Here is a 115,343-nt window from a genome sequence, read left to right as displayed (position 1 = left end):
GTAAAAAGCGGCTTCAGAGGCTTTCCTGCCGGGTCGGTGCGCATATCGAGCACCGCGGTCGGCGGGAGCAGTTTTCGGCCGCCGAGATGATCGTAGAGAAACAGGCCGAGGCGGATCAGCCATGCGGGGCGAACGCCTCCCTTGTGGTAGGGCAAGACGAAACGCATCGGCCAGATGATGTGCGGCGCCATGGCCCAGAGGGTTTCGCGCTCCATCAGCGATTCCCGCACGAGCCTGAATTCGTAATGTTCGAGATAGCGCAGGCCGCCGTGGATGAGCTTGGTGGCACCGGAGGAGGTGCCCGAGGCAAAATCCTCCATCTCCGCCAGTGCGACCGAATAACCCCGTCCTGCGGCATCGCGCGCGATGCCGCAGCCGTTGATGCCGCCGCCGATCACGAAGATATCGTGGATTTTTTGACCCATCATTTCCCTCGCTGATCCGAAACGGCAGCAAGCCACTAGGTATTGTGAACTTAAAATGGATTAAATCGAAAATATTCCGAATGTCAAACGAAACTGGAAGGCTAATGAATTTCCGCGTTCGTCTCGGAAGTCTCCACCAGCGCGACGCCGTTCTGTAGACAGATTTCCCGGATCGAAGGAGATGCGCAGTGGTCGGTGATAAAGGTCTGGACCTGGGAGATCTGGCCTATACGTACGGGGGCGGTGCGCTCGAATTTCGTCGAGTCAGCAACCAGGATCACGTGCCTGGCATTGGCGATGATCGCCTGAGCAACTTTCACTTCGCGAAAGTCATAATCGAGAAGAGCCCCATCCGGGTCGATCGCCGAAACGCCGATGATTGCGTAATCGACCTTGAACTGGCGGATGAAATCGACCGCGGCTTCACCCACGATGCCACCGTCCGATTGACGAACGACGCCACCGGCAATAACCACCTCGATTTCGTCGAGAAGTCGTAACCGATTGGCAACGTTTATATTATTGGTAATCACCATGAGCTCCCGGTGATTGACCAGCGCCTCGCTGACGGCTTCGGTGGTGGTGCCGATGTTGATGAGAAGCGAGGCGTTGTCCGGAATGAGGTTGGCGGCAGCGACCCCGATCGCCTGTTTTTCCGCGGCGGCGATCTGCCTGCGCGCATCATACCGGACATTCTCGTTGCTGCGGGGAAGAGTGGCGCCGCCATGGATCCGCGTGAGAATTTGCTTGTCGCACAGATCATTCAGGTCTTTGCGGATCGTTTGAGAGGTTACCGAGAACGTCGTCGCCAGGTCGTCGACGAGCACTCGCCCCGCCGACTTCGCAAGTTCGACAATTTTCGTCTGGCGGTCCGTGATGAACACTTCACCCCTCCGTTCGCTTTTCTTTCACTTTTAGCGAAAGCGCGCGTAAAGGCAAATGCCGTGCGTCGATTTTTCGACGCACGGTGGGAGCATCCCGGAGTGCTCAGGCGGAGCGGATGCCGGCGACACCCTCCAGCTCGGCTATCACGGTGTCCGACAGCTGCAGTTCCGCTGCGGCGAGGTTTTCACGCAGGTGGCCCACCGACGAGGTTCCCGGAATGAGGAGAACGTTCGGCGCGCGGCGCAGCAGCCAGGCAAGCGCGACCTGCATCGGCGTGGCGTCCAGGCGCTGGGCAACCTCCGACAAGGTCGACGACTGCAGCGGACTGAAGCCGCCGAGCGGGAAGAACGGCACATAGGCGATGCCATCGCGGGCGAGATCGTCGATCATGGCATCGTCTTGCCGGTGAGCAAGATTGTACTGGTTCTGTACGCAGACGATCTTGGCGATGCCTTGACCCTCGGCAATCTGTGCCGGCGTGACGTTGCTGAGCCCGATGTGGCGGACCAGGCCCTGTCGCTGCAGCTCCGCCAGAACCGTCAGGGGCTCTTCGATCGAGCCTTCGGCCGGGCCGTGGACATCGAACATGATGCGCAGATTGACGACGTCCATGGCGTCGAGACCAAGATTGCGAAGGTTGTCGTGGACGGCCTGTGTCAGCTGCTCGGCGGAGAACGCCGGATTCCATGAACCGTCGGTCCCGCGCATGGCGCCGATCTTGGTCACGATCATCAGATCGTCCGGGTACGGATGAAGCGCTTCAAGGATGATCTGGTTGGTCACGTGCGGGCCGTAGAAATCGCTGGTGTCGATGTGATTGACACCAGCCTCGACCGCCTCGCGCAGCACCGCGATTGCCGCATCGCGGTCCTTCGGCGGACCGAAGACACCCTTGCCCGCAAGCTGCATGGCGCCGTAACCGAGCCGTTTGACGTTGCGGTCGCCGAGGATAAATGTACCGGCCTGGTCTATGTTCGACATGGGATATCTCCTTTTCAAGATGACGTGGATATAGAACTTGAGAGGCCGCACGAAAATCGGGTACAGTCGGCACGGGCTGTGCGGAATCTCGAACAATGAAGATCGATCTGGGTGATCTGAATGCCTTTGTGGCAGTGGCGCGCGCCGGCGGGTTCCGCGAGGGGGCTCGGACAACAGGCGGCAGCGCATCAGGATTGAGCGAGGCGGTACGGCGTGTTGAGGCGCAACTCGGGGTCAGGCTTCTCAATCGCACGACGCGCAGCGTGGTGCCGACGGAAGCAGGCGCCGGTCTATTGGCTCGGTTGACCCCGGCACTCACCGAGGTCGACGCGGCACTCGACGTGGTCAACAGGTTTCGCGACAAACCTGCGGGTATTCTCCGCCTCAATGTACCGGTCAGCGCCGCGCGGCTGGTGCTCCCGGCGATCATCCCGCGGTTCCTCGCAGCCTATCCCGACATACGGCTCGAAATCGTCGCCGATGACAGCTTCGTCGACGTGCTGGCTGCGGGATGCGACGCCGGCATCCGTTATGACGAGCGGTTGGAGCAGGACATGATCGCGGTTCCGATCGGTCCGCGCGTGCAGCGTTTCGCGGCCGCGGCATCCCCCGCATACCTCGATCGCCATGGCCGTCCCGATCATCCGCGCGACCTGCTTGGTCACGCCTGCATTCGCGGGCGTTTCACAAGCGGCGCGATGATGCTCTGGGAATTCGAACGGGACGGCGAGGTGGTGCGGATCGATCCGACCGGACCGCTGATCGTACAGATAGGTGCAGCAACCGATCTTGCCGTCGAAGCAGCGATTGCCGGCACCGGCATCATGTTGCTGTTCGAGGACTGGTTGCGGCCCCATCTCGACAATGGGTCCCTCGAACCTGTGCTCGAGCCGTGGTGGCCGCAATTTTCCGGTCCATTTCTCTATTATCCCGGCCGGCGGCTCGTACCGGCGCCGCTGCGGGCATTCATCGATTTCGTCAAGGCGTCTAATCAATTGTGAGAGCGCCGCCGCCCTTGTGTTCGACCGAGGGGCGTCCTCCGTGGCGGATGTCCGTTACTTGCATCCCGCCTTCTGCCGGTCCCGGCTGGAACCACGTTCCCGATGGGGCGTTCAGCAGGATCGCGGAGCAGGACATGGCTGGCAACTGGATTCATCTTTGCATCGACATGCAGCGGATTTTCGCTGAAGACACTCCCTGGCACGTCCCCTGGATGCGCCAGGTATCGCCGTCGATCGAGGAGCTTTCCGGCCGCCACCCGGAGAAGACGATCTTTACGAGGTTCCTCACGCCGTCGCGGCCCGAAGCGATGGAGGGGATGTGGCGGGTGTATTATGAAAAGTGGCGGATGATGACGCGCGAGCATCTCGATCCGGGCCTCGTCGACCTGATCCCGTCCTTGAAAGCGCTTGTCCCTCCTGCACGCATCTTCGACAAGATGACGTATTCTCCCTGGGTGAGCGGAGGGCTGCATGGAATGCTCTTGAAGGAGGGTATCGAAACCGTGGTCCTGACCGGCGGTGAGACCGACGTTTGCGTCCTCTCCACAGCGCTTGGCGCCATCGATCTCGGATACCATGTGATCGTGCTGAGGGATGCCGTCTGCAGCGGAGCCGATGACACGCATGACGCGTCGCTCGAACTCCTGGGAGACCGCTTCTCGGTTCAGCTCCACCTCGCGACTACCGAAGAATTCCTGCGAGGACTCTAGAAAGCCCGCCCGCTCGGCGGAAGTATCGGCCCGTCCGATTTCCGAGCTAAAAGCCCCGTTTAATGCTGCAAAATAAAGCACTCTGCACGGCCCTGCTCCATTTTGCTGCTCCCGGCTTCGAGGTCTCTGTCGACATATTAAGGAGTCGTTGACTACGTGTTTTAGTGATTTTTAATATTCGCATATGCTAGTGGATGCGAGCAGCGCAACGCGGACATGACGTCTTCTGCAGCCTTGGGGCAAAACAATAACGCTGGGATCTGTCATGTTCGCACGCCGACTGAAGGAGAGCCGTGAAGGCTACTCCGTTTTCATCGCCACCTCGCTGCTCCTTCTTGTTGCCATGATCCTGGGTGGAATAGGTGCTCATGTGGTCGGCCGCATGCGCAGTTCCGCGAATGCGCTGGACGACAACAGAGCCACTCTGGCGGCAGAGGCGGCGGTCTCGTCGTTCAAGGAGAAACTCGCCGCGACCGTGCGCGACAATGCCGTCTGGGATGAGGCCCACGCGGCGATTACGCAAGGGGACCGCGAGGGTTGGGTCTATGAGAATTGGGGCAAGACCAGCGAGGACTACGCGCTCTATGACGGGATCGTGCTGACCGCCCCGGAAGGCGGCAAGAGCATCGCCTATCTCAAATCCGATATGATAGACCCGGTCGAATATCTCGGTGAGAAATTTCCCGTACAAACGGAAGCCGCCGCTCGGCCTGGCATCGATCCCATCGTCAATTTTTTCAAAAACGGCGATGACATCATTGCGGTGGCGTCGGAGGCGGTCCAGCCGTTTGGGTCACAGGCGCAGGATCCGACCTACTATGTCCTCAGCTTCTTCAAGACCCTGACGTCTGATGTCGTGGCCCAGATGGCCAAGGAACATCAACTCCCGCAACTCCACATAACCGACCGTCCGGCGGGCGATCTTCTGAATTCGCCGCTCATGGATGTGTATGGACTTGAAGTCGCGCGTTTGGCTTGGCCAAGTGCCGCTCCGGGAAACACTATTTTTGACGAGGCGCGTCCATTTATCGCCGCGGCGGTCGCAATCCTTGGCATCTATCTGGTTGGTGTCCTGTTTGCAGGCTTGTCAGAAACGCGGCGGCTGAAGAGCCTGGCGGATCGCGCCCAGCATGAAGCCACGCACGACAGTCTCAGCGGTCTCTTGAACAGGCTCGGCCTGATCGAAGGACTGGACCGGTTGATGCAGGCCGACAAGAGCCAGGTGCTGGTTTTGCACCTTATCGATCTCGACGGGTTCAAGGCAGTCAACGATGCCTGGGGGCATGCGATTGGGGATCAGCTGATCAGGCTGGTGGCGGAAGCCCTGCGCGAGATCCATGGAGACGTATTCGGTGTCGCCCGGTTGGGCGGTGATGAATTCGCTCTGGTTCAGCGCGGCTCCGCGGACCTCGCCGAATTTGACAATCAGGTTCTCGAACGTCTCAAAAGGCCGTTTCTCATCGAAGGCCGCACGATCGAAATTGGCGCAAGCATCGGCGTTGCCTGCCGTGACGACGCAGGAAATGCGCACGAGCTTCTCCGTCGGGCGGATATGGCCCTTTATGAAGCGAAGGAAATGGGCCGGGGATGCGCCGTCACCTATCATCCGGATCTTGACCGCCGGCGCGAGAAGATTGCGGCCTTGGAAAGCGACCTTCGGCGCGCCCTCCAGAATGACGAGATCCAGCCGGTCTTCCAGCCTCTGGCTTCGGCGGTCTCGGGCGACATCATGGGCGTGGAGGCACTGGCAAGGTGGAGACGCGCCGAAGAAGCAATCGGCCCGGATGCCTTCATACCTCTGGCCGAGAAATGTGGATTGATCGATATCCTGGGCCTTCAGATGCTTCGGAAGTCCATCGTGGCGTCCCGGGCATGGTCTCCGCTCTCTTTGTCGGTCAATGTTTCTCCGATCCAGCTATGCAACCCCAATTTCGCCGGGGATGTGCTCGCTGTCCTGAAAGAGGACGGTTTTGATCCTTCGCGACTGACACTGGAGATCACCGAAGCGGTGCTGATGTCCAACCCTGAACAGGCGAGACGCTCCATCACCGCCCTGAAATTGGCAGGCATCCGTTTCGCTCTTGATGATTTTGGCGCCGGATATGCCAGTATCGGCACGCTTCGTGAATTCGGCTTCGACCGGATGAAGATCGATCGCTCCCTGGTTCAAGCCATAGATGATGGCAGCACCGGCCGGAACGTCCTGACGGCCACGATCTCCTTGGCTCAGGCCCTCGGGATCCCAGTCACGGCCGAAGGCATTGAATCCGCCGATCAAGCGGACGTCCTGCGAATTGCCGGTTGCGATCAGCTGCAAGGCTTTCTGGTGGGCAGACCCATGGGGCGGGATGAGCTTGCGTCCTGGCTGGCTTCATCGATCGCCGCGTGAGGTTCTTCTTGTGACAGCGCCGGCCTAAGCCGAATGCTGTTGTCTGACCTCGTCGAACGGCAGCTCCACGGTGAAGGTCGTGCCCCGGCCCAGAAGGCTCTGGACCGTGATCGAGCCTCCATGCAACTCCACAATTTCCTTGACGATATTGAGACCGATCCCCGTTCCCGCGATGCCGGTGGCGCTGCGGGCGCGAAAGTAGGGCTCGAACAGCTTCGGCAGGTCGTCCGCATCCATGCCGATGCCGGAATCGCTGACGCTGACCAGAACTCGCCGACCGTCCCTCCATCCGCTGACACGGATTTTGGAACCGGCGGGCGAATATTTCACTGCGTTTGACAACAGATTGGAAAAGACCCGCTCTATTGCGGCCCCGTCGATCATCTGCAGGGCTGGAAGCGCTTCGAGGTCATGGTCGATCGTGTGGCTCTTGCTGATCTCCGCCCGGTTTGCGATGCAATGGCGCAGAATCGCACTGAGCGAACCGGCTTCCTTGTTGATCGCAATGGTCCCTGTCTCCAGCCGCCCGGCGGCGAGGATGCTTTCCATCAGCTCGACCATGCGGGCGACGGCGCCCTTGATCTGCAGAGCTTTGCCCTCCAGGAACTGGGGAGTCGCAGCCGCCTTCGTGCGCGTGAGCCGCTGAGCCGCTCCGTCGATCACGGCCAGAGGCGTCCTGAACTCGTGCGAGATCATCCCGACGAAGCGGCGCTGCTGCGCATTGATGCCCCGTTCATGCTGGAGAAGGCGATCCAGCTCGACGTTCTTCTCTTGCACTTCCGCGGTCCTCGCCAGAACGATCTTTTCGAGTTCGTCCCGATGCTGGCGCAGTCTGCGCTCGCTGGACTGGAGGGCTTTAAGGGCAAGCTGGCGGTCGTGCACGTCCTCGAGGAGGCCATACCAGCGGAGGACCCTGCCGTCGCCGTCGAGCCGGGCAGCCGCACGGTTCCGATACCACCGATACCGCCCTTTCGCTGTCCCGATCCTGTAGATCATGTCGAAAGGCGCGCCGGTGTTGACTGCGGACTCCCATTTGGCAATCACTTCAGGCAGGTCAGCGGGGTGCAGGGTCTTCTCCCACCCCCGGCCGAGCGCTTCGCCGACCTCCCGTCCGGAAGCGTTCTGCCACCCTGGACCGACTTCGATGACATTCCCCTGCGCGTCGGCTAGCCACGGCGTCTGGGGATGCAGTTCGATGAGAGAGCGATAGTGCTCCTCGCTTGCCCGCAGGACATCCTCGGCGTGACGGAGCTTGGTGATGTCGGAAATGACGATGATCAGGATAGGACTTTTCCCCGCAGGTCCTGGCAGGAACGACCGCCGCTTGTGCGTGAGAAGCGTCCGGATCGAACCATCCGGCCCCGTGACCTCCTCCTCGAAAAGCCGTTCCTCGCCGGTGGCCAGCACCCCCGCGTCCATCTTCTGGATTCGATCGGCTTCGTCGACAGGCAGGAAACCGCGGTCTGTACGGCCAAGCACCTCATCGAGGCTGACGCCGAACATCTCGCACGCCTTGCTGTTGAGGAACAGGAAGCGCGACTCTTCGTCCTTGATGATTGTCGGTCTTGGCGCGCCCTCGAACAGGTCTTCCAAAAGTTCGCGGTGAGGTGTTTGCAGATCAGGTCCGATGGCGGAGCAGTGGTTCATTGGCAGGCGTCCAGTGTGCTCGCGCAAATTGATCGATGCCTAATGTACATTCAGAGCGTTACCGAATGCTGAAACCGGACGGTGCTGCCTTACGGGGCAAGGCGCTTCTATCAGCAGGCCGGCGAGGGCCGTTTCTTCTGCCCGCCTGACGGAAATTTCGTGGCCGCTTCATGGTATGCGGCCACTTTTCAAGGCATGCCCGGTGACTGCTGCGGACATGCCGGGCTATTACTCCTCGACCCAATAGGAGGTCGTATTCTCGATGACCTTCTTGATTTTGCGATTGTCTCGCCACTCTCGTCCGGTGTCACGGATGACCGGTGTCTGCTGGGGAGAGAAAATGTAGTTCTTGTGCGGCGCCGCCAACCGTTCCAGCTCTGCGTTGACGCCCGAATAGAATTGTTTTTCCGGATCCCGAGAAGGGTCCATCAGGCTTGAAGCCTGCCGGGCGAACGAGCCCCGAAGAATGGAGGGGGAGGTAGTGAATTTCGGAAAAGTCTTGAACAGCGGGATTTTTATGCCGAGGAACCGCGCATATTCGTTCCTCTCATGAAGATGGCCATCCTTGGCGATATTCCAGTTCTGGTCGGCCGTGTGAAAGGATACCTGCATCACGCCTGGATCTGAAAACGGGCCGAAAATCTCCTCGCCGAGGTCGGTCAGTGCGACCCAGTCATCCTCGAGGTGGAACACATAGTCGGAACGCGTATTGGTCCAGAGACGCTGGACCGCGGCGCCAAAACCCGGCTCGCTTGGTCTGAAGAAGGAAGCTGACGGCAGATAGTTGCCGACCACGCGCAGGCACTCGGCTTCATCCTCTTCCGTGCCGAAGATCGGATCTATGTTCACGAGGATGTTCGAGAAGGAAAAATGAGCGAAGCAGCGCTTTGAGAAACTTTCCAATGTCTGCTCGAGCAGGCCCGGCCTTCTGCCGGCAACTATACACAAATCCATACTAAAATTCGCCACGCGGCATATCTCCGGAAAACCCGGAACTCCGTATAGAGTTTCTTTCGTCCAGATACCATAGTGCCCGCAAGGTCACCACCGGCGTCGAGACATGCTGTCCCGCGACCGTGCATAAAGACGCTTGATCGGAGCCATCCGAAATCGACGGCGCGTGCACTCTGCCGAAGGAGGTGCTTGGCCCCGCCTCGACCTTCAGGACACGGCTCAGTTCACGGCCGCCTCCCGCAATGGCAAGCGGCAACGCCGAGACATCGGGCAACTGCTCCGGCAGGGACACGCCGATTGCGTTCCACAAGCCGATACGGGCTACCTTCTGAAGAAGGAAGCCAGATACGCAAGGGTGCCACTGGATCTGCGGGTGGCTATCGAACGCACCTGATGGGCGACTGTACTTGCGCTCACGTGGGCTCCGAAGTGGCAGAAGCAGACCAGTTTATGGAGCTGTCTGTCGGACAATTCAAAAAACCGCCTGGCTTCCCCATAGGTGTCGTCGCGCATCCCCGCTGCGCGCAGGACCGGATCGCCGAAGGCAACGGCAATCGCCGTCCCGTCGCCGCGCATTGCAGCCCTTATTTCATCCGGCTGGTATTCGGTTTCCCGAAATGTCGAAAGGGATCGGTCGGGGTTGAGCTCCAGAATCTCGGCCCACCGCTCGAGCCGCTCGCTGCTGGACATCTGGAAGTCGGGATAGCTGCGGTTTATCCTGGCGATAGTCCTCAGCTGGTCGACTGCACGTTGCTCCATTACGGCCTCCTATTTGAACAAAATAGATGCCCGTCGCCCAATCCGTAATTTGATCCAGACCGCTTTTGATGTCCAATCACGATTGACCCCCGCCACGAGGTCCGGCCTTTCCTTCAATCAAAATTGATAAGCACTGGGGTGACGCCGGCAGCGTATTGCCTGGCCCTGGGGCCGCCGGATCGGCAGAGACTTGCTCTTGCACCGTCCTCAGGCGAAAATGTCACCCTTTTGAAGGATCTCGCGGGGATGCGCGGCATGTTCCTTCACGACCTTGTCGGCGCCGTCGATTTCCTGCAGCATGACGTCGTAGCCCCAGAGATCCGCCAGATGCTGCAGGACCTGTCTGGTCTCGCTGTCCTCGAGAACCCAGTCGTTCGGCGCCCGGTGCTGCAGGAGAAGGCGACGGTCGCCGGCGAGATCGACATCGACGATGTCGATCCTCGGATCGGTCCAGCCGATGTCGTATTCACGCGCCAGCTGGCGGCGGACGCGTTTGTAGCCCCGCTCGTCATGGATCGCCGAAACCAGTATCCCTTCACTCATCTGCGGATCGTCGTAGAGCTGGAAAAGGCGCCACTTGCGGATCAGGTGCGGGCTCAGGAACTGGCTGATGAAGCTCTCGTCGCGGTAGTCGGCCCAGATGCCGCGCAGGACCTGCATCGGATCACCGCGGCCGGCGATATCCGGGAACCAGTCACGGTCCTCATCTGTCGGCTTCGTCACGATCCGCTCGATATCCTGCATCATCGCAAAGCCGATGGCGTAGGGGTTGAAGCCGGAGAAGCGCCGATCGTCATAGGTCGGCTGGAATACGACATTGGTGTGGGATTTCAGGAATTCGAAATAGTTCCCGTCGCTGATCTGCCCGCGGTCGTGCAACCGTTCCATGATCTGGTAATGGACATAGGTCGCAGTCCCCTCGTTCATCACCTTGGTCTGGCGCTGCGGGTGGAAATATTGCGCCACGTGGCGGACGATACGCAAGATTTCCCTTTGCCATGGCTGCAGCCGGGGCGACGACTTTTCGAGGAAATAGAGCAGATTATCCTGCGGCAGGCCGAGTGCTGCGCGCCGCCTCTCGAGATCGACATCGGCCGCGTCGCGCTTGCGGCCAGCCGGCACGGTGCGCCAGAGGTCGTTGAACATCTGTTCTTCGTGAGCGCGCCGCTCCTGCTGGCGCTTTTCCTCCTGGCGCAGGTCGAGCCGCGTCTTGCCCGCATAACGGTGCACCCCATGCGACATCAGCGCGTGAGCGGCATCGAGGGTCCGTTCCACCGCCGTTTCGCCGTAACGTTCTTCGCAGCGGGCGATATAGCTCTTGGCGAAATCGAGATAGTCGAGAATGCCTTCGGCGTCCGTCCACAGCTTGAAGAGATAGTTGTTCTTGAAGAAATGGTTATGACCGAAGGCCGCATGGGCGATTACCAGTGTCTGCATCGTCGCGGTATTTTCCTCCATCAAGTAGGAGATGCAGGGCGACGAATTGATGACGATCTCATAGGCGAGATCCCGCATGCCGCGGCGGTAGAAGGCCTCGTGATGCGCGAAATGTTTCCCGAACGACCAGTGCCGGTAAAACAGCGGCATGCCGGTCGATGAATAGGCGTCCAGCATCTGTTCGGCCGTGATCACCTCGATCTGGTTCGGGTAGACATCGAGCCCGAGTTCGCCGATCGCGATCTCCTCGCAGGCATCGTGGATGCGCTGGAGCGTCGTGAAATCCCAGTCCGCGCCGTCGAAGAGCAGTCGATCCTTCTGCATAGCCGCCTGGGTCATGGCACCGCCTTCGTCTGTGTCGAACGCTTCTGGAAGAGGTCGTGGAAGACTGGAAAGATCTCGTTCTTGCGGCAGACCTTGCGCATCGCAAGAGTTGCCGAGCTCGATCGGATGCTCTCATAAAGGCGCCAGAGGGGCGAATTGGAGGCGAGCGAATCCCCGCCCTCCTCGTCGACTTCGATATAGGCGAAGTACTGGCAGAGCGGCAGGATCTCGTGTCTCAGCAGATGACCGGCCGGACCTTCGTCCCGATAGGAGTTGTCGCCGTCCGAAGCCTGTGCGGCGTAGATGTTCCATTCGGTGGGATCGAAGCGTGCGGCGATGATGGAGCGCATCGCCGCAAGCGCGCTCGATACCAGCGTGCCGCCGGTCGCCTGGCCGTAGAAGAAGGTCTCTTCGTCGACCTCCTCGGCCTTCTCGGTGTGGCGGATGAACACGATCTCGACCTTTTCGTAACGCTGCGAAAGAAACAGATAGAGCAGCAGGTAGAAGCGCTTGGCCAGATCCTTCATATGTTCCGACATCGATCCGGAGACGTCCATCAGGCAGAACATCACCGCCTTCGCAACCGGCTTCGGTTCGTTCTCGAAGCGGCGGTAGCGCACGTCGAGCGGGTCGACATAGGGAATGCGCCGGATCCTGTCGGTCAGCGACTTGAGTTCTGCCTCCAGTGCAAGGCGGGTCTCATCATCCTCGCTTTCCTCGATCTGGCGTTGCAGCGCCTCGATCTCGGCGGGCTTGGGGCGCTTGAGAGCGATGCGCCGCATCATGGCGAGCCGCGTCGTCCGGTCTATGGAGAGATTGGAAGGGGAGCCCGAAATGGAGTACCCGGCCCGCACCGGGCTCATCTCCTCGGTCTCGCTGAGCCGCCGTTTGGCAAGCTCGGGCAGCTCGAGATCATCCAGGAAAACCGAGAGGAATTCCTCGCGCGTCAGGACGAAGCGGAAGCCGTCTTCACCGTCGCCCTGGCCGGCCTCTTTGGGCCTGCCGGCACCCTGGCCGGGGGGGCGGGGAATGATATCGCCTTCGACAAAGGCCCGGTTGCCGGGGAGGACATGGTCCGTAATGCCGCCCTCGGCCCGGCGAAAGCTCGGCTCGCCCATGCCGCCGATCGGAAGGCTGACTTCGCCGCCATCCAGTACATCACGGATGCTGCGGCTTTGCAGGGATCGCCTGACTGCTTGCTGCACGGCGTCCTTTGCGCGCCGCAGAAACCGCTGCCGATTTTCCAAACTTTTACCGCGCGGGTTCAGCCGCCGGTCGATGATGTGCATGTTGGCTCCTGCATGAGCATTAGGGTCTGTACTCAACTAGGTTTCGGATGCCGCACAACCCAGTATGCCACAATCCTACGGCCTGTCGTCACACACAATGATGGAGATGGAATCCACCTTTGTGTGTCTAAGGAACTGAACGGTTTTCTTGCATGCTGCGTTCCAAATCCTAATTGAGTACAGACGCTAACCTGCCTGTTTGACCCGCATGTACCACTCCACCAGACGGCGAACCTGTCTCTCGGTGTAGCCGCGCGCCGTCATGCGCGACACGAACTCGCTGTGTTTCTTTTCTGTTTCGCCGTCCTTCTTCGATCCGAAGGAGATGACCGGCAGAAGATCCTCCACCTGGGAGAACATTCTTTTCTCGATCACTTCCCGAATCTTCTCGTAGCTCGACCAGGACGGGTTCTTGCCGCCGTTATTGGCTCGCGAGCGGAGGCAGAACTTGACGATCTCGTTGCGGAAATCCTTCGGATTGGCGATGCCCGCCGGTTTTTCGATCTTGGTCAGTTCCTGGTTCAGGAGTTCGCGATCGAGAAGCTGCCCGGTGTCCGGATCCTTGAAATCGACATCCTCGATCCAGGCGTCGGCGTAGTCGACGTAACGATCGAAAAGATTTTGACCGTAGTCGGAATAGGATTCCAGATAGGCCTTCTGAATCTCATTGCCGATGAACTCCGCGTACCGCGGGGCAAGGTCTGCCTTGATGAACTCGATATACCGCTTTTCGGTTTCCTCCTGAAACTGTTCGCGGCGGATGGCCTGTTCCAGCACGTACATAAGGTGGACCGGATCGGCGCCGATATCCGTCGTGTCGTGGTTGAAGGTCGAGGCGAGTACCTTGAAGGCAAAACGTGTCGATATTCCGTCCATGCCTTCGTCGACGCCGGCCGCGTCCCGATATTCCTGGACGCTGCGGGCGCGCGGATCGGTTTCCTTGAGGCTTTCGCCGTCATAGGCACGCATCTTGGAGAAGAAGGTCGAGTTCTCGTGCTTGCGCAGCCGCGAGAGTACGGAAAACCGGGCCAGCATCTCAAGCGTCGCCGGCGCGCAGGAGGCATCCGCAAGCTCCGAACCTTCGATCAGCTTCTCATAGATATGCTGTTCTTCGGTCACCCGCAGGCAATAAGGAACCTTGATGACGCAGATGCGGTCGATGAAGGCCTCGTTGTTCTTGTTGGCCTTGAAGCTCTGCCATTCCGCCTCGTTCGAATGGGCAAGGATGACGCCGGAGAAAGGAATGGCGCCGATATTCTCGGTGCCCATGTAATTGCCTTCCTGCGTCGCCGTGAGCAGCGGATGCAGCATCTTGATCGGCGCCTTGAACATCTCGACGAATTCGAGCACGCCCTGATTGGCGCGGTTGAGCCCGCCGGAATAGCTGTAGGCGTCCGAGTCGTTCTGGGAATAGTTTTCGAGCTTGCGGATGTCGACCTTGCCGACCAGCGACGAGACGTCCTGATTGTTCTCGTCGCCCGGTTCGGTCTTGGCGATGCCGATCTGGCGTAGTCGGGAGGGCTGCAGCCTCACCACCCGGAAACGGGTTATGTCGCCTCCGAATTCATCGAGCCGTTTCAGGCACCAGGGGCTCATCAACCCGCTGAGGCGCCGGGTCGGAACGCCGTACTGCTCGAGCAGCATCGGCCCCATCGCCACCGGATCGAAGAGGTTGAGCGGGCTTTCGAAAACCGGGCTGATATCGTCGCCGGCCTTCAGTACGTAGATCGGATTGGCCTCCATCAGCAGCTTCAGGCGCTCGGCGAGCGATGACTTGCCGCCGCCGACCGGGCCGAGCAGGTAAAGAATCTGCTTTCGCTCTTCCAGCCCCTGCGCGGCATGCCGGAAGAAGGAAACGATCCGCTCGATCGTCTCTTCCATGCCGAAGAAACCGGCAAAGGCCGGATAGGCCCGGATGGTGCGGTTCATGAAGATTCGGCCGAGCCTGGCATCCTTGGCCGTGTCGACCATCTGCGGCTCGCCGATCGCCGCCAGCAGCCGCTCGGCCGCGTTGGCATAGGCCATCGGATCTTTTTTACAAAGCGCCAGATACTCGGCGACAGACATATCTGTCTCGCGCCGGGCTTCGTAGTTCCTGGTGAAGGCATCGAACAAGGATTCACTCGGCATAGGCTACTCCAGTCAGGGTTGCGCTACTGCTCGACTGCCGCAAAGATTGAAAACGCTGCGGCAATCTATTGAGAATCAAGATGTTTCTAAACCTAATACGACACCCGGAGCGTTTTCATGGCAATGCACAAAAATGTGCGTCCACAAATCCGTGCTGACTTGGCAAACAGCAAGTGAGGGGCCTGTTGCATCCTCGCGACAACGTCTGCACGACGCTTCGGGCCTTCCAGGATGTCGCGTCGTCGGCGGGGAAGACAAGCCCTGCTTCGCCGTCTATGGATGCAACCGGCAGCGAGACGAGCGTTTCTGATGGACCAGCAGTTTTTCGATAGAGGCTCCGTGGAGGTGGCGCGTGACCTGATCGGCGTCGAACTCGATGTATCCGGCGCAGGCGGCGTGATCGTCGAGACGGAAGCCTATGAGCCGGACGACCCGGCATCTCACAGTTTTCGCGGGCCTACGCAAAGGAACGCGGTGATGTTCGGCCCGCCCGGGCATGCCTATGTCTATCGTTCCTACGGTATCCACTGGTGCCTGAATTTCGTCTGCCAGCCCGGAAGCGCCGTGCTGATCAGGGCGCTGCAGCCGGTCAGAGGCCTTGGCGAGATGGAGAAGAGGCGCCGCCTTGCCGATCCGCTGCTCCTATGCTCCGGTCCGGGCCGGCTCTGCCAGGCGCTCGGCATCACCATCGAGCACAATGGCATGCCGCTGTTTTCGCCGCCGTTCGAGCTCACTTTGCCGAAAACACCACCGCTGGTCGTCACCGGGCGGCGGATCGGCATCTCCCAGGCTGTCGATCTGCCATGGCGTTTCGGTCTTTCCGGCTCCCTGCATGTCAGCAGGAAATTCACCGGCAAGGGTGGCATGGCGCCCTGAGCCGAGCGATTATCTGTTGCGGCCGAGCAGCGACAGCAGTCCGCCGGTCGCAAGCCCGAGCAGCACCCCGCCTGCGGCCAGCAGCAGGGCATAGGACATGATATTGTCCGACAGCCAGTTCGCCGCGATCAGCCGCGCATTTCCCGGCGAGAATGGCTGCGTCGGCATGAACCGGAACCAGCTTACCGGCACGTCGTGCGGCTCCTTGCCACCGCCTTCATAAACGATGATGCGGCCCTTCAGCCGGTCCCATTCCTCCCGCGCTGAAAAAGCCTGCATGCCTTCTGCAAGCGATGCGGAATCGGGGGAGATGATCGCGGTCCAGGTGCCGAGCTCGGTCGGGTCGCTTTCCTGGGCGATGATCAGCTTCGCCGTTTGCGGCGGCTTGTAGAGTTCGTCGGTGGCCGGGGCAAAACGCAGCATCGCCATGCTGAGGTCGAAATTGTCCTTCGCCCAGTCGCCGAGCGCCCTGAACTGCTGCGAAAAGAAGTTGTTGCCGGCGCGCTGCTGCCAGTCCTGCAGGGTCAGCGAGGTCCTGGCCGACGTGTTCGATGACACGCCCGCGGGGTTCCAGCTGTTGCGGCTCTCCTGATCGATCTTCAGCTGGGTGAGGACATTGGCCGGGAATTCCGAGATGGAGCCGATGAAGAGCGCGTTCGCTCCGGCTACCCGCGCTGCGGATATGGTGACATCGACCGGGATCACGTGGTGCGAGGCGATCGACATCTTTCCGAGAAAAGTCGCCGCCGCAGACAGGGTTTGTTCGTCGATCCGGCCGAGGAACAGTGAAACGGGCTCGGTGTCTATCCGGTAGGGAAAACCGGTTCCGGCAGTGGCGGCGAGATTGGGCACCTGGGCGATGCGGGCGAAATCGGGCATCTGGAACTGGGAGCTGCCGAAGAGCGCGAACCTTGCCTTGCTGTCGGCGGTGCTGCCCGGAGCGCAGGCGATATCCTGGCGCGTCAGGAGCGCTGCTTCCACGGTGATCGTGTTCACGCCCGGCTTGAAATGCTGCAGCGTGAGCTTGATCGGCAGATGGCGCAGGATCGCGCCGCCGGAGGAAGTGATCGGCACGGTCGAGGCTATATCGCCGTTGACGAAGATGTCGATGTGGCTGCCCGGTTGAACGTCGGCCGTATAGGCGGCATCGAGCAGGATGCGCGCTTCCCCGTAGGCATTGGCATAAAAGTCGGCCGGTACGCCGATCGTGAAGCGGGTGCGGAACAGCCGGCCGGTGAATTCCTGGCTTTCGATCCCGAGCTGCGCGAAATCGATCGCCGCATTCGAAAACAGGAACGGCGTATCGAGGCCGTGCCAGGCCTGGGTAGACAGCGTCTCGCGCCGTTGCGTGGCCGAACCGTCGGTGGCAGCGACGAAGCTCTCGATCAGCCCTTCCAACGCCGGCCAGCTTGGGCCGGATAGCACGAGGGCCGAGGCGCCGTGGGCGCCGGGATAGTCGAGAAAACTCGCCACGGCGGCATTGGCGGCCGCGGGCGGCAGAGCCGGCAGCAGCGGCCGCAGTTCGTCGCGGGTACCGACGAAGATCGCAAGCTCGCCAGGCTTCGGCAATGCGCTGGGCGTCTTCTCGAACGCAAAGGATTGGTTGGGCATGCCGCCCATCAGCGCCAACCCTTGGGTCAGCCGCATCAGCATGTCGGTCGCGCCGAGCTGGTCGAGCGCCGGCACGATCAGCCGGAAGCGGGTGCCCCCTTTTTCGTCGACGCCGACGGCGCGGATGTCGTCGAGCCGCGAAAGCCGGTTCGTTCCGCTCGCGCCGAATGTCATGAACGTTCGCTGCGGGTCGATATCCGTCCACAGTTCGAAGGTCGATTCGATCGTGCAGTCGGTGCGGTGCCGCTGGTCGGCGCGAAAGCGGACGAGGTTGATGCCGGCTTTCAGAACGCCTACCGGAATATCGAGGACGCGGTCGCTGATCTGATCGGGCGAGGCGATCGGATTGGCATAGACCGGCACGTCGTTGACGGTGACCGCCAGTTCGGAGACCTCCGGCGCGACAACGATGGAATTCTGGTAACCGAGATTGAGCTTTGCCGGCGCCGCCGCCTGTTCGGGTGTCAGGTAAATCGACCATGAGCGCTGATCGGCCTCGCCGTTCAGCCGCAGGCTCTTTTCGGGCACCAGATAATGCCGCCCGGCGAGCTCTGCGGGAAGCGCCGCGGGCTGCCGCGCCGGTGTTGCCACCTGTGCGGCGGGCGCGGGCGTCCCAGGAGGGGGAGATGTTATCCTTGGCGGGGCAGGGGTCGGCGCGGTCTGGCCGGAAGCGCGAGGCGGCGGCAGCGGGATCTGCGTCTGCACCGGGCCGGGAGCAGGCGATGCCGGCCGGGATGCGGGCGCCTGCTGGCCCGGTGGAGCCGTGGACGGCGTGTTCTGTGGCCGCTCCGGCCCCATGTTGAACGGCGCAGGCGTCTGGGCCGGCGCGATGCCTGCGGAGAAAAGAAGAACTCCGATTGCGAGAGCCTTTTTCATCATGCCCTCCTATTTCTGTCCGCCTGCGGCGTTATCGCGTCCGGTGTTGCGGACGAGATAGGAAAGCCCGCGGGCCGTCTGGTAGATCGCGAGGCCGAAGAACCACAATGTACCGGCAACGAGGCCCGGATTGTGCCGGCGCGAGACCTGGAACTGGGTCCACTGAGCGGAATTGGCAAAGATCAGGTCGGCGATCAGCCGGTGGTCGGTCGCCCGCTCCGGCAGATAGCGGCAGCCGATCGAGGAGACGTCACCGATCGTCTCCACGTTGCGCACCTCGATCGGCAGGTCGCTGATAGGCAGGTCGCTATAGGGCTGGAATCGGAGAATGCATCTCTTTCCGGCAGCGATATCCTTGAACCCTTCCGTATAGACCTGCACGCCGGCGCCATGCACGGAGACGTCCTCGATCGTGGCGGTGAACCAGCGGTCGCCGACGCCGAACTCGCAGCGGCGGCTGACCTTGACGCGCCGCGAAGCCTGCCGTTCGCCCCGTTCGGACACGACCCCGAGCGCGCAGCCGGCAAGGATGATGTTGAGCAGATTCCAGCCGCCGACCACCAGGGTCACGTCGGCCTTGAAGGGTTCGGCGTAGACCCGGTAGACGCTGATCGCGAATGCGACGAGCAGCACGAAAAAGATCACGAAGAATGGCCGGCTGATTTCCGAAAGTCGGCTGACGGAGACGGATTCGTCCTTGGCGGTCACCTTGAAGGTCGGCTTGCGCGGATTGAGCATTACCGAGACGACGGCAGGCAGAAGGTGAACCGTCTGCACATATTCGTAGAGTTCGGAAATCCAAGGCCAACGGAACGCCCCGTAGAGATAGTTCTGCATCATCAGGTTCACGATCATATAGGTCAACGAATAGACCATGAATTCGCCGCCGGACGAGGTGAAAATCTCCAGATCGAAAAACAGGTAGAAGAGCGGCGCGAAGAGAAAGATCGTGCGCGGGAAGGGAAAAAGCCAGAACAGCGTCGACGACATGTAGCAGAACCGTTGCGGCAGGGAGAGGCCGCGCTTGAGCGGCGGAAAGCGGAAGCGCAGGATCTGCATCATGCCCTGTGCCCAGCGGCTGCGCTGGCCGATGAAACTTGCAAAGGTGGCAGGCTGCAGACCGGCGATCAGCGGCCGGTCGAGATAGAGGCTGTGCCAGCCGCGGCTGTGCAGGTCGAGCGCGGTCTCGCAGTCCTCGGTGATGCTGACGCCCGAGAAGCCGTTCGACACTTCGAGCGCCTTGCGGTTCAGAACAGCCGCCGATCCGCAGAAGAAGGCCGCGTCCCACTTGTCGAGTCCGCGCTGGATGATGCCGTAGAACATCTCGTTCTCGCTCGGCATCTTTTCGAAGGTGCGCAGATTACGCTCGACCGGGTCCGGGTTCAGGAAGAAATGCGGCGTCTGGACGAGAAAGAGTTTCGGGTCCTCGTCGAAATAACGGACCGTCTCCAGCAGGAAATCCCGGGCCGGCGCATGGTCCGCGTCGAAGACCGCGATCAGCGATCCGGTCGAATGCTTGAGCCCGTTGTTGAGATTGCCGGCCTTGGCATGCTCGTTGCGCTCCCGGGTGAGGTAACGCACGCCAAGATCGTCACAAAGCTGCTGCAGCAACTTGTGCCGGCTTTCTGCAGCGCGGGCATCGGCGACATTGGCGGATTTGCGCTTCTCAAGCGTGCTGCCGTCGTCGAGCAGCCATACGGTCAGCTTTTCCGAGGGGTAGTCCATGTTGCGGGCGGCGGCGAGCGTATTGGCAAGCAACCTCTCGTCTTCATTGTAGCTCGGTACGAAGACGTCGACCGTCGGCAGTTCCCGATCGCGTCGTCCATAAGGCGGGCGCGACGGCAGGGGCATGGAAACGACGAACAGGCTGAGCGCCAGCATCAGCACGCTGTACATCTCCGCCAGATAGACCAGCAGCCCCGGAATGAAGTTCTCGAGTTGGTTGACCGGCGGCAGCGTGCTTGTCGTGCGCCAGTAGACGTAGCGCATCACCATGGCGGTGCCGAAGGAGAGCGCCACGAGACGCCATTTTCCTTCTGCCTTGAGCAGCCGGATGACGCCCATCACGGTAACGACGAGAATGCTGGCGATGAGCTGGGTGCGCGTGTTGATCGGCAGCGTCACGAGCGCGATGATCAATGCGCTCGCGAGCGCCCAGATGACCGCAGAAAGGAATGTCCGCATCCTGGGCTATCTCCAGCAGCCGGAAGATCCGGGCATCGATCGATCGGAATGGTTCGGCTTATCGGCACGCATTGGCGGCCCCGCTGGTCACGTTCGTGCAGGAAGGCGACGGAACACTCACCCGCCCGGTTTGCTGCGCGAGGCCCGACGGCGAGGGGACGAGCGGTGCGCGCGAGACCGATGGTTCTGCCGTGACCGGCGGCGTGTCCGTTGCGGTCTGCGTCATCACCGGCCTCGGCACCGAAACCACAGGCGCCACCGGTGGCACGGCTGCTGCCGCAGCAGGTGGCGTCGATTGGGCGACAGGGGCCGGCGCGGAACGGGTATAGACCGCACTGGTTCGCTGCGGCAATACCGGGACAATGGGCTCGGCTGAAGTCGGCCGCGGATAGATCGGTGAACCGACGCCGCCGAGGCTCGGGGAAACCGGCTGCGGTTCCCCATAGGGGTTCCAGCCTCCGTTATCCACCGCACCGGTGATCGTGTAATTGTACATGAAGGCAAGCAGCTTCTGCTCGGTGGCGGTCGCCTCGCAGATTCTTGCGCGGATCTGGATCGAGCCATGGTTCGCGAGCGGCGAGATCGTCCCGGACGGGCTGCGGACCTGCTGCCAGCCATACATGCAGAGGTCGTTGCCGGCGCCGCGCCCGAAGGCGTAGCCGAACGGGCCGTAATTGTTCTGGACGAAGAAGGACGAACGCACCATCCGGACGCCCGGCAGCGCCCGCCGCATCTCCGAGGCGATCCCGGCTTCCGTGACCGGTGTCGAGGTGAGCTTGTTGTCGCTGAGCTTGAAAGGACTGGCGGTGCCGAAGAACTGGGCCTTTAGCAGGTTCTGCCCTGGGGTCAGGGCTGAGGTATAGAGAAGGATGTCCTGATCGACGGCGTTGTCGTAGCGCCGTTCGATGACACTGACGATCCCTGGGCCGGCCGGCGGCGGCAGGACCATGGCCTGTTCGGCCGGCAGGTTCTTGGCAAACGTACCCATCTGGACGGGTTGGCCGGCGCAGCCGGCAGCCAGAAGCGGCAGTCCGCAAAACAGAACCGCTGCACCCAGATGGCCGAGGCCGCTCATTTTCTGTTTTCGAACCAGATGCTTTTCCGCCATGCCGAGCACTACCGATAGGTCGCGGACATCTCATTGTCCGTGGGAGGTCCCTGGCGACAGCTCATCGCAGAGCGAGCTGCAACCGAACGATTCCCGAGACCGACTCAGCCATTTGATGAGGTAAATCTAAATTGTTCGTTAACCATATGAGTTCATTCTTTAGAAAGAGAAGGCGAAAAGAGCCGAAGCCCGCCGCATGAGGCGTAGACGGGGAGTAAGGACGATAGCGGAGTGAGTATGCGGTTTTCGCTGATCTCATTGACGGTTTTGGGCATTGGCGCCGTGGGGTTGTATGGTTTGAGCCGTCAGCCGACGGTGGATCTTGGCCTGTTGACGAGCTCCGTCAATTCGCTTCCCTCTCCGCCCAAGGGACCGCGTCCACCGACACCGCTCGTCGAAAAGACCGAGCGCGTCGTCGCCCAGCTCCTCTATCCGAACCAGGATACGGCGACGCCGGCCAAACCCGGCTCTTCGTCGCTGGTGATCGCCCAGGCGCCGGCAGCAACCCAGCCCGCCCCACCGGTCCCGCCCGCAAACCCGCAGCAGGTCATTTCAGCCGCCGCCGTGCCGCCGGTCCAGCCGCCGGCGGTCGACGAAAGCGCTTTGCGCTATTTCGCGGCGAGGGGCGATACCGCCCGCCTGCAGGCGGAGATTTCCCGTCTCAGGGCGCTCTATCCAAGCTGGACCCCACCGGCCGATCCTTTGGCGGTCCAGATCAATACCGACCGCCAGCTCGAAAACATGTGGGCCCTCTATGCCCAATCCCGCTATGCGGATGTCCGCAAGGCGATCGCCGACCGCCAGGCGGCGGAACCCGGCTGGCAGCCGCCGGCGGATCTTCTCGAACGTCTGAAGCTTGCCGAGGCGCGCGCCGGTCTGGTCACCGCTTCCGACGCTGAAAACCATGACGCAGTGATCCGCATGGCGGCCGACAATCCGAGCCTGCTCACCTGCAGCGAAGTCGATATCCTGTGGCGGGTGGCGGAAGCCTTCGCCAGGACCGACAGGCAGGGCCGCGCCCGCGACGCCTACACCTATATCCTCGACAACTGCGACGATTCCTCGGAGCGTTTCGCGACCGCGCAGAAGGCGAGCGAGCTGTTGCCGCCCGATATGCTGGAGGACCTGCTTGCCAAGGAACGGACGCCAGCGGGCGGCCAACCGGAATTCGAGCCGCTGCGCGACGACATCGCGCGACGGCTGGTCGCAGCCGGCAACACCGATGCGAAGCTCGTGGTGGCTGAAAAATACCTGACACGGCTGGAGCGGCTAGCCGAGGCGGACGGCAAGGCTTCCGATGCGCTGATGCTCGGCTGGTATTTTTATCGCCGCGACAATCTCGGCGGGGCCGAGCGCTGGTTCCGCCGCGCCTTCAACAAGGAGGAGACCGCTTCGGCCGCCGAAGGGCTGGCACTGACGCTGGTCGCACAGAAATCGCCGGTGGAAGCGGAAACCGTGCTTTATCGTTGGCGCGAAACCTCCGACGGCGCCAAGGAAGCCTATCTGGCCGCCGTCGCCAATCTGCTGGCGCTCGATCCTCCGCCGGTGCTGCAGGACGACGTCCTGCGCCGCATGGCACCGGTGGTGATAACCTCCCGCAATGCGGATGCGGCCCAGCAATTCGGCTGGTACGCCCGCGCCATGCAGCAGCCGCAAACAGCAGCCGAATGGTTTCAGGCGGCGCTCGCCTGGAAGCCGGACGACGAATCGTCCGCCTACGGCCTCGCCCTGACGCGCAACGACCTCGGCGACAAGCCGGGGGCGGCCCAGATCCAGAGGGCATGGGCCGGCCGGTCCGAACGTATCGCACGGCTCGGTGAACCGGTGAACGAGCGGGAGGCGCAGCGCCGGCAGCCCGCGGTGGCATCGAGGTCGAACGCCGCTGGCTCGAGAGCGAATGTGCCTGCTGCCGAAGAGGCCAGGCCCGTCGCCCGGACCGACATGACGCAGGCTGCGCCCCAGCCGATCCGCAGGACAGCGAGGATATCCGGCCAAGTCGCTGTCCGCCGCGGGCAATGCTCGACGACGCTCGATCCTCGCCGGATTCCGCCGGAAGCGGCGCTGGCCAGGGGCTGGTGCCTGATGGATCTCAATCGTCCCCTTGAGGCCGCACAATCCTTCGATGCCGCCTATGCGAGCAGCTCTGCCGCTGCTCGCTCCGATGCAGCTTACGGCAAAAGCCTCGCCTATCTGCGCGCCGGCTTGACCGACAAGGCGTCTGTCGCTGCGGCCGACTCGGCCCAGACCAACCAGCGTGCGGTGGAGCTGCAGACAGCGATTCTCTCCGACCGCGCGGTTAACGCCTTCAAGGCCGGACGCTATCGCGAGACGTTGCTGGTGCTCGACCAGCGGGCGCAGATCGCGCCTGAACAGTCTGATCTTATGTCGCTGCGCGGTTATGCGCACCTCAACCTCGGTCGGCTTGCCGATGCCACTCGCATCTTCCAGGCACTCGCCGATATGGGCGACAAGGCGGGCTTGCGCGGGCTCGCCGACGTTCAGGCGATGAACTGAGAAAACCGCAGCTCCGCGTAGTGCCGAAACAAATGCCCCCATAGCGGGTAATATGCGCCCGGTTGAAGCAAAACAGGCATCCTTGCACCTTCCATTAACCTTCAGGCAAGGAATTAACCATACATATTAGAGACCACGGCGAAATGGGATGACTGCGGTCTCCCACCAGGCATGAAGCCGCAAAGCCGTACCGGTCCAATCCGGTATCCGCTCATGAAAATCCAGCAAAGCCGTGGTGACCGCGTTGCCCATGCCCGACGGATATTGATCCGGTTTGGCGAGCATCCCCGTTCATCAGGCGCTGGCGACAGCAGCTCGCATGCCGCCGATCCTCTCCGAGGATTGGCTTGATTAATTTGGGGACGGCTTTGGTGCAGGAAATGCCATCGGATCAGGCGCGACGTGGCCAGGCAGGCAGCCTGGGCGAGAGACTGGCATTTGCCGGCCTCGACGGCGAACTGCGCGATCTGCTGCGCCGATGCCGCCCGCAGCTCGACCGGCATCTGAAGACCGGCCTGCGCGACCTTTTTCACCGCTTTCAATCCTTTCCGGAAGCCGCCCGCAATTTCGAAAGCGAGCAGCAGATCGAACGGCTGCACGACCTGCAGGCCTCCCATTGGGGCGTGCTGACCGATGCCCGCTTCGATGCGCTCTACGCCGAGCGGGTGAAGGTTCTCTCCGACGCCGAGAGCCGCATGGGTCTCGATCCGCGCTGGCACGTCGCCGGTCACGCCGTAATGCTCGAACACCTGATCGCCGGCGCGATCGTCGATCTCGCTCCGAAGTCGCTGCTGCCGGGCGGCCGCAAGCGTGAGCAGGAGCTGCTCGACCTCGTCGGCGCGATTACCCGCCTGGTGATGGTCGATGTCGAGATTGCCGTCTCGCTCCGCTTCAACGAACAGCGCCAGAAGCACCAGCGCGCGCTTGCCGAACAGCGCGAAGCCGATCACGCGCAGGCGATCGAAACCTTCACCGACGTCATCGCAGCGCTTGCCGACCGCGATCTGACGGCGTCTCTGCCGGCCGATGTGCCGGATGTCTATCGAGAGCTCGCCGATCTTCTCAATCAGGCGGTCGCCGGCATGCGCTCCTCGGTCGAGACAGCCGACGGACACGGCCAGAAGGCTGGTGCGCTCACTCAATCGCTTGCCGAAGGCGCCCGCTCGTTCGCCTCCGCTTCCGAAGAACAGTCGGCCCGCCTCAAGGAGGCGGCACGCGTGCTGCTCGACGTCACCGCCAGGGTCAAGGGAAGTGCCGCCGAGACGGCTGCCGCCGAAAAAGCCGCAGCCGAGACGCGCCGGTCGGTCGAGGCAAGCGGCGAGGTCGTCGGCCGGGCGATCAACGCCATGGCGGATATCGAATCCTCGGCCGAAAAGATCGGCGAGATCATCGGCGTCATCGACGACATCGCGTTCCAGACCAACCTGCTGGCGCTGAACGCGGGCATCGAAGCGGCCCGCGCCGGCGAGACGGGCCGCGGGTTTGCGGTCGTCGCCCAGGAAGTGCGCGCGCTTGCCCAGCGCTCCGCCGATGCCGCCCGCGAGATCAAGACGCTCGTCAACGGCACCAAGTCCCAGGTGGATGCGGGTGTCGAGATGGTTCACCGCACCCAGGAGGCGATCGGCGGCATCGTCCGCCAGGTTTCCGATATCAATGACGCGATCGCCGGCATTGCCCGCGATACCGGCGAGCAGGCAGTCGGTCTCGACCGATTGACCCTCGAGATCGGTTCGGTCAGCGAACACGTCGCCTCGAATGCAAGCCTCGCGTCCCGCGCCGGCGAAGGCGCCGACGAACTCCATACCGTCATCCTGGAACTCGGACGGACGGTCCGCGAGTTCCGGATCGAACGACAGAACCGTTATGCGGATGCGCGCCGTCCGGCAGCGCCAAGACCCCAGCCGACTCTCGTCCCGATCGCGCCGATGGCTTCCGAGCGTGCGGATGACGGCGAATACATCTTTCAGAAACGACAAGGAATAAGCTGATGGCAGCAAAGAAGGCTGGACCTGCAAGTTTGAAGCTGGCCGCGGTGCTGGACCTCAACGAGGCCTCGAACCTGCATGGCAAGCTGGTCTCCATGCGCGGCAGCGATCTCAGGATCGATGCGTCCGGCGTCGAGCGCGTCGGTGTCCAGTGCGCCCAGGTTCTGCTCGCCGGCGTCAAGGCTTGGGAAGAAGACAAGAAGTCCCTCCTCGTGGAGAAGGCTTCGGATGCATTTCAGAAGACGATGCAACTCATCGGCATCAATAACCAGAATTTGGTTGCTAAGGAGATCTAGCAATGAAGAAAAAAGTACTGACCGTGGATGACTCACGGACGATCCGGAACATGCTTCTGGTGACCCTGAATAACGCAGGTTTTGAAACAATCCAGGCGGAAGACGGCGTTGAAGGCCTCGAAGTCCTCGAGGGTTGCAATCCGGACGTCATCGTCACGGATATCAACATGCCGCGCCTCGACGGCTTCGGTTTCATCGAAGGCGTTCGCCGCAACGAAAAATTTCGCGCCGTCCCGATCCTCGTCCTGACGACGGAAAGCGATGCCGAGAAGAAGAACCGGGCCCGGCAGGCCGGCGCGACGGGCTGGATCGTCAAGCCTTTCGATCCTGCCAAACTGATTGATGCGATCGAGCGTGTAACCGCCTGAGCCAGGAATTCCCCCGATGGATATGAACGAAATCAAAGAGATCTTCTTTCAGGAATGCGAAGAGCAACTCGCTGAACTGGAGTCGGGTCTTCTCAAGCTGAACGACGGGGATCGCGACCCCGAAACGGTGAACGCCGTTTTCCGTGCCGTTCATTCCATCAAGGGGGGCGCCGGTGCCTTCGGTCTGGACGACCTGGTCTCCTTCGCCCACGTCTTCGAGACGACGCTCGATTGCGTGCGCTCCAACAAGCTGGAACCGACGCAGGACGTCCTGAAGGTCATGCTGAAATCGGCCGACGTGCTCGCCGACCTCGTCACCGCGTCACGGGACGGCGGCGGCGTCGATGAGTCGAGAAGCCGCGGCCTCGTCAAGGAACTCGAGGCGCTTGCCCACGGCGAGGTGCCGTCTTCCTCCGGCCACGACGCCCCGAAACCGGCCGCCAAGGCTGCTCCCGCCGCGGCTCCTGCGGCGAAAGCGGAGCTTCCCAAGCCGAGCGACGACAGCGGTTTCCAGCCGATCCCCTTCTCGTTCGACGGTTTCGGCGAGGACGATGAGCCGGCAGTCGAAGGTTCGCTCTACGAGGTGATCTTCAAGCCGCGCCGCGAACTCTATTCCAAGGGCAACGAGGCGGCGCTCCTGCTGCGCGACCTGTCCCGTCTGGGAGAGATGAGCATCAATTGCGATACGGATGCTCTGCCTGCGCTGGACAGGATGGATCCGGAAGCGTCCTACTTCAGCTGGAAGATCTCGATCCGGACCACCCGGAGCGAAGACGACATCCGCGCCGTCTTCGAATTCGCGGAATGGGATTGCGACCTCGAAGTGAAGTTTGCCGAAGAGGCATCTTCCAACGAGGAACTGCCGATGGTCCCGGTTCCGTTCGATCTCTCGATCCTCGACGACTCTTCGGCCGGCGAAGACGCGGGCCAACGGGGTGCTTCGGAAGAAACCGTCGCCGCGGCCCTATCCGCCGCCGAGACCGCGAGCAACGTCTCCAGGGCCGCTCGTGTCGCCGAGAAGAAGGAGTCGGCCGCCGCCAGTGCCGCTGCCCAGAACAATGCCGCAGCCGCCGCTGCTGGCGCGGGTCAGACGATCCGCGTCGACCTCGACCGCGTCGACCGCCTCATCAACCTCGTCGGCGAACTTGTCATCAACCAGGCGATGCTCTCCCAGAGCGTCGTCGAGAACGACGCGACCGGTACTTCGGCCGTCAACATGGGCCTCGAAGAGCTGCAGCAGCTCACCCGCGAGATCCAGGACTCGGTCATGGCCATCCGCGCGCAGCCGGTAAAACCGGTCTTCCAGCGCATGTCGCGTATCGTTCGCGAAGTGGCCGACATGGTCGGCAAGTCGATCCGCCTGGTCACCGAAGGTGAAAACACCGAAGTCGACAAGACGGTCATCGACAAGATCGCCGAACCGCTGACCCACATGATCCGCAATGCCGTTGACCACGGCATCGAGTCGCCCGAAAAGCGCGAAGCCGCCGGCAAGGACCCGGAAGGCACGATCAAGCTGACTGCGAAACATCGTTCGGGCCGCATCCTGATCGAGCTTGCCGACGACGGCGCCGGCATCAACCGCGAGCGCGTCCGCCAGAAGGCGATCGACAACGACATCATCGCGGCCGACGCCAACCTGTCGGACGACGAGATCGACAACCTGATCTTCATGGCGGGCTTCTCCACCGCCGACAAGATCTCCGACATTTCCGGCCGCGGCGTCGGCATGGACGTGGTCAAGCGGTCGATCCAGGCGCTCGGCGGCCGTATCTCGATCTCGTCGCGGCCAGGCTACGGCTCGACCTTCACCATGAGCTTGCCGCTGACGCTCGCCGTCCTCGACGGCATGGTGGTCACGGTCGCCGGCCAGACGCTGGTCGTCCCGCTCACCGCGATCGTCGAGACGCTGCAGCCGGAGGCTTCCGCCATCCATTCCTTCGGCGCCAATCAGCGGCTGATCTCGATCCGCAACTCGTTCTGCCCGCTGGTCGACGTGGGTCGGGTCCTCAACTACCGCGCCACCCAGGCCAATCCGGTTGAAGGCGTCGCGCTGCTGGTGGAATCGGAAGGCGGTGGACAGCGCGCACTGATGGTCGACGCCATCCAGGGCCAGCGCCAGGTCGTCATCAAGTCGCTCGAAGCGAACTACACGCACGTCCCGGGCATCGCCGCAGCCACCATTCTCGGTGACGGCCGCGTCGCGCTCATCCTCGATGTCGATGCGGTCGTCGCAGCGTCGCGAGGGCAGTCCATGAAACCTGAAATGTCGTTAGCCGCCACGGGTTGAGTTTCACATGTCGTATGCCGTGAAAAATCTGGTCCAGGGAAGCAAGGAGCTGATCGCTTTTCGCATCAGCGATCAGGAATTTTGCGTGAACATCATGTCCGTCCGCGAAATTCGCGGATGGACGCAGGCAACACCGCTGCCGCATGTGCCCGCCTACGTCATGGGTGTCATCAATCTGCGCGGCGCGGTTCTGCCGATCGTCGACCTTTCGGCCCGGCTGGGCATGAAGGATGCCGAGCCGACGGCGCGCCATGTGATCATCGTGGCGCAGATGAAGACCAAAGTTGTTGGTCTCCTCGTCGAAGCCGTTTCCGATATCCTTACGATTACCGACGAGAATATCCAGCCAGTACCGGAAGTCTCTTCCGATCTGGAGAGACAATACGCCCGGGGGATTCTCGCCATCGATAAGCGGATGATCTGCATGATCGAGCTGGACGCCCTCTTCCCCGACACGGAAAGCGAAGTTGCATGAAGCCCTTGGGCGCCATCGAAAGCCGACAGTCACCGGATGAAGTCCTCGCAAGCGGCGAATATCCGCTGACGCGTCGTGACCTCACCGACATTTCGGCGATGATCTACGCGGATGCCGGGATCTATCTCAACGATTCCAAGGCCTCGCTCGTCTATTCCCGCCTTTCCAAGCATATCCGGGCTTTGGGACTGCGCGGGTTCAAGGACTATTGCGTTCTGGTGGCGTCGCCCGAAGGTGCCGCCGCCCGCAGAGAGATGCTGTCGCATCTGACAACCAACTTCACCCGTTTCTTCCGCGAGAACCATCACTTCGAGCACCTGCGCGACGAGGTTCTGCCGGGTCTGATCAACCGCGCCAAGAGCGGCGGTCGCGTGCGCATCTGGTCGGCCGCCTGTTCGGACGGGCAGGAACCATATTCGATTGCGCTGACCGTACTGTCGCTGCTTCCCAATGCCGCCGATCTCGACTTCCGCATCCTGGCGACCGATATCGATCCGAAGATCCTGGCCGCGGCCCGCGCCGGTATCTACGACGAGAACGCGCTCGAGACCATGACGCCCGCCATGCGCAAGCAGTGGTTCCGGGAGGTCGATGCCGGCGGACGCCGCAGGTTCCAGATCGATGAACGCGTCAAGAGGCTGATCACTTTCAACGAGCTGAACCTGATGGCGCAATGGCCCTTCAAGGGCAATTTCGATGTCATCTTCTGCCGCAACGTCGTCATCTATTTCGACGAGCCGACGCAGGTGAAAATCTGGTCCCGCTTCGCCTCGCTCCTGCCTGAAGGCGGACATCTTTATATCGGCCATTCCGAACGCGTCTCCGGCGACGCGAAAAACCTGTTCGATAACATCGGCATCACGACCTATCGTTATGCCGGTAAGAACGCAGGGAGGAAGGCATGAGCGTCCCGGCACGGGTCCTGGTCGTCGACGATTCCCCGACCATGCGCGGCCTGATTACGGCCATCCTGAATTCCGATCCGGAGGTGAATGTCGTTGGCCAGGCCGGCGATGCGCTTGAAGCGCGCGTCGCGATCAAGCAGCTCAACCCCGATGTCGTTACCCTCGATATCGAGATGCCCAATATGAACGGGCTGGAATTCCTCGAAAAGATCATGCGCCTGCGTCCGATGCCGGTCATCATGGTCTCGGCCATGACCCATCAGGGGGCCAACGCGACGCTCGCCGCTCTCGAAATCGGCGCCTTTGATTGTGTCGGCAAGCCGGCCCCCGGCGACGTTCGCCCTTTCATGGATCTTGCTGAAAAGGTGAAGGCTGCGGCCCGGTCAGGACCACGCCGGAACGGACCCGCGCCGATCATCGCAGCCTCTCCCGCCGCAGAATACCGTGTCGGCAGGAAGGTTGTAGCCATAGGATCGTCAACCGGAGGCGTCGAAGCCCTCATCGCGGTACTGCAAAAGTTCCCGCAAAACTGCCCACCGACTGTAATTACTCAACATATGCCTTCCACGTTTACCAAAAGTTTTGCTGAACGGCTTAATCGTATCTGCGCTCCTGTGGTGCAGGAAGCCACCGATGGCGCGCGGCTGGAGATCGGCAAGATCTACCTCGCGCCTGGTGGCGAACGGCACTTGCAGGTTGTCAATCCGTCGGCGCCATGTTGCCGGCTGATCGAAAGGGAGCCGGTAAACGGTCACAGGCCCTCGGTGGACGTCCTTTTCGACTCGGTCGCCGATCTGGCGGGTCGCAATGCGGTCGGGGTTATCCTGACCGGCATGGGCCGCGACGGAGCTGCAGGTTTGCTCAGAATGCGTAGCGCGGGCGCACGCACGATCGGGCAGAACGAAAAGACGTGTGTGGTCTACGGCATGCCGAGGGTTGCCCATGAAATGGGAGCCGTCGAGCAGCAACTGCCGCTAGGGTCCATTGGAGAAGAAGTGTTGAAGTTAACTGCCGCCCGAAAAGAAGGTACCGAATAAATGTCTATCGCTGAAAAAATCAAAGTTCTGATCGTTGATGATCAGGTCACCAGCCGCCTGCTGCTCAGCGACGCCCTGACACAGCTCGGCTTCAAACAGATCACGTCTGCCGGCGACGGCGAGCAGGGCATGAAGATCATGGCCGAACAGCCGCACCATCTCGTCATTTCGGATTTCAACATGCCGAAGATGGACGGGATCGGTTTCCTGCAGGCCGTCCGCGCCAATCCGAACACCAAGAAGGCCGCGTTCATCATCTTGACCGCTCAGGGCGACCGCGCCCTGGTTCAAAAGGCTGCGTCGCTCGGCGCCAACAACGTTCTCGCCAAGCCGTTCACGATCGAAAAGATGAAGGCCGCTATCGAAGCGGTGTTTGGAGCATTGAAATGAATGACGCCGCTGCAGTCAGGCGTGTCCATATCATCCAGGGGGAATTTAAGGTCCTGAACGACCCGAATGCTGTTCTCTCGACGATCTTGGGCTCATGCGTGGCTGCTTGTCTTCGCGATCCTGTCGCCGGTATCGGCGGTATGAACCACTTCCTGCTTCCGGGATCCGGCGGCTCCATGACCTCGGGCGGCGATGCAACGCGTTATGGCGTGCATCTGATGGAGTTGCTGATCAACGGACTTTTGAAGCAGGGTGCCCGGCGAGACCGGTTGGAAGCGAAGATTTTCGGCGGCGCCAAGACGATTGCCAGCTTTTCGAATGTCGGCGAACAGAATGCCGCATTCGCGATGCAATTTCTAAAGGACGAAGGCATTCCGGTGGTCGGTTCCTCAACGGGCGGGGAACACGGGCGCAAGCTGGAGTTCTGGCCCGTGAGCGGCCGGGCTCGTCAGTATCCGCTGACCGGTGCCGAAACGCAACGGACGGTGGCTATGGAGGAGCGTCCGGTACGCACGCCGCCGAAGCCGGTCGAGAGCTCAATCGAGTTCTTTTAAAGAAGTCATTTCTCGAGGCGAAAGAAGCCATGAACGACATCGTCAAGACGCCAATCGCTCCTTTTGAGGAATCTCTTCCAGAAGTCCTGATGCGTCTGGTCTCGGAGCTTCATGACGTCGCATACCTGATCGAACGGGTCGAGCCGCAGCTTCTGGAGCTCGGTGGTGAAACGATCCTGCAGTCGCCGGACAGTTTGAAAGTCCTGCAGGGCATCGACCTTGCCGTCCAGAAGACGCGCGGCCTTGCAGAATTCGTCGACACGATCACCGGCGGCATTCCGAACGAATGGATGGTCGATGTCTCGACCGCCCTCAATCTCGTCAAACTCGCCGACATGCAGAAGGCGCTCACCAACGGCATGCGCCACGGCCATTCCCAGCCTTTGAGCAAGGCAGCCGGCGATTTCGATTTTTTCTGATCGCCAGCCCTGACATGCATGCTTCGGCCATGACGGCCCAGGCCCCCGCCCGTCTCACAATCCCATCCACAATCGCCAAAACCATGCTCCCGCGAAACGCTCGCACAAGCTTCGCTTCTTAGGGTGCGATTGAGCATAGGCTCGAATATCTAGTTGGCGATGTGGGAACAGAATGAATCTGTTGGCTCAATTATCACAAGTCTTTAGAAATCTGGCCGGTTTAGGCCAGACGCGACTTATTGCTTTAGGCGCTGTCGGCGTCGTTTCAATTGCGATCGTCATTGCTGCGGCCCTCTTCGTTAACAAGCCGGCTTACGAGACGCTCTATGTCGGCCTCGATACGGCCGACCTCAACCAGGTAAGCATCGCGCTGGCCGAGGCCAACATGTCCTTCCAGGTCGGTACGGACGGTACGAGCCTTCAGGTTCCTGCCGGCTCGACGAGCAAGGCGCGGCTTCTGCTGGCCGAGCGGGGTCTGCCGAACAGCACTAACGCTGGTTATGAACTCTTCGACAATGTCGGTTCGCTCGGGCTGACCTCGTTCATGCAGGAAGTCACCCGCGTCCGCGCCCTTGAGGGTGAGATCGGCCGGTCGATCCAGCAGATCAATGGCGTCAACGCCGCCCGCGTTCATATCGTCATGCCGGATGTCGGCAACTTCCGCAGGGGTGAGCAGAAACCGACGGCATCGGTGATGATCCGGGCCAGTTCGACGACGGGGCGCAAGGCTGCTTCGTCCATTCGCCACCTTGTCGCCTCCGCAGTCCCCGGCCTCGACGTCGACGACGTGACCATTCTGGATTCCGCCGGTCAGCTCCTCGCCTCAGGCGACGAATACGGCGGCAGCGAAATGAACAAGTCGCTGAGCATCGTCCAGAACGTTCAGCAGGAAATCGAAAACAATATCGACAAGGCGCTGGCGCCTTTCCTCGGCATGGACAACTTCCGTTCCAGCGTCACGGCTGCCCTGAACACGGACAGCCAGCAGATCAACGAGACGGTGTTCGATCCGAACTCCCGCGTCGAACGTTCGGTCCGCACCACCAAGGAAGCGTCGAAATCGCAGCAGACCCAGGACGACAACGCCACGACCGTCGAGCAGAACGTGCCGCAGGCCGCTCCGCCTCCGGGTGGTGCGAACGGTCCGAAATCGTCTGATCAGTCCGATAAAAAGGAAGAGCAGACCAACTACGAAATCAACCAGAAGACCGTCGCAACGACGCGCAACAGCTACCAGATCGAGAAGGTTTCGGTTGCCGTCGTCGTCAACAAGGGTCGTGTCGCGAAAATGGTCGGCGAGCCGGCTGACCAGGCCAAGGTCGATGCCTATCTCGCCGAGATGCAGAAGATCGTGGCCTCCGCAGCCGGCATCAATGCCAACCGCGGCGACATCGTCACGTTGACGGCCATGGACTTCCTGGAAAACCAGCTGCTCAGCGAAGCCTCCAGCGGGCCGGGCGTGATGGACATGCTGAGCCGGAACGTCGCCGGCATCATCAACTCGCTCGCCTTCGTCCTCGTTGCTTTCCTGGTGGTCTGGCTCGGTCTTCGCCCGCTCATCCGCACCGTCAGCGGCAACAGCGTCGCCGGCGAAGCAGCGGACGGCGCAGGTCTCGAACTCCCGGACTTCTCGCCAACGACCGGCAGCCCGGCACTCATGGACGGTTTCGGCTCCGACTTCGGCTTCGACAGCTCGAACGACATGCTGGGCGGTGGCGACGACGAGGGCTTCAACCGCCGCGTCAAGGAAGGTCCCGAAAAGCGCCTGGCCCGGATGGTCGAAATCTCCGAAGAGCGCGCCGCCAAGATTCTCCGCAAGTGGGCACTCGAAAAGGCAGCCTGACGGGGTATCACGAAAATATGATCGCTATGGGCCGGACCTTGTCCGGCCCATTTCTTTTCAGCCCCGCCGCACACTTGGCGCATTTATCTATATGGCGAATCAGCATGAATATGGCGCAACTGGGGAAATCCGATGTCGAGGCGATGGTAATTCGCAACGCGTCTCCTACAATGGCCTTGATTCGTACAATCACTTCCAGAGGTCCCAAAGAGGTGGAACTGCTGAAACTCTCGGTGTCTACGACGAGGGAAAGCGGCTACCACCATTATTCTTGATGTATTTGCTAAATCCGGGATCGTTTCGGCGCTGGAGGGGTTGTATGGGAATCGCAACATGCCGCGATGCGGGCATTCATGATGAATGCGCCACGTGGCGGGGAGCAGGTACCGAATGGAGTTGTCGGGGGTAGAAAAGATGACGGAGGGGCGCTCCTATGCGGAGTCCGCCGGCTCCAGAGGACTCTCGCGTGAGCAACTGGTTCGCCGTCTTTCGGTTTTGGCGGGCTCCAACAACATTCAGGCGGTCATCCGCCTGCTCGCAGATTACGTCGGCGCTTCTCATTTTCTGCTGGCCCGCTACGACCTCATCCAGGAACAGGGCCTCGATTTCATTGTTACCTCCAACTGGCCCTTCGATCTCGTACGGCGCTTGGGCTCGGAGCTAGCAAGCGGTTACGCACGTTCCACAGAACTCGAAAAATGCCTCTCGCTGCTGACCCCCAGCTTTGCCCTGTTGCCTGACGACATCGTGCCGCCGGATGACATCAGCCGGCAGTATTGCGCGCTGACGTTTTGCGTCGGCAGGACGCGGTTCTCGCTGATGCTGCTGTTTCTCGACGGCATCATTCTGTCGCAGGAACGGTTGAGGGAGGTGGGCTTGTTCGCCGCCTACGGCGCCAGTTTTGGAGAAAACGCCGACGCCAGGACAGAGCGTGATTTCGAACTGACGGAACGCGAGCTGGAATGTCTCTTCTGGATTGCGGAGGGCAAGACCAGTGACGAGATCGCCGTGATCCTCGGCATATCCCGCAATACGATCAACAACTACATTACCAGCGTGATGCGCAAGACGGCAACCAAGACTCGCTCCGAGGCGATTGCCTACGCGGTTCGCAACAACTTAGTTTAGGAAAATAATTTCAATGGGTTATTCGCGCAGCGGCACGGCAGACGGACCTGGAAGCATCCAGTATCTGCGCCTCCAGCGCGCATCGAGCCGCTCGGACATCTTCCCGAAACTCGTCGCCATGCAGAAGAACCTGAAGGCGCGGAATTTTGCGGTTTTCCGGATTGCTGGCGCCGGGCTCCCCAACAAGCGCAAGCTTGTATGCGAGCTCGAAAACTGGGGAGCCGGCGCGCTTGAAAGCAGCAACCAGCTCATCGGTGTTTATGGCGAGGCGCTGCTGGACCATATCGAAACGTCGCTTCTGCCGCTGATCTGGAACGGATCGGAAAATACCAGTTTTGCCGATGCGGGCGAATTTTCGCCCTTGACGCATCGCCTGGATTCCAGCGTCGTTCCTTTTTCGGGGATCGCCTTTCCCGTGCGCCTCGGTGCCCTCGGCAACGGCTACGTCGCTTTCTTCGGGACATCGATGGATTTGGTGAGCGATCTCATCATCGACCAGCATGTCAGGAGCTGTCAGGTGGTCATGGACCTCCTGGCGCTTGACGAACGCCGCAGCGTTCCCGCGGAATCCCTGAGCGAGCGCGAGATTGCCTGCCTTCAGTTGGCGGGCGACGGCCGTATCAGCGAAGAGATTGCCGAGAAGCTCGGCCTCTCCGTCCACACCGTCAACGCCTATCTCGGCTCCGCAACCATCAAGCTCGATTCGGTCAACCGCATCCAGGCGATCGCCAAGGCGATCAGGCTCGGCTACATCCACTGATCCGTTCGGAGAAGAACCGTCTTTTTCGTCTTGGGGGTGGGCGGCTCATATCTGCGAGTTGCTGGTCTTCACGAACTTGGCGTCCTGGAGGCTCTTTGCCAGGAAAGCTGTGTTGTCGTGCGGATCCTCGAAGGGGGCCTGGAACGCAATGTGGTCGATCTCCAGGGCTGCCAGCTGATCAGCCAGCGTCAGGCGCGCATAGACCGAAACGCCGCGCGGCTTGATTTCGAGGTCGAGGACGACTTCCGGCTTGCCGTTCCATTCGAGCTTGTAGTCGCCGCCGGCGCCGAAACTGACGGTTCCGGGATGGAAATAGAGCTCGGCTGCTGAAGACACGAGATCGGCAAGGCTGCTGTGGCACTCTAGACGTAGAAGTGAGATGAGATCACCGGCATCGAGCAGGCGAAGTTCCGAAGCCACCGGGCTGATTGCTTGTGCAACGATTTCTTCCCGTTCGGTGGAGTAGGTGCATTTCTTCATGACGCTCAGCGTGTCCGTTTTTTGAGCGACCGGGAAGCGTAGACCCGGTGCACGAGTTCTGCCACAGCCTTGTAGAAGACTGGCGGAATGACACTATCCGCCGAGACTTGCGCAAACATGGAGCGCGCCAGGGGCGGATCCTCGAAAATGGGGATATCGTTTTGCTCGGCGATTTCGCGAATCTTGAGGGCGATCAGGTCCTGACCCTTGGCGACGACGACCGGGGCGTCGTTCTCCTCGCGCACGTAACGCAGCGCTACCGCAAAGTGAGTCGGGTTGGCGATCACGAGAGTGGCGCGCGGCACGTTGTTGATCATCCGCCGGCGGGCACGGTCTCGCGCAACCGATTTCTGGCGCTGCTTGACGATCGGGTCGCCCTGCGCCTGCTTGTATTCGTCCTTGACCTCCTGCTTGGTCATCTTGAGTTCGTTGTACCAGTGATAGCGCGTCCACAGCACGTCGACCACGGCCAGTATCCCCGCCGACAGGACGACCACGACCACCATTTGGCGGATAATTGAATCCAGTTTTACGAGGATCACCTGCGGATCCGAGAACATCGCGTCCAGCGAGGAGAGATATTCGCCGCGCAATGCGAAATACATGATCACTGCCACGATCAGGATCTTGAAGATCGACTTTCCGAACTCGACGAAACCCGGAACGCTGTAAATCCGCCCGAAACCTTTGGTCGGTGAAACGCGGGAAATCTGCGGCCGCACGCGCTCGAGGACCAGCGACGGCATGTTCTGCGCGAACGACGAGCCAAGCCCGAAAATGATGAAGAGCAGCATAACCGGAGTGAGAAACGCCGCGATCGCCCAGCCGAGATGGACGCTGAGCGAGACGACGTCCGTCGAATTTTCGAGCCGCCACTGATCCGGCTGTTCGAAAAGATCCTTCAGCGTCTCGGCCATTTTTGCAATGTTCGAGGGCAGGAAAAAGACGAGAAAGACATAGAATGCCAGCATGGAGGCGAAAAGCGGCACCTCTCGGGAGACCGGGACGTTACCCTTGTCTGCCGCTTCCGACATTCGTTTGGCGGTCGGGTTTTCTGTTTTACTGTCTTTATCGTCGTCGGACACGGCTTTGAACCAATCGGTCTTCCGGTTGCGAGGACGTGGCTCAAACGAATCGGCCGCCGCCGCCCGCGATGTTACCGCATCGCCTGCTAGCCGCTAATCGAGTCAAGAAAAAGACTGTGGGTGGCCGGAAAATATCCGCGAAAGGCTGCCGAAACGAAAACGGAGCGGGAAATTTCCCGCTCCGCTTCCTTCGTGACGCCTCAATCGGCAGGTCAGGCGGCCTCGGCCGGCTTGTCGCCTTCCTTCTTTTCTTCCTTAAGCATGATCTGGCCCGAATTGGCAAGCCGGATCGCTTCCTGTGCGATCGCGCGACGGGCAATCGCCACTTCGCGCGGATTGAGGTTCATGTTCTGAACCGCGAGATCGCTTTCGATCATGCGGCGCTGGCGTGGGCTGATCGCCGCGAGAACACATTCCTTGATCTCGTTGGTCGCACCGCGCAGCGCCATCGTGAGAATGTCCCCTGCGACGTCGTTGAGCAGCATGACGCGGCTGCGCTGCGGCATGTAGAGCAGGTCTTCGAAGAGGAAGATCTTCGGGCGGACCTTGTTGACGGAGTCCTTGCTGATCGTCTCGAGGGAGTTGAGCAGGGTATCGACCTGGCTCTTTTCGAGTTCGTTCATCAGCTCGGCAACCTTGTTCGAGCCGTTCGAGTTGCGTTCGGCTTCGATTGCCGCGATCAATTCCATCACCCGATTCTCGATGATCTGCGCGGCCTTGGGGCTGACTTCCTTCATGTTGACGGCGCGGTTCATGATATCGGCGCGGCGGCTGTCGGGAAGCTGGAGAAGGACCTTGGCGCCAAAGATCGATGGCATCTGCGAAAGAATGTAGGCGACCGTCTGAGGATGTTCGCGCGACAGGAATTTGCCCACGAATGCCGGATCGGCATCCTGCAGGCGGTCCCAGATATTGGCCTGGTAGTCGTCGAACGCGGTGCGGCGGCCGAGCAGCCCGTCGACTTCTTCGGGTGTCAGGCCCGCTTCGAGAATGCCCTCGATCGCGGCGGCATTGTCCATGAGACCGGTGCCCTCGGTGAACAGGTCCTCAAACTCGTTGACGAGTTCGAGGAGTTCGTCCGGGGGGATGGCGCGCAGGCTCTGGGCACAGGCAATGATATTCTGCAGCTCGGCCTGGGTGAAATACTTGAGAAGCTTGCCAGCGACGCCCTTGCCCATAGCCAAGAGCACTGCCGCGGCCTTTTCGGCCTTGGACAACGGTTTCGTAGAGAGGGCGCTGCCACCGAAATCCTCAAAGTCCATCATGGTCTTCCTTCTCTGTCCCAAACAGGGATCAGGTTCTTCTCGTGCTCAGTACTTCCGTCAGTCGCACACCGAAACGCGTATCGTCATTTTCCAGCACGGTGATTTCACCCTTGCCGATGCGGCGCCCGTTGACCACGATTTCAACCGGCTCGCCGATCTTCTTGTCGAGTGCGATCGTCGCACCCTCCTCGAGGGTCATCAGGCCCGACACCTGCATGCGGCTCGTACCGAGCACGATCTCGACGTCGATCGGGATATCCATGATCAGGTCGAGATTGGCGTTGAGCGCGCTGCCCGGTTCCTGGTAGGCGGCGCTGCTGGATGTCGAGCTGCCGAAATCGTTGCCGCCGAAGCTTTTTGCGCCGCCAAGACCCGAGGCGCCGCCACCGAAGCCGCTGCCGAACGTATCAGCCTGTGCTTCGAAGCCGCCGCCGAAGGACGGGGCGTCGGCCGAAAAATCGGAGGTTGCGGACGAGCCGAAATCGGCATCGAAATCAGGCGCGCCGCCATCGGCATCCGTCTTCAAGACGCCGCGCAAATCGTCGATGGCCTGATCCAGATCGGCATCATTGCCGATCGGCATCAGCGAGTCGTCGTCGGTGAGAGGTGTCTTCTTCGTAGCCATGCGGTGATTATTCCTGTTGAAACTTGCGTCAGCCTGCCTTGGCGAAAAAGCCGGCAACAGGCTGGCCGCGGGTCTAGCCTATCAGGTGTTGGAGAATCTCGTCGTCCGTGCTGATGTTATCCTTTACGCGGACTGTATACCGCTCGCCGGACCGCCCGAATTCGCACGAATACATATCCCGGCCGTTTGCACTGACCTGAACTTGGACATCACGCTTGTCCTGGAAAGCGATCACGTCGCCGGCTGCGAGCCGCGAGATCGTACCGAGCGTCAGCTTCTGCAGACGGATGCGGGCTTCCAGGGTGACATGCGAACGGCGGACTTGGTCGTTCATGCGGTCCGTCCATTCCTGCTTGGCCTTGGAAGCCTGAGCCTTCGCTTTCGGCGCGGTGACCGTGGTCTTCAGGAAAGCACGCTGAGGGATGACGAGAGCGAATTCGGAGGTCACCGAGCCGAGCTCGAACGCCATGCGGATCGAGACGCCGAATTCCGGGCGCGCCAGATCGTCCGGCTTTGGACGGTCTTCGGCGTTGTGAGGCCGTTCAAGGGCCGCTTCGAAGCTCCCCTGGGCGTTGACGCCGGAGCGAAGCACATTGGCGATCCGCTCGAAGACCACCACGGCGAGGTCGAGTTCGATATCTGAGAGCGGACGTTCGATCGGCTGTACGATCGTCTCGAGCGCCGAGCCCAGCATCAGTTCCATGAGCGCAATCACGAAACTGTTGCCGCAGCCGAGCACGAAGTTCGGCGACCAGTTGCGCAGGGATCCGTCGGAAAGGGCAAACCCATCGCCGAGATCGGCGATGAGATCGGTCATCAGGCCGGACGTGCAGCTTACGTAGGAGACGCCGATCCGGATGCCGGTTTCGCTGTGAAAGACGTCCGGCAGGAATTCTGCATAGAGCTGCGCGAATTCGCTGCTGATCTTCTCGACGGTCTTCTTGTCGCCGAGGCCTCCGGTCAGTTTTGCCAGGAGCGCCAGGTCCATGCCCGACGCCGGTGATTGGTTTGCTTGGTTCGACGTCATCATGCCGCCTTTTCTCCACCAGGATTCATCATTTCCTGCTCGACCGAGTCGATCGAGGGCCGTTCTTTGTTGGAAATCGTCTTGCGTCCGTATTCGAGCGCGACCTGCGGCACGGAGCCGTTCATGTAGGCAAGCAGGGTCTGCTTGACGATGATGTACAGGCGATGCTGCTTGGTGCGGACGATCTTGATCTGCGAGGTCAGCGGGTTGCAGACCGAATAGGACAGGAAGATACCGAGCATGGTGCCGACGAGAGCCGCGCCGATGAGGCCGCCGAGAACTTCCGGCGATTCGTTGATCTTGCCCATCGCCTTGATAACGCCGAGAACGGCGGCGACGATACCAATGGCCGGGAACGAGTCACCCATCGCGGTGATCGCGTGATAGGGCTTCATCTTGTCGGAGAACATGGTGCTGATTTCTTCATCCATCAGGGCCTCGATCTCGTGGGAGCGGGCATTGCCGATGATGATGAGGCGCACGTAGTCGCAGATGAAGGCAGTCAGCTCCTTGTTCTTCAGGACCGTCGGAGCGGTCTGGAAGATGGGCGATTCCTCCGGGTTGTCGATATGCGCCTCGATTTCGTTGCGCGACTTGGTTCTGAGGTCGCGCATCAGCGAATAAAGCACGCCGAGAACGTCTAGATAGTTCCGTTCTTTCGGTACGGCGTTCTTGAAGGCCTCTCCGAGCGCCTTGCCGCTATCCTTCACGACCTTCATCGGATTGGCCATGATGAAGCCGCCGAGACCGGCGCCACCGATGATCAGAAGCTCGTAGGGCTGGATGAGGACGTCGATGTGGCCACCCATGGCCATGAAGCCACCGAGAATACAGCCAACGGTGATGACAAAGCCGATAATAATATTCATCGCGTACCTGTGCCCGATCGTTTTCGTTTGTCTTGGGGATAAGGCGTCTGGCTTGCGTGAGGCTGGCTGTGGAGACGTCAACGAAAGCAGGTCCGGAACAGCTTCGCACAAGTCTTCGAGCCTAGTTCTGCCGACGATCGGACCGGATTGCCCGCTCCGCAGCGACGTCCGCCGCTTCCGCGGACTTAGGTAGAGCTATCGTGATCACGACCTATACCAGCTACGCAATGATCAGCCGCGACATGTCGAAGTCGCTGGAACGCGTCGCCGAAAAGCCGGAAGTTGCGCGCGAGAGCGAATATTACCTCTCCAAGATCGGCAGCATCAAAACCATTGACGACTTCATGGCCGATACGCGCATCTATAATTACGCGCTGAAGGCTCACGGTCTCGAGGACATGGCTTATGCCAAGGCATTCATCCGCAAGGTCCTGACGGAGGGCACCGACAACAAGGCGGATTTTGCCAACCAGCTCTCCGACAGTCGTTATTCGCAGCTCGCCGAATCCCTGAATTTTGCCGCCTTCGGCACCACCGCCACCTCCTTCGACAGAGCCCAGAAGGGCGTCGTCGACAAGTTCCAGCGCCAGACGCTGGAAGAGGATGCGGGCGTCGACAACATGGGCGTCCGGCTGGCGCTCTATTTCGAGCGCACCGCCCCGACGATCAAATCCGGCATGGAAGTTCTTGCCGACGACGCGCTTTCGGAAGTCATGCGTACCGCGCTTGGCATGTCGGCCGACATGATCGGCGCCGACCTCGACCGCCAGGCCAAATACATCGAAGACACAGTCAAGATCGCGGATTTCCAGGACCCGGCCAAGGTCAACAAATTTCTCGAGCGGTTCACGGCGATGTGGGAGATCAGCAATCCCACCGAGAGCTACGATCCGCTCGCCGTCTTCAATTCCCCATCCTCGAGCGGAATTTCCACGGATCTTCTGATCTCGATCAATAACCTGAAACTCGGAGGCAAATGATATGCAGTCCGGACTTTACGTCGGCATCTCTTCCCAGATCGCGCTCGAGCGTCGCTTGAACACGATCGCCGACAATATGGCCAACATGAACACCGTCGGCTTCCGTTCCACGGAGGTCAAGTTCGACGAGGTCTTGAGCAAGACCCAGAACGATATCGGTGCAAAGGTCGCGTTCGTCACCCAAGGCAACGACTATCTGTCGACCCGGACCGGCGAAATGCAGCGCACGGGCAACCCGCTCGATTTCGCGATCAAGGGCAATGCCTGGTTTGCGATCGATACGCCGGCTGGCCAGGTGCTGACCCGCGACGGCCGTTTCACGATGGATGAGCTCGGCCAGCTCCGTTCGATCCGCGGTTATGCGGTTCTCGATGCCGGTGGTGCCCCGATCCAGCTCAACCGCGACGGCGGCCCTCCGACTGTCGGCTCCGACGGCATCATCCGGCAGAACGAGCAGCCGGTCGCCAGCCTTGGTCTGTTTACCGCTGACGTCACGAAGGGCTTCGTCCGCCACGACAACTCCGGCGTCATCACCGTCGATACCCCGCAGCCGGTGCTCGAGGGCATCGATAACTCCGTCGTTCAGGGTTACCTCGAAGGGGCGAACGTCAACGGCATCCGCGAAATGACCCAGCTGATCCAGGTCAATCGCGCTTTCGAAAGCATCTCGTCGCTGATGCGCGACAGCGAGACCTCGCTGGACGATGCGATCAAGACACTCGGCGGCTCCAACGCTTAAACGATAGGAAAGAGGGCCCACCATGATGGAAGCGGCTATCCTCGATGCAGTCAACGGCGGCAAGCTGGCCCAGCTTGCCGGCCTTTCGGCACGTTATTCCGATCCGGCCTTCTCGGTCGCCCACGGTGGTCATGTCAGGACCATCGCTGCAGGACATTACACCGTCGCGGGCTTGTCGAAACACGTGCGGCTTGGCGAATTCGTCGCCCATCGCAGCGCGACCGGCATCCATCTCGGCGAAGTGGTCCGCGTGGAGCCGGACATCATCTACGTCTGCCCGATCGAACCCGGCGAGCCGATCGGTATCGGCGACACGGTAATCCGCAAGGGCGCCTTCCGTGTCGCGCCGGACAATAGCTGGTGTGGACGCACGATCAATTCGCTCGGAGAACCGATCGACGGCAAGGGTCCGGTCGGGCGCGGTCTTCATCCGCGTTCGATCGCCAATACCGCTCTGCCTTCGATGACGCGCAGCCGCGTCGAAAAGGGTTTCAGGACCGGGGTCAGGGCGATCGATATCTTCTCGCCGCTCTGCCTCGGCCAGCGTCTTGGCATTTTCGCCGGCTCGGGTGTCGGCAAGTCGACGCTTCTCTCGATGCTCGCCAGAGCCGACTCCTTCGACAAGGTGGTGATCGCGCTGGTCGGCGAGCGCGGCCGCGAAGTGCGCGAATTCATCGAGGATACGCTCGGCGAGCACATGTCGAAATCGATCGCCGTCGTTGCGACCAGCGACGAAAGCCCGATGCTGCGCAAGATGGCCCCGCTGGTGGCGATCACCATCGCCGAACATTTCCGCGACCAAGGCGACAACGTCCTATTCATCGCCGACAGCGTCACCCGTTTTGCCCACGCGATCCGCGAAGTCGCCGTTGCGGCCGGCGAACCGCCGATCGCTCGCGGTTATCCGGCGTCGGTCTTCACCGAGCTGCCGCGCCTGCTTGAACGCGCCGGCCCGGGTGTCGAAGGAACGGGTACGATCACCGCGATCATCTCGATCCTCGTCGATGGCGACAACCACAACGACCCGATCGCCGACTCGACCCGCGGCATTCTCGACGGTCACATCGTTCTCGAGCGTTCGCTTGCCGAGGAAGGTCGCTATCCGCCGATCAACCCGCTCTCCTCGATCTCGCGTCTTGCCCGCAAGGCCTGGACCGAGGATCAGGAAAAGCTGGTGTCGCGCCTGAAATCGCTGGTGCACCGCTACGAGGAAACCCGCGACCTGCGCCTGATCGGCGGTTATCGCGCCGGCAGTGATCCGGATCTCGACATGGCGATCAAGCAGGTGCCGGTCATCTATGAAGTCTTGAAGCAGACGCCGGGAGAAAAGCCGGCGCTCGACGCTTATGCGGATCTGGCCAATGCGCTGCGTGCGGCGGCAGGGCAGGGCAATCCGCAGTCGGCCATAGCCAGAAGGTGATTATTCGATGAGCGAAAAGAACAACCAGGAAGCGGCAGCTCAATCGGAAGAGGCTCGCTCGCGATTGGGCGACAAGATCCTGGTCGCGACGGGCATCACGCTCGCCGCAGCCTCCGCCTTCTTTCCCTGGTACGTCTTCCTGAATGCCGACAAGTTCGGCATCCGGACGGAAGCGCTCGGCCGCACGCGCGATCTGCCACCGGGCGCCGCCCGCTCGGTCGTTACCGTGTCGCCTCTCGCCATGACCGACAGTACCAAGGACGATTGGCCGAAGCCTGTCGAGCCGATGGACGCGTTGACCACGGCCACCACGTCGTCCCTCGGCGAAATGCGCAAGGACGGCAATCTGCAGGAAGAGCAGCCCTTTCCGGGCCGCGGCAATTTCCGGCTGCTTCATGTCGCCAACGGCCGCGCGCTCATCGAGGACGGCTCCGGCATGTACATGGTCCGGGTCGGCTCGGTTCTGCCCGACAACAGCAAGCTCGCCACGCTCGAACAACGTGGCGGCAAGTGGGTGATCATTACTTCCAGCGGAGAAGTTTATCAGGACACGGGCGGGAACGCTCGCCCGTAAGTCCGACGCAAGGTTACTGGCATAGTTTCCGGACAGAAGATGGAGACAAGCCTATGCAACCGATTCAATTGTTCGAAATGGCATCCCGTCAGGCCGATTGGCTTTCGGTGCGCCAGGAAGTTGTTGCGGGCAACATCGCGAATGCCAACACGCCGAAGTTCAAGGCGAAGGACATCACGCCTTTTGATTCGGTGCTGGACCGCACGCATGTTCCGATGGCCCGCACCAATCCGGGTCATTTCGCCAGCAACGACCTCAGCGATGAGATCGACATCAAGGCATCGGAACTGAACGAGGAAATCGGCGTCCAGGAATCCGGAAATACCGTCTCGCTGGCCGATGAGCTGACGAAGACGGGTGAAATCAAACGCCAATACGAATTGAGCACAGGACTAGTGAAATCGTTTCACAGCATGATGCTGACGTTAGTTAAGAGGTAAGCAAATGGATCCGCTTTCAGCCTCCCTGAAGATCGCTGGATCGGGAATGGAGGCGCAGTCGACACGTCTGCGCATCGTTTCCGAAAACATCGCCAACGCCCGCTCCACCGGCGACACGCCCGGTGCCGACCCTTACCGCCGCAAGACGATCACCTTCGGCTCGGAGTTGGACAAGGCAAGCGGCGTGGACGTGGTCGAGATCAAGAAGCTCGGCAACGACAGCTCCAAGTTCATCGAGGAATATGATCCGGACCACCCGGCCGCCGATGCCAAGGGCATGGTCAAGCTGCCCAACGTCAACATGCTGATCGAGATGGGCGACATGCGCGAAGCCAATCGTTCCTATGACGCAAACATCCAGACCATCAAGCAGACGCGCGAACTGATCGCAGCGACGATTGACCTTCTGAAGGCCGGACAATGATCGACAAGATTCAAAACCTTAGCTCTCTCTCGCTGACCAACGGCCTCGACGAGGTCGGTTCCGCAAGCAGCTCCACGCTCGCCGGCGGCATCGCGACGACGCCCGGCCAGAATACCGGCATGGATTTCGGCAGCATCATGGCCAACATGGCGACGGACACGGTGAACAGCCTGAAGGGCGCGGAATCGATGTCCTTCAAGGCCATCCAGGGCAAGGCCAATACCCGTGAAGTCGTAGATGCGGTTCTTGAAGCGCAGCAGTCGCTCCAGACCGCCATGGCGCTGCGCGACAAGATCGTCTCCGCCTATCTCGAAGTCACGAAAATGCAGATCTAGAGTTTGAGGACGAAGACATGAGAGCGCTTTCCGTCGCAGCAACGGGCATGGATGCCCAACAGACCAATCTCGAAGTCATCGCGAACAATATCGCGAACATCAACACGACCGGTTACAAGCGCGCCCGCGCCGAGTTTTCCGATCTTCTCTATCAAAGCGAGCGCGCCCAGGGCGTGCCGAACCGCGCCAACCAGGCGATCGTGCCGGAAGGCGCGAACATCGGTCTCGGCGTGCAGACCTCGGCTGTCCGCAACATCCACACCCAGGGTGAACTGACCCACACCGAGAACGATCTCGACGTGGCGATCGTCGGCCGCGGCTGGTATCAGATCCAGACCCCGGACGGCCAGACGCTCTACAGCCGTGCCGGCGCCTTCAACAAGAACGCCGACGGCCAGCTGGTCACGATCGACGGTTATGCGGTCGTGCCGAACATCACTTTCCCGGCAGACGTCAGCGAAACCAAGATCACCCGTACGGGTCAGGTCATGGTCCGCATCGGCAATTCCCCGGATTTCACCGAGATCGGCCAGCTCACCACCGCCAACTTCGTCAACGAGGCCGGCCTTCAGCCGCTCGGCGACAACCTGTTTGCGCAGACCGCCGCATCCGGCGAACCGATCGTTGCCGCACCGGAAGATCCGGGCTTCGGTTACCTGAAGCAGGGTTATCTGGAGAGTTCGAACGTCGATGCCGTCCGGGAGATCACCGATCTGATCTCCGCGCAGCGCGCCTACGAAATGAACTCCAAGGTCATCACCACCGCCGATGAGATGGCTACGATCGTCAGCAAGAACCTGAAATAATAACCAGGAGACGGGCAGACATGAAGTTTCGCCGGAAAAATGCGATTGGCGCCAGGCTTGGCTTGCGGCTCCTGACAGCTCTTCTTGCCGCAACCGGCTCGCCGGTCCTCGCCGGTATGGGGACGGCCGTTGTGCCGGTCCAGACCATTTATCCCGGCGAAGAGATCACCGAGGGCAGGGTCGAGGAGGTGCAGGTCACCAATCCGAATCTGGGCGGCGACTATGCCCGCAGGACCGAGGAGGTCGTGGGCATGGTGGCAAAGCGCACGCTGCTGGCTGGGCGCACCGTTCCGGTTTCGGCACTTCGCGAAGCCTTCGCGGTCACTCGCGGCAAGTCGGTCCGCCTGACCTTCACCATTGGCGCCATGACGATTTCGGCCTCCGGCGCGCCGCTTGAGAACGCGGCTGTCGGGGATGTCATTCGTGTGCGCAACATCGATTCGGGTGTCACGGTCAGCGGTACCGTCATGGCCGATGGGACGATCCAGGTGATGGCGAAATGAGAACCCGTCTCTTCCTCACGCTTGCCGTGATCGGCTCCCTCCTGGGCGGCGCCCCGGCGTCCGCCGACGGTCCCTATGTCGTCACCGCCCGTATCAAGGACATCGCATCCCTGCAGGCCGGCCGCGACAACCAGCTGATCGGCTACGGCCTCGTCGTCGGTCTTCAGGGCTCGGGCGACAGCCTGCGCTCGTCTCCCTTCACCGACCAGTCGATGAAGGCGATGCTGCAGAACCTCGGCATTTCGACCCAGGGCAGCCAGTCCAACGCCAAGAACGTCGCGGCCGTCATGGTCACGGCCAACCTGCCTCCCTTTGCAAGCCCCGGCAGCCGCATCGACGTCACGGTCAGCTCGCTCGGCGACGCGACCTCTCTGCGCGGCGGCACGCTGGTCATGACATCGCTTTCCGGCGCCGACGGCCAGATCTATGCCGTGGCCCAGGGGGCGCTGGTCGTGTCCGGCTTCTCGGCTCAGGGCCAGGCGGCCACATTGACCGAAGGTGTGACGACGGCAGGCCGCGTCCCGAACGGCGCGATCGTCGAGCGCGAATTGCCGTCGAAGTTCAAGGACTCGGTGAACCTCGTCCTGCAGCTCCGCAACCCGGATTTCTCGACGGCGGTGCGCGTCTCCGACATCGTCAACAGCTTCGCGGCCCGCCGGTACGGCGGTCCGATCGCAGAACCGCGCGACAGCCAGGAAGTGATCGTTCAAAAGCCAAAGTCCGCCGACCTGACGCGGCTGATGGCCGAGATCGAGAACCTCGTGGTCGAAACCGATACGCCGGCCAAGGTCGTCGTCAATGAACGAACCGGCACGATCGTCATCGGCGCGGATGTGAAGATCTCGCGCGTTGCCGTGAGCTACGGGACGCTGACGGTGCAGGTCACGGAGACCCCGCAGGTGATCCAGCCCGAACCTTTCTCGCGTGGCGAGACGGCGGTTCAGCCCCAGACGGATATCATGGCGATGAAGGACGGCGGCCAGGTCGCGCTCCTCAACGGTCCGGATCTGCGGACCTTGGTCGCCGGTCTCAACAGCATCGGCGTCAAGCCGGACGGCATTATCGCCATCCTGCAAGGCATCAAGTCCGCCGGCGCCCTTCAAGCGGAGCTCGTCCTGCAATGACCGAGACGCTATTCACCATTTCCGTATCCAAGACGCTGGCGCGCCGCGTCCTCGCCGCTGCCGCTGTCCTGATGCTGGTTTCCCAGGTCGGAGCACAGCAGCCGGCGCCGGTCACCGAAGCGTCGACCAGCGACGAGATCCAGAAATTCTGCACCAACATCGCCGACGCCGCGCGCGATCAGCGTTATCTCCTGCAGAAGCAGGAGCTTGAAAAGCTGCAGGCCGAGGTCGACGACCGCATCAAGGCACTCCAGGATCGTACCGCCGAATACCAGGACTGGCTGAAGCGCCGCAACGACTTCCTGGCGCGGGCCCAGGCCGGCCTGGTCGACATCTTCAAGACCATGAAACCGGATGCGGCAGCGCCGCAGCTCGGAGAAATGAACATGGAGGTCGCAGCCGCGATCATCATGCAGCTTCCGGCCCGCCAGTCGGCCCTTTTCCTCGCGGAAATGGACCCGCAGAAGGCGGGCATGATCTCCACGATCATCTCAAGCGCTTCCGACCCCAACACGTCGAAAGCACGCGCTCCCAATGTTCCGAAAGTGCCCTCATGACGAAACGCATTCCCGCCATCATGGCCGTTCTGTTCCTGGCTGGTTGTTCGAGCCAGACGATCAAGGAGATCGGCAATGCGCCGGCCATGAGCCCGATCGGCAGCGGCCTGCAATATGCGCAGGCGCCGCAGATGTCGTCCTATCCGAAGCAGCCGCGGCAGATGGCCAGCGGCTATTCGCTCTGGAGCGACAATCAGGCTGCGCTTTTCAAGGATTCGCGCGCTTTGAATGTCGGCGACATCCTGACGGTCGATATCAAGATCAACGACAAGGCATCCTTCGACAACGAGACGGAACGCAATCGCACGAATTCGACCAGCCTGACCTGGGGTGCCAACCTCAGCAACCTGTTCGGCTGGACTCCGAAAGCGGGTACGACCGGCGATCTCGGTACCGATTCGAGCACGGATTCGCAGGGCAAGGGAACGACCAAGCGTGCCGAAAGCCTGAAGCTGCTCGTGGCTGCCGTCGTGACCGGCATTCTCGAAAACGGCAATCTCCTGATCAGCGGATCGCAGGAAGTGCGCGTCAACCACGAAATCCGCATTCTGAACGTTGCCGGTATCGTCCGGCCGCAGGATGTCGATTCCACCAATATGATCTCCTATGACAAGATCGCCGAGGCCCGCATCTCCTACGGTGGCCGCGGCCGCCTGACGGAAGTCCAGCAGCCGCCGGTCGGTCAGCAGGTCGTCGATATGTTCTCGCCCTTCTGATGGACCTGGGCGAAGATCTCTTGATGTGAAGGTTTGAAGACCATGGCGGATGAAGCACAGGCGGCCGACGCTAAGAAAAAGAAGAACGGCACCATCATGGTCATCGCGGGCGTCGCGATCCTGACCGTGATCGGCGCCGGTGGCGGCTGGGTCGTCGGCGGCATGATCGCGCCGAAGGATCCGAACGCCGCGCAGAAGCACGAGACGGCGGCAGCCGGCGGCGAACACGGCAAGGCCGGCGAGAAGGAAGAGGGGCTTCCCCATATTTCCACCGCGGCCAACGGCGTCGTTCTCCTCGAGCCGATCACCACCAATCTCGCCTATCCATCCGAAAACTGGATCCGGCTCGAAGTCGCGCTTGCGTTCACGGGCCCGCCGGAACTGGCACTCGCGGAAAATATCCACCAGGATATCCTCGCTTATATGCGCACCGTTTCGCTGCAGCAGATCGAGGGTCCGCGGGGCTTCCAGTATCTCAAGGACGATATCAAGGAACGCGTCGATCTTCGCTCGCAGGGCAAGGTCGCCAAGGTGATGTTCCGCTCCTTCGTGATCGAGTAGCGGCGGGGTTCAAAGACAATGCACGAAAAAAGCGGCCCAAATGGCCGCTTTTTTGTTTGCTCGGATCTCTGTCCAGTCGCGACCCGCCTTCCGGTTTTGCCGGCAGGCGGGGCTGTTCGTTCAGCGCAGGCGCTTCAGGAAGCCGTCCGGGGCGACGGTGATCAGCAGCTTGTTCTCGACCGACTTGTCGATCTCGAATTCCGGATGGGTCTTCAGATATTCGAAGACGGCCGTTTTCGGATTGTCGCCCGGTCCCCACGGACGATCGCCGGCCAGTTCCTTCGGCAGATCCTCGACGACGGTGTCGAAGACGACGCAATAGCTGCCGACGCTGGTGAGCGGGGCATAGAGCTTGAGTTCCTCGAGAACGTGCTCGTGCGTGTGGTTGCTGTCGAGGCTGATCAGGATACGCGAATAACCGGCAGCGACCTTGCGGACCTGGTCCATGATCTCGGGCGCGATGCTGGAGCCCTGGATCATTTCGATCCGCGACGCCATCGGATGGGCTTCGATCGCAGCTTTGTTATGGGGGCGGATGTCGATGTCGATGCCGAGAACCTTGCGCTTCGGCTTGGCCGGATCGACGACCTCGCCCTTTTCCGCGGCTTCCGACAGTTCCAGCAAGGCCAGCATCGAGGCGCTGAGGATAAGGGAGCCGCCGTGGGCGATGCCGGTTTCGATGATCAGGTCGGGCTTTACCGTCCAGATCAGCTCCTGCATGGCGACCATGTCCTGCGGATACTGGATGATCGGTCGGCCGAGCCAGAAATAGTTGTAGGAATATTGCGAGGCGATCGACGTGCGCATGAACTGCGCGGCGCTGTCGTTCAGCTCCTTGTTTCCAGGGACAGCCGCGACGCGGGCTTCAACTTCCTTGGTGAAATCACTCATTGTCGATCCCCACATAGGTGTAAGCGTTGTGAGACAGCATTCGAATTTCCTCGAGATAATTGGAGTTCATGACGTAGATGGTCGAGCCGTGGGGAAGTTTCGCCAGTGCGTGCTCCGGCGATTGCACCATCAGGCCGGTTGCCGGCAGGAATTTGCCCTGCTTGGCGGGATTGATGTCGATGACCATGTCGACCGGCTGCCCCTGGCGGGATTTCAGCAAGGAGAAAGTCACGCCTTTGGATGCGCCACCCCAGATCGCCGAACTGTCGCCGGCGGCAATTCGGTCGCCCAGCGTGCGGGTGAAGTCGGCGGGAAACGCGACGCGATCGGTTTCTTCACGCACCGGCGGCCGCAACGAGTCCAGCTCGGCCACCACATAAAGGTACTGTCCGCCGAAAACCCGACCGCTTTCGATGACATTGCCGAAGATCCGATGAAAATCGGACAGGCGGAAATAATTGACGTGCTCGTAGAACACGTCGAACCAGGCGCGATGTCCCATGATCCAGTCGAAGCAGGGCACTTCGATATAGATGCGGCCCTTGCCGCCGTTCGCCTTGCAGAGCTCGACGAGAAAATCATATGGGTCCTGGATATGCTCCAGCACGTGGCGAAGGATCAACCCCTCGCCTTGGACGTCGACGCCGGCCTCGAAATAATGCCGCTTCACGCGCGGGTTCGTGCCCTCGTAGGTAGGGTCGAAGCCGGTGAGGTCGAAACCTTTTTCAAGCAGCATTTCGAGGAAGAGGCCCTTGCCGCAGCCGACCTCGACCAGGTTCTCACGGCCCATCGTTCGCTCGACGATGCCAGCCACCATTTCCAGATGCTGGTGGAAGTGCCGGCTGACACCCTGTTCGTTATTGTAATTGCCGTCGTAGTCCATGAGCTTCGGGTCGAACGCATCGTTGTAGACGAGGCCCGTCTTCATGTCCTGCACCAGGCGGATATCGCCCTTGGCGCAGCCTTTGGCTTCCGCTGCCGTGGGATAAACGCGGTTCTGGAAGGTCGGCAACTGCGGCTGTTCGTAAAGCAGCAGGGTATCTTTCGTCGTCATGTCATCACCTCGTTAATCCCACAACGCAGGGAGGATCCACCAGATTGTCGGGACGGACGCCGAATCGCAGGAGATCGCGGCGACCATACTCGTCGGCCAACCGCTCGGCTATCTGCCGCACCGTGACCGGAATTCCGGAACAGATATTGGTGGCTCCCGTTCTGTCGCCAAGTCCGATATCGGCGATCTGCCTTCCTGCTTCCCGAACGTCCAGGAAGTCGCGAATCTGGTTGCCGCTGGTCAAATCCACCGGTTTGCCGGCGGCGAGCTGTGCGCGAAGGTAGGGAAACAGCCGTCGCTCGTCCTCGCCCTCGCCGAAAAGATAAAAGAGCCGGCACCAGGCAAAGCTGATCCGGTGCAGCGGCAGCCACTGCGACAGGGCCATAAACACCGCAGCCTTGGCGCCGGCATAGGGGCTGATCGGGCGAAGCGGCGTGTCGGTGGCGAGCATGCCCGCCGAGAGGTCGTATTCGAAACATGTGCCCACGCCAACGAACCGTTTGACGCCGGCAAGCGCTGCACCCTGCGCCATCCGCAACGTGCCTTCGAGGCAGACGATGTTTTCCGGCGACTGCAGATATTTGCCGGGTTCGGCATACCACGCGACATGTGCGACCGTATCGACGCCTTCGAGCGTTTTGGCCCACCAGTCGACCGGCTCGCGGAACAGGTCCGGCGTCCGCACGATGCTCTCGACAGCCGAGAGATCGCCAAGCCGGCTTTCCGCCGATCCTTCGCGTAAAATCACCCGGACGCGCGCACCGGATTCGGTCAGCGCCCGCAACACCTGCCGGCCGACAAAACCTGTTCCCCCGGTGAGCAGGACGAGTGGCGTCATATGATCTTCAATTCCGGCACGGCAGTTACGAACCTGGTGCCCTGATCGGCAAGCGAAGCCAGCTGCTGGCAGACCTCGGTCGCGATGTTCCAGGGCAGGATCATCACATAGTCCGGCCGGCGCGCGACGATCTCGTCCGGATGCAGGATGGGGATATGGCTGCCCGGCATGAACTTGTTCTGCTTGGCGGCTGCGGCATCGCAGACATAGGGCAGCAGGTCCGGCTTGACGCCGGCAAAATTCAGAAGCGTGTTGCCCTTGGCCGCGGCGCCATAGGCCGCCACCGTCTTGCCCTCGCGCTTTGCGTCCAGCAGGAAGGCGAGCGCATCGTTCTTGACCTTTTCGGCCTTGGCCTGGAAGTCGGCATAGATCGCCGGCGTCTGAAGGCCGCGGCGCTGTTCTTCGCCGAGCAGCGCGGTAACGGCTTCGGTCGTCTGCCGCGAATCGCCTTGATGGCAGCCATAGACGCGCAGGCTGCCGCCATGGGTCGGCAATTCCTCGACGTCGAAGACGCGCAAGCCCGCCGCTTCGAAGATTTTCCCGACCGTGAAGAGGGAGAGATAGGAGAAGTGCTCGTGATAGACCGTATCGAACTGGTTGTGTTCGATGAGCCGCATCACATGCGGAAATTCGAGCGTCACCGAGCCGCCGGCCTTCAGCACCGCCTTCAGGCCGCGCGTGAAATCGTTGATATCGGGCACATGGGCATAGACATTGTTGCCGAGTATGAGATCGGCAGCCTTGCCTTCGCCGGCCAAGGTCTTGCCGAGCGCTTCTCCAAAGAACTCCCGGCGGACCGGAATGCCGAGCGCCTCGGCGGCTTCGGCGGTGCTCGCCGTCGGCTCGACGCCGAGGCAGGGAATGCCGGCCTTGACGAAATTCTTCAGGAGATAACCGTCGTTCGAGGCGACCTCGATGACCATGCTGTCCCGGCCGAGGCCGAGACGGGAGGTGATCATCTCGACATAACGGGCTGCATGGGCGAGCCAGCTCGTCGATGCGCTGGAGAAATACGCATATTCGGCACTGAAGAGCGATTCGGCCGAGGCATAGTCCTCGGTCTGAACCAGCCAGCATTCTTCGCAGACCTGCAGCCTCAAGGGAAAATAGACTTCCGGCCTGGAGAGGTCCTCGGCCGTCAGATACGCATTGGACGGCGGCGCGAAGCCGAGGTCCAGGAAATCGCAGCGGAGTGCGGTACCGCAGTGGCGGCAGTTCATGGCGTCAGTCCCGTGAATTGTGATGTCAGGAAGGAATGACCGCGATCCCGATCCGACATTTCGGTGAGCTCCAGCGGCCAGCTTATGTTGAGAACCGAATCCTGCGCGTTCAGCGCACCTTCCGAACCGGATGCGTAGGGCATCGAATGGAAATAGAGGAGTTCGCAGTCGTCGGTCAGCGCCTGGAAGCCATGCGCGAACCCTTCCGGGATCAGCAGCGAGCGGCGGTTCTCCGCGGAAAGCTCCTGGGCATGCCACTTCAGGAAGGTCGGGGAACCGGATCTGAGATCCACCGCGACATCGAAGACCGCGCCGCGCAGGCAATTGACCAGTTTCATCTCCGCATGCGGCGGATGCTGGAAATGCATGCCCCGCACGGTGCCTTGCCGCGCCGTCATCGTCAGGTTGATCTGGGCGATCGGCTTTGCCCAGCCTGCCGGTGCCAGCTCGTCGGCACAGAACATGCGCGACAGGAAGCCGCGCGGATCACCGAGGTTCTGGCGTTCGACGAGCTTCAGGCCGGCAAGCGGCAGATCGGTGACGGTGAAGCGGCTCAACGGCGTGCCTCGTATTCGGCGATCTCGGCTTCGCAAAGGGCGCGTGCGTCGGCGCCGTCATTCTGCGCACGATACCATTTCATCGTCCGGTCGACAGCCTCCGCCAGCGACCAGCGCGGTTCGATGTCGAGCATATGCCGCGCCTTGGCCGTTTCCAAGGCAAGCCAGCCCGCTTCGTGCGGTCCTTCGCTGCCGTCGCCATATTGCACTTCGCCGCGGCCGAAGGAGGCGCGGGCGATGTCGATCACCTGACGCACCGGCGCGGCCTCGTGGCTGATCGGGCCGAAATTGAAGGCGTCCCCAATCGCGGGATCGCTCCACAGCCGTTCGGCAAGCACGAGATAGGCCGAGAGCGGTTCGAGTACGTGCTGCCAGGGGCGCTTTGCCTCCGGCCGCCGGACACTGAGGGTATTGCCGGACTGCCAGGCGCGCACCGCATCCGGCAGCAGACGGTCGGCCGACCAGTCGCCGCCGCCGATCACATTGCCGGCCCGGGCGCTGGCGACCGCCACGCCTTTTTCGCGCAGAAACGAATCGCGATAGCTCGCAATGACGATCTCGGACGCCGCTTTGCTGGCGCTGTAGGGATCATGCCCGCCGAGATGGTCCGTCTCCCGGTAAGGGAAGGCATGTTCGAGATTGCGGTAGACCTTGTCGGTGGTGATCGCGACGATCACGCGCGCCGACGGAACCGAACGGACCGCCTCGAGCAGGTTGGCCGTTCCGAGCACGTTGGTCGCAAATGTGCCGATCGGATCCTGGTAGCTCGGGCGCACCAGGGCCTGGGCGCCGAGATGCATCACGATCTCGGGCGAGGCGGAGCGCACCAGTTCGGCAAGCCTGGCCGCGTCGCGGATATCCTGGAAATGGCTTTCTTTGAGGTCAGGCCGCGCAAGCGCAAAAAGGCTGGGCTGCGTTTCGGGCGGCAGGGCAATGCCTGTGACCTCGGCGCCGAGGCGTCCGAGCCAGATGGAAAGCCACGCTCCCTTGAAGCCGGTATGCCCTGTCAGAACAACGCGTTTACCCGCCCAGAAACTGCGGTCCGGACGAGCCCCGCCGCTCACGGCCAGATTTTCCATGGCGCTTTTCCGGAGGCCCAGAGGTCTTCGAGAAGGTTCTTTTCCCGCAGCGTGTCCATCGGCTGCCAGAAACCTTCGTGCTCGTAGGCCATCAATTCGCCCATCGTGGCAAGGTTCGCCATCGGCGCAGACTCCCACGGAATGTTGTCGCCCTCGATGAGATCGATGCATTTCGGCGAAAGCACGAAGAAACCGCCATTGATCATCCCGCCGTCGCCGCGCGGTTTTTCCACGAAGCCGGTGACCTGGTTGCCGGAACGTTCGAGCGCACCGTAGCGACCGGGCGGATGCACCGCGGTAACCGTCGCATTCCTGCCGTGCGACCGATGGAACTTGACGAGTTCGGTGATATTCACGTCGCTCAAGCCGTCGCCATAGGTGAAGCAGAAGCTCTCCTCGTTGCGCAGATATTCGGAGACGCGTTTCAGGCGACCGCCGGTCATCGTCGCTTCGCCGGTATCGATCAGCGTGACTTTCCAAGGCTCCGCGCTGCGGCGATGAACCTGCTTTTCGTTATAGGCCATGTCGAAGGTGACATCCGACATGTGCAGGAAGTAGTTCGCGAAATACTCCTTGATGACGTAGCCCTTGTATCCGCAGCAGATGATGAACTCGTTCACGCCATGGGCGGAGTAGAGCTTCATGATGTGCCAGAGGATCGGCCGCCCGCCGATTTCGATCATCGGCTTGGGCTTGAGATGCGTCTCCTCAGAGATGCGGGTTCCCAACCCACCGGCGAGAATTACAGCTTTCAATTCCGTCTCTCCGTAACTGACGGCCTATCCGTTGAACGACGACCGTCAGCAAACCATGCAAATGGGGCTTCTCCGGCGATCGGGCTAAACGCCTTCGTGCGTTAAAGCAAAATGGTCCTGATCAGATCGTCTTGGGCGAACACGAGGTTGGGCAGATAACCCATCTCAACGAAACGGGCCCGCTCTTCCGGTAGATGCACCAGGATCGCTGTGTTCTCGAGTTGCGCGGGTGTGGGTTCCACCGGCTCGTCGATGATCTCCAGTCGCGAAGGCAACCTTACCCTTTGGAGTCGTTCCTTGAGGGTTACGATGTCCGGATATCCGGAGATGACGAGGTTCTCGATGCCCGCGGTCACCCCCAACTGCCAGGAAAGGGTCTGCAGCGCCGTTGCGAGCAATCCGCCTTCCTTGAAGGACATGACTTCCGGATGCTCGTCGAAGCCTCCGAAGACCATTCTCGTATAGACCTCGTACGCCTTGACGTATTCGCGCATGCCGACAAGCAGTCGCATCGAGACGGCCATTCGCTGCAGCGTGAAGTTTCTGCAGAGATGCTCCTGGGTCGCGCGTTCGTCGGGTGAGGTACCGACCTTGCCGCGTTTGGATGCGAAGTAGAGGAAGTATTCCAGGCCGCCGCGGTACTGGTCCCATCCGGTTGCCGCGATCTGAGCGCCCCCCTGGACGCGATCGCGTTCGACGTTGGATGCGATGACCTGGCGATAGAAGGGCGTCCTGCGGAAGGCGATGTCGCCCTGGTCCAGGAAGTGGGCAAGCATGGGGAAGGGGTAGAAGCAGATATCCCTGGGAACCCATGAGGACCGGAAAGCGCTAGCGCGGTAGATGCCGATTTCAGGGAAGATGTGGCCCCGGAACATATAGTTGAAAACTTCGGCGAAGCTTTTCTGCGGAAAAACCTTGTCTTCGTTGACCGTGTAGAACAGTCCGCCTTCGACCTCGTTGATGCCGTCATACATCGCCCACGGCGCATGGCAGACCGTGATATTCGGATTTTCGTCGAGGTAAGCGACGATATTGGCGACTTCCTGTGGGATCAGGCGATCGTCGTCGGCGAGGTAGAGGAGGTATTCGCCGCGTCCCAGCCGCAGGGAACTGCTCATGTTGGGAATCATCCCCACATTCTCTGCGCCCCTGACGTAGCGGATCGGCATTCCCCGCTCGATGAATTCCTTGGCGACCGCGCCGGTATTGTCCGTCGAGGCGTTGTCGGAGATGACGATTTCATAGGGGAAATCGAAGCGGAAATCGCGATGGCACCGTTCCAGGCAATCGTGCAGGTGTTTCTCACGGTTGTAGGTGGGGATGCATATGCTGAGTTTGATGGAAGACACCGAATTTCCTCGACCTGATTTGTTCGAAAACGCAGCGGGTTCACCACAAGCAAGGGACGCTCAGCGGCAGGGTTCCGAGGCGCTTCCGATCGACGTCAGAGCCAGCATGGGGCTTATCCAGGCTCTGTACGTCCATTAGCTATTCCTGGATTGAGGCTATGCGACCAGACTTGCGCCAAGCTGAATGATGGTCGCCTAGGCAGCCCAAGCATCGTGGTTCGGCCAGGGCGGTCTCCTTTCTGTGTACGAGTCCCCGCACGCGGCCCACAGGTGTTGACCTGCATTGGTCAGGGTGACTATCGAAGATGACGCAAAGGACCTTCGTGATCGCATGATTCGGCTGATCTACCTGTTCGTCGCTCTGATGGCGGCACCCGGGCTCGCGCTCGCCCAGCAATCGCCGGCGGATCTTCTCAATCTGCCGGTCGATGGTTCCGCAGCCGCGTGGATCATCCGGACTTTCGGGTTGTTGACGGTTCTTTCCGTCGCCCCCGGCATCCTGATCATGGTCACGAGCTTTCCACGGATCGTGATCGCCTTCTCCATCCTGCGCTCGGGCATGGGCCTGTCGACCGCTCCGTCGAACATGATATTGGTCTCGATGGCGCTGTTCATGACGTTTTATGTCATGTCGCCCACCTTCGACAGGGCGTGGAACGAGGGTGTCCAGCCGCTTCTTCAGAACCGGGTCACCGAAGCGGAGGCGGTTCAGCGGATCGCGGAGCCGTTCAGGGTGTTCATGTCCGCCAATACGCGCGACAAGGACCTGGAACTTTTCGTCGAAATTGCCCGGGAGCGAAACCAGTCCGTCGGTACGCCGCAGGCCGTCGACTACCGCGTCCTGGTCCCTGCCTTCATGCTCTCGGAAATACGGCGCGGTTTCGAAATCGGCTTCCTGATCATCCTGCCGTTCCTGGTCATCGACATGATCGTCGCTGCAATCACCATGGCAATGGGGATGATGATGCTGCCGCCGACATCGATCTCGCTGCCCTTCAAGATCCTTTTCTTTGTCCTGATCGACGGCTGGAACCTGCTGGTCGGCAGTCTGGTTCGTTCTTTCAACTAAACGCAGGCCTGCTGAAATGGAAACGGCGGGAAATTTCCCGCCGTTTCTTTTCGGTTCGGATATCAGCTTTTGCGGAAGCTGAACGGGCCTTCCCGCGGGGGAAGGGCCGGGACGCTGAAGTGATCGGGCTTGATCTTGGCCTTCGCCCGGTCCGCCATCATCGTGTAGGCGGTCTCGAGATGCCGGCAATAACGATCCGCATCGAAAAGCGGATGCGTGAAGCGGTTCGCCTCCAGCCGCTTGCGCACTTCGGCGAGCTCCTCGCGGTTGTTGTAGTAATGGACCGCCCGGCGAACGAAGTCATCCCGATCATCGGCGACCATTTCCGGCAGGCCCAGTGCATTCAGCAGGCTTTCGCTGACGCGTGATGCGAAGTTCTTACCCTTGTGGGTCAGCATCGGCAGCCCGGCCCAGAGCTTTTCGGAGGTCGTGGTATGGCCGTTATACGGATAGGTGTCGAGACCGAGATCGGTCAGGCCGATACGGTTGATATAGGCCGCATAGTTGTTGACGCGATCGCCGAACATCAGGCGGCTCTCCGGGATGCCCGCTTCCGCAAAGGCCTTGATCAGGTTCTTTCGAGCACCGAATCGTTCGCGGCAGATCAGGAACAGGTAGCTCTCCGGCGTTTCCTTGAGGACGCGGACCCAGAGGTCGATGGTTGCGGGCGTGAATTTCCAGTGGCTGTGGAAGCACGAGAAGATGAAGGCGTCCTGCGGCATGTCGCAGAGCGCCCGATCGATCGGCTGCGGCATCGGGCGGTGAACCGCTTCGTTCGGGAAGAACGTCTCGGGCATCCAGCAGACCTTCTCGTAATAGTGCGGGAAGGAGCTTTCCGGCACCACCGTTTTGTCCGCGATGAGGTAGTCGATGTCGACGTTGACCACGGTGCCCGGATAGCCGAGCCAGGTCGCATGCACCGGTGCGGTCTGGCGGTTCATCACGAATACCCGGTTTTCTGCGGTATGTCCCTGCAGGTCGACCAGGATGTCGATGTTCTCGGCCTTGATTGCCTCGGCCGCCTCGTCATCCGTCATGCCCCGGATCCGGACAACCCTGCCCCATTCCTCGCGGATGGCGTTGTTGTCGTTGCGCAGCCGTTCGGCGGGAGCGTTGCAGAAGAGCGTGATGTCGAAACGGCTCTTGTCGTGCGATTCCAATATGCCGCGAAGCGCCTTCATGACGGCGTGTTCCGTCCAAAGGTCGGCCGAAAGATAGCCTATGCGCAGCTTGCTGCCCCAGCGGTGCGGCATGTTGTGCCTTTTCGAGGCGGCGTTTTTGGGCTTTCTCTCGCCCATTCTGGAGCCCGCGATGGCGTTCGTCTTTTCATCGTCGCACCAGCGCAGATTGAAGAGCGATACCTCGTCGGCGATCGCTTCGAATTCGCCTCTGGCGATTTCCTCGAACTGGATAGGCTCGTATTTGCGGATGATATCGTAATCGAGGGCGTCTCTCATGGCTGAGAGATAGAAATTGCGCACGATCCGATCCTCGGGATCTTTCTCGAAGATCTCCAGGATGCACTTGTTTTCTTCGTCGCTGCGATCCTGGAGCCGGATCGAGCGGGCTGCGAGCTGGCGGTGTGTCGGTTCGTCGCTTCGCGCGAGCGTGTTGCGAAATGCTTCGGCGCCTTCCAGTTCCTGGCGCATCAGAGCGCCGGACATCAGGACGGCCATATCCGGATCGGCAATCGCCTCTTTGAGAATGCGCGCACCGAGGCGCAGGACGTTGATGTCGTCGCCATTGGAGAAATGAAGCCGCATGGCTTCGCGCAGGTATTTGATCTTGTGAGGGGATTCCATGCCCCCGGCGAGCTGGAACGCCTGGGCGGCCTCGGTCTTCATCTTGAGCTTCAACAGAGTTGCGCCCAGGAGTGCGTAGTGCCTCGGATCCTTGTGAACATCCAGCAGCTTATTCAGGATGCCTAATACATCGTGATATTCTTTTTTGTCGAAGTGATTTTGTGCTGCGACGTATTGCCGTTGTATCTTCAGGGGTTTCAAGGCTTCCCGCTCCAGTAAAGTTGTGCCGGCGTCCCGGCAAATCGGCTTCACCGCGCATCGTGGCAAGCCAAGCTTGCATGAAGCCGACCTCCCGGAGGCCGGGCGCTTCGTACACTTTTCGTTAATGATGCTGGCGGAAGGGTTTTCAGGTCGCCGTGCTGTTTAAAGAACTTAGCAAGGATTTGCTGCGAGATTTGGCTCACACGACGGGTTTGGTGTTCCTTCAGATTGAAGAGACCGAGTTGGCATGATGCCGGACCGAAGTGCCGGTAAAATATACAGTCCGGTATGTCCCCCTCCATGTATTTCGTTCAAAGGGACAATCAACTATGACTAGCATTCTCACCAACGTGTCGGCGATGGCCGCGCTCCAGACGCTGCGCGGCATCAGCAACGACATGGAATCCACGCAGAGCCGCGTTTCTTCCGGTCTGCGCGTCGGTTCTGCTTCCGACAACGCCGCCTATTGGTCGATCGCCACCACCATGCGTTCCGACAAGGGTTCGCTCTCGACGGTTCAGGACGCTCTCGGCCTCGGCGCCGCCAAGGTCGACACTGCCTATTCCGCCATGGAATCGGCCATCGACGTCGTCACCGAAATCAAGAACAAGCTGGTTGCCGCTTCCGAACCGGGCGTCGACAAGTCCAAGGTCCAGGAAGAAATCACCCAGCTGCAGAGCCAGCTGAAGAGCATCGCTTCTTCCGCTTCGTTCTCCGGCGAAAACTGGCTGCAGGCCGAAATCGGCGGCACACAGAACGCGACCACCGGCATCATGCAGGCCGGCACCGAGATCACCAAGCAGCTCATCGGTTCGTTCGTTCGTGACAGCGACGGCAACGTCTCGGTCAAGTCCGTCAACGTCGTGCTCGACGAAACCAACGTCCTGTTCGACCTGAGCGGCGGCCGCGGCGGTCTGCTCGACCAGAATGCCCTCAACGGTTTCCGCGCCATCAACTTCGACGACGGCACGACGAACCACAAGGAATATTTCGGCAAGATCAACACCTCGGCGATCTACTCGACCACTGCCCAGTGGAAGGACATCGGCGGCGGCGTGTTCATGAAGGGCGATACCAACGGCGTCTACTCTTCGGGCTCCAACGGCACCTACATGATCAAGGTTGGCGGCGCTTACATCGACGCAGTCTACACGACCAAGGGTTACGACTTCTCGGCTGGTGCGACTGCAACTGCCGGCGTCAAGTACGGAGCGGACATCTCGGTTTCCGACCTCGATATCACCAAGCTCGAAGACTACCGCGACTCCAGCGGTGTCAGCTACCTCGGTCTGGGTACCAAAGCCAGCGATGAGGATCTCATGCAGGCATTGACCTCGTTCGTCGATGGCCAGTTGGAAGCGATGGGCAGTGCTGCGGCCAAGCTCGGCGCCGTATCGAAGCGCATCGACATGCAGTCCGACTTCGTCTCCAAGCTCACCGACTCGATCGACAAGGGTGTCGGCCGACTGGTGGATGCGGACATGAACGAAGAGTCGACCAAGCTCAAGGCACTGCAGACCCAGCAGCAGCTGGCGATCCAGTCGCTCTCGATTGCCAACTCCGACTCGCAGAACATCCTGTCGCTGTTCCGTTAATCGACACAGGGAAAATGGCCCGGCGGCTGACCGCGCCATCGACCTTCAAAAAGGGCCGCGTCCGAATTCGGGCGCGGCCTTTTTTATTCCATGGTTCGCTTCAATGTTCCTTAATCATATTGCTGCATTCTTGGATCATCGAAACGGTGAGTTAACCAATAAAATTAAATGGTTAACAAGCATGATGCTGACCGCGTTTCCCGGTATAGTCCGGAATGTCCCTTCCTACAATTAGCCATTCAAGGGGCAATCAATATGACTAGCATTCTCACCAACGTTGCAGCTATGTCTGCTTTGCAGACGCTGCGCGGCATCAGCAACGACATGGAATCCACGCAGAGCCGCGTTTCTTCCGGTCTGCGCGTCGGCTCTGCTTCCGACAACGCTGCCTATTGGTCGATCGCAACCACCATGCGTTCCGACAAGGGTTCGCTCTCGACGGTTCAGGACGCTCTCGGCCTCGGCGCTGCCAAGGTCGACACTGCCTATTCCGCCATGGAATCGGCCATCGACGTCGTCACCGAAATCAAGAACAAGCTGGTTGCCGCTTCCGAACCGGGCGTCGACAAGTCCAAGGTCCAGGAAGAAATCACCCAGCTGCAGAGCCAGCTGAAGAGCATCGCTTCTTCCGCTTCGTTCTCTGGCGAAAACTGGCTGCAGGCCGAAATCGGCGGCACTCAGAACGCCACCACCGGCATCATTCAGGCCGGCACCGAGATCACCAAGCAGCTCGTCGGTTCGTTCATCCGCGATAGCGACGGCAATGTAGCTGTCAAGACCATCAACGTCCTCCTCGACGAACAGAACGTCCTGTTCGACCTGAGCGGTGGCCACGGCGGTCTTCTCGACAGCAACGCCCTCAACGGTTTCCGCGCCATCAGCTTCGACGACGGCACGACCAACCACAAGGAATACTTCGGCAAGATCAACACCTCGGCGATCTACTCGACCACTGCCCAGTGGAAGGACATCGGCGGCGGCGTGTTCATGAAGGGCGATACCAACGGCGTCTACTCTTCGGGCTCCAACGGCACCTACATGATCAAGGTTGGCGGCGCTTACATCGACGCAGTCTACACGACCAAGGGTTACGACTTCTCGGCTGGTGCGACCGCAACGACTGGTATCAAGTACGGCACGGACGTCTCGGTTTCCGACCTCGACATCACCAGGCTCGAAGACTACCGCGACTCCAGCGGTGTCAGCTACCTCGGCCTCGGCACCAAGGCCAGTGACGAAGACCTCATGGCTGCACTGACCTCGTTCGTCGATGGTCAGCTGGAAGCGATGAACAGCGCTGCCTCCAAGCTCGGCGCCGTATCGAAGCGCCTCGACATGCAGACGGACTTCATCTCCAAGCTGACGGACTCCTTCGACAAGGGTGTCGGCCGACTGGTGGATGCGGACATGAACGAAGAGTCGACCAGGCTCAAGGCACTGCAGACCCAGCAGCAGCTGGCGATCCAGTCGCTCTCGATTGCCAACTCCGACTCGCAGAACATCCTGTCGCTGTTCCGTTAATCGGCACAGGGAAAATGGCGCGGAGGCTGACCACGCCATGGACTTAAAAAAGAGCCGCGTCCGAATTCGGGCGCGGCTTTTTTAATTTCCTAATCGCTTTTCTCAATTTCCCGATCGGCTTCAATATTCATTAACCATATTGCGGTTACCTAGCAGCATCGAAACAGTGAGTTAACCAAGAAAATTAAATGGTTAACAAGCATGATGCTGACCGCTGTTCCCGGTGAAATCCGGAATGTCCCTTTTCGTAATCAGCCACTCAAGGGGCACCTAAAATGACAAGCATTCTTACCAACATTGCAGCTATGTCTGCGCTGCAGACGCTGCGCGGTATCGCGACCGATATGGAATCCACGCAGAGCCGAGTTTCGTCGGGTCTGCGCGTCGGTACTGCTTCCGACAACGCCGCCTATTGGTCGATCGCCACCACCATGCGTTCCGACAACGGCGCTCTTTCTGCAGTTCAGGACGCTCTCGGCCTCGGCGCCGCCAAGGTCGACACTGCCTATTCCGCCATGGAATCGGCCATCGACGTCGTCACCGAAATCAAGAACAAGCTGGTTGCCGCTTCCGAACCGGGCGTCGACAAGTCCAAGGTCCAGGAAGAAATCACCCAGCTGCAGAGCCAGCTGAAGAGCATCGCTTCCTCGGCTTCGTTCTCCGGCGAAAACTGGCTCCAGGCCGAAATCGGCGGCTCGCAGAGTGCGACCACCGGCATCATCTACGCCTCCAGCGAACTCACCAAGCAGCTCGTCGGTTCGTTCATCCGTGATGCCGACGGCAATGTCACGGTCAAGTCCATCAACGTCGTTCTCGACGAAACCAACGTCCTGTTCGACTTGAGCGGCGGCCGCGGCGGTCTGCTCGACAGCAACGCTCTCAACGGTTTCCGCGCCATCAAGTTCGACGACGGCACGACCAACCAGAAGGAATACTTCGGCAAGATCAACACGTCGTCGTATTATGCGACCAACTCGGTCTGGAAGGACATCGGCGGCGGCGTCTTCATGCGCGGCGATACCAACGGCGTCTACTCTTCGGGCTCCAACGGCACCTACATGATCAAGGTTGGCGGCGCTTACATCGACGCAGTCTACACGACCAAGGGTTACGACTTCTCGGCTGGTGCGACTGCAACGGGCGGCATCAAATACTCTTCGGACATCTCGGTTTCCGACCTCGACATCACCAGGCTCGAAGACTATCGCGACTCCAGCGGTGTCAGCTACCTCGGCCTCGGCACCAAGGCCAGCGATGAAGACATCATGGCGGCACTGACCTCGTTCGTCGACGGTCAGCTGGAAGCGATGAACAGTGGGGCGGCCAAGCTAGGTGCCGTTGCGAAGCGGCTCGAGATGCAGTCCGACTTCGTCTCCAGGCTCACCGACTCGATCGACAAGGGTGTCGGCCGACTGGTGGATGCGGACATGAACGAAGAGTCGACCAGGCTCAAGGCACTGCAGACCCAGCAGCAGCTGGCGATCCAGTCGCTCTCGATTGCCAACTCCGACTCGCAGAACATCCTGTCGCTCTTCCGCTAATAAGACGCGTCATTCGGCACAAAGAAGCCGCGCCCTTTTGGGGCGCGGCTTTTTTTATGTCCCGGTAGTTTTTGTTAACTTTCCTAAATTCCATTTAACCTTTGTTAACCATTTCCTCCCTAAATGGGCTCATCGAAACGATGGGTTAACCAAGACGAAGAAAAGGTTAACAGGCATCAGGCCAAGCCAACGTTCACCGGTGTAATCCCGGAAATGTCCCTTCCATCTAGCCAATCAAGGGGCACACCAAAATGACCAGCATTCTTACCAATATCGCAGCTATGGCTGCTCTCCAGACTCTGCGTAACATCGACAGCCAGATGCAGACCACCCAGGACCGGGTTTCCTCCGGCCTGCGCGTCGGCACCGCTTCTGACAATGCCGCCTACTGGTCGATCGCGACCACCATGCGCTCTGACAACGGCGCTCTCTCCGCGGTTCAAGACGCCCTCGGTCTCGGCGCCGCCAAGGTTGATACCGCCTATTCCGCAATGGAAAGCGTTGTCGACGTCGTAAAGGAAATCAAGAACAAGCTCGTTACCGCCTCGGAAGCCGGCGTCGACAAGGCGAAGATCCAGGCAGAAATCTCGCAGCTGCAGGATCAGTTGAAGAGCATCACGTCTTCTGCTTCGTTCTCCGGTGAAAACTGGCTGCAGGCCGAAGTCGGCGGCGCCTCCAACCCCACAACGGGCGTGATCTACGCGGCCAGCCCGGTCGTCAAGCAGGTTGTGAGCTCGTTCATCCGTGATCCCGACGGCAACGTCGCCGTCAAATCGGTGGATGTCATTCTGAACGAAACGAACGTCCTGTTCGACTTGAGCGGCGGTCACGGCGGCCTGCTCGACGGCAATTCCTTCAATGGCTTCCGGGCGATCAACTTTGACGATGGCACGACCAACCACAAGGACTACTTCGGCAAGATCAACACTGCCGCTTTTCACGCAACGGACGCGATCTGGAAGGATGTCGGCGGCGGCGTCTACATGAAGGGCGACACCAACGGCATCTATACGTCCGGCACCAGCGGAACCTACCTCATCAAGGTCGGCGGCGCCTACATCGATGCTGTCTACAGCACGAAGGGATACGATTTCTCGGCTGGTGCAACGGCAACCGCAGGCATCAAGTACGCCGCCAACATCTCCATCTCCGAACTGGATATCACTAAGCTCGACGACTATCGCAATTCGAACGGTGTCAGCTATCTCGGGATGGGGACCAAGGCCAACGACGCCGATCTTATGGCCGCTCTCAACTCGTTCGTCGATGGTCAGCTCGAAAAGCTCATCAGCGCAACGGCAAAACTCGGGTCGATCAACAAGCGCATCGACATGCAGGAAGCTTTCGTCTCCAAGCTGACCGACTCCATCGACAGCGGCATCGGCCGACTGGTGGATGCGGACATGAGCGAAGAGTCGACCAGGCTGAAGGCCCTGCAGACCCAGCAGCAACTCGCGATCCAGTCGCTCTCGATCGCCAATACCAGTTCCGAGAATATTCTGTCGCTCTTCCGTCAGTAAGCGGCGCTCTAGGCTAGGAGCGGTTTCGTCCTGCTCTGCTGGCGTGATAGCAAATATTCTGGAAAGAAGACCGCGTCTCGAAAGAGGCGCGGTTTTCGCGTTTTGGGGCGTGGCTTGCGCGAAACCTGCACCATTGTCGGATAGGTCGTTAAGACTTCATTAACTTCTTGCCAATCCTCGACCGGGTTTGATAACTGTCGATTTAACGATTTGTTAAGAACGACAGACCGCCCGCATCTGTGATGCTGAGTGGCGGTACGCATGATGCCTCTCGTCGTTTCCGGTGAAGCACTCCGGATTTCCAGACCAATTGACCGAGGCACGGCCGATGACCAGCATCCTGACGAATCCCGCCGCTATGGCTGCCCTGCAGACGTTGCGCTCGATCGACCGCAACATGGAAATCACCCAGGCGCGGGTTTCCTCGGGCATGCGTGTTCAGACAGCCGCGGACAATGCCGCCTATTGGTCGATCGCAACCACGATGCGTTCCGACAATCATGCGCTCTCGACCATCCAGGATGCGCTCGGCCTCGGCGCCGCCAAGGTGGACACCGCCTACACGGCGATGGAAAGTGCGATCGACACGGTCGTCGAGATCAAATCCAAGATCGTTGCGGCTTACGGCGTCGGCTCCAATCGCGGCAAGATCCAGGAAGAAATCGCCCAGCTCCAGGAGCAGCTGAAGAGCATCTCGGACTCAGCGACCTTCTCCGGCGAGAACTGGCTTCAGGACTATATCAGCGACGGCGGTACCAACGCTCAGGAAAAGCCGGTCGTCAAACAGGTGGTTGCGTCGTTCACCCGCACCGCCTCCGGTGACGTCGCGGTCAAGACCGTCGACTATACGCTTGATTCCAAGACGGTCCTTTTCGACCTCAACGGCGGCAATCTCGGTATCCTGGACTCTTCCGTGAAGTTCGTCGCCGAGAGCGAAGTCGCCGTGGACATGACCACCTCCAACGGCACGATGGGTTCGACGAACGCGTCCTACGCCGTCTCGGTTCTCGCCGAAAGCCAATTGATGGCGCTTGGCGCGGATACGAATACAATCGATACGAGCATCTACGCGGTCGGCGGCAATTTTTATCTGAAGGTCGGGGAAGGCAAGTGGGCTCAGGTGACGACGACCGATCCGGCTACGGCACCGGCGGTAACGACCCCTGCCCACGACGACGGCACGACAAAATATTATTTCGTGGTGACCGCTGCGAACAATCTCAATAACCGAAAACTTGGGATGTCGGTCACCACGGTCGACATCAACAAGCTGAACGACCTCGTCGTAAAGATGAACACGATGGTCCCGGGCTCGGCGCCGAACACCGACGCAGTGCTTGATATGATGGAGCGCTTCCTCGACAAACAGCTTCTGGCGATGACGAGCGCCGCTTCGAGCCTCGGCTCGATCCAGAAGCGCATCGATCTGCAGGAAAGCTTCGTCGCCTCCCTGACCGACGTGATCGACAAGGGTGTCGGCCGACTGGTCGATGCGGACATGAACGAAGAATCGACGCGGTTGAAGGCGTTGCAGACCCAGCAGCAGCTCGGCATCCAGTCCCTCCAGATCGCCAACACCAACGCCGAAAACATCCTGCAGTTGTTCCGGCAGGGCTAAGACTGCGCGGCGCCGGTCACCTGGCCGCCGCCTGATGCTCGGTCGAACCGGTCCGCGAGGTTCGACGCAATGCGGTATCTTCATCCTCGCGCAAGTTTAACTTCCTACCGTTCCGCTAAAGTCCGGCGAAGTGTCTTGTGTCGCCGAGGACAAACGAATGGCAACCTTGTCGGGATGATACGATGATTGCAGCGGTGACGATTTGCGCTTTCGGGAGGCTCATGACGAGCCTCGAACGAAAGGCGACGGCAGGGCAGGGGGACGCTCGATGAGTGCCTCGCTCGCCCGCTACCTGAAGGATTTCAGCGAGCCGCAGGCCCCACCGTTGCCCTTGCTGGCCGATGGTTTCGGCGATGGCTTCGAAGACGATCCGGCATTTCCCACGGTCGTCGAGGAGCCGGTCGATATCGAAGCCGAACGGGCCGAAGCCTATGCGAAAGGCCATGACGCGGCGTCCGAGGAGCTCCGACAGCGTTTCGATGAAGAGCGGCAGGCGCTTCTGACCGCGCATGCCGAAGAGATGGCGGCGCTGCGCGAAAAGTATGAAACCGAAGCGGCTGCAATGATCGCCACCGGACTTGAGGGCATTGCCGGATTGACGGCGCAGGCGGTCAGCGATCAGACGGCAAGGATCCTGTCGCCTCTCCTCGACGAAGCGCTCGTCGCCAAGGCGATATCCGACATGGCGGATATCATCCGCAGCGCAATACTCGAGGGCGACGTCGGCACGTTGACCGTCCGCGGTCCGCTGCATCTGTTCGAAAAACTGAAAACTGCGCTCGGAGAGCCCACCCCACTCCTGCGCCACATCGAAGCGCCTGACCTCGATATTGCGGTCGACATCGGCGAGAGCGCCCTTGTGACCCGGATGTCCGCATGGCTGGCGAGTCTGAAGAAGGTATTGGGATGAGCGAAGGCGAAAACCATCACCACGGCAAGAACGAGGTCGTCATCGTCAAGCGACATGGCGGCGGACACGACGACGGCGCCCATGGCGGCGCCTGGAAGATCGCTTATGCCGACTTCATGACCGCGATGATGGCGTTCTTCCTCGTCATGTGGCTGGTCAATGCCGCCAACGAGGAGACGAAAGCCTCGATGGCGAGTTATTTCAACCCGATCAAGCTTTCCGACGAGACCCCGGCCTCGAAGGGATTGGAAAAGCCGGTCGATGCGGCCGAGGGCCAGGAAAACGGCGAAAAGTCGAAGGTCAAGGCGGAGGGCAACGTTCAGGGCTCCGCGGCGGCGACCGGCGAGGACATGACCTCGACCTCAGGTGACGAACCCAATTACTCCGAAGCGGATTTCTTCGAAAACCCCTATTCCGTTCTTGCCGAGATCGCTCAGCAAGTGGGCCAGCAGGCGAATGTCAGCGCCAAGGGCGAGGGTGGCGCCAGCGATTCGGGCCCCGCGACCGGTGCCGATGGCGGCCAGGCCTACCGCGACCCCTTCGATCCGGACTTCTGGACCAAGCAGATGCAGATGTCGCGCGCCGAAGGACCCGAGCAGGCTGTGAAGACCACGGCGAATGACGATCCGCTCGCCCAGATGGGGCAGGCGCCGCAATACCAGCAGGCGCCGCAATCCACTGAAGCCAAAACGCAACTGCAGCAGACCCAGATGGCGGTTGCCATTCCCACTCCGCGTCCCGACCCGACGCAGATGGACAAGCCGCAGACGGCCTCGGGTGCTCAGGCGACGAAGCCAGCCAACCTCAACGGACAAAAGCCGGAAGACGGTGCGAAAGCGGAAGAGCAGGCGGAGCTGAAGGCTGCGGAAGAGCTGAAGAAGGAAATCCAGCAGCAGATTTCCGGTGTCGCCGGCAAGCTCGCGGAAGGTCTTGTCGTGACGCCTGCCGAAGGCGGCCTGCTGGTGTCGATCTCCGACCAGGCGGATGATCCGATGTTCAACATCGGTTCGGCCGTGCCGCGCCGCGAAATGGTGCTGGCAATGGAGAAGATCGGCCAGATCCTCAAGGATCGAAAGGGCAGCATCGTCCTGCGCGGACATACGGACGGCCGTCAGTTCAAGGGTACCGAGAACGACAACTGGCGCCTTTCCATGTCCCGTGCTCACAGCGCCTATTACATGTTGGTGCATGGCGGCCTGGCGGAGGATCGTATCAAGCAGGTTTCCGGCTTCGCCGACAGGCGCCTCCAGGTGCCGGCCGATCCGCTCGCCGCTGGCAATCGGCGTATCGAAATCCTGATCGGGGCGGACGAGGGATAGTGATGGCTGTGGGCATAAAGTCCTTGATTGCGGCCGGCCTCGTTTTCGGGGTCGCATTCGCGCCTGCGGCATCGGCTCAGGATCGTACGGACCTTGCGCCCTATGCGATGCTTCGGTCCCTGCAATTCGTGCAGGATTCCGTCGTGCTCGGCGATCATTCGGCAGCGGAAATGCAGCGCTTCATGCTGGGGACGATCGATCAGCGCCTGCGGACGGCGCCCACTTCCATCTTCGAAGATCCGCGCAATGTCGACGCGGCGCTGATCTACGCTATGAGCGGCGGCAATCCCGCAACGCTCGAATATCTCGCCTCGCGCGACGTCGCAGGCAATTTCGATAACCGCGTTGCCGACGGGCTGAGAAAATACCTCGGCGGCCGCGGGACTTTGATCGAAAAAAGCCTCAGCGAAATGGCCAAGGAATACCGGGACGAGAAGATCGGACCCTATCTTTCGCTCGTCAGCGGAAACGTCATGGTCGCCAAGGATCCGAAGGGCGCCCTGGTTTTCTATGACTGGGCGCGCTTGACGGCGCCCGGCACGATCATCGAGGAAGCCGCGCTGCGTCGATCGGTGGCGATCACCGTCGATGCCAATATGGTGGGGCCGGCGCTCTCCTATTCGCGGAAATACGCGCGGCGTTTCATCCATTCGCCCTATGCCAGCCAGTTCGCGGATTTCTTCGTGCAGCTGGCTGTCGGCCATTTCGGTGAGATCACCGAGGACGATATCGACGGAGCGCTGGAATTCATGGACGCCGACCGGCGCCGCGAGATTTTCCTGCGCATCGCGCGCTCGGCTGCGATCGCCGGCAAGAACGATCTCGCGCGCCTCGCCTCCGCAAAGGCCGAAGCGCTTGCTAAAACTCCGACGCCCGAGGCGCTCGCGAAGCTTTATGGCGGGTTCGCCAATATTCCGACGAAGGACATCGGGCAGGCCATTCAGGCGATAACCGACGTTCCCGAAGAAACGCTTTCGCCGCGCGACCGTGCCTTGCGGCAGGCCGCAAAAGTGGTGGCGGACCAAGTCGTTAGCCGGCCTACGGTCGACAGCCTCGCACAAGATAAAGCTATCAAAGTGACCAATACAGAAGACGCGAAATCTCCAGTCGCGTTGCCCAGGAATGAGATCGCTGGGCCTGCCTCCGCCACGGAACGTCCGATGGCCGGCACCGCTGCCAAATTCGATCCGGCCTTCCAGACATTCGTCGATAGCGGTCGTTCGAAATTGAGTGCTATCGACGAAATGCTGAAGGAGGAGAACGCTTCCAAATGATTACTGACATTCTTGGTGGTGGTAAGACTGGCGCAGCCGACGCGGCTTCGTCCACGAAGCAGGGCGTTGGCGGTCGCAAAGGTGCCGACGGTTCCACTGGCGGCTTCTCCGACGCTCTTTCCGGTTTTGACCGCGATGCACCGTCGACCAATGCCGACGACGTACCGGATGAGGACGCCCGCGCGTCTTCCGCGGAAGAACGCATGGCTGGCGACGTGAAGCAGGGCAAGCCAAAGCCGATCATCGACATCAAGCCGCAATCCCTCCGCCGCCCGCTCGAGGAGGCGGAAGATCCCTCCGCCGCCCTGAAGCAGGCGCCGGTGAACGAGCCCAAAGAAAAGCAGATGACCCCCGCCGAAAGGAAGCTTCGCGAAGCCCTGGAGGCCGCGAAAGCCGTCGCGCGGAAGTCGGACGAGGTTCAGGGCAAGCGCGCCGCCAGATCCGAAAAGGACGCGGAGGTCGAGACGGAGGGCGGCGAAGATCTCGACCTCTCCATGCTGGCCGCAGACGATGCCAAGATCACCGACATGCTGTCGCTCTTGACGAGCGGCGAGGCGACCGGCGCTATCAATGCAATGGTATCAAAGAATGCACCTGGGCAGCAGAACAAGCGGACCAAGGGTGAGGATGACGAAGGGCGCGAAGTCGATGCCCTCGACCTGAAGGATGCCAAGCACGCAGGCACCGGCGGCGCGGAAGCGGACCCGCTTTCGACGCCGGTGGATACGGACCGGAGCGCTCCCGGCACGCGTGTCTTCCGTTTCAGCAATGCGCGTACCGACCAGCATGTCGATATGGCCGTCGGTGGGCGGGGCGAACGCAGCACGGCGGAATTCAGATCGTCGTCGGGCGGTGCCGCCGAAAACATCACCGTTCTCGACGCACGCCGTTTCCTCGGGCTCGCACCGAATTCGAACGGCGCCAATCTCACGGCGATGCTATCGGGGGATGCCGATTGGGCGGGCGCCATGAGCCCGAGTTCGGCGCTTTCGAATGCAGCGGCGCAGAGCAGCACCGGCACAGTGGTGAATACGCTGAAGCTGCAGTTGAACCCACACGATCTCGGCGCGGTGACGGCCACGCTGCGGCTTCACGGCGAAGAACTCAATGTTCATCTGACCGTCGAGACCCGAGCGGCCTATCGCCAGCTCAGCGAAGACAGCGGCGGCATCCTGGATGCGTTGCGTGCCCAGGGCTTCGCGGTCGACCAGGTGACCATCAGCATCGCGCCGATGGCGGATTCCGACGGGACCAGCAGCCAGCAGGGGCAGCCCGGCCAGAGCGGCCAGCAGGCCATGGCCGAGGGCGGGCGTCAGGGCCAGGCCGCCGGCCGCGGCCAGCAGCAGAATGGTGAGCGCCAGGCAGCAGATCAGGGAACGAGGAACGCAAATGAAGCGGCATCGGACAATGTGGCTGGTACCGCTCCTGGTGGTGCTCGTCCTGGTCAGCTCTACCTCTGACGCCGGCGCCGGATCGCTCTTCAGTTCCGGAGGTTGGGGAACGCAGCAGGGCACTGCTGCGCCCGCCACGCCTCCCAGCAGGGCTCCAGCGACACCGCGCACGCCTGTCAGAGCGCCCGCATACAGCGCACCGAAGACCAGTGTGCCTTTGAGTTCCGGTGTCTGCGAGCGGGAAATACAGGCTGCTGCGGCGAGATACGGCGTACCGGAAGGCATTCTCTATTCGGTCGGTCTCACCGAGACCGGCCGCAAGGGCAGCCTCAGCGCCTATGCCATGAATGTCGAGGGCAAAGCCTATTTTCCTCCCTCGCAGCAGGCGGCAATGACGACCTTTTACGACGCCAAACGGCAGGGCAGGAAGCTCATCGATATCGGCTGCATGCAGATCAATCACCATTTCCACGGTGAAAATTTCTCCTCGCCCGAAGAGATGTTCGACCCGAAACGCAATGTGGAATACGCCGCAAAGTTCCTCCGGAACTTGCACGACAAACACGAGACCTGGACGATGGCGGTGGCACGATACCATGCCGGACCGAACAACAACCCCGCTCAGAAGCAATATGTCTGCCGGGTGATCAGCAATCTCGTCGCCACAGGCTACGGAGAGTGGACCTCCAACGCTTCCCGATTCTGCGCCAGCTGAGCAATCTCTAGTTGAATCGCAGAAATAAAGAATCGCAAAATTGCAGCGATTTGCATTTATGGCAAAAATGGCCATGCAAGTCTTCTTTTACGATGCGTTAATTTTTCCACCGGAAATTTGTGTTCGAATTTGGTGCACCCACTATATCTAGTGCAAATCGCGGTGCAGTTATTAATCAACTGTTAATTTGTTTGGTTAACTTCACACAGCTTGTCTCGGATTCCGCCGATTCGTACCCATAGACATATTGAAGCACCACAAGTGATTCGGAGGCGGACGAATGATCGTAGTGGTTGATGAGCGTGAGCTCGTGAAAGACGGTTACACATCTCTTTTTGGGCGTGAAGGAATTCCTTCCCAGGGGTTCGATCCAAAAGAATTCGGCGAATGGGTGAGTACGGCGGCTGACTCGGATATTGCCGCGGTCGAAGCCTTCCTGATCGGCCAGGGCGAGCGTACGCTCGAACTGCCGCGGGCCATCCGGGACCGGTCCATGGCACCGGTGATCGCAGTCAGCGATCAGCCCTCACTGGAGGCGACCCTTGCCTTCTTCGACAGCGGCGTGGACGACGTGGTGCGCAAGCCCATCCATCCCCGCGAAATCCTGGCGCGTGCCGCTGCGATCCGTCGCCGGCTGAAGGCGATCTCGAATTTCACCGACATCGGTTCGATCCGAGTATTCTCCGACGGTCGCGATCCGGAAATCGACGGCGACGTCTTCGCATTGCCGCGCCGCGAGCGCCGCATCCTCGAATACCTGGTCACCAATCGCGGTCGCCGCGTTTCCAAGACCCAGATCTTCAACGCCATCTACGGCATCTTCGACGAGGAAGTCGAAGAGAACGTCGTCGAAAGCCATATCAGCAAGCTGCGCAAGAAACTGCGCAAGAAGCTCGGCTTCGATCCGGTCGATTCCAAGCGTTTCCTTGGTTACTGCATCGACTGGAACTGATTTTTTAACAGGGCCTTGCCGCAAATTTTCGGCGGGAACCGTAAGCAGACAGCTTCACGCAAGGCCCGCCACCTACTCTCTCCATCAGACAAAAAGGAGATTTCCTATGAGCATTTTCGGCACGATGAAAACGGCCGTCTCGGGCATGAACGCTCAGGCAAACCGCCTCGGTACCGTTGGCGATAACATCGCCAATTCGAGCACCGTCGGTTACAAGCGTTCTTCCACGGCGTTCTCCACGCTGGTTCTGCCCTCGACTCAAGGGTCGTATTCTTCCGGCGGTGTCGAAACCAACGTCCGCTACAGCATCGCGGAACAGGGCGGCATTCAGTACACCACGTCGTCGACGGACCTTGCCATCCAGGGCGAAGGCTTCTTCATCGTCAGCGATCCGAACGGTACTCCTTACCTGACCCGCGCCGGTGCCTTCGTGAAGGACGCGACGGGCTTCCTCAAGAACACCGCCGGTTTCAACCTGATGGGTTATCCCTACGGCACGAACCCGCCGGCCGCGGTCGTCAACGGCTTCAACGGCCTTGAGGAAATCAACATCAACGACTTCGGCATGGTGTCCTCGCCGTCGACGGCAGGCAGCTTCCCGGCCAACCTGGACAAGGGGGCGGCTGTGGTTCCGGCTGCTAACCGCCCAGGTGCTAACGCGGCAACCGCTGTCATCACGAACAAGAGCTCGTTGACCGCCTACGACCATGCCGGTGCCAAGGTGCTCTATGATTTCTATTATACCAAGGCAAGTGCCAGCCCCGATACCTGGGAAGTCTCGGTCTATCGCCAAGATCAGGCTACCAATGGTGGTTTCCCGTATACTGCGACGGCGCCCAAGGTTCTTGTTCAGCAGACGGTAACGCTTGCTTTTGACCCGAACACCAACAAGCTGACAGCGGCCTCGCCGAAAGCGATCACCTTCACCGACCCGAACGATGGCGCTACCCCTGCACAGTCGATCAAGATCGACCTCTCGGATATGACGCAGTTCGCCACCGCCTTTACCCCGGGCAAGGGCATCATCGACGGCAATGCGCCGAGCCCGATTACCGACGTGGAAATCGGTGGTGATGGCCTGGTCACGGCGGTCTATCAGGATGGCGGTCGTCGTCCGATCTACCAGGTCGCGCTGGCAACGGTCCCGAGCATCGACAAGCTGCTTCCGCAGAACGGCAACGTCTACCTGCCGACCAACGACTCGGGCGTCGTCACCATCGGCTTCCCGCAGGCTGGCGCCTTCGGCCAGATCTACTCCGGCGCGCTTGAAAGCTCCAACGTCGATATCGCCAGCGAGCTGACGGAAATGATCGAATCGCAGCGTGTCTACACCGCGAACTCGAAGGTCTTCCAGACCGGTTCCGACCTGATGGACGTCCTGATCAATCTGAAGAGATAATCGGACCGACGATCGAGAGAATAAGTCTCAAGAGGTTAGTAAAAAATGTCGCTCGCATCAGCATTGTCTACGGCACAGTCGATCTTCACCAACTCCGGCACGCAGTCGGCTGTATCGGCGAAGAACATCGCTAATGCACAGAACCCCGATTACACCCGCCGATCCGCAATGGTCGTGACCGGCGGCAACGGGGCCATTATCGGCGACATTACACGGTCCTACAGCGAGCCGCTGCTGCGCCAGACGATTGCAAGTTCGTCGATTGCCAGCGGCCAGCGGACCGTGCTGGACGGCCTCACCGAGATCAAGAACCTGATGGGGGGGAACAACAACGAGCTCTCCCCCGCCAAGCTGATTGCCGCCTTCCGCAACAATCTCGATGCTTTCGCCGGAAAGGCGAACGATACCGGCATCGGCATTGCCTTCATTTCAAGCGCCAGGGACGTTGCGGCAGGCCTGAATATCGCCTCCGACAAGCTTCAGCAGATCCGCAAGGATGCGGACGATCAGATCAAGCAGAATGTCACCGATCTGAATGCGCTGCTTGCAAAGTTCGAGACCGTCAACAACCAGGTCAAGAACGCGGTCTCCAGCGGCACGGATCCGAACGACTCGCTCGATGAGCGCGACGGCCTCGTCAAGAAGATTTCCGAAATCGTCGGGGTCACGTCCTATACCCGCGGCGGCAACGACATGGTGCTCTACACCACGGACGGCACGACGCTGTTCGAGGCGGTGCCCCGCAAGGTGACATTCCAGCAGACCGCAGCCTTCGACGCAGCGACGAACGGCAATGGCGTCTATATCGACGGCGTGGCGCTCAAGGCCGGGGATTCGGGCAATACGACCGCCAAGGGCTCGCTCCAGGCGCATATGCAGATCCGCGACAAGATCGCGCCGACCTTCCAGAGCCAGCTCGACGAAATCGCCCGCGGTCTGATCACCTCGTTTGCGGAAACCGGACCCACTGGCGCACTGGCCCCGAGGACCGGTCTCTTCACATACAAGGACGCCGCCGGCGTACAGCAGACGGCCATTCCCGCCGCCGGCACGATCGTCCCGGGCCTCGCCTCCAAGATCTTCGTCAATCCGGTGGTCGTTCCCCCGGCAGGCACGCCCGACAAGGTGCGCGACGGTGGCATCAACGGCCTGACCTATATCGTCAACACCGGCGGCAGCAGCTACGGTGACCTCCTCGACAAATACAACCAGAACCTGACCGGCCCGATGGTTTTCGATACGGACACGGAAATCGCCGATGCGCCGGACGTCCTCTCTTTTGCCGCCGACTCCATGGGCTGGCTCGAGCAGCTTCGCAGCACGGCGACCGCCGCAGACGAGACGAAGACGGCCATGCTGTCGCGCAGTCTTGAGGCGTTCTCCAGCAACACGGGCGTCAGCCTCGACGAGGAACTGTCCCTGCTTCTCGATATCGAGCAGTCCTACAAGGCCGGCGCCAAGCTCATGTCGACAGTCGATGATATGATGAAGGCCCTTTTGGATATTGCGAGCTGATCATGAAGACCTCTTTCATTTCCACATTGTCGATCCAGACCACGATGCGAAACTCCATCTCGAACGTTCAGCGCGAGATGGTGAAGGCGAACCAGGAGGCCGTGAGCCAGAAGCACGCCGATCTCGGCGTCACGCTCGGCGCCAATACCTCGCGGGCTATCGATCTTTCCCGCGATATCAGCCGCACCGACTCGCTTCTGACTACGGCCGCGCTAGCGACGCAGCGTCTCCAAACCGCCGAACTTGCGCTCAAGAGCATGAACGAGCAGGGTTTGAAGATTCAGAGCGCGATCCTGACGCTCGGAAGCTCGGCCGACGCGACCAGCCTGTCGACGGCGCGCCTGGCCATGTCCGACGCGCTGGACGCGTTCACCAACTTCGCCAACACTGCTGTCCAGGGCGAATATATCTTCTCCGGCATCAATTCCGACGTGAAGCCGATTGATGACTATTTCGCGCCGGGATCGCCGGCCAAGGCTGCGGTCGCCGCCGAACTTACTCAATATCTTTCGGACAATGCCATTCCGAGCAAGGAGCAGATGACGCAGGCCCAGATGAACGGCTTCCTGGATAAATTGGAAAGCAAGTTCAACGGTTCCTCGCCGCTGACGAACCCGCCGCATCCGGTGGCGGTCGCAGGTCAGGACTTCTGGAAGACCTTTTTCTCGGATGCCAGCGACGAGAACATGAAGAGCCGCATCAGCCCGACGGAAGTGGTCGAAAGCTCGACCAATGCCAACAGCCAGGGCATGCGCAACTTCGCTTTCGCATCGATCATTTCGATGGAATACCTGCAGACCGGGATGGACAAGGACGCCCGTGCAGCCGTGGCCACGCGTACCACCAGCGTCATCAACAAGGCGATGAACAGCGAGGGTAGCATCAACCAGCAGCGGACGTCGGTCGGTATCTATACCGAACGCGTCTCCAAGGCTGAGGAAAGGTTGCGGGCGCAGAAAGACATTCTGACGACCAGCCTCGGAAGCATGGAGAACGTCGATCCGGCGGAGGCGGCAACCCGTCTCAACACGATGAAGACGCTTCTCGAAACTGCATATACGGTAACGGCAAAGATACAGCAGCTGAGCCTGGCCAACTTCCTTTGATGAATAAAGGAAGGCTCGTGACGAAGGATACATGAATGTACCAATTTTCATATGCCGAGATCATGGAGGACGGCGTTGCCAACGCCAAGGATCGCGAGCGGCAGGCCCTGGATCGTTCTATCGATCTTCTGATCGCGGCTCGCGACGAGAAGAACTATACGCGCACCACGGTTGAGGCTTTGTTCTACACCCGGCGTGTCTGGATCCGCTTTGTCGAGGATCTGAAGCATCCGGATAACGAGTTGGCCAATGAACTTCGTGCGGATCTGATCTCGATCGCAATCTGGATATTGAAGGAATGCGAAAAGATCAGGAACCGTGAATCGACGAATTTCCAGGGCATTATCGATGTGACCACCATCATCAGGGATGGACTTAAATGAAAAGTACGCTTCGCATCTCTTTGAAATCCGGCGAGCGGATATTTATCAACGGCGCGGTTCTGCGCGTTGATCGCAAGGTCGCGCTGGAATTTCTCAATGACGTCACGTTCCTTCTGGAGAACCATGTTCTTCAGCCGGAAGATGCGACGACGCCGCTTCGGCAGCTCTACTTTATCGCCCAGATGATGCTCATCAACCCGGATGGCAAGGAACAGTCGACGACATTGTTCCGCAAGTCGGTGGCAATGCTGCTGACCTGCTTTACCGACGATGAGATGCTGGCGGAACTCAAGCGCATCGACGGCATGGTTGCTTCTGGCCGGGCCTTCGACGCTCTGAAGGCAATCCGCGCGCTCTACCCCATCGAAGACCGTATCCTCAACAATCGGGAACTCGCGCCGGCAACCGTCGAGCGGATTCGCAAGGAGATCGCACCGTGGCGGTAGACTCGATCAACACCAACAACCCTTATGCCTCCGGCAACGGCAAGGCAGCGTCGTCCGACGCGTCCGCCGCAGGCCTGAACTACGACAACTTCCTGCAGCTCCTCATCGCCCAGATGAAGTATCAGGATCCGACCGATCCGATGGATGCGAGCGAGCAGATTGCCCAGCTCGCCACCTTCTCGCAGGTCGAGCAGTCCGTGAAGATGAACTCGAACCTGCAGTCGCTGATCCAGGCGAACTCGTTCTCGCAGGCGGCCGATATGATCGGCAAGTACATCACCAGCGCCGACGACAAGACCACCGGCATGATCAAACAGGTGGAAATCTACTCCGACGGTCTGGTGGCGATCACCGATAAGGGTGATAAGGTGCTCATCCAGCCGGGAATCGTTCTTTCGGATCAGGCGCCAACGAAACCGCCTGCGGCAACTTGACACCATACGACGCGGCATGATGCCGAACCACTAAAGCAGACGGAGCCGGCGCAATGAATGAAGCCGATGCCCTTGATATCATGCAGGCGGCGATCTGGACGATCCTGATCGCCTCCGGTCCCGCGGTCCTTGTGGCGATGGTCGTGGGCGTCCTGATCGCATTTCTCCAGGCTCTGACGCAGATCCAGGAGATGACGCTGACTTTCGTGCCGAAAATCGTCGCCATCATGATCACGATCGGCATTACCGCGCCGTTTATCGGCGGCCAGATCAATCTCTTCGCCAATCTGGTATTCTCGCGGGTGCAATCGGGGTTTTGACCCGGTTGCCGCCCGCCCATTTTCATCTACCCACCTTCGCGCAAGCTTCGCCCTTTAGGCAGGACATGAACTGGTAGGAGTACTTCCTGCCGCCATCTCATGAAGAGACGGGAAAGTCATGGCGCAACCACCTTCACTATCCATTCCGAAAGTAGCCCCGAACGGTCGCGATCTCGGATTTGCGGGCGGCATCGTCGCCATCCTCTGCATCCTCTTCCTGCCGATCCCGGCGTTCCTGATCGACCTTGGCCTGGCCTTCTCGATCGCGTTCTCGGTCCTGATCCTGATGGTGGCGCTGTGGATCCAGCGGCCGCTGGACTTCTCGTCCTTCCCGACCATCCTGCTCATCGCCACCATGGTGCGATTGTCGCTCAACATCGCGACGACGCGCGTGATCCTGTCGCATGGCCACGAGGGCCATGGTGCGGCCGGTAACGTCATCCAGGGCTTCTCCGGCCTCGTCATGTCCGGCGACTTCGTGATCGGCGTGATCGTCTTCATGATCCTCGTCACCGTGAACTTTATCGTCATCACCAAGGGCGCCACCCGTATCGCGGAAGTCGGCGCCCGCTTCACCCTCGATGCCATCCCCGGCAAGCAGATGTCGATCGACGCGGACCTTTCGGCCGGCATCATCGACGAGAAGGAAGCGCAGCGCCGCCGTTCCGAACTGGAAGAGGAAAGCTCCTTCTTCGGGGCCATGGACGGTGCGTCGAAATTCGTTCGCGGCGATGCGATCGCCGGCCTCATCATCACCGCCATCAACATCTTCGGCGGCATCATCATCGGCTATTTCCGCCATGACATGCAGATCGGCGAAGCCGCCGACGTGTTCGTCAAGCTGTCGGTCGGTGACGGTATCGTCACGCAGATTCCGGCCCTCATCGTTTCGCTCGCCGCCGGCCTTCTGGTCACCCGCGGCGGCACGGCCGGCTCCACCGACAAGGCAGTCGTCGATCAGCTGAGCGGCTATCCGCGCGCCCTCTCGATGTCGGCCGGCCTGATGGCGCTTCTGGCGATCATCCCCGGTCTGCCCTTCCTGCCCTTCATGGCACTCGGTGGCCTGATGGGTTTCGGCGCCTGGCTTGTTCCGCGCCGTATCGAGGCGGAGAACAAGGCTCGTCGCGAAGACGAGGAGCAGAAGGTCGTCCAGACCAAGGAGATGGAGAAGGACTCGGTCAAGTCGGTTCTCAAGACGTCCGAAATCGAGCTCGCTCTCGGCAAACAGGTCTCCACCCGGCTGCTTGGCGCCCACCAGGAACTCGCCTTCCGCGTCGGCAAGATGCGCAAGAAGTTCGCGACGCAGTACGGTTTCGTGGTGCCGGAAATCAAGGTTACCGACGATATCTCGATCCAGGAAAAGTCCTATCAGATCCGTATCCATGGCACGACGATCGCGTCGAACGCCCTGCGGGTCGGCGACGTCCTCGTGGTGACCGGATCCGGCCGCAAGCCGAGCATTCCGGGCGACGAGATTCGCGAACCCGCTTTCGGCATGCCGGCGGTGTCGATTCTCGAAACCTTCGCCGAAGACTTGAAGCGTGAAGGCTTCCACCCGATCGACAACGTCTCGGTCGTGCTGACCCACTTGTCGGAGGTTATCCGCAACAACCTGCCGCAGCTTCTCTCCTACAAGGACGTGAAGATCCTGATCGAGCGTCTCGATCCCGAATACAAGAAGCTCGCAGACGAGATCTGCTCGTCGCACATGTCCTATTCCGGCCTGCAGGCGGTGCTGAAGCTTCTGCTCGCCGAGCGCGTTTCGATCCGCAACCTGCATCTCATCCTGGAAGCGGTGGCCGAGCTCGCTCCGCATGTGCGCAAGACGGAGCAGATCGTCGAGCATGTGCGCGTCCGCATGTCGCAGCAGCTCTGCGGCGACCTCGCCGACAACGGCGTGCTGCGCGTGCTCCGCCTCGGCAATAAATGGGACATGCTGTTCCATCAGGCGCTCAAGCGCGACGGCAAGGGCGAAGTGGTGGAATTCGACATCGACCCCCGCACGCTTGAAGAGTTCAGCGAACAGGCGACCAAGGTCATCCGCGAATTCATGGATCGCGGCCTGCCCTTTGTGCTCGTCACCTCGCCGGAAACGCGTTCCTACGTCCGCATGATCATCGAGCGGCTGTTCGCGACCCTGCCGGTTCTATCCCATGTGGAACTCGCCAAGGGCCTCGAAATCAAGATACTGGGCGCCATTTCGTGATAGACTGTCCGCAAAGGACGATTCTCGCATGATTACAGACCCGCAGGGGACCATTCTCGCACTTTTCCTTGCGTTTTGCCGCATGGGTACGTGCGTGATGGTTCTCCCGGGGCTGGGAAGCGGCCGCGTGCCGGTTCAGGTGCGATTGTTCGTGGCGGTCGCGCTGTCCATGGCCGTGCTGCCGGTTCTCTGGGATCAGATTTATCCAAGAGCCTCCGAGCCGACGGCCACCTATCTCGGCCTGATCTTCACCGAGGCCTTGATCGGCGCGGTTTATGGATTGATCGCCCGGCTCTATACGCTCGGCATGCAATTTGCCGGCACGGTCCTGACCATGTCGATCGGTTTCACGGCGCCGGGCGGCCATGACATTTTCGAAGACTCGCAGGAAAACCAGCTGACCATTCTGCTGACGCTGAGCGGCCTGCTGCTCCTGTTCATGATGGACTTCCACCACATCGTGTTCCGCGCGCTGGTCGATTCTTACGGGGCGACGCCGGTCGGCGCGCTGATCGATTCGCAGAAGATACTGATTACGCTGACGGATACGCTGCGCGCGTCGACCATCATCATGTTGCGGCTGGCAAGCCCGTTCCTGATCTTCGGCCTGATGTTCAACGTGGCAATCGGCCTCATCAACAAGATGGCGCCGCAGATCCCGATCTTCTTCATCTCGACGCCCTTCCTGCTGATGGGAGGGCTTTTCCTTCTCTATCTGTCGATCGCCGCCTTTATCCGCCAGTACGCGGATGGTTTCGCGCCGATCTTCAGATCCTTCTAGGAGATCGCAATGGCAGGTCCAGTCAAGCGGTCGGACAAGCTCAAGCGCCTGGTGGCGGTCCAGCGGCATCTCGAAACGATGGCTGAACACGAGCTTGCAGCGACGACCCGATATCGCGCTGAGGTCAATCAGTCGATGGAAGACGTCATCGATGCGATCGGCTCGATGGACCCGGTACACCGGCAGTTCTCTCAGCATTATTCGGAACGCTTCGGCCGCCTGACCACCAAGGAGCGCCAGCTTGCCGGCGTTCAGCAGATCCAGGAAATGAAGGTGCTCAAGGAGCGGACCAAGGCCGACCGCCTGGAAGAGAACATGAAGGACGCCCGTGATCACGAAGACCGCGAAGTGGCCGACGATGCGATCTATGAGCTGATCGATATCACGCTCGCCCTCGAGCAAGTCAAATAGACTGGCCAGCCTCCAGCAAGCTTCGACCTTCATAGTCTCGTCATTGCACTGATTGCCGGTTCGATCGAGGTCGGGCGGGATCATGTGCCATTTCAAACTGTTGCTGCGCTCTTGCACCTTTAGGATGCGGCTCGCGGCAGTCATGAAAGGAGCTGACGTGGCGATTTCACCTCCGAGCGATCTGGTCATGGACGTCGTCCGCGCTGCGGACCCGACTGCCGTTCAAGAAGCGCAGGCCAAGCTGAAGGCGAACAAGGCGGCCTTTGCCGCGACCAGCCTTGCCGAAGTTGGCAAGGGTTTTGGTGCAGCCATGAAATTCATCGACACGCCCGGCACGACGGCGGGTCTCGGCAATCCGGAGGCACCGAAGAAGCTCGCCGAAATGCCGGAGGAATACCGCAAGTTCGAAGCATCGGTTCTTTCGACATTCGTGAATTCCATGCTCCCGAAGGAGACCGAGGAAGTTTACGGTAAGGGCTCCGCCGGTGAGTTCTGGAAGGGCATGATGGCCGAGAAGATCGCCGACGAAATGTCGAAAAAGGGCGGTGTCGGCATCGCCGAACAGATGTATTCGCAGGCGCTCGCCCGTGCGGAGCGTCAGGCCTCGGTCAATCCGACTACCGATGAGACTGATCGCAGCCGCGCAATCAGCATGATCACCGATTTCGAGCGACAGGTGCTCGGCGTCGGAAAGAAGAGTGAGGCCTGACATGCATCAGACTGGGGCAGAGAACATGGAAGTTGTTTCGAATGATTATCGCATCAAGACCGTGCTTGGCCGGTTGGAGATGATAATCGACAACGAAAATCAGCGCATCGGCCGCGATCCGGAATTCGACCTGAAAGTGTCGAACGCGCACAAAAGCCGCTGCCTCTACGAATTGACCATGCTGTTCCGCGGCACCGATCCGAAGCAGCTTGCCACCGGCCATATCGATCAGATGCACGGTTTGAAGAGCAAGCTGGCGCTCAATGCCCGCCGGGTCGAGGCGCATCTTCACGCTGTTCGCGCCGTCGCCGATCTCCTGAAGAACGCTGCCCGCGACGCGGACGACGACGGTACCTACACCCAAGAACAGTTCACCTACGGCGAGGCCTGATGGTCAAGCTCCTTCTCACTGGTCTGTGGGTCTGCATCGTCACGCTTGGGGCGGTGTATTTCTCCGTGCAGATGTCCGCAGCACCTGCGCCGGTCGACGAAGAGGCCAGGCGGAAGGAGCTTCTTCAACTGGTGCGCGGGGAATCGATCACCATTCCGATGATCGCTGACGGTGCCATTACCGGTTATTTCTTGAGCCGTGTCTCCTTCATGATGGACAAGGAAAAGATCAAGAATACCAAGCTGCCGATCACCGAACTGACGACGGACCAGCTTTTCACGCTGCTGATCGGCAACCAGATGGTCGATCTCAGCAAGCCCGGCGCCTTCAACCTCGAAAAATTCCGCACCAGCATCAAGGACAACTTCAACAAGAAGCTCGGCGAGGGCCTGGTGGCGGAGGTGCTGGTCGAACAGCTCGACTACCTCTCCAAGGAAGACATTCGCAACAACGCCTCGCGCGGCAACAAGAACCCGAACCCCGGCAAGAAGATTGTCGAGGGCGTGAAGATCGAAGATCCGAAAGCTTCGCCCACTGCCGGCCACTGACGACCGCCACGGCGATAACATAAGAATATAGGCCGGCCCTGGTGGTCGGCCTTTTTGTTGCGAAAGCCTCGGAAATGCGGGCATCGTTCGCATTTTACCAATCGATTTAAAGGCGATTTCAGAGCGCGCTGCTAGACCTTGGGGACGAATTGGTCTTGCCCCGTGGGAGCGCATCGATGAACGCATCCGGAGACTTCCTGACATCAGCGTCACCCCGAACCCTGTTCGGGCTGCGTGTCTGCGATCTCGGATGGAACGCAACGCTCGGCCTCGTGGAAAGCCTGATCGCGCTGCGCGGCAATCGTACCACACTCGGCTTTCTGGACGAGCGGACGGCTTTCCGTCAAATGATCGATCCCGCCTACCGCAGTCAGTTGGGCCGCAGGGTGCTTCTGCCGGGTGGCGGCCGCGCCTTCGGCATCCTCGCCAAAGCGCGGCATGAAAAACCGGCGCCGGTGCGTTTTTCAGCCGGGACGTTCGTCCCGGCCCTGTTGAGCTTTCTGGAAAAGGGTCATCGCATCGGCATAGCCGGTGAGGATGCCGCGCGGGTGGAAACCTTCCGCGAGCATTTCGCACGCCATGCCCCCTGGCATGACGTGGCGGTCGTACCCCTCGACCAGGATACGCCGCAGCGTTTCGACCTTATCCTCGTCGATGCAGCGGGTCTTGGCCAGGAGCGGCGGGTCGAGCGCCGGCTGGCTTCGGTCCGCACCGGATTGGTGGTGATGACCGGGGCGGGATTGTCCGCCTTCATCGAAGGCAAATCGGCGCCCGCGGTGCCCCAGGCGGCGATCCCGTCCCGGCAGCCGTCTTTCGTCTGACAAGTTAACCCTTTCTTTGCCATGAAATTTTAGACTGCCTTAATCAGAGGGCTGCCCGCGGGATGCCGGCGGCCTCAGATTAGCGCGGTCATCCCATGTATCAGTCGGTGAAAATCGAAGACGACCGAAACCCTGACCCGGCAGCATTGCTCGCCGGCACCGGTTCCGTGTTCGCCGGATTGCGATCCGCAGCTCTCAAGGTTGGCGCCCTCACGGTGATCGGCGCTCTTTTGCCGCTGCTGTTCGTCGAGACGGTTCCGCATCAGTTCAGCGCCGAGACCCGACTGAAGGTTGAGGCGGCGAGCGAAGGCGCGATCAACACGGCTGCTGCCGCGCTCCGCTCCAGGACCAGCCTCGACAATGTCATCCGCGCCCTCAATCTCGGCCGCGACAGCGAGTTTTCGGTCGACCGTCCGAGCGTCGTCAGGATCGTGTCCGATATCGTCTCCGGTGAGGCGATGACAGTGTCCGAGGCCGAGAGCCGGCTGCGTGAGCGACTTTCCCAGGCGATCGTAACGAGCTACGACCGCCGCGCCGGCCAGCTAACGATCTCCGTCACGGCTGGAGAGCCGGAAGAGGCGGCTCGCATCGCCAACATGCTCGGCGTCACATTCCACGACGAGATCGCGTTCTCCGGAACAAGATCGTCCGGCCCGGTGGTGGAGAAGCTGCGCCAGACACTCGAGCATGCGCAAGCCGCTCTTTCCGGCTTCATCGCCGAGACCGACGCGCAGAAGCTTGCCGAACTGCGCCGGACCGAGGGCGACGGACAGCAGCTCACCGCTGAAATAAACGAGGCGACGGCGCAGCTTGGCGAGCTGAAGCAGAAGGCGGCACAGGCGTCCGCCATGAAGCTCTCGGACGTGCTGAACAAGCCCCTGCCGGACAGTCTCGAATATACTGGCCTAGACTATCAGCGGCAGAGGCATGTCGAGGCAAAGCTTGCCGTCGACCAGCTTTCGAGCGATCTCGGCCCGCGTCACCCACGGCTTGCTGCGGCTCAGGCGGCGCTGGCGGATGTGAAAGACGACATCCAGGACGCGCTGAAACAGCTCGGGACCTCGCTTCGTCAGCAGGAGGCCGCCGCAGCCAAACATCTGGCTGAGCTCAAGGCGAAGCAGGCGAAGAAACCCGACGACAAGGAAATAGCCGATTCCGGAGCAAGGCTTGCGGCTCTCGAAGCTGCGGTGGACGAGGCTCGGCGGAATTACCTCGAAGCACTGCATGGCTCCGAAGCCAAGGCATCGCCGGGCAAAGTGTCGGTCGTCGTTCCGGCCGTGGCGGCATCCGCGGCCGTTCTGGGTCCCTCATCCGCCGAAGTTTCGGGCATCGGTGCCCTGATCGGGCTCTCCCTCGGTGTTGCCCTGGTCTTTCTGAGGCGCGGAACACCGCGTCCCGCGACCTCCGCCGACGAAATGGATACGGCCGACGAGCCCGCGCTGATTGTCGACCGGGGCCTGCTGGCGGAGCATCTGGACGAACAGGATTTCCTCCCCGAGGAGTATGATCCGGCTTACGATCGGCCGGCTTATGAGCCGCAACCGTCATGGCGCCCGCGCTATCCGGCGCCAGCCAATGACAGTCCGCTTGCCGATCACATCCGCGAAATGCTGATGGTCAACCGTCGTCTGTCCCCGGAGGCGGAGCTTCCTTCCCTGGTCGCGGCCGTCATGGGGGGCCATCTTGCCGATGGGCCGTCCTATGGTGCACCTCGTCGTCCGGTTCCGTCGCCGGAGGAGGTCCGAAAGGCGGAGGAACTTCGCGAGCTTCGTCGTAACATGGCGGAGTTGCGCGAACGGGTTCAGGTCTATTCCGACCGCCGGAACGCCTCCCGAGGATAAGAAGCCTGCGACATCGAATCCGCTTGCATTTGCCGTCTGCGACCAGCATAGGCGTTGGTGGGCAAATTCAGAATATGCTCAATGTATACATTGGCGGCGGTTTCAAGCGGGAGGTGCGCATGGCTGTGGTGATCGATGGTAAAGAGGCGGCAGCATCGGTAATCACCGCGGTGACCGAAGCATCGGGTTCGCTCGAGAGAGAAACCGGCGTGACGCCGGGCCTTGCAGTCGTCATCGTCGGGGACGATCCGGCCAGCCACGCCTATGTCAATTCCAAGAGCAAGATGGCCAAGCAGTGCGGTTTCAAATCGGTCCAGCACAGTCTGCCCGAGAACACCACTCAGGAAACGCTTGAGAAACTGGTTGCCGAGCTCAATGCCGATCCGTCCATCCATGGCATTCTCGTCCAGCTCCCGCTGCCGAAGCACCTGAACGCCGAGCCGGTCATCCTGTCGATCTCGCCGAAGAAGGACGTCGACGGTCTGCACGTTGTCAATGCCGGCAAGATCGCTACCGGCGACCTTGAGAGCGGCTTGATTTCCTGCACCCCTGCCGGGGCCATGTTGCTGGTCAACCGTATACATGGCCGTGACCTTTCGGGTCTCAACGCTGTCGTCATCGGCCGCTCCAACCTGTTCGGCAAGCCGATGGGCCTGCTGCTCCTTGCAGCCAACGCGACCGTTACCATGGCCCATTCGAAAACCAAGGATCTCGCGGGCGTATGCCGCAACGCCGATATCCTGGTTGCCGCCGTCGGCCGGCCGCAGATGGTCAAGGCCGATTGGGTGAAGCCCGGGGCAACCGTCATCGATGTCGGCATCAACCGCGTAGCCGCGCCCGACAAGGGCGAGGGCAAAACCCGGCTGGTCGGTGACGTGGCCTATGCGGAAGCCGCTGAAGTTGCTGGCGCCATCACCCCGGTCCCCGGCGGCGTCGGCCCGATGACCATTGCCATGCTGATGGCCAACACCGTCATCGCGGCCTATCGCACGGCCGGCAAAACCGCACCGAGATTCTGATCCTGCGGGGACAGATTGTTTCATTTGTTCCACACCGGCTGCGCGGGGGTTGACTCCTCCGCGAGAGCGTTAAATCTCTCCCCATGTTTTGGAACTCCCGGCAGGGTAGAAAAAGCCGGGACAGCGGGAGGATATTTCAATGAAGGCATCATTTTGGATCGGTACGGCGCTGACAGCGCTTCTTGCCGGTGGCGCGGTCGCCCAGGAGCTGAAATTCGCGCCCGGCCAGGATTCGAAATTTAACTGGAAGAGCTATGAGGATTTCAAGGCTGCCCACGCCAATCTCAAAGGGCAGAACCTGACGCTCTTTGGCCCCTGGCGCGGCGAGGACGAGGTGCTGTTCAACAGCGTTCTCGCCTATTTCAATGCCGCGACCGGCATCAACGGCCGCTATTCCTCCTCGGAAAATTACGAACAGCAGATCGTCATCGACACCCAGGCCGGTTCTCCGCCGAACATCGCCATCATTCCGCAACCCGGCCTTCTGGCCGATCTTGCCGCCAAGGGATTCCTGACCTCGCTCGGCCAGGAGAACTCCGACTGGGTCAAGACCAACTACGGCTCGGGCGGGGACTGGATCCGTTACGGCACCTACAAGGGCAAGGACGGCAAGGAGGCCTATTTCGGCTTCCCCTTCAAGGCCGATTTCAAATCCATGGTCTGGTATGTGCCCGAAAACTTCGAGGAAGCCGGTTACGAAGTTCCCAAGACCATGGAGGACCTGATCAAGCTCAGCGACCAGATCGTCGAGGATGGCGGCGTTCCATGGTGCATCGGTCTCGGCTCCGGCGGCGCGACGGGCTGGCCGGCGACGGACTGGGTCGAGGACATGATGCTGCGCACCCAGAAGCCGGATGTCTACGACAAGTGGGTGAGCAACGAAGTCAAGTTCAATGATCCGGCTGTTGTTGGCGCGATCGATGAATTCGGCAAGTTCGCCAAGAATCCCAAATATGTCAGCGGTGGGGTCGCGGCCGTTTCCTCCACCGACTTCCGCGACAGCCCGAAGGGCCTCTTCGGCATTCCGCCGAAATGCTACCTGCATCATCAGGCATCCTTCGTTCCGTCCTTCTTCCCGCCGGAGACCAAGCTCGGTACCGATGCCGACTTCTTCTACCTGCCCACCTATGCTTCGAAGCTGGAGCTCGGAACACCGGTCCTCGGCGCCGGCACGATGTTTGCCATCACCAAGGATTCTCCTGCCGCCAAGGCGTTCATCGAATTCCTGAAGACGCCGATCGCCCACGAGGTCTGGATGGCGCAATCGTCGTTCCTGACGCCGTTCAAGGGTGCCAATTCGAATGCCTATGCCAACGAAGTGCTGAAGAAGCAGGGCGAGCTTCTGACCACTGCCACGACATTCCGCTTCGACGCCTCCGACCTGATGCCCGGCAAGATCGGCGCCGGCGCGTTCTGGACCGGCATGATCGACTATGTCGGCGGCAAGGACGCCAAGACCGTGGGGACCGATATCCAGAAGGCGTGGGACGGTTTGAAGTAAGCATCCCCCAGTGGGCTTTCGAATACGACCGCGCCGGACACCGGCGCGGCACAATAAAAAGCTACGCATAAAACAATAAAAGGGGAGAGCCATGATATCGCAGATCGTTTCAGCCGTCGGCGTCGTGATCGCCGGCGTTTTCGTCTGTGCCTTGTATTACTGGCTCTCCGACAAGATCCTGCAGATCGTTTTTCCCGTGCCGGTCGAGAATGTCCGCGCCGCCTCCGTCAATCTCAACCGCCGCGCCATGGTGCGTCCCTGGCTGTTTCTCGGCCCGGCGCTGATCCTGCTGGTCGTCTATCTCGTCTATCCGGTCGTCGCGACCTTCATCCTTTCCTTCTACGATCGGTCGGGCGGCAATTTCGTCGGTCTTGCGAACTATCGCTGGGCTATCCAGGACGCGCAGTTCCGCCAGTCCATCTTCAACAACATCCTCTGGCTCGCCGTGGTGCCGGCAGCGTGTACCTTCTTCGGCCTCGTCATCGCGGTGCTAACCGACCGCATCTGGTGGGGCAATCTCGCCAAAAGCCTGATCTTCATGCCGATGGCGATCTCCTTCGTCGGCGCCTCGGTCATCTGGAAGTTCATCTACGAATATCGCGGCGGCAGCGAAACGCAGATCGGCCTCCTCAACGCCATCGTGCAGGCCATTGGCGGTTCTCCGCAGGTATGGATATCGCTGCCGTTCTGGAACAACTTTTTCCTGATGGCGATCCTCATCTGGATCCAGACGGGCTTTGCCATGGTCATCCTCTCGGCCGCACTTCGCGGCATCCCCGAGGAGACGATCGAGGCCGCGGTCATCGACGGCGCCAGCGGCTGGCAGATCTTCTGGAAGATCATGGTGCCGCAGATCTGGGGCACGATCGCCGTCGTCTGGACGACGATCACCATTCTCGTGCTGAAGGTCTTCGATATCGTGCTGACCATGACCAACGGCCAGTGGAACACCATGGTTCTCGCAAACCTGATGTTCGACTGGATGTTCCGTGGCGGGGGGGACAGCGGCCGAAGCGCGGTCATAGCGCTGATCATCATGGCCGCCGTCACCCCGATCATGATCTGGAACATCCGCCAGGCGAACAAGGAAATGGGAGGCCATTGAGATGAGTGCAGCCGCAAGCCTCCGCCGTATCGGCCTTCCGCGCCTTATCGTCCACGTCTCCGTGCTCGTCATCTGCATCATCTGGCTCATCCCGACGCTCGGCATCCTCGTCACCTCCTTTCGAGAAGCGGGCCAGATTACGGCCTCGGGCTGGTGGACTGCCTTCACGGGCGCCGCCGAGACGAGTGCCGCCCGCCTCGGCGAGCCTTCGACAGCCAAGCAGAACGGTACGAACTATGTGATTTCGGGCTCCGTCTTCGAGGGAGGGAAGGGGGGCACTGTGCGCGCCTTCGGTACCCGCGTTGCCGCTCCGACGGAATTTACAGCGGGGCAGCCCGCCGATATAGGCAATGGCGAGACGCTGACCGTCAACGAAGACGGCAGTTATACCTATTCCAAGAACGCGCCTTTCGAGGGCCGCGGCAAGCGCGTTTACCTCTCGGTCGCCACTCCGCCATCCTTCACCACCGAAAACTACCGCACGGTGCTGACCTCTCAAGGGATCGGGCAGTCCTTCGTCAACTCGCTGACGGTCGCGGTTCCCGCAACGATCATTCCGATCCTGATCGCCGCCTTTGCGGCCTACGCTCTGTCCTGGATGGAGTTTCCCGGCCGTGCCCTGATCATCGCCCTGGTGGTCGGGCTGATCGTCGTGCCCTTGCAGATGTCGCTCATTCCGCTTCTGAAGATGTATAATGAGATCGGCAATTTCTTCGGCGTGCCGTCTCGCAGTTATGCGGGCATCTGGCTTGCGCACTCCGCCTTCGGCATGCCGCTCGCGATCTATCTACTGCGCAACTACATTTCCGGGTTGCCGCGGGAAATCATCGAATCCGCCCGCGTCGACGGGGCCAGCGATTTCGAGATCTTCGTCAAGATCATCCTGCCGCTGTCGTTTCCGGCGCTCGCATCCTTCTCGATCTTCCAGTTCCTCTGGACATGGAACGACCTCCTCGTCGCCATGGTCTTCCTCGGCACCGGCAAGGACCAGTTGGTTCTGACCGGCGCGCTGAACGCGCTTCTGGGCTCAATGGGTGGAAAGTGGGAAATCCTGACAGCTTCGGCCTTCATAACAATCGTCGTGCCGATTATCGTCTTTTTCGCCCTTCAGCGATATCTCGTCCGCGGACTGCTTGCCGGCTCCGTCAAGGGCGGCTGATCAACATCGAACGACAACAGGACATTGAATGAGCGTTTCAGCAGAAGCCCCCGCAGCACCGGACAAGGACTGGTGGCGTGGGGCCGTTATTTATCAGATTTACCCGCGCTCCTACCAGGACTCGAACGGCGACGGCATCGGCGATCTGAAGGGCATCACCGCCCGCCTGCCGCATGTGGCGGCACTTGGCGCCGATGCGATCTGGATCTCGCCCTTCTTCCCATCGCCGATGCGGGATTTCGGTTACGACGTCTCGAACTACACGGATGTCGATCCGATGTTCGGCTCGCTGTCGGATTTCGACGGTCTGATTTCCGAGGCACACCGGCTCGGCATCAAGGTGATGATCGACCTCGTCATGTCACACAGCTCCGACCAGCACCACTGGTTCATCGAAAGCCGGTCCAGCCGCTTCAACCCGAAGGCGGATTGGTATGTCTGGGCCGATGCCAAGCCGGACGGCACGCCGCCCAACAACTGGCTGTCGATCTTCGGCGGATCGGCCTGGCATTGGGATCCGACCCGCATGCAATACTACATGCACAACTTCCTGACATCGCAGCCGGATCTCAATCTGCACAATGCGGAAGTGCAGGATGCGCTGCTCGACATGACCCGCTTCTGGCTGAAGCGCGGCGTCGACGGTTTCCGGCTCGACACGATCAACTTCTATTTCCACGACAAGGAACTGCGCGACAACCCGGCGCTCGATCCCTCGCGCCGTAACGCCTCCACCGCGCCGGCCGTGAATCCCTATAATTTCCAGGAGCATCTCTACGACAAGAACCGACCGGAGAACTTGGAATTCCTAAGGCGCTTCCGTGCGGTGCTCGACGAGTTCCCGGCGATTGCCGCCGTCGGCGAGGTGGGGGATAGCCAGCGTGGTCTGGAAATCGTCGGGGAATACACGTCCGGCGATGACAAGATGCAGATGTGTTACGCGTTCGAATTCCTGGCGCCCGATCCGCTGACGCCGGCGCGTGTCTCCGAGGTGCAGAAAGCGTTCTCTATCGCTGCACCGGATGGCTGGGCCTGCTGGGCCTTTTCCAACCACGATGTGGTGCGCCACGTCAGCCGCTGGGGCCACGACGTTCTCGATCGTGACAGTTACGCCAAGATGGCATCCGCCATCCTGATGTCCCAGCGCGGCTCGGTCTGCATCTATCAGGGCGAGGAACTCGGATTGACCGAGGCCGATATCGCCTATGCCGACCTGCAGGATCCCTACGGCATTCAGTTCTGGCCGGAATTCAAGGGCCGCGACGGTTGCCGCACCCCGATGGTCTGGGACAGCCAGGCATTGCAGGCTGGCTTCTCGACGGCGGAGAAAACCTGGCTGCCGATCCCGGTCGAACATCAGCTTCGGGCCGTCGGCGCTCAATACGGCGATCCCGCATCGGTTCTGGAACAGTACCGACGTTTCCTCGCCTTCCGCAAGCAGCACCCGGCCTTCGCCAAGGGCGAGATCGAATTCCTGGCCGAGGACGGCGCCATTCTCGGCTACAAGCGCCAATACGGCAACGAGACGGTGCTCTGCCTGTTCAACATGAGCGCGGCGGAAACGGCAACCGACCTGCCGGCCGGCGATTGGGAATTGCTGACCGGCCACGGCTTCGAAAGCGGGCTTGAAGGCAGGCGTGTCGAATTACCGGCTTGGGGGGCGTTCTTCGCCCATCACGCGTAACGAGAACAAAGGGGAGGAAAGCATGGCTGGTGTCGTTCTGAAGGATATCCGCAAGGCCTACGGCCAGGTGAAGGTGCTGCACGGCATCGACCTGGAGATCAGCCAGGGCGAGTTCGTCGTGTTTGTCGGGCCGTCCGGCTGCGGTAAGTCCACGCTGCTGCGGATGATCTCCGGGCTGGAAAGCATCACCGGCGGTGAGATGTATATCGACGGCCAGCTCGTCAACGAGGTGCCGCCGTCGCGGCGCGGCATCGCCATGGTCTTCCAGTCCTACGCGCTTTATCCGCATATGACGGTCTACGACAACATGGCCTTCGGCATGCGGATCGCCAAGGAAAGCCGTGACGAGATCGACCGCCGGGTACGTGCGGCGGCCGATATCCTCCAGCTCACTCCCTATCTCGACCGCCTGCCGAAGGCACTGTCCGGCGGCCAGCGCCAGCGTGTCGCCATCGGCCGCGCCATCTGCCGCGATCCAAAGGTCTTCCTGTTTGACGAACCGCTTTCCAATCTCGACGCGGCGCTGCGCGTCGCCACCCGCATCGAGATCGCCAGGCTGAAAGATTCGATGCCGGACACGACGATGGTCTACGTGACGCACGACCAGGTGGAGGCGATGACGCTCGCCGACCGCATCGTCGTGCTTTCGGCCGGCCGTATCGAACAGGTCGGCGCCCCGCTCGAACTCTACGAGCGGCCGCAGAACCTCTTCGTCGCCCGTTTCATCGGGTCGCCGGCGATGAACATCATCCCGGCCACGGTGACGGAAACCGGCGAGATGACCACGGTTGCGCTGAAGGGCGGAAAATCGGTGCACCTGCCGGTGCCGACAGCGGCTTCGGAAAAGGGCAAGACGGCCAGTTTCGGGGTGCGGCCGGAAGATTTGTCGATCGCCTCAGGCGAGGATTATCTCTTCGAAGGCCAGATCGGAATCATCGAGGCGCTCGGCGAGGTGACGCTGCTCTATATCGAAGGCTTGGCTGACCAGGAGCCGATCATCGCCAAGATCCCCGGCATTCTGCAGGTAAAGAAGGGCGAAACGATGCGCTTCTCGGCAGACCTCAAGAAACTGCACCTTTTTGATGCAGAAGGTAAGGCCTATCGCGTCTAGGAGTAACCATCCGTTTACTGTGATTTTGCGATATGCAATTGGAGTTGTACTGATTTGGGACTTCAAAACTCTCTGTTAAATTTCGCCGGCTAGGCTTCCTTCCATTAAGCAATGGAGGGATGTCGTGAGTGCGACTCCAAGTAACAAAAATCACTTTTTGAACAAGGAAGAGTCTTTCATGTACGACCGGGAAGCCCGGTTCAAGATGGAAGACACGATGAATGCGGCGCGTATCGAATATACGGAAAACGGTGTGATGAACATGGCGCAGCGCCGCTGTGACGTCATCCGTATCTCGATGAGCGGCGCCGTCCTCGGTATCCTGACACAGTATAATCTGCCGAAGCAGTTTTATCTCGATATTCCCGACGCGCGCATTTCCAAGGTCGGCTGCCTGCTGATGCGCACCAACGCCAACAACACGATCGAGGTGCGTTTCCTGTCGCTGCTCAAGCAGAAGGAACTGGATCGCATCTTCATATTCTCGACCCATCCGAACCATCGCGACCGGACGCTGGATATCCGCTCCTGGTAACCCGGTTCAGGACCTGAAATGGAAACGGCGGCTCCACGGCCGCCGTTCTCGTTTCTGCCGGCAATCCGCCTGTTTACGCGAACACGCTGGCACCCATGTCCGCGGTGCCGACATGGCGGCGGAAGGGGGCGAAGAGTTCGCGGCCCATGCCGAACTCGTTGTCGGAAAGATCGACGACAACAGGTGTGCGAGCCCCAAACTCCGCAGCATCCACCAGCACTTCCAGCGTTCCGGCGACAGCGTCGAGGCGGATCATGTCGCCGTCCTTGATCTTGGCGATAGGCCCGCCGTCGCTGGCCTCCGGGGTGATGTGGATCGCTGCCGGTACCTTGCCGGAGGCGCCGGACATGCGTCCGTCGGTCACCAGCGCCACCTTGAAGCCGCGGTCCTGGAGCACGCCGAGCGGCGGGGTGAGGCGGTGCAGTTCCGGCATGCCGTTCGCCTTCGGTCCCTGGAAGCGCACCACGGCGATGAAATCCTTGTTGAGCTCGCCACGCTTGAACGCTTCCTGCAGCCCCTGCTGATCGTGGAAGACGATCGCCGGCGCTTCGACAATGTGGCGCTCCGGCTTGACGGCGGAAATCTTGATGACCGCCTTGCCGAGATTGCCCTTCAGCATCTTGAGGCCGCCATTCGACTGGAAGGGGGTCTCGATCGGCGCCAGGACCTTGAGGTCGCCGCTTTCATTCGGGGTGGGTTCGCGAACGACGGCGCCGTTGGCGTCCAGCTTCGCCTCGACCGTATAGGCCTCCAGCCCATGGCCGAAGACGGTGCGCACGTCGTCATGCACCATGCCGGTCTTCAGGAGCTGCTTGATCAGGAACCCCATCCCGCCGGCGGCATGAAAATGGTTCACGTCGGCAAGCCCGTTCGGATAGACGCGGGCAAGCAGCGGCACCACGTCGGAAAGCTCGGAAATATCCTGCCAGGTGAGCAGGATGCCCGCTGCACGCGCCATGGCGACGAGGTGGAGGGTGTGGTTGGTCGATCCGCCGGTCGCATGTAGGCCCACGACGCCGTTGACCACGGAGCGCTCGTCGATCATCTCGCCGGCCGGCGTGAACTCGTTGCCGAGGGCGGTGATCGCCAGAGCCCGCTTGGCGGCCTCGCGGGTCAGCGCTTCGCGCAGCGGCGTGCCGGGATTGACGAAGGAAGCGCCGGGCATGTGGAAGCCCATGATCTCCATCAGCATCTGGTTGGAATTGGCCGTGCCGTAGAAGGTACAGGTGCCGGGGCCGTGATAGGACTTCGATTCCGCTTCGAGCAGTTCGGCGCGGCCGACCTTGCCCTCCGCGTAAAGCTGGCGGATGCGCGACTTCTCGTCGTTCGGAAGCCCGGTGGTCATCGGCCCGGCGGGAATGAAGACAGAGGGCAGGTGCCCGAAGCTGAGCGCCGCGATGACGAGGCCCGGCACGATCTTGTCGCAGATGCCGAGGAAGACGGCTGCGTCGAACATGTTGTGTGACAACCCGATGCCGGCCGCCATGGCGATCGCATCGCGCGAGAACAGCGACAGCTCCATGCCCGGCTGGCCTTGGGTGACGCCGTCGCACATGGCCGGCACGCCGCCGGCGACCTGCGCTATGCCGCCGGCTTCCCGTGCCGCCTCGCGAATGATTGGCGGGAAGGTCTCGTAGGGCTGATGCGCCGAGAGCATGTCGTTATAGGCGGTGATGATGCCGAGGTTCGGGACGACGTCGCCTGCAAGCGCGTCCTTCTCGGCGGGGGAACAAACCGCAAAGCCATGGGCGAGATTGCCGCAGGAAAGCGTCGATCTGTGCGGGCCGCGCGTAGCCGCCCGCCGCACACGGTCGAGATAGGCTTCGCGGTGGGGTTTCGAGCGTTCGACGATACGGGCGGTGATTGCCTCGATGCTGGAATGAGCGGCCATGGTCTTGTCCTCTTGTGCTCAACCCCGCTTGGGAGGGACAGGACCTTCGGGAGGGCCCTAAGCCACCGGGATTGCTCGCGTTGAAAAGTCGGCGCCTTAAGGCGCCCAGAAAATCTGCAGCGGCGAAGCGGCTCGCTTGAGCACGGCGCGGATCGGCATGTCCGTTTCGTCGGAGCCGGCCTTTGCCGCTTCGAGCACGTCCTTCTTGCCCTGGCCTTCGATATGCAGCACCAGAAAACGCGCATCCGAAAGGCTGGCGAACGAGAAGGTCAGGCGCTCTTCGCCGGCACCTTCCGCCTGCATGGTCAGAACGCCGCGGGCGCCGGAAAGATCGAGTGCGCGGGCAAGATTATTCCCATGCGGGAAGAACGAAGCCGTATGGCCGTCGCCGCCCATGCCGAGGATCGCCACGTCGAAGGGATGGCCGATGCCGGACGTCTTTTCGGTCGCGATCACGGCCGCTTCATCGATCGACGGCGCTTCGTAGTAGAGAGGTATGAACTTGGCGGCAGCCGCCTTGTCTTTCAGCAGATGCGCCGACACCAGAAGGTGGTTGGAACGCGGGCTGTCCGCCGGCACGAACCGTTCGTCGACCAGCGTCACGGTGACCTTGCCCCAGTCGATATCGCGGGTCGCCAGCGCCTCGAAGAACCTCTTCGGTGTGGAGCCGCCCGAGACCGCGATCGAGGCCGTGCCCCGGTCGCGGATCGCTGTTTCAAGATGTGCCGCGACCTCGTCCGCCAGGCTGGCGGCGAGGGCGGCGGCATCCGCAAATTCAAGCATGTTCGCGGTCATGACCCTTAACCCTCATGCCATGTCCGGCCGTCGCGCTCGATGAGGGCGATCGCTTGGCTGGGACCCCAGGTACCGGCGGTGTAACCCTGCACCTGCTGGCCGGCCGCTTCCCAGCCCTTCAGGATCGGGTCCACCCAGCGCCATGCGGCTTCCACTTCGTCACGGCGCATGAACAGCGTCTGGTTGGAGCGGATCGTGTCGGTGAGCAGGCGCTCGTAGGCGTCCGGATTGCGCACCGAGAAGGCTTCCGCGAAGCTCATGTCGAGCGAGACATTGCGCAGGCGCATGCCGCCCGGGCCTGGGTCCTTAATCATCAGCGACTGCTTGACGCCTTCGTCCGGCTGCAGGCGGATGATCAGCTGGTTGGCCGAAATGCGACCGGCAGCCGCGTCGAAGATATTGTGCGGGATCGGCTTGAAGGTGATGACGATCTCGGACATGCGGGCTGCAAGCCGCTTGCCGGTGCGGATGTAGAAGGGAACGCCGGCCCAGCGCCAGTTGCCGATCTCGGCCTTGATGGCGACAAAGGTCTCGGTGTTGGAAACGCCGCCTTCGAGCTCGTCGAGATAACCCTTGACCGGACCGCCCGCGGATGCGCCGGCGCGGTATTGGCCGCGAACCGTCATCTGCTCGACATTGGCTTCTGTGATAGGCTTCAGGGCGCGCAGCACCTTGAGCTTCTCGTCGCGCACCGCTTCCGAATTCATGGAGGAGGGCACTTCCATGGCGACAAGGCAAAGGAGCTGCAGAATGTGGTTCTGCACCATGTCGCGAAGCGCACCCGCCGTGTCGTAATAACCGGCGCGGCCTTCCAGGCCGACGGCTTCGGCAACCGTGATCTGCACATGGTCGATATGATCGGCGTTCCACAGCGGCTCGTAGAGCGCGTTGGCGAAACGCAGCGCCATCAGGTTCTGCACTGTCTCCTTGCCGAGATAGTGGTCGATGCGGAAGATCTGATCTTCGTGGAAGGCCTTGCCGATCATGTCGTTGAGCTGCAGCGCCGACGCGAGGTCGCGGCCGATCGGCTTTTCGACGACGATGCGGGTCGATTTGGTGATCAGCTTGTGGTCGCGGATCTTTTCGGAAATCGGGCCGAAAATGCCGGGGGCCACGGCGAGATAGAAGACGCGGATGCGCTCCTTGCCGTCGTCGAGCAGCTTCTTGAGTTCGGCCCAGCCTCCTTCGGCCTTTGCGTCGACCGAGATGTAATAGATCCTCTGGAGGAATTTCTGGACTTCCGCCTCGTCGTATTCGCCCTTTTTCAGATGCTCTTTCAGGGCATCCTGGGCGAACTTGCGGTAATCCTCATGGGAAAGCGTACTGCGCGAGGCGCCGATGATGCGGGTTGGTTCGGTGAACTGGCCCTCGATCTGACGGTGGTAGAGGGCCGGAAGGAGCTTGCGTTCCGCAAGGTCGCCGGTACCGCCGAACACGATACAATCAAAGGGTTCAACTGGGATGATCTGGCTGCTCATCGCTGTTCTTTCGTCCTGCATGGTTGGGTGCATACTTATTCTAATCGATTTAAAAACGCTAGCCCGAATTGGCTTCCGAAGTGTGTTACGGGCTGCTTGTCAGAGCCTGTCGCGCAGCGCAAACCACGTGAGGGCAAGGAAAAGCAGCGGAGTCCGCATGTGACGCCCGCCGGGGAAGGCAGGAATTTTGAGGGCGGCAAGGTGGTCGAGATCCGTTGCCTTGCCGCCGACCATATCAGCATAAAGTTTGCCACAATAGTTTGACAGCATCACGCCGTGGCCGGAATAACCGCCGATCGACGTGACCCCGGGCATGACTTCGCGCACGAAAGGCTGGCGCGGCATGGTGATCCCGACATTTCCGCCCCAGGCATGGGTGATTTCGACGTCTTTCAGCGCCGGATAGGTGTCGACGATCTGCTTGCGGATGGCATTGGCCGTGTCCGTGGGATTGCTTGAGGTATAGATCTCCCGACCGCCGAACAGCAGCCGGTTGTCCCGGCTCTTGCGGAAATACCGCACCACGAACCGCGAATCAGCAACGGCCTCGCCACCAGGGAGGACACCGGGAAAATCGTCGAGCGGCGCGGTCGCGGCGATGAAGGAGCCGATCGGCATGATATGCGCTGATGTAACCGGTTCGAGATCGCCGATATAGGCATTGGTGGCGATCAGCACCCGATCGGCAGTCAGCGTGCCCTTGGGCGTCCGGACCAGGATCTTGCCGCCCGGTCCGTTTCTCGTTTTCTCGATGCCCGTCGCGCGGGTCATCTCGAAAATCTGCGCACCGGCCGCCTGCGCAACGCGGGCAAGCCCGACCAGCAGCTTCAGCGGATGGATATGGCCGGTGCCGGTATCGCGCACTCCGCAATAATAGTCTTTCGTGCCGAGCCGCTCGGCGGTCTCCTGACCATCCATGAAGGAGATGTGCGGATACCCGTAACGCTCCGCTGCGATCTCGGCGGTCGCCCGATAATCCTTCTCGTGGCCTCGTTTGTGGGAAACGTTCATCTGTCCCGGCATGTACTCCATGTCGATGCCGTGGATCTCGGCAAAGTCGAGGAGATGCCGCTTGGCGTTCTCGGCCATGTCGAACAGCGCCCTGGAGCGCTCGTAGCCGATCTCCTTTTCAAGATCCTCCGGCCACCAGCGCTGCCCGGTACCCATCTGTCCGCCATTGCGGCCGGAGGCGCCGTCGCCGAACCGGCTGGCCTCGATCAGTGCGACGGAGATGCCAGCCTTTGCAAGGTTGTAAGCCGCCTGCAGGCCGGTATAGCCGCCGCCGATGATCGCCACGTCGACCGATCTGGATCCGTCGAGTGCCGGATAGGTCGGCCGCTCGCTGAGAGTCGCCTGATACCAGGAAATTCCCGGTGCGATCGGGCTCTGCCATGCATCCAAGGCGCAGCCCTCACACGTTGAGAAGCAGGAATTCCCGCTCCCAGGGGCTGATCACCTGCATGAAAGTCTCGAACTCCCCGCGCTTGACGCCCGCATAGAGGCCGATGAATTCCGAGCTGAAGACGCTGGCAAGCGCCGGATCGGACTCGAGCAGCGACACGGCTTCGAGCAGGCCGCGCGGCAGTTCGATCGATCCCTCGTTGGCAGTATCCTCGGTCGGCGGTCCCGGCTCGATCGCGTTCATGATGCCGAGCAGGCCGCAGCCGAGCGAGGCGGCGAGCGCCAGATAGGGATTGGCGTCCGAGCTGGGAAGGCGGTTTTCGACGCGGCGGGCGTTCGCATCCGAGACCGGCACGCGGAAGGCGGTGGTCCGATTATCGTAGCCCCAGGCATTGTTGACCGGCGCCGACATATCGGGCGTCAGGCGGCGGTAGGAGTTCACATAGGGAGCCATCATGGCGAGCGTCTTCGGCACAAAGGTCTGCATGCCGCCGATGAAGTGGAAAAACTCCTTCGAGGCGGAGCCGTCCGGGTTCGAGAAGACGTTCTTTCCGGTCTTGATGTCGACCACCGACTGGTGGATGTGCATTGCCGAACCCGCCTGACCCTGCATCGGCTTGGCCATGAACGTCGCGTAGATGCCGTGTTTCAGGGCCGCCTCGCGGATGGTGCGCTTGAACATGAACACCTGGTCGGCGAGTTCGATCGGGTCGCCATGGCGCAGGTTGATCTCGAGCTGCGCCGGACCTTCCTCATGGATCAGCGTATCGATCTCGAGGCCCTGCTTTTCCGAGAAATGGTAGATGTCGTCGATCAGCTCGTCGAATTCGTTGATCCCGGCGATCGAATAGCCCTGGCCGCCGAGGATGGACCGGCCGGACCGGCCTTTCGGCGGGTGCAGCGGATAGTCCGGATCATCGTTCTTGGCGACGAGGTAGAACTCGATTTCCGGCGCCACGACGGGCTTCCAGCCACGCTCCTCATAGAGCTTGAGGATGTTCTTCAGCACGTTGCGCGGTGTATAGGGGACAGCCTTGCCTTCGGTATCGACGATGTCGCAGATCACCTGTGCGGTCGGGTCGGTCTCCCAAGGCACCACCGCCAAGGTGGAAAGATCCGGCACCAGCTTCAGGTCGCTGTCACGCGGTTCGTAGCGGAACGTGCCGGTCTCTTCGGGATATTCACCGGAAATGGTATGGCGGTAAAGGGCGGACGGCAGCGCCAGCGAGGTGTTCGAGGTGAACTTCGAAGAGGGCATCATCTTGCCCCGCGCCACGCCGGCGAGATCGGGCGTGATGCACTCGATGTCCTCGATCCCCCGTGCCCGAAGCCAAGCGGCGGCCTCCCGCCAGTCCGCCACCCCTCTGAGCGAAGTGAGCGTCGGCTGGGCAGTCGCGGCTTTCGCCACAGTGCCGGTTGCGAGGGCGGGAGCGGTTTTTTTGCGCGGCATGACACATCGGGGTGAGGTTGATCGGATGTTCCATCATAACCACGGATTGGCGAATGGCGAGGGGGAGACGCCATTGACTTTGAGTTGCCGATCGAAAACAGCAGATATTGAAACAAGGAGCATGCGGTGACGCGGAAATTCGATGTCGTGGTTTTGGGCGCCGGCGGCGCAGGCATGATGTGCGCCATCCGTGCGGGCGGGCGCGGCCGTTCGGTGCTGGTCCTCGATCACGCCAAGACACCGGGCGAGAAGATTCGCATTTCCGGCGGCGGTCGCTGCAACTTCACCAATATCCATGCGACCGCCAAGAACTACCTCTCAGCTAATCCGCATTTCGCCAAGTCGGCGCTGGCGCGTTACACGCCGCGCGATTTCCTGGACATGGTCGAACGCCACGGCATTCCTTGGCACGAAAAGACGCTCGGCCAGCTCTTCTGCGACGACAGCGCCAAGGACATCATCCGCATGCTGCTGTCCGAGATGAAAGCGGCGAACGTCGTGCTCGAGCTGCAGAAGCAGATCACGTCGATCGAAAAGACGCCAGAAGGTTTCCGCATCGGCACGTCCGATGGACCGGTGGAGGCGGCATCCCTGGTGGTTGCGACCGGCGGCAAGTCGATCCCCAAGATGGGCGCCACCGGTTTTGCCTACGATATCGCCCGGCAGTTCGGCCTGAAGATCGTCGAGACGCGGCCGGCGCTCGTGCCGCTGACGCTCGATCCGAACCTGCTCGAAAAACTCTCGCCGCTTTCCGGCATCGCGGTGCCGGCCGAAGTCCGCCATGGCAGGACTGCCTTCCGCGAGGCATTGCTGTTTACGCATCGTGGCTTGAGCGGCCCGTCGATCCTGCAGATCTCCTCCTATTGGCGGGAAGGCGACGACGTGACGCTGGTCATCGAGCCAGACCTCGATATCGCAGCGGTCCTCAAGACGGCCCGCCGAGCAAATGGAAGGCAGGCGGCGCAGACGGTACTGGCGGAGGTGTTGCCGAAACGGCTGGCTCAGTTCTTCGTCGAAAACCGCGGCCTGACCGGGCATCTCGCCGATCTTCCCGACAAGGCGGTCGAGGGGCTGGCCGCCTCGATCCAGACCTGGGCCATCCGGCCTGCCGGCTCCGAAGGATACCGGACGGCCGAGGTGACGCTCGGGGGCATCGACACTTCGGAACTGGACTCCAGGACAATGCAGGCCAAGGCGGTGCCCGGCCTTTATTTCATCGGCGAATGCGTCGATGTGACCGGCTGGCTCGGCGGCTACAATTTCCAATGGGCCTGGGCTTCGGGCCATGTTTGTGGGGACGCATTGTAGTACAGGTTGATTCAGCAGTTGTTAATGTGAGCGCCCCATCCTGCCTTAATGCCAGCCAATTCCTGTGGTTTAAGGCGGGCATGCGCTTCCTGCCGGTGGCGGCTGGAGCGCCAGAGCAACTTGCCTTGGAGTGCCGTTTCCATGCAGAGACCCAGCCGTGCCCGCGCAATCGCAATCGCTAAGGTTCAGGATAACCCGAAGCTCATTCGCCTCCGTTTTCTCGCGATCGCCATCGGTGCAACGGCCGCGCTCCTCGCGCTTCCGACGCTTTTTTTCTAAGAGCTTCCACGCTTCGATCTCATCGCGCGCCTGAACGGCGGCGATCTTTAGTCACGCCCGCGGAGCGCTGGCCTGTTTATTTTCGCGCATTCCCGAGCTCAGGCTTGCGTCAGGTCCGCGCCTCCGGGGCCGCTTTAATTCACTACATTCAAATTTAGTAAATTTTCACTTTCCCCGACGATACTAGATTTCAGTACATAGTTTTGCGGGGAAGCTGGCCTAAATGATCAAAATCCTGCCGTCGTCCGTGGTATCGCGGATCGTTCTTCTTTGCCTCTTCATGATCTTTGTTGCGGTGATAGCGGTGGGTGGCCTCACCTATACCTACCTGCGCGGCGATATCATGGATACGGCGAAGGACGATGCGCGCAAGGCGATCCGCACCATGAGCCTGCTTTACGATCTGGAATTGGACGGCGCCAAAACCGAGATCCGTGACGGCGCGGTCATCCGTGTCAGTCAGGCCGAGGGTGCGGTGAAAGACCATGACATGGTCGATCGCACGGCGTCCGCCATCGGCGGTGTCGCGACCCTGTTCGAAAAGAAGGGCACCGACTATGTCCGGATATCGACCAATGTGAAGACGGAAAAGGGCGAGCGGGCGGTCGGCACCAAGCTTGCAGCGGAGCACCCGGCGCAGCCGTTCCTGGCGCGTGGGGAAGCTTATTTCGGCCCCGCCGTCTTGTTCGGCAAGGATTTCATGACGGGGTATTTCCCCATCACTAACGCCTCCAACGGTGTCACCGGCCTGCTTTTCATCGGCATTCCGATGGAAGTCTATTTCGCCCATATCGCCACCGCGGGCTATATCGTCATCGGCACGTCGCTTGGCGCTCTTCTCGTCATCGGCATCGCAAGCCTTTTCGCCCTTCGTATGCTGCTCCGGCCGCTCGGCGTGCTGACCGGCACCGTGCATGCGCTTGCCCAAGGCAATGACGCAACCGAAATCCCCTATGCCGAACGCCGCAACGAATTCGGCAACATCGCTCGCGCCCTGGAAGTCTTCCGGGAAGCGGCGCGCGAGAAACAACGGCTGGAAAGCCGCAGCGCCGAGCATCGTGCCGAAACGGAGGCGGAGCGCCGTCGCAACGACGCCGAAAAGCAACGTGTTGACCGCGAGATCGACACCGCCGTCAGCGAACTGGGTGCGGCTTTGGCCCGCCTGGCTCAGGGGGACCTGTCGAGCACGATCGAAACACAGTATTCCGGCCGGTTGGAGCAGCTCCGTACCGATTTCAACGGTTCCATCGTCCGGCTGCGGGACACGCTTTCTCATATCCGCGAAAGCACGCTCTCCATCCAGAAGAGCAGTGCCGACCTCAGCCATTCCTCGACCGAACTTTCGCGCCGTACCGAAACCCAGGCGGCTTCCCTCGAGGAGACGGCCGCGGCGGTCGACGAGATCACCGCGACGGTCCGTTCTTCGGCCGAGCGGGCCCGCGAGGCGGACCTGGCGGTCGCCGTCACCAAGAAGAGCGCCGACAGCTCCGGCACCGTGGTGAGCAACGCGGTCGCTGCCATGGGACGTATCGAAGAGGCGTCCGGCAAGATCGAGCTGATCATCGAGGTCATCGACGACATCGCTTTCCAGACCAACCTTCTGGCGCTCAATGCCGGCATCGAGGCCGCCCGTGCCGGTGAGGCCGGCAAGGGATTTGCGGTTGTCGCGCAGGAAGTTCGCGAACTGGCGCAGCGTTCCGCCGGTGCCGCCAAGGAGATCAAGGACCTGATCACCCAGTCGAGCCGGGAAGTCGGCTCCGGTGCCGGCCTGGTGCAGCAGGCGGGCGAAGTGCTGGCAGCGATCAGCCAGCAGATCACCGGCGTCAGCCAGCACGTGGAAATGATCGCGACGGCCAGCCGCGATCAATCGGCCGCGTTGCAGGACATCAACAATTCCGTCAACCGCATGGACCAGATGACCCAGCAGAACGGCGCGATGGTCGGCGAGACGACGGAAGCAAGCCGACGTCTCGCAAGCGAGGCGGATGCCCTGCTCGAACTGGTAGAGCAGTTCCGCATCGACGCGAATAGTCGCCGCCCGGGTTATTCCCGCGCTGCGTGATATCTGCCGATCTCAAAGCGACGGCGAGCCGGGCGCCGCGGAAAATCGGGTGCCGCACCCCTCCGGCACTGCCCGGCAATCTTGCCTCGGGCGGCAGCGGTCGGAGTTTTGGTTTTCGCCTGCGCCACCGGATAGACTGGAACCAACCTCCTGGGCGGCAGCGATGCCGCCCTTTGTGGTTTTATGTCTATCCGTCACCCGCTGCAGGCTGGCAAACCAGCGCGGGTAGGGGTGGGCGTAACGTTCATAGAAATCGTTCTCCGCTGCGGTATCGCGACGGATGGGACTTGTTCGGAAGAGGTACGAAAAGGCGGCTGCGACGATATTCTCGAACATCGGAATTCCTCCGTTTGTGGAAATCGTCTCCTCTATTAAACCTCAAAAACTGCTTCTTGTACCGCCGAATTCCGGCTATGTCTTTCACCCATGAAAAACATCAACTGGGATGCCTACGAGCTTTTCATGCAGGTTGCCCGGCTTGGCGGGCTGTCCGGTGCTGCCGGCATCACCGGATTGAGCCCCGCGACGATCGGCCGGCGGATGCTCGATCTGGAAGAGGCGGTCGGGCGTCCGTTGTTTTTACGCAGCCGCACCGGCTATCAGCTGACCGCCGATGGGTCTGCGTTGTTTGCCCAGATTCTGGAGATGGAAGGCGCTGCCCGCCGCATCGAGAGCTGGAAACGGGAAGGCGCCGGTTCGACGCTGGTGCGGGTTGCCTGCGGCACCTGGCTTGCCTGGATGTTCACCCGCAATCTCTCGCTTATCCGCACCGAGCGCGACAACTTCCGCCTCGATTTCTATGTCGCCGAACGACGGGCGAGCCTGACGCACCGGGAAAGCGATATCGGCATACGTGCCTTCGAGCCCGAAGAGCCGAACCTTGCGGCAACCAGGCTCGGGGAAGTCGCCTATGCGGCCTATCGTGCCCGCAACGCTCACCCCTCGGTTGCCGACCGCTGGCTTGCTGTCTCGGAGGAGGATGCTATTTCCGCTTATCTGCGTTGGCCGCATCAGGAACGGGCATCGCAAGTGGCGGTCACCGTCAACCGCCCGCGTTCCCTGCGCGATTTGACGCTGGGCGGGGCCGGAACCGCTGTCCTGCCCTGTTTCGTCGGCGACCAGGACATGCGGCTGGAGCGGGTCGGCGAAGAGATCGAAAGCCTTCGGCACAGCCAGTGGATCGTCATGAACAACGACGATCGCCACCGCCGGGATATCCGCACGGTGGTCGATCGCATGGTGAAGTTCGCCCGAGGCCACGGCCCGCTGTTTGCCGGCCGCCAGCCTTGAACATGTCTTCCGGTCACTGCACCCGGTTGGTGACGATGACAGGGATCATCAGGTCGCCCCAGTGGCCGTCGCCGCCGTGGTGCCGGGCGGAACGGACGAGCTCCACCGAAACCCCGGCCTCGACCGCCTTCATGATCGCATGGTTGAGGCGATGCAGGTCGTTGGCGAGCGTGCGGATCGCCGCCTGCTGGTCGGGCGTCATCGCGGTCGACTGCTCTTCTGCGCGTTCCTTGACGTGGGTCTGGATGTTCATGTCGGTTCTCCTCTTGGTGATGAGTTTGTAAGGCCTATTCTGCAGCCGGCCGGAATTGGTCGTGCTCGGTGGATTCCTTCATCGCGGTGGTGGACGAAAGTCCGCCGGTGATGGCGACGGAGACGGCGTCGAAATAGCCGGTGCCGACCTCGCGCTGGTGTTTCGTGGCGGTGTAGCCGTTGATCTCGGCGGCGAATTCCGCTTCCTGCAGCTCCGAATAGGCAGTCATCTGGCGGTCCTTGTAGCCACGGGCGAGTTCGAACATGCCGAAATTCAGCTGGTGGAAGCCGGCGAGCGTGATGAACTGGAACTTGTAGCCCATCGCACCCAGTTCCCGCTGGAACTTGGCGATCGTCGCGTCGTCGAGGTTCTTTTTCCAGTTGAACGATGGCGAGCAGTTGTAGGCGAGCATCTTGCCGGGATGCACCTTGTGGACGCCTTCCGCGAACCGGCGGGCCTGTTCGAGGTCCGGCTTCGAGGTTTCGCACCAGATGAGGTCGCAATAGGGTGCATAGGCGACGGCGCGGGCGATGCAGGGTTCGAGCCCGTTCTTCACCTGATAGAACCCCTCGACCGTGCGCCCGGCATCGTAGTCGACGAAAGGCTGGTCGCGCTCGTCTATATCCGAGGTGAGCAGCTTTGCCGCTTCCGCATCGGTGCGGGCGATGACAAGCGTCGGCGTGCCCATGACGTCGGCTGCAAGCCGCGCGGCCGTCAGGTTACGGATATGTGCGGCGGTCGGGATCAGGACCTTGCCGCCGAGATGGCCGCACTTCTTTTCCGATGCGAGCTGGTCCTCGTAGTGGACGCCCGCTGCACCCGCCTCGATGAAGGCCTTCATGATCTCGAAGGCATTGAGCGGCCCGCCGAACCCTGCTTCCGCATCCGCAACGATCGGCGCGAACCAGGTTTCGACCGAAAGGCCTTTGCCTTCCGCCGTCTCGATCTGGTCCGCACGCTGCAGGGTGCGGTTGATGCGCCGCGCCAGTTCCGGCGCGGCATTGGCCGGATAGAGCGACTGGTCGGGATACATGGCGGAAGCGGTATTGGCATCGGCGGCGACCTGCCAACCCGACAGGTAGATTGCCTTCAGCCCGGCCCGGACCTGCTGCATGGCTTGATTGCCGGTCATCGCGCCGAGCGCGTTGACGAAGTCCTCGCGGTGCAGCAGCGACCACAGCCGGTTGGCACCCATTTCGGCGAGCGAATAACGGATCTCCGCCGAGCCGCGCAACCGCTTGACGTCCTCTGCGGAATAGGGGCGTTCTACCCCCTCGAAACGGCCTTTTTGAGCGCCTGGAACCAGCGTGTAAAAATCTGTCATCGTCATCCTCCTGTGTGAATGTGTCAGCCGCTCGATGCGAGTTTGATGTGACTATATTTACAGAACAGAATGCTGCACTGCCAGAAAAGATGCCATTTTGCGCCCAGCAAAGGGGTTAGGATGTCTTGTCTTTCACAAGCGCTTCTGTGAAGATGTCAATTTAGTAAAAGAGGCTGCCGGCAGCTTTGTAAAAACGGTGACAAATGGCAGAGCGAAAGATTTTTGCCGGCCCGCGGGTGCGGCGGGTGCGATTGGGGCTTGGTCTCACCCAGACGGCCATGGCCGAGGCGCTCGGCATTTCGCCTTCCTATCTCAATCTCATCGAACGCAACCAGCGGCCGCTGACCGTCCAGCTCCTCTTGAAGCTCGCCTCCGTCTACAAGGTCGATCTCGATGCGCTGCAGGGCGAGGGCGGCGGTCTTGCGGGGCGGCTGCGTGAAGTATTTGCCGATCCGCTGCTGGCGGGTGAAATCCCCGGCGACCAGGAAATCATCGAGGTGGCGGAGGCGGCTCCCAATGCGGCGCTCGGGCTGATGAAGCTCTATCGCGCCTATCGCGAGCAGGCAGCAAGGCTTTCCGATCTCGCCGACCTTCTCGCTCGCGAGGGTCACGAAACATCGATTGCCGGCACACGCCTGCCGATCGACGAAGTACGCGAGACGCTGGAGCGTCGCCCCAACTTCTTCGCGCGCATCGAGGATGCGGCGGAAAACTTCGCGGCGAAGCTTGGAACCGGCGACGAGCTGCCCGGCGCCCTGAAGGCCTGGGCGAAGAACGAGCACGGCATCGTGGTGCGCACGCTGCCCGTCCATGCCATGCCGAACCTGCGGCGGCGCTACGACCGCCATTCCATGCGGCTGTTTCTCTCGGAGAGGCTTTCGCCCTTCGATCGGACCCGCGAACTTGCCATGGAAGTGGCGCTGCTGGCGCTGGGCCGGGAGATCGCCGCCGAACTCGAAGACCTCAACCTCTCCACCAACGAGGCGCGGCGTATCGGCCGGTTCGAACTCGCTCGTTATGCCGCCCATGCGCTGATGATGCCCTATGGGGCTTTTCTCGCGGCAGCCCAGCGCGCCCGATACGATCTCGACGTGTTGCGCTCGCGCTTTGATGTGTCGTTCGAACAGGCTGCCAACCGCCTAACGTCGCTCGCGCGGCCCGGCGCGCCGGGCATTCCGTTTTTTCTGATGGAACTCGACCACGCCGGCAACGCGATCCGCCGGGCCGGCGCTCAAGGGTTCCCGCAGGCCCGTTTCGGCGGGCTCTGTCCGAAGCTTGGGCTCCATTCCGCCTTCCTCCAGCCGGGCCAGGTCCTCGTCGATCGGGTAGAAATGCCGGATGGCGGGACGTTCCTGACATTGTCGAGGACGCTTGAAGGCCCCCAGGCGGGGTTCGGCGAGCGGATTCGGCGCACCGCGGTCCTTCTCGGCTGCGATCTGTCGAGCGTGGGAGACACCGTCTATGGCGAGACCCTCCCGGGGAGCGCGGTCACGGTGCTTGTCGGCACCGCCTGCCGGCTATGCGAAAGACAGGGTTGCCTCTCCCGGGCCGAGCCGCCGGTGACTAGACCGCTTGGCCTAGACGAAATGGTGACCGGCCTCAGCGCCTTCGATTTCCAGTGAGTTTTGCGGCGGCGCACATTCCCCCTTGTGGGGTGGAAAATTACTTTTTACTCTCGCGAAAAATATAAGGGAATTAGGCGCGGTTTGACGATTGCGCTGAAAAAACTGGAACAGGAGAGATCATGAAAAGTCATTTGCTCAGTCTTGCCGCTGCAGTTGCCGCCACGGCCTTCGCCGCGACGGCTGCCTTGGCCCAGGAGCGCGAAGTTCGCGTCTACAACTGGTCGGACTATATCGATGAGACGATCCTGGTCGATTTCACCAAGGAGACCGGCATCAAGGTCATCTACGATGTGTTCGACAGCAACGAGATGCTGGAGACCAAGCTTCTGGCCGGCGGCTCCGGTTATGATGTCGTCGTGCCGACCGGCCCGTTCCTCGCCCGCCAGATCCAGGCCAAGGTTTTCCAGAAGCTCGACAAGTCGAAGCTGCCGAACCTCTCCAACGTGTGGCCGCTGGTTTCCGAGCGTCTGGCGAAATACGATCCCGGCAATCAGTATGCCGTCAACTACATGTGGGGCACGACCGGCATCGGCTATAACGTCGACAAGGTGAAGGCGGCACTCGGCAATGTTCCGATCGACAGCTGGAATGTTCTCTTCAAGCCTGAAAATGCTGCCAAGCTGAAGTCCTGCGGCATCAACATCCTCGATGCATCCGACGAGACCTTCGCAATCGCGCTGAACTATCTCGGCAAGAATCCCGACAGCAAGGACACCAAGGACCTCGAAGCCGGCGGTGCCGTCTACTCGAAAATTCGCAAGTCGGTGAAGACCTTCAATTCGTCCGCCTATATCGATGAGCTCGCCAATGGCGACAGCTGCATCACGATCGGCTGGTCGGGCGACGTGCTACAGGCCAAGACCCGCGCCGAGGAAGCCAAGAACGGCGTCAACATCGAATTCATCATTCCCAAAGAAGGCACCTATATGTGGTTCGACAACCTCGCGATCCCGGCGGACGCGAAGCATGTCGACGAGGCGCATGCCTTCATCAACTACCTGATGAAGCCGGAAGTCATCGCCAAGGCTTCGAACTTCGTCCAATACGCCAACGGCAACCTGGCTTCTCAGAAGTTCATCGACAAGGAAGTCCTCGAAAATCCTTCTGTCTATCCGCCGGAAGACGTGGTCAAGAAGCTCTTCACCATTTCGCCATACGGCCCGCGCGAGCAACGGGTCCTGAACCGGGTCTGGACGCAGATCAAGACCGGTAGCTGATCAAGGGCGGGGCAGGCGGAAACGTCTGCCCCGATTACTTTTGGGGCAGCAGCAATCGGGCGAAATGGGGTAAGGGCATGGCGAAATCTCTTGGGCCGGTTAAACGTAAATTTTCTCCCTGGACCGACCCATCGGCGGTTCCGTTCATCCGTTTCGAAAACATCACCAAAAGGTTCGGCGATTTCACCGCTGTCGATAACCTGACGCTCGATATCTACGAGCGGGAATTCTTTTCGCTGCTCGGACCCTCCGGTTGCGGCAAGACGACGCTGATGCGCATGCTCGCCGGCTTCGAGGAACCGACCGAAGGCCGCATCCTGCTGCAGGGCAAGGATATTTCCGGCGTGCCGCCCTACCGCCGGCCGACCAACATGATGTTTCAGTCTTACGCGCTCTTCCCCCACATGACGGTCGAAAAGAACATCGCCTTCGGATTGGAGCAGGACAATCTGCCGAAGGGTGAGATTGCCACCCGCGTCGAGGAAATGCTGAAGCTCGTCAAGCTGGAGCAGTTCGCCAAGCGCAAGCCGAACCAGCTCTCCGGCGGCCAGCGCCAGCGCGTGGCGCTCGCCCGTTCCCTCGCCAAGCGCCCCAAGGTGCTGCTGCTCGACGAGCCGCTCGGTGCGCTCGACAAGAAGCTGCGCGAGGAGACGCAGTTCGAGCTGATGGACCTCCAGACCAAGCTAGGCCTGACATTCCTGATCGTCACCCACGACCAGGAAGAGGCGATGACCGTGTCCGATCGTATCGCCGTCATGGACAAGGGCCTGATCATGCAGGTGGCGACGCCGGCCGAGATCTACGAAGCGCCGAACAGTCGCTACGTCGCGGATTTCATCGGCGACATCAACATTCTCGAAGGCACGGTCGCTTCGACCGACAGTGCACTCGGCGCGCCGGGCACGGTCAGGATCGATTGCGACGGCATCGCGGTATCGGTGGAGCAGGAATGCCAGGCGGTCGCGGGCGACAAGGTCGCCTTCGCGGTGCGGCCGGAAAAGGTCCGCATCTCGCCGGACCAGCCGGCGGGCACCTCGGCCAACGCGGTCTACGGCGAGGTCTGGGATATCGGTTATCTCGGCGACTTTTCGGTTTTCCTGGTGAAGCTCGCGGATGGCCGGGTGGTGCGTGCGGCGCAAGCCAACGTTTCCCGCCTCGTCGATCGGCCGATCACCTTCGGCGACATGGTCTGGCTCACCTGGCCGCTCGATGCCGGCCTCGTGTTGACGCGTTGAGCGGGGGACAAGGAGATGGCAAATGTTTCCGAAACCCACCCCGCCAACAAACCCAACCC

Annotated in this window: 106 protein-coding genes (1 of these 106 running past the window's edge); 71 read left to right on the top strand and 35 right to left on the bottom strand. The window is 60.8% G+C overall.

Annotated features, from left to right (window positions below; all coding sequences use genetic code 11):
• From glpD to C5L10_RS23900, 3 genes are all read right to left on the bottom strand, one after another.
• A protein-coding gene (gene glpD, locus C5L10_RS23910; RefSeq protein WP_105431697.1) for a glycerol-3-phosphate dehydrogenase crosses the window boundary here: on the bottom strand, positions 1-425 show its 5' end (the start). 1,090 nt of this gene lie to the left of the window's left edge; only the first 425 of its 1,515 coding nucleotides appear in the window; the start codon lies at positions 423-425; its stop codon lies beyond the left edge, outside the window.
• A gap of 101 nt (positions 426-526) precedes the next feature.
• Complete coding sequence (locus C5L10_RS23905) at positions 527-1,309, bottom strand: DeoR/GlpR family DNA-binding transcription regulator (protein WP_105431696.1); 783 nt, start codon at positions 1,307-1,309, stop codon at positions 527-529.
• 103 nt (positions 1,310-1,412) lie between these two features.
• Positions 1,413-2,291 carry an aldo/keto reductase family oxidoreductase gene (locus tag C5L10_RS23900; protein WP_105431695.1) on the bottom strand — a complete coding sequence of 293 codons (879 nt, stop codon included), beginning with the start codon at positions 2,289-2,291 and terminating at the stop codon, positions 1,413-1,415.
• Between the two features lie 95 nt (positions 2,292-2,386).
• On the opposite strand from C5L10_RS23900, the gene C5L10_RS23895 reads away from it, so the two are divergent.
• From C5L10_RS23895 to C5L10_RS23885, 3 genes are all read left to right on the top strand, one after another.
• On the top strand, positions 2,387-3,292 hold the full coding sequence (locus tag C5L10_RS23895; protein ID WP_105431694.1) for a LysR family transcriptional regulator: 906 nt from the start codon (positions 2,387-2,389) through the stop codon (positions 3,290-3,292).
• Between the two features lie 134 nt (positions 3,293-3,426).
• Complete coding sequence (locus C5L10_RS23890) at positions 3,427-4,002, top strand: cysteine hydrolase family protein (RefSeq protein WP_105431693.1); 576 nt, start codon at positions 3,427-3,429, stop codon at positions 4,000-4,002.
• 265 nt (positions 4,003-4,267) lie between these two features.
• Complete coding sequence (locus tag C5L10_RS23885; protein WP_105431692.1) at positions 4,268-6,391, top strand: EAL domain-containing protein; 2,124 nt, start codon at positions 4,268-4,270, stop codon at positions 6,389-6,391.
• 24 nt (positions 6,392-6,415) lie between these two features.
• On the opposite strand, the gene C5L10_RS23880 is transcribed toward C5L10_RS23885, so the two are convergent.
• The 6 genes from C5L10_RS23880 to C5L10_RS23855 all read right to left on the bottom strand — a co-directional run bounded on the left by C5L10_RS23880 (position 6,416) and on the right by C5L10_RS23855 (position 14,931).
• Entirely contained in the window at positions 6,416-8,038 is a 1,623-nt protein-coding gene (locus tag C5L10_RS23880; protein WP_105431691.1) for a PAS domain-containing sensor histidine kinase, read from the bottom strand.
• 228 nt (positions 8,039-8,266) lie between these two features.
• Positions 8,267-8,887, bottom strand: coding sequence for a hypothetical protein (locus C5L10_RS23875; RefSeq protein WP_245448139.1), 621 nt, complete (start codon positions 8,885-8,887; stop codon positions 8,267-8,269).
• Between the two features lie 426 nt (positions 8,888-9,313).
• Positions 9,314-9,751, bottom strand: coding sequence for a hypothetical protein (locus C5L10_RS23870; RefSeq protein ID WP_046630638.1), 438 nt, complete (start codon positions 9,749-9,751; stop codon positions 9,314-9,316).
• A gap of 207 nt (positions 9,752-9,958) precedes the next feature.
• Positions 9,959-11,527: a SpoVR family protein gene (locus tag C5L10_RS23865; RefSeq protein WP_105431689.1), complete on the bottom strand. Its 1,569-nt coding sequence runs from the start codon at positions 11,525-11,527 to the stop codon at positions 9,959-9,961.
• On the bottom strand, positions 11,524-12,801 hold the full coding sequence (locus C5L10_RS23860; RefSeq protein ID WP_105431688.1) for a YeaH/YhbH family protein: 1,278 nt from the start codon (positions 12,799-12,801) through the stop codon (positions 11,524-11,526). Before C5L10_RS23860 ends, C5L10_RS23865 begins: the two co-directional genes overlap by 4 nt.
• A gap of 186 nt (positions 12,802-12,987) precedes the next feature.
• The gene (locus tag C5L10_RS23855; RefSeq protein WP_105431687.1) at positions 12,988-14,931 is read right to left on the bottom strand and encodes a PrkA family serine protein kinase; all 1,944 of its coding nucleotides are present in this window, start codon (positions 14,929-14,931) and stop codon (positions 12,988-12,990) included.
• Positions 14,932-15,240: 309 nt separating this feature from the next.
• Here C5L10_RS23855 and C5L10_RS23850 point away from each other — a divergent pair, with 309 nt between their 5' ends.
• Positions 15,241-15,807 (top strand): DNA-3-methyladenine glycosylase, encoded by a 567-nt coding sequence (locus C5L10_RS23850; protein WP_105431686.1) that lies wholly within the window; start codon positions 15,241-15,243, stop codon positions 15,805-15,807.
• 9 nt (positions 15,808-15,816) lie between these two features.
• On the opposite strand, the gene C5L10_RS23845 is transcribed toward C5L10_RS23850, so the two are convergent.
• The 3 genes from C5L10_RS23845 to bcsN are packed head-to-tail and all read right to left on the bottom strand — an operon-like array spanning position 15,817 to position 21,553.
• Positions 15,817-18,294, bottom strand: coding sequence for a cellulose biosynthesis cyclic di-GMP-binding regulatory protein BcsB (locus C5L10_RS23845; protein ID WP_172717140.1), 2,478 nt, complete (start codon positions 18,292-18,294; stop codon positions 15,817-15,819).
• Between the two features lie 9 nt (positions 18,295-18,303).
• Positions 18,304-20,478 (bottom strand): UDP-forming cellulose synthase catalytic subunit, encoded by a 2,175-nt coding sequence (gene bcsA / locus C5L10_RS23840; protein WP_105431684.1) that lies wholly within the window; start codon positions 20,476-20,478, stop codon positions 18,304-18,306.
• 58 nt (positions 20,479-20,536) lie between these two features.
• The gene (gene bcsN, locus C5L10_RS23835) at positions 20,537-21,553 is read right to left on the bottom strand and encodes a cellulose biosynthesis protein BcsN (protein WP_172717139.1); all 1,017 of its coding nucleotides are present in this window, start codon (positions 21,551-21,553) and stop codon (positions 20,537-20,539) included.
• A gap of 270 nt (positions 21,554-21,823) precedes the next feature.
• Between bcsN and C5L10_RS23830 the strand changes: the two genes are divergently transcribed.
• The 14 genes from C5L10_RS23830 (at position 21,824) to visR (ending at position 36,550) form a co-directional block, all read left to right on the top strand.
• Positions 21,824-24,100 carry a cellulose synthase gene (locus tag C5L10_RS23830; RefSeq protein ID WP_371411977.1) on the top strand — a complete coding sequence of 759 codons (2,277 nt, stop codon included), beginning with the start codon at positions 21,824-21,826 and terminating at the stop codon, positions 24,098-24,100.
• A 380-nt stretch (positions 24,101-24,480) separates the two neighbouring features.
• Positions 24,481-26,088, top strand: a complete 1,608-nt coding sequence (locus C5L10_RS23825; protein WP_105431699.1) for a globin-coupled sensor protein — start codon at positions 24,481-24,483, stop codon at positions 26,086-26,088.
• A complete protein-coding gene (locus C5L10_RS23820; RefSeq protein ID WP_037087115.1) occupies positions 26,088-26,381 on the top strand; it encodes an STAS domain-containing protein in 294 nt (97 codons plus the stop codon). Before C5L10_RS23825 ends, C5L10_RS23820 begins: the two co-directional genes overlap by 1 nt.
• Before the next feature lie 2 nt (positions 26,382-26,383).
• Entirely contained in the window at positions 26,384-26,749 is a 366-nt protein-coding gene (gene cheY1, locus C5L10_RS23815) for a chemotaxis response regulator CheY1 (protein ID WP_037087114.1), read from the top strand.
• 16 nt (positions 26,750-26,765) lie between these two features.
• Positions 26,766-29,039: a chemotaxis protein CheA gene (locus tag C5L10_RS23810; RefSeq protein ID WP_105431682.1), complete on the top strand. Its 2,274-nt coding sequence runs from the start codon at positions 26,766-26,768 to the stop codon at positions 29,037-29,039.
• Between the two features lie 7 nt (positions 29,040-29,046).
• On the top strand, positions 29,047-29,514 hold the full coding sequence (locus C5L10_RS23805; protein ID WP_046664777.1) for a chemotaxis protein CheW: 468 nt from the start codon (positions 29,047-29,049) through the stop codon (positions 29,512-29,514).
• A complete protein-coding gene (cheR, locus tag C5L10_RS23800; protein ID WP_105431681.1) occupies positions 29,511-30,419 on the top strand; it encodes a protein-glutamate O-methyltransferase CheR in 909 nt (302 codons plus the stop codon). The genes C5L10_RS23805 and cheR overlap by 4 nt, the downstream gene beginning before the upstream one ends.
• Positions 30,416-31,456, top strand: a complete 1,041-nt coding sequence (gene cheB / locus C5L10_RS23795) for a protein-glutamate O-methylesterase CheB (protein WP_046664775.1) — start codon at positions 30,416-30,418, stop codon at positions 31,454-31,456. Before cheR ends, cheB begins: the two co-directional genes overlap by 4 nt.
• Positions 31,457-31,846 carry a response regulator gene (locus tag C5L10_RS23790; RefSeq protein ID WP_007759259.1) on the top strand — a complete coding sequence of 130 codons (390 nt, stop codon included), beginning with the start codon at positions 31,457-31,459 and terminating at the stop codon, positions 31,844-31,846.
• Positions 31,843-32,400: a chemoreceptor glutamine deamidase CheD gene (gene cheD / locus C5L10_RS23785; protein WP_046603224.1), complete on the top strand. Its 558-nt coding sequence runs from the start codon at positions 31,843-31,845 to the stop codon at positions 32,398-32,400. Before C5L10_RS23790 ends, cheD begins: the two co-directional genes overlap by 4 nt.
• A gap of 29 nt (positions 32,401-32,429) precedes the next feature.
• Positions 32,430-32,819, top strand: coding sequence for a hypothetical protein (locus C5L10_RS23780; protein WP_105431680.1), 390 nt, complete (start codon positions 32,430-32,432; stop codon positions 32,817-32,819).
• Positions 32,820-32,991: 172 nt separating this feature from the next.
• Complete coding sequence (gene fliF / locus C5L10_RS23775) at positions 32,992-34,662, top strand: flagellar basal-body MS-ring/collar protein FliF (protein WP_105431679.1); 1,671 nt, start codon at positions 32,992-32,994, stop codon at positions 34,660-34,662.
• Between the two features lie 414 nt (positions 34,663-35,076).
• Positions 35,077-35,790, top strand: a complete 714-nt coding sequence (gene visN / locus C5L10_RS23765) for a transcriptional regulator VisN (protein WP_245448143.1) — start codon at positions 35,077-35,079, stop codon at positions 35,788-35,790.
• Positions 35,791-35,803: 13 nt separating this feature from the next.
• Positions 35,804-36,550, top strand: coding sequence for a transcriptional regulator VisR (gene visR / locus C5L10_RS23760; RefSeq protein ID WP_046630667.1), 747 nt, complete (start codon positions 35,804-35,806; stop codon positions 36,548-36,550).
• A gap of 45 nt (positions 36,551-36,595) precedes the next feature.
• On the opposite strand, the gene C5L10_RS23755 is transcribed toward visR, so the two are convergent.
• The 6 genes from C5L10_RS23755 to motA form a co-directional block, all read right to left on the bottom strand.
• Positions 36,596-37,030 (bottom strand): hypothetical protein, encoded by a 435-nt coding sequence (locus tag C5L10_RS23755; RefSeq protein ID WP_046630669.1) that lies wholly within the window; start codon positions 37,028-37,030, stop codon positions 36,596-36,598.
• A 5-nt stretch (positions 37,031-37,035) separates the two neighbouring features.
• Complete coding sequence (gene flhB / locus C5L10_RS23750; RefSeq protein ID WP_046664771.1) at positions 37,036-38,115, bottom strand: flagellar biosynthesis protein FlhB; 1,080 nt, start codon at positions 38,113-38,115, stop codon at positions 37,036-37,038.
• Positions 38,116-38,327: 212 nt separating this feature from the next.
• Positions 38,328-39,380, bottom strand: a complete 1,053-nt coding sequence (gene fliG / locus C5L10_RS23745) for a flagellar motor switch protein FliG (RefSeq protein ID WP_046664770.1) — start codon at positions 39,378-39,380, stop codon at positions 38,328-38,330.
• 28 nt (positions 39,381-39,408) lie between these two features.
• Positions 39,409-40,005, bottom strand: coding sequence for a flagellar motor switch protein FliN (gene fliN, locus C5L10_RS23740; RefSeq protein ID WP_046664769.1), 597 nt, complete (start codon positions 40,003-40,005; stop codon positions 39,409-39,411).
• A gap of 73 nt (positions 40,006-40,078) precedes the next feature.
• A complete protein-coding gene (locus C5L10_RS23735; protein WP_172717142.1) occupies positions 40,079-41,032 on the bottom strand; it encodes a FliM/FliN family flagellar motor switch protein in 954 nt (317 codons plus the stop codon).
• Positions 41,032-41,901: a flagellar motor stator protein MotA gene (motA, locus tag C5L10_RS23730; RefSeq protein WP_046603232.1), complete on the bottom strand. Its 870-nt coding sequence runs from the start codon at positions 41,899-41,901 to the stop codon at positions 41,032-41,034. Before motA ends, C5L10_RS23735 begins: the two co-directional genes overlap by 1 nt.
• 200 nt (positions 41,902-42,101) lie before the next feature.
• On the opposite strand from motA, the gene C5L10_RS23725 reads away from it, so the two are divergent.
• From C5L10_RS23725 to C5L10_RS23665, 13 genes are read left to right on the top strand one after another with little or no spacing between them, the layout of a single operon-like run.
• The gene (locus C5L10_RS23725; protein ID WP_046664768.1) at positions 42,102-42,881 is read left to right on the top strand and encodes a DUF1217 domain-containing protein; all 780 of its coding nucleotides are present in this window, start codon (positions 42,102-42,104) and stop codon (positions 42,879-42,881) included.
• A gap of 1 nt (position 42,882) precedes the next feature.
• The gene (flgF, locus tag C5L10_RS23720) at positions 42,883-43,620 is read left to right on the top strand and encodes a flagellar basal-body rod protein FlgF (RefSeq protein ID WP_046628180.1); all 738 of its coding nucleotides are present in this window, start codon (positions 42,883-42,885) and stop codon (positions 43,618-43,620) included.
• Positions 43,621-43,642: 22 nt separating this feature from the next.
• Positions 43,643-45,040 (top strand): flagellar protein export ATPase FliI, encoded by a 1,398-nt coding sequence (gene fliI, locus C5L10_RS23715; RefSeq protein ID WP_105431676.1) that lies wholly within the window; start codon positions 43,643-43,645, stop codon positions 45,038-45,040.
• A 7-nt stretch (positions 45,041-45,047) separates the two neighbouring features.
• Positions 45,048-45,614 carry a flagellar protein gene (locus C5L10_RS23710; protein WP_105431675.1) on the top strand — a complete coding sequence of 189 codons (567 nt, stop codon included), beginning with the start codon at positions 45,048-45,050 and terminating at the stop codon, positions 45,612-45,614.
• Positions 45,615-45,667: 53 nt separating this feature from the next.
• Positions 45,668-46,054, top strand: coding sequence for a flagellar basal body rod protein FlgB (flgB, locus tag C5L10_RS23705; RefSeq protein WP_105404079.1), 387 nt, complete (start codon positions 45,668-45,670; stop codon positions 46,052-46,054).
• A 4-nt stretch (positions 46,055-46,058) separates the two neighbouring features.
• A complete protein-coding gene (gene flgC, locus C5L10_RS23700) occupies positions 46,059-46,478 on the top strand; it encodes a flagellar basal body rod protein FlgC (RefSeq protein ID WP_105431674.1) in 420 nt (139 codons plus the stop codon).
• Positions 46,475-46,813, top strand: coding sequence for a flagellar hook-basal body complex protein FliE (locus C5L10_RS23695; RefSeq protein WP_105431673.1), 339 nt, complete (start codon positions 46,475-46,477; stop codon positions 46,811-46,813). Before flgC ends, C5L10_RS23695 begins: the two co-directional genes overlap by 4 nt.
• Positions 46,814-46,830: 17 nt before the next feature.
• On the top strand, positions 46,831-47,619 hold the full coding sequence (gene flgG, locus C5L10_RS23690) for a flagellar basal-body rod protein FlgG (RefSeq protein WP_037087082.1): 789 nt from the start codon (positions 46,831-46,833) through the stop codon (positions 47,617-47,619).
• Positions 47,620-47,639: 20 nt separating this feature from the next.
• A complete protein-coding gene (gene flgA, locus C5L10_RS23685) occupies positions 47,640-48,122 on the top strand; it encodes a flagellar basal body P-ring formation chaperone FlgA (RefSeq protein WP_052751612.1) in 483 nt (160 codons plus the stop codon).
• Entirely contained in the window at positions 48,119-49,246 is a 1,128-nt protein-coding gene (locus tag C5L10_RS23680; protein ID WP_105431672.1) for a flagellar basal body P-ring protein FlgI, read from the top strand. The genes flgA and C5L10_RS23680 overlap by 4 nt, the downstream gene beginning before the upstream one ends.
• A complete protein-coding gene (locus tag C5L10_RS23675) occupies positions 49,243-49,803 on the top strand; it encodes a MotE family protein (protein ID WP_046664763.1) in 561 nt (186 codons plus the stop codon). The genes C5L10_RS23680 and C5L10_RS23675 overlap by 4 nt, the downstream gene beginning before the upstream one ends.
• Positions 49,800-50,519 (top strand): flagellar basal body L-ring protein FlgH, encoded by a 720-nt coding sequence (gene flgH, locus C5L10_RS23670; RefSeq protein ID WP_037087079.1) that lies wholly within the window; start codon positions 49,800-49,802, stop codon positions 50,517-50,519. Before C5L10_RS23675 ends, flgH begins: the two co-directional genes overlap by 4 nt.
• A gap of 42 nt (positions 50,520-50,561) precedes the next feature.
• Positions 50,562-51,080, top strand: a complete 519-nt coding sequence (locus tag C5L10_RS23665) for a flagellar basal body-associated FliL family protein (protein ID WP_105431671.1) — start codon at positions 50,562-50,564, stop codon at positions 51,078-51,080.
• 120 nt (positions 51,081-51,200) lie between these two features.
• Here C5L10_RS23665 and C5L10_RS23660 read toward each other — a convergent pair whose 3' ends face one another.
• The 8 genes from C5L10_RS23660 to C5L10_RS23625 all read right to left on the bottom strand — a co-directional run bounded on the left by C5L10_RS23660 (position 51,201) and on the right by C5L10_RS23625 (position 58,823).
• On the bottom strand, positions 51,201-51,971 hold the full coding sequence (locus tag C5L10_RS23660) for a cephalosporin hydroxylase family protein (protein ID WP_105431670.1): 771 nt from the start codon (positions 51,969-51,971) through the stop codon (positions 51,201-51,203).
• Positions 51,964-53,025 (bottom strand): class I SAM-dependent methyltransferase, encoded by a 1,062-nt coding sequence (locus tag C5L10_RS23655; RefSeq protein ID WP_105431669.1) that lies wholly within the window; start codon positions 53,023-53,025, stop codon positions 51,964-51,966. Before C5L10_RS23655 ends, C5L10_RS23660 begins: the two co-directional genes overlap by 8 nt.
• A 4-nt stretch (positions 53,026-53,029) precedes the next feature.
• Positions 53,030-53,863, bottom strand: coding sequence for an NAD(P)-dependent oxidoreductase (locus tag C5L10_RS23650; protein ID WP_105431668.1), 834 nt, complete (start codon positions 53,861-53,863; stop codon positions 53,030-53,032).
• Positions 53,860-55,083, bottom strand: a complete 1,224-nt coding sequence (locus C5L10_RS23645) for a class I SAM-dependent methyltransferase (RefSeq protein WP_105431667.1) — start codon at positions 55,081-55,083, stop codon at positions 53,860-53,862. The genes C5L10_RS23650 and C5L10_RS23645 overlap by 4 nt, the downstream gene beginning before the upstream one ends.
• Positions 55,080-55,640: a dTDP-4-dehydrorhamnose 3,5-epimerase family protein gene (locus tag C5L10_RS23640; protein WP_105431666.1), complete on the bottom strand. Its 561-nt coding sequence runs from the start codon at positions 55,638-55,640 to the stop codon at positions 55,080-55,082. The genes C5L10_RS23645 and C5L10_RS23640 overlap by 4 nt, the downstream gene beginning before the upstream one ends.
• Positions 55,637-56,719, bottom strand: coding sequence for a CDP-glucose 4,6-dehydratase (rfbG, locus tag C5L10_RS23635; RefSeq protein ID WP_105431665.1), 1,083 nt, complete (start codon positions 56,717-56,719; stop codon positions 55,637-55,639). Before rfbG ends, C5L10_RS23640 begins: the two co-directional genes overlap by 4 nt.
• Complete coding sequence (gene rfbF, locus C5L10_RS23630; protein ID WP_037087070.1) at positions 56,701-57,474, bottom strand: glucose-1-phosphate cytidylyltransferase; 774 nt, start codon at positions 57,472-57,474, stop codon at positions 56,701-56,703. Before rfbF ends, rfbG begins: the two co-directional genes overlap by 19 nt.
• A 101-nt stretch (positions 57,475-57,575) precedes the next feature.
• On the bottom strand, positions 57,576-58,823 hold the full coding sequence (locus C5L10_RS23625; protein WP_105404088.1) for a glycosyltransferase family 2 protein: 1,248 nt from the start codon (positions 58,821-58,823) through the stop codon (positions 57,576-57,578).
• A gap of 331 nt (positions 58,824-59,154) precedes the next feature.
• Here C5L10_RS23625 and fliP point away from each other — a divergent pair, with 331 nt between their 5' ends.
• On the top strand, positions 59,155-59,892 hold the full coding sequence (fliP, locus tag C5L10_RS23620) for a flagellar type III secretion system pore protein FliP (RefSeq protein ID WP_046603247.1): 738 nt from the start codon (positions 59,155-59,157) through the stop codon (positions 59,890-59,892).
• Positions 59,893-59,954: 62 nt separating this feature from the next.
• Here the strand turns inward: fliP and C5L10_RS23615 are convergent, their stop codons facing one another.
• On the bottom strand, positions 59,955-61,736 hold the full coding sequence (locus tag C5L10_RS23615; protein WP_172717138.1) for a glycosyl transferase: 1,782 nt from the start codon (positions 61,734-61,736) through the stop codon (positions 59,955-59,957).
• A gap of 488 nt (positions 61,737-62,224) precedes the next feature.
• On the opposite strand from C5L10_RS23615, the gene C5L10_RS34840 reads away from it, so the two are divergent.
• From C5L10_RS34840 to C5L10_RS23450, 33 genes are all read left to right on the top strand, one after another.
• Complete coding sequence (locus C5L10_RS34840; RefSeq protein WP_105431663.1) at positions 62,225-63,490, top strand: flagellin; 1,266 nt, start codon at positions 62,225-62,227, stop codon at positions 63,488-63,490.
• Positions 63,491-63,745: 255 nt separating this feature from the next.
• The gene (locus tag C5L10_RS34835; protein WP_105431662.1) at positions 63,746-65,011 is read left to right on the top strand and encodes a flagellin; all 1,266 of its coding nucleotides are present in this window, start codon (positions 63,746-63,748) and stop codon (positions 65,009-65,011) included.
• A 275-nt stretch (positions 65,012-65,286) separates the two neighbouring features.
• Complete coding sequence (locus C5L10_RS23600; RefSeq protein WP_105431661.1) at positions 65,287-66,552, top strand: flagellin; 1,266 nt, start codon at positions 65,287-65,289, stop codon at positions 66,550-66,552.
• A gap of 251 nt (positions 66,553-66,803) precedes the next feature.
• Positions 66,804-68,072, top strand: coding sequence for a flagellin (locus tag C5L10_RS23595; RefSeq protein ID WP_105431660.1), 1,269 nt, complete (start codon positions 66,804-66,806; stop codon positions 68,070-68,072).
• Between the two features lie 328 nt (positions 68,073-68,400).
• Positions 68,401-69,690, top strand: a complete 1,290-nt coding sequence (locus tag C5L10_RS23590; RefSeq protein ID WP_046664751.1) for a flagellin — start codon at positions 68,401-68,403, stop codon at positions 69,688-69,690.
• A gap of 268 nt (positions 69,691-69,958) precedes the next feature.
• Positions 69,959-70,600 (top strand): hypothetical protein, encoded by a 642-nt coding sequence (locus C5L10_RS23585; protein ID WP_105431659.1) that lies wholly within the window; start codon positions 69,959-69,961, stop codon positions 70,598-70,600.
• The gene (locus C5L10_RS23580; RefSeq protein ID WP_105431658.1) at positions 70,597-71,919 is read left to right on the top strand and encodes a MotB family protein; all 1,323 of its coding nucleotides are present in this window, start codon (positions 70,597-70,599) and stop codon (positions 71,917-71,919) included. Before C5L10_RS23585 ends, C5L10_RS23580 begins: the two co-directional genes overlap by 4 nt.
• Positions 71,920-71,921: 2 nt before the next feature.
• Positions 71,922-73,193 carry a chemotaxis protein MotC gene (gene motC / locus C5L10_RS23575; RefSeq protein WP_105431657.1) on the top strand — a complete coding sequence of 424 codons (1,272 nt, stop codon included), beginning with the start codon at positions 71,922-71,924 and terminating at the stop codon, positions 73,191-73,193.
• Positions 73,190-74,653, top strand: a complete 1,464-nt coding sequence (locus C5L10_RS23570; protein WP_105431656.1) for a flagellar hook-length control protein FliK — start codon at positions 73,190-73,192, stop codon at positions 74,651-74,653. Before motC ends, C5L10_RS23570 begins: the two co-directional genes overlap by 4 nt.
• A gap of 142 nt (positions 74,654-74,795) precedes the next feature.
• Positions 74,796-75,299 (top strand): transglycosylase SLT domain-containing protein, encoded by a 504-nt coding sequence (locus C5L10_RS23565; RefSeq protein ID WP_046664748.1) that lies wholly within the window; start codon positions 74,796-74,798, stop codon positions 75,297-75,299.
• Between the two features lie 280 nt (positions 75,300-75,579).
• Positions 75,580-76,251, top strand: a complete 672-nt coding sequence (rem, locus tag C5L10_RS23560) for a transcriptional activator Rem (RefSeq protein ID WP_046664747.1) — start codon at positions 75,580-75,582, stop codon at positions 76,249-76,251.
• Positions 76,252-76,357: 106 nt separating this feature from the next.
• Positions 76,358-77,650, top strand: coding sequence for a flagellar hook protein FlgE (locus C5L10_RS23555; RefSeq protein ID WP_105431655.1), 1,293 nt, complete (start codon positions 76,358-76,360; stop codon positions 77,648-77,650).
• 45 nt (positions 77,651-77,695) lie between these two features.
• Entirely contained in the window at positions 77,696-79,165 is a 1,470-nt protein-coding gene (flgK, locus tag C5L10_RS23550) for a flagellar hook-associated protein FlgK (RefSeq protein ID WP_105431654.1), read from the top strand.
• 2 nt (positions 79,166-79,167) lie between these two features.
• Positions 79,168-80,271 (top strand): flagellar hook-associated family protein, encoded by a 1,104-nt coding sequence (locus C5L10_RS23545; RefSeq protein ID WP_105431653.1) that lies wholly within the window; start codon positions 79,168-79,170, stop codon positions 80,269-80,271.
• Between the two features lie 35 nt (positions 80,272-80,306).
• Positions 80,307-80,654: a flagellar biosynthesis regulator FlaF gene (gene flaF, locus C5L10_RS23540; RefSeq protein ID WP_037085209.1), complete on the top strand. Its 348-nt coding sequence runs from the start codon at positions 80,307-80,309 to the stop codon at positions 80,652-80,654.
• Positions 80,651-81,100: a flagellar biosynthesis repressor FlbT gene (gene flbT, locus C5L10_RS23535; protein WP_037085211.1), complete on the top strand. Its 450-nt coding sequence runs from the start codon at positions 80,651-80,653 to the stop codon at positions 81,098-81,100. Before flaF ends, flbT begins: the two co-directional genes overlap by 4 nt.
• Positions 81,091-81,534: a flagellar hook assembly protein FlgD gene (gene flgD, locus C5L10_RS23530; RefSeq protein WP_046664743.1), complete on the top strand. Its 444-nt coding sequence runs from the start codon at positions 81,091-81,093 to the stop codon at positions 81,532-81,534. Before flbT ends, flgD begins: the two co-directional genes overlap by 10 nt.
• A gap of 53 nt (positions 81,535-81,587) precedes the next feature.
• Complete coding sequence (fliQ, locus tag C5L10_RS23525) at positions 81,588-81,854, top strand: flagellar biosynthesis protein FliQ (protein WP_037085216.1); 267 nt, start codon at positions 81,588-81,590, stop codon at positions 81,852-81,854.
• 118 nt (positions 81,855-81,972) lie between these two features.
• Entirely contained in the window at positions 81,973-84,060 is a 2,088-nt protein-coding gene (gene flhA, locus C5L10_RS23520; protein WP_046664742.1) for a flagellar biosynthesis protein FlhA, read from the top strand.
• A gap of 28 nt (positions 84,061-84,088) precedes the next feature.
• Positions 84,089-84,841 carry a flagellar biosynthetic protein FliR gene (fliR, locus tag C5L10_RS23515; RefSeq protein WP_046603260.1) on the top strand — a complete coding sequence of 251 codons (753 nt, stop codon included), beginning with the start codon at positions 84,089-84,091 and terminating at the stop codon, positions 84,839-84,841.
• Positions 84,842-84,850: 9 nt separating this feature from the next.
• Positions 84,851-85,252 carry a hypothetical protein gene (locus C5L10_RS23510; protein ID WP_105431652.1) on the top strand — a complete coding sequence of 134 codons (402 nt, stop codon included), beginning with the start codon at positions 84,851-84,853 and terminating at the stop codon, positions 85,250-85,252.
• A 157-nt stretch (positions 85,253-85,409) separates the two neighbouring features.
• Positions 85,410-85,961, top strand: coding sequence for a rod-binding protein (locus tag C5L10_RS23505; RefSeq protein WP_046664922.1), 552 nt, complete (start codon positions 85,410-85,412; stop codon positions 85,959-85,961).
• Positions 85,962-85,986: 25 nt separating this feature from the next.
• Entirely contained in the window at positions 85,987-86,352 is a 366-nt protein-coding gene (locus C5L10_RS23500; protein WP_037085524.1) for a hypothetical protein, read from the top strand.
• Complete coding sequence (locus tag C5L10_RS23495; RefSeq protein WP_046664740.1) at positions 86,352-86,900, top strand: hypothetical protein; 549 nt, start codon at positions 86,352-86,354, stop codon at positions 86,898-86,900. Before C5L10_RS23500 ends, C5L10_RS23495 begins: the two co-directional genes overlap by 1 nt.
• 176 nt (positions 86,901-87,076) lie before the next feature.
• Positions 87,077-87,721 carry a hypothetical protein gene (locus tag C5L10_RS23490; protein WP_105431651.1) on the top strand — a complete coding sequence of 215 codons (645 nt, stop codon included), beginning with the start codon at positions 87,077-87,079 and terminating at the stop codon, positions 87,719-87,721.
• Between the two features lie 107 nt (positions 87,722-87,828).
• Positions 87,829-89,562, top strand: coding sequence for a hypothetical protein (locus tag C5L10_RS23485; RefSeq protein WP_172717137.1), 1,734 nt, complete (start codon positions 87,829-87,831; stop codon positions 89,560-89,562).
• A gap of 119 nt (positions 89,563-89,681) precedes the next feature.
• The gene (gene folD / locus C5L10_RS23480; RefSeq protein ID WP_046664921.1) at positions 89,682-90,581 is read left to right on the top strand and encodes a bifunctional methylenetetrahydrofolate dehydrogenase/methenyltetrahydrofolate cyclohydrolase FolD; all 900 of its coding nucleotides are present in this window, start codon (positions 89,682-89,684) and stop codon (positions 90,579-90,581) included.
• A gap of 139 nt (positions 90,582-90,720) precedes the next feature.
• Positions 90,721-92,082: an ABC transporter substrate-binding protein gene (locus C5L10_RS23475; RefSeq protein ID WP_105431649.1), complete on the top strand. Its 1,362-nt coding sequence runs from the start codon at positions 90,721-90,723 to the stop codon at positions 92,080-92,082.
• Between the two features lie 91 nt (positions 92,083-92,173).
• The gene (locus tag C5L10_RS23470; protein ID WP_105431648.1) at positions 92,174-93,187 is read left to right on the top strand and encodes a carbohydrate ABC transporter permease; all 1,014 of its coding nucleotides are present in this window, start codon (positions 92,174-92,176) and stop codon (positions 93,185-93,187) included.
• 1 nt (position 93,188) lies between these two features.
• Positions 93,189-94,346, top strand: coding sequence for a carbohydrate ABC transporter permease (locus tag C5L10_RS23465; RefSeq protein WP_046664736.1), 1,158 nt, complete (start codon positions 93,189-93,191; stop codon positions 94,344-94,346).
• A 28-nt stretch (positions 94,347-94,374) separates the two neighbouring features.
• Positions 94,375-96,030 (top strand): alpha-glucosidase family protein, encoded by a 1,656-nt coding sequence (locus C5L10_RS23460; protein WP_105431647.1) that lies wholly within the window; start codon positions 94,375-94,377, stop codon positions 96,028-96,030.
• A gap of 22 nt (positions 96,031-96,052) precedes the next feature.
• Positions 96,053-97,141: an ABC transporter ATP-binding protein gene (locus C5L10_RS23455; RefSeq protein WP_046664734.1), complete on the top strand. Its 1,089-nt coding sequence runs from the start codon at positions 96,053-96,055 to the stop codon at positions 97,139-97,141.
• A gap of 178 nt (positions 97,142-97,319) precedes the next feature.
• Positions 97,320-97,676 (top strand): hypothetical protein, encoded by a 357-nt coding sequence (locus tag C5L10_RS23450; protein WP_046611702.1) that lies wholly within the window; start codon positions 97,320-97,322, stop codon positions 97,674-97,676.
• A 73-nt stretch (positions 97,677-97,749) separates the two neighbouring features.
• Here the strand turns inward: C5L10_RS23450 and edd are convergent, their stop codons facing one another.
• The 5 genes from edd to C5L10_RS23425 form a co-directional block, all read right to left on the bottom strand.
• Positions 97,750-99,567, bottom strand: a complete 1,818-nt coding sequence (gene edd / locus C5L10_RS23445; RefSeq protein WP_105431646.1) for a phosphogluconate dehydratase — start codon at positions 99,565-99,567, stop codon at positions 97,750-97,752.
• Positions 99,568-99,663: 96 nt separating this feature from the next.
• Positions 99,664-100,362: a 6-phosphogluconolactonase gene (pgl, locus tag C5L10_RS23440; protein WP_105431645.1), complete on the bottom strand. Its 699-nt coding sequence runs from the start codon at positions 100,360-100,362 to the stop codon at positions 99,664-99,666.
• Positions 100,363-100,367: 5 nt separating this feature from the next.
• Positions 100,368-101,840 carry a glucose-6-phosphate dehydrogenase gene (gene zwf, locus C5L10_RS23435; RefSeq protein ID WP_105431644.1) on the bottom strand — a complete coding sequence of 491 codons (1,473 nt, stop codon included), beginning with the start codon at positions 101,838-101,840 and terminating at the stop codon, positions 100,368-100,370.
• A gap of 99 nt (positions 101,841-101,939) precedes the next feature.
• Positions 101,940-103,241 (bottom strand): FAD-binding oxidoreductase, encoded by a 1,302-nt coding sequence (locus tag C5L10_RS23430; RefSeq protein ID WP_105431643.1) that lies wholly within the window; start codon positions 103,239-103,241, stop codon positions 101,940-101,942.
• A gap of 10 nt (positions 103,242-103,251) precedes the next feature.
• Positions 103,252-104,691 carry a glutamine synthetase family protein gene (locus C5L10_RS23425; protein WP_046664729.1) on the bottom strand — a complete coding sequence of 480 codons (1,440 nt, stop codon included), beginning with the start codon at positions 104,689-104,691 and terminating at the stop codon, positions 103,252-103,254.
• A gap of 126 nt (positions 104,692-104,817) precedes the next feature.
• Here C5L10_RS23425 and C5L10_RS23420 point away from each other — a divergent pair, with 126 nt between their 5' ends.
• Entirely contained in the window at positions 104,818-105,999 is a 1,182-nt protein-coding gene (locus C5L10_RS23420) for an NAD(P)/FAD-dependent oxidoreductase (RefSeq protein WP_105431642.1), read from the top strand.
• A gap of 502 nt (positions 106,000-106,501) precedes the next feature.
• Positions 106,502-108,340: a methyl-accepting chemotaxis protein gene (locus C5L10_RS23415; RefSeq protein ID WP_105431641.1), complete on the top strand. Its 1,839-nt coding sequence runs from the start codon at positions 106,502-106,504 to the stop codon at positions 108,338-108,340.
• 12 nt (positions 108,341-108,352) lie between these two features.
• On the opposite strand, the gene C5L10_RS23410 is transcribed toward C5L10_RS23415, so the two are convergent.
• Positions 108,353-108,676 carry a hypothetical protein gene (locus C5L10_RS23410; RefSeq protein ID WP_105431640.1) on the bottom strand — a complete coding sequence of 108 codons (324 nt, stop codon included), beginning with the start codon at positions 108,674-108,676 and terminating at the stop codon, positions 108,353-108,355.
• Between the two features lie 90 nt (positions 108,677-108,766).
• On the opposite strand from C5L10_RS23410, the gene C5L10_RS23405 reads away from it, so the two are divergent.
• Complete coding sequence (locus C5L10_RS23405) at positions 108,767-109,630, top strand: LysR family transcriptional regulator (RefSeq protein WP_105431639.1); 864 nt, start codon at positions 108,767-108,769, stop codon at positions 109,628-109,630.
• Between the two features lie 13 nt (positions 109,631-109,643).
• Here the strand turns inward: C5L10_RS23405 and C5L10_RS23400 are convergent, their stop codons facing one another.
• Both C5L10_RS23400 and aceA read right to left on the bottom strand, forming a co-directional pair.
• Positions 109,644-109,883 (bottom strand): hypothetical protein, encoded by a 240-nt coding sequence (locus C5L10_RS23400; protein ID WP_038583760.1) that lies wholly within the window; start codon positions 109,881-109,883, stop codon positions 109,644-109,646.
• A 34-nt stretch (positions 109,884-109,917) separates the two neighbouring features.
• On the bottom strand, positions 109,918-111,207 hold the full coding sequence (gene aceA / locus C5L10_RS23395) for an isocitrate lyase (protein WP_105431638.1): 1,290 nt from the start codon (positions 111,205-111,207) through the stop codon (positions 109,918-109,920).
• A 203-nt stretch (positions 111,208-111,410) separates the two neighbouring features.
• On the opposite strand from aceA, the gene C5L10_RS23390 reads away from it, so the two are divergent.
• The 3 genes from C5L10_RS23390 (at position 111,411) to C5L10_RS23380 (ending at position 115,284) form a co-directional block, all read left to right on the top strand.
• Positions 111,411-112,829: a short-chain fatty acyl-CoA regulator family protein gene (locus C5L10_RS23390; RefSeq protein WP_105431637.1), complete on the top strand. Its 1,419-nt coding sequence runs from the start codon at positions 111,411-111,413 to the stop codon at positions 112,827-112,829.
• 122 nt (positions 112,830-112,951) lie between these two features.
• Positions 112,952-114,049 carry a polyamine ABC transporter substrate-binding protein gene (locus C5L10_RS23385; protein WP_105431636.1) on the top strand — a complete coding sequence of 366 codons (1,098 nt, stop codon included), beginning with the start codon at positions 112,952-112,954 and terminating at the stop codon, positions 114,047-114,049.
• 77 nt (positions 114,050-114,126) lie between these two features.
• Entirely contained in the window at positions 114,127-115,284 is a 1,158-nt protein-coding gene (locus C5L10_RS23380; RefSeq protein ID WP_105404123.1) for an ABC transporter ATP-binding protein, read from the top strand.
• The last annotated feature ends 59 nt before the right edge of the window (positions 115,285-115,343 follow it).

Source organism: Neorhizobium sp. T6_25, assembly GCF_002968555.1.
GTDB lineage: Bacteria > Pseudomonadota > Alphaproteobacteria > Rhizobiales > Rhizobiaceae > Neorhizobium.
This window is presented reverse-complemented; position numbering and strand designations above follow the sequence as displayed.

Bases quoted from the DNA above. Each gene is read 5' to 3' on its own strand.
- C5L10_RS23900 (WP_105431695.1), bottom strand. From the start codon at position 2,291: ATGTCGAACATAGACCAGGCCGGTACATTTATCCTCGGCGACCGCAAC.
- C5L10_RS23895 (WP_105431694.1), top strand. From the start codon at position 2,387: ATGAAGATCGATCTGGGTGATCTGAATGCCTTTGTGGCAGTGGCGCGC.
- C5L10_RS23890 (WP_105431693.1), top strand. From the start codon at position 3,427: ATGGCTGGCAACTGGATTCATCTTTGCATCGACATGCAGCGGATTTTC.
- C5L10_RS23885 (WP_105431692.1), top strand. From the start codon at position 4,268: ATGTTCGCACGCCGACTGAAGGAGAGCCGTGAAGGCTACTCCGTTTTC.
- C5L10_RS23880 (WP_105431691.1), bottom strand. From the start codon at position 8,038: ATGAACCACTGCTCCGCCATCGGACCTGATCTGCAAACACCTCACCGC.
- C5L10_RS23870 (WP_046630638.1), bottom strand. From the start codon at position 9,751: ATGGAGCAACGTGCAGTCGACCAGCTGAGGACTATCGCCAGGATAAAC.
- C5L10_RS23865 (WP_105431689.1), bottom strand. From the start codon at position 11,527: ATGACCCAGGCGGCTATGCAGAAGGATCGACTGCTCTTCGACGGCGCG.
- C5L10_RS23860 (WP_105431688.1), bottom strand. From the start codon at position 12,801: ATGCACATCATCGACCGGCGGCTGAACCCGCGCGGTAAAAGTTTGGAA.
- C5L10_RS23855 (WP_105431687.1), bottom strand. From the start codon at position 14,931: ATGCCGAGTGAATCCTTGTTCGATGCCTTCACCAGGAACTACGAAGCC.
- C5L10_RS23850 (WP_105431686.1), top strand. From the start codon at position 15,241: ATGGACCAGCAGTTTTTCGATAGAGGCTCCGTGGAGGTGGCGCGTGAC.
- C5L10_RS23845 (WP_172717140.1), bottom strand. From the start codon at position 18,294: ATGAAAAAGGCTCTCGCAATCGGAGTTCTTCTTTTCTCCGCAGGCATC.
- bcsA (WP_105431684.1), bottom strand. From the start codon at position 20,478: ATGCGGACATTCCTTTCTGCGGTCATCTGGGCGCTCGCGAGCGCATTG.
- bcsN (WP_172717139.1), bottom strand. From the start codon at position 21,553: ATGAGCGGCCTCGGCCATCTGGGTGCAGCGGTTCTGTTTTGCGGACTG.
- C5L10_RS23830 (WP_371411977.1), top strand. From the start codon at position 21,824: ATGCGGTTTTCGCTGATCTCATTGACGGTTTTGGGCATTGGCGCCGTG.
- C5L10_RS23825 (WP_105431699.1), top strand. From the start codon at position 24,481: ATGCCATCGGATCAGGCGCGACGTGGCCAGGCAGGCAGCCTGGGCGAG.
- C5L10_RS23820 (WP_037087115.1), top strand. From the start codon at position 26,088: ATGGCAGCAAAGAAGGCTGGACCTGCAAGTTTGAAGCTGGCCGCGGTG.
- cheY1 (WP_037087114.1), top strand. From the start codon at position 26,384: ATGAAGAAAAAAGTACTGACCGTGGATGACTCACGGACGATCCGGAAC.
- C5L10_RS23810 (WP_105431682.1), top strand. From the start codon at position 26,766: ATGGATATGAACGAAATCAAAGAGATCTTCTTTCAGGAATGCGAAGAG.
- C5L10_RS23805 (WP_046664777.1), top strand. From the start codon at position 29,047: ATGTCGTATGCCGTGAAAAATCTGGTCCAGGGAAGCAAGGAGCTGATC.
- cheR (WP_105431681.1), top strand. From the start codon at position 29,511: ATGAAGCCCTTGGGCGCCATCGAAAGCCGACAGTCACCGGATGAAGTC.
- cheB (WP_046664775.1), top strand. From the start codon at position 30,416: ATGAGCGTCCCGGCACGGGTCCTGGTCGTCGACGATTCCCCGACCATG.
- C5L10_RS23790 (WP_007759259.1), top strand. From the start codon at position 31,457: ATGTCTATCGCTGAAAAAATCAAAGTTCTGATCGTTGATGATCAGGTC.
- cheD (WP_046603224.1), top strand. From the start codon at position 31,843: ATGAATGACGCCGCTGCAGTCAGGCGTGTCCATATCATCCAGGGGGAA.
- C5L10_RS23780 (WP_105431680.1), top strand. From the start codon at position 32,430: ATGAACGACATCGTCAAGACGCCAATCGCTCCTTTTGAGGAATCTCTT.
- fliF (WP_105431679.1), top strand. From the start codon at position 32,992: ATGAATCTGTTGGCTCAATTATCACAAGTCTTTAGAAATCTGGCCGGT.
- visN (WP_245448143.1), top strand. From the start codon at position 35,077: ATGACGGAGGGGCGCTCCTATGCGGAGTCCGCCGGCTCCAGAGGACTC.
- visR (WP_046630667.1), top strand. From the start codon at position 35,804: ATGGGTTATTCGCGCAGCGGCACGGCAGACGGACCTGGAAGCATCCAG.
- C5L10_RS23755 (WP_046630669.1), bottom strand. From the start codon at position 37,030: ATGAAGAAATGCACCTACTCCACCGAACGGGAAGAAATCGTTGCACAA.
- fliG (WP_046664770.1), bottom strand. From the start codon at position 39,380: ATGATGGACTTTGAGGATTTCGGTGGCAGCGCCCTCTCTACGAAACCG.
- fliN (WP_046664769.1), bottom strand. From the start codon at position 40,005: ATGGCTACGAAGAAGACACCTCTCACCGACGACGACTCGCTGATGCCG.
- C5L10_RS23735 (WP_172717142.1), bottom strand. From the start codon at position 41,032: ATGACGTCGAACCAAGCAAACCAATCACCGGCGTCGGGCATGGACCTG.
- motA (WP_046603232.1), bottom strand. From the start codon at position 41,901: ATGAATATTATTATCGGCTTTGTCATCACCGTTGGCTGTATTCTCGGT.
- flgF (WP_046628180.1), top strand. From the start codon at position 42,883: ATGCAGTCCGGACTTTACGTCGGCATCTCTTCCCAGATCGCGCTCGAG.
- fliI (WP_105431676.1), top strand. From the start codon at position 43,643: ATGATGGAAGCGGCTATCCTCGATGCAGTCAACGGCGGCAAGCTGGCC.
- C5L10_RS23710 (WP_105431675.1), top strand. From the start codon at position 45,048: ATGAGCGAAAAGAACAACCAGGAAGCGGCAGCTCAATCGGAAGAGGCT.
- flgB (WP_105404079.1), top strand. From the start codon at position 45,668: ATGCAACCGATTCAATTGTTCGAAATGGCATCCCGTCAGGCCGATTGG.
- flgC (WP_105431674.1), top strand. From the start codon at position 46,059: ATGGATCCGCTTTCAGCCTCCCTGAAGATCGCTGGATCGGGAATGGAG.
- C5L10_RS23695 (WP_105431673.1), top strand. From the start codon at position 46,475: ATGATCGACAAGATTCAAAACCTTAGCTCTCTCTCGCTGACCAACGGC.
- flgG (WP_037087082.1), top strand. From the start codon at position 46,831: ATGAGAGCGCTTTCCGTCGCAGCAACGGGCATGGATGCCCAACAGACC.
- flgA (WP_052751612.1), top strand. From the start codon at position 47,640: ATGAAGTTTCGCCGGAAAAATGCGATTGGCGCCAGGCTTGGCTTGCGG.
- C5L10_RS23680 (WP_105431672.1), top strand. From the start codon at position 48,119: ATGAGAACCCGTCTCTTCCTCACGCTTGCCGTGATCGGCTCCCTCCTG.
- C5L10_RS23675 (WP_046664763.1), top strand. From the start codon at position 49,243: ATGACCGAGACGCTATTCACCATTTCCGTATCCAAGACGCTGGCGCGC.
- flgH (WP_037087079.1), top strand. From the start codon at position 49,800: ATGACGAAACGCATTCCCGCCATCATGGCCGTTCTGTTCCTGGCTGGT.
- C5L10_RS23665 (WP_105431671.1), top strand. From the start codon at position 50,562: ATGGCGGATGAAGCACAGGCGGCCGACGCTAAGAAAAAGAAGAACGGC.
- C5L10_RS23660 (WP_105431670.1), bottom strand. From the start codon at position 51,971: ATGAGTGATTTCACCAAGGAAGTTGAAGCCCGCGTCGCGGCTGTCCCT.
- C5L10_RS23655 (WP_105431669.1), bottom strand. From the start codon at position 53,025: ATGACGACGAAAGATACCCTGCTGCTTTACGAACAGCCGCAGTTGCCG.
- C5L10_RS23650 (WP_105431668.1), bottom strand. From the start codon at position 53,863: ATGACGCCACTCGTCCTGCTCACCGGGGGAACAGGTTTTGTCGGCCGG.
- C5L10_RS23645 (WP_105431667.1), bottom strand. From the start codon at position 55,083: ATGAACTGCCGCCACTGCGGTACCGCACTCCGCTGCGATTTCCTGGAC.
- rfbG (WP_105431665.1), bottom strand. From the start codon at position 56,719: ATGGAAAATCTGGCCGTGAGCGGCGGGGCTCGTCCGGACCGCAGTTTC.
- fliP (WP_046603247.1), top strand. From the start codon at position 59,155: ATGATTCGGCTGATCTACCTGTTCGTCGCTCTGATGGCGGCACCCGGG.
- C5L10_RS23615 (WP_172717138.1), bottom strand. From the start codon at position 61,736: ATGAAGACCGAGGCCGCCCAGGCGTTCCAGCTCGCCGGGGGCATGGAA.
- C5L10_RS34840 (WP_105431663.1), top strand. From the start codon at position 62,225: ATGACTAGCATTCTCACCAACGTGTCGGCGATGGCCGCGCTCCAGACG.
- C5L10_RS34835 (WP_105431662.1), top strand. From the start codon at position 63,746: ATGACTAGCATTCTCACCAACGTTGCAGCTATGTCTGCTTTGCAGACG.
- C5L10_RS23600 (WP_105431661.1), top strand. From the start codon at position 65,287: ATGACAAGCATTCTTACCAACATTGCAGCTATGTCTGCGCTGCAGACG.
- C5L10_RS23595 (WP_105431660.1), top strand. From the start codon at position 66,804: ATGACCAGCATTCTTACCAATATCGCAGCTATGGCTGCTCTCCAGACT.
- C5L10_RS23590 (WP_046664751.1), top strand. From the start codon at position 68,401: ATGACCAGCATCCTGACGAATCCCGCCGCTATGGCTGCCCTGCAGACG.
- C5L10_RS23585 (WP_105431659.1), top strand. From the start codon at position 69,959: ATGAGTGCCTCGCTCGCCCGCTACCTGAAGGATTTCAGCGAGCCGCAG.
- C5L10_RS23580 (WP_105431658.1), top strand. From the start codon at position 70,597: ATGAGCGAAGGCGAAAACCATCACCACGGCAAGAACGAGGTCGTCATC.
- motC (WP_105431657.1), top strand. From the start codon at position 71,922: ATGGCTGTGGGCATAAAGTCCTTGATTGCGGCCGGCCTCGTTTTCGGG.
- C5L10_RS23570 (WP_105431656.1), top strand. From the start codon at position 73,190: ATGATTACTGACATTCTTGGTGGTGGTAAGACTGGCGCAGCCGACGCG.
- rem (WP_046664747.1), top strand. From the start codon at position 75,580: ATGATCGTAGTGGTTGATGAGCGTGAGCTCGTGAAAGACGGTTACACA.
- C5L10_RS23555 (WP_105431655.1), top strand. From the start codon at position 76,358: ATGAGCATTTTCGGCACGATGAAAACGGCCGTCTCGGGCATGAACGCT.
- flgK (WP_105431654.1), top strand. From the start codon at position 77,696: ATGTCGCTCGCATCAGCATTGTCTACGGCACAGTCGATCTTCACCAAC.
- C5L10_RS23545 (WP_105431653.1), top strand. From the start codon at position 79,168: ATGAAGACCTCTTTCATTTCCACATTGTCGATCCAGACCACGATGCGA.
- flaF (WP_037085209.1), top strand. From the start codon at position 80,307: ATGTACCAATTTTCATATGCCGAGATCATGGAGGACGGCGTTGCCAAC.
- flbT (WP_037085211.1), top strand. From the start codon at position 80,651: ATGAAAAGTACGCTTCGCATCTCTTTGAAATCCGGCGAGCGGATATTT.
- fliQ (WP_037085216.1), top strand. From the start codon at position 81,588: ATGAATGAAGCCGATGCCCTTGATATCATGCAGGCGGCGATCTGGACG.
- flhA (WP_046664742.1), top strand. From the start codon at position 81,973: ATGGCGCAACCACCTTCACTATCCATTCCGAAAGTAGCCCCGAACGGT.
- fliR (WP_046603260.1), top strand. From the start codon at position 84,089: ATGATTACAGACCCGCAGGGGACCATTCTCGCACTTTTCCTTGCGTTT.
- C5L10_RS23510 (WP_105431652.1), top strand. From the start codon at position 84,851: ATGGCAGGTCCAGTCAAGCGGTCGGACAAGCTCAAGCGCCTGGTGGCG.
- C5L10_RS23500 (WP_037085524.1), top strand. From the start codon at position 85,987: ATGGAAGTTGTTTCGAATGATTATCGCATCAAGACCGTGCTTGGCCGG.
- C5L10_RS23495 (WP_046664740.1), top strand. From the start codon at position 86,352: ATGGTCAAGCTCCTTCTCACTGGTCTGTGGGTCTGCATCGTCACGCTT.
- C5L10_RS23490 (WP_105431651.1), top strand. From the start codon at position 87,077: ATGAACGCATCCGGAGACTTCCTGACATCAGCGTCACCCCGAACCCTG.
- folD (WP_046664921.1), top strand. From the start codon at position 89,682: ATGGCTGTGGTGATCGATGGTAAAGAGGCGGCAGCATCGGTAATCACC.
- C5L10_RS23475 (WP_105431649.1), top strand. From the start codon at position 90,721: ATGAAGGCATCATTTTGGATCGGTACGGCGCTGACAGCGCTTCTTGCC.
- C5L10_RS23470 (WP_105431648.1), top strand. From the start codon at position 92,174: ATGATATCGCAGATCGTTTCAGCCGTCGGCGTCGTGATCGCCGGCGTT.
- C5L10_RS23465 (WP_046664736.1), top strand. From the start codon at position 93,189: ATGAGTGCAGCCGCAAGCCTCCGCCGTATCGGCCTTCCGCGCCTTATC.
- C5L10_RS23460 (WP_105431647.1), top strand. From the start codon at position 94,375: ATGAGCGTTTCAGCAGAAGCCCCCGCAGCACCGGACAAGGACTGGTGG.
- C5L10_RS23455 (WP_046664734.1), top strand. From the start codon at position 96,053: ATGGCTGGTGTCGTTCTGAAGGATATCCGCAAGGCCTACGGCCAGGTG.
- C5L10_RS23450 (WP_046611702.1), top strand. From the start codon at position 97,320: ATGTACGACCGGGAAGCCCGGTTCAAGATGGAAGACACGATGAATGCG.
- edd (WP_105431646.1), bottom strand. From the start codon at position 99,567: ATGGCCGCTCATTCCAGCATCGAGGCAATCACCGCCCGTATCGTCGAA.
- pgl (WP_105431645.1), bottom strand. From the start codon at position 100,362: ATGACCGCGAACATGCTTGAATTTGCGGATGCCGCCGCCCTCGCCGCC.
- zwf (WP_105431644.1), bottom strand. From the start codon at position 101,840: ATGAGCAGCCAGATCATCCCAGTTGAACCCTTTGATTGTATCGTGTTC.
- C5L10_RS23425 (WP_046664729.1), bottom strand. From the start codon at position 104,691: ATGCCGCGCAAAAAAACCGCTCCCGCCCTCGCAACCGGCACTGTGGCG.
- C5L10_RS23415 (WP_105431641.1), top strand. From the start codon at position 106,502: ATGATCAAAATCCTGCCGTCGTCCGTGGTATCGCGGATCGTTCTTCTT.
- C5L10_RS23410 (WP_105431640.1), bottom strand. From the start codon at position 108,676: ATGTTCGAGAATATCGTCGCAGCCGCCTTTTCGTACCTCTTCCGAACA.
- C5L10_RS23405 (WP_105431639.1), top strand. From the start codon at position 108,767: ATGAAAAACATCAACTGGGATGCCTACGAGCTTTTCATGCAGGTTGCC.
- C5L10_RS23400 (WP_038583760.1), bottom strand. From the start codon at position 109,883: ATGAACATCCAGACCCACGTCAAGGAACGCGCAGAAGAGCAGTCGACC.
- aceA (WP_105431638.1), bottom strand. From the start codon at position 111,207: ATGACAGATTTTTACACGCTGGTTCCAGGCGCTCAAAAAGGCCGTTTC.
- C5L10_RS23390 (WP_105431637.1), top strand. From the start codon at position 111,411: ATGGCAGAGCGAAAGATTTTTGCCGGCCCGCGGGTGCGGCGGGTGCGA.
- C5L10_RS23385 (WP_105431636.1), top strand. From the start codon at position 112,952: ATGAAAAGTCATTTGCTCAGTCTTGCCGCTGCAGTTGCCGCCACGGCC.
- C5L10_RS23380 (WP_105404123.1), top strand. From the start codon at position 114,127: ATGGCGAAATCTCTTGGGCCGGTTAAACGTAAATTTTCTCCCTGGACC.